The sequence below is a fragment of the Synergistetes bacterium HGW-Synergistetes-1 genome (assembly GCA_002839185.1).
Taxonomy (GTDB): Bacteria; Synergistota; Synergistia; order Synergistales; family Synergistaceae; genus Caenicola.
This window is the reverse complement of record PGXO01000007.1, coordinates 1-101,182: the sequence shown is the minus strand read 5'-3', so window position 1 is coordinate 101,182 and position 101,182 is coordinate 1. Positions and strand designations below refer to the sequence as shown.

Genomic DNA, 101,182 nt, shown 5'->3' with positions numbered 1-101,182 from the left:
TCCCGGATCTGTTGTTGCCACTTATATTTACTTGTCATGATACCTATTGCTTTTTAATTATTTTCTAATTACCTATTGACTTTTGATAGCTGGTCTCGGCTCGAAGCATCACATATTGCGTCGCTATCATCCCCGATCTGCCCCAATTGCGATATTGGAGGGGACATCGCGAATACCTTAAAAGCTTAGCGCTAACTTAGCAAGGCTTGCGGACCCTCGCTTCGACGTATTGGTATACGCCTTCACGAGTGTCCGCTTCGCATTGCGTCGTTATCATCCGTTCTCTGCCCCAATTGCACCTCGCCGTCTTCCCGGTATGGGCTTGAGCCGGGATCCACAGATCCTCGTTTTATGTCCGCCAAGATATCGGAATCAAAGTCAAAACAATGGACCTCGGCTCAGGTGCATACCGGGGCGACGAGAAGGGGCTTAGATTCTTGTTTTTGATTTAATACAACCGTTTCACCATTGCTTCACAACGGCTTCACGCGACAGTATTTGTTGCAGCTTCACCATCGTTATGCTAAGCCAACGCTCCTAGATGCCCCAATTGCAAGCAAATAAAGAGGGGGACTCTCTTACGAGAGCCCCCTCTTGTTATCTTAAATCGCCCCGCTCCGGGTGCTGTAGCAGATCCGGACTTACGCCGCCTTGTAACTGAAACTGCGATACGGGAATCTGGAACTCGTTGCCGTGTACCTTGATTTCTGTTGATCGGAATAATCAATTTCTAAAAGCGGACGGGGCGATTTCTGGTTATCAGAATACACAGAAAATTAAAAACTGTCATCAGTAATGAGACTCTTGTTACTGAATGCATAAGGGGTCTCATGTTATATATGTGTTTACACTAACGTGCCATCTAGATGCCATAGTGCATTGACATGTAATGATTTATATAAATGATCCTTGACGTATTCTGATCAGAGGAATATATTCACTCAAGTGTGCATATGCACATTAAAGGAGAATGGACTTGCCGAGAGAGGTCAAATGCAGAAGAGTATGCAGCATACCTGAAACCCTGCGCTTTATTCCCGAAGGCAGCGCAGAGGATGTGACTGTCCTTACCATCGAGGAAGTCGAGTCGCTGCGTCTTTGTGACCTTGAATCTATGGACCAGGACAAAGCTGCAAGCTTGATGAATATATCAAGAGGAACGCTGCAGAGGATACTTTACTCTGCGCACAAAAAAGTAGCGGAGGCTCTCTGCAGAGGCAGGGAGATCCATATAGACGGAGGACATTTCGAATTGTCGGAGGCCCGCTGCAAAGGTAAAAAGGAATGCAGCCATTGTCGTTTCCGGCGTGGAGAGATGAACTCAAAACAAGGAGATGCAGAAGATGACCGAACATGAGAATTGTACAAATGAATGTGGGAGCTGCGGAGAGGAATGCACTTCCAGAACACAGCCCTTCGATTTCAAAGTCAAGCTTAATCCCCTCAGCAGCGTAAGGAAGGTCATAGGAGTGGTAAGCGGAAAGGGAGGGGTCGGAAAATCTTTAATAACATCCCTTCTGGCTGTGCAGATGCAGAAAATGGGCCATCAGTCGGCCATTCTGGATGCTGACATAACAGGTCCCTCGATACCAAAGATGTTCGGGCTCTCAGGTCTGGCAAAGGCAAACGAATCAGGCATTATCCCGGTAACGACTAGAACAGGCATAGACATAATTTCGATAAATCTTCTAGTGGAGGATCAGACGACCCCTGTCATCTGGCGGGGTCCGGCTGTTGCAGACGTGGTAAAACAGTTCTGGAGCGATGTTATCTGGTCCGGTGTCGATTACATGTTTGTTGACATGCCTCCGGGAACTGGAGATGTTCCCCTTACGGTCTTCCAGTCGCTTCCCGTCGACGGGATAGTCATAGTATCTTCTCCGCAGGAACTTGTCTCAATGATAGTGGAGAAGGCCGTCCGTATGGCAGAACAGATGAATGTGCCTATACTTGGGATAGTAGAGAACATGAGTTCGGTCATCTGTCCCGACTGCGGGAAGGAGATCAAGATCTTTGGGGAAAGCCGGGTAAGGGAGACAGCTGAGAAGCACGGCATAGAGTTCCTTGCAAGCATACCTGTTAGTTCGGAGATCGCCGCCCTCTGCGATGCCGGAGAGATAGAAGATGAAAATTCAGGGTGGCTGAAAGAAGCCGCATTAAAAATAGAAAAGCTATAATAAAAAAACAGGGGGCTGCATATTCAGCTCCCTGTTTTTTTGATGTTTTTAATTATTATTGGCACAGCTTACAGCTTCCGCAGCTTGCGGAAGGCTTATTTCCGCATCCCTTATCATGCTCATGATCGTGGGAATGCCCTTCCTTCATGAACTCATATACAGGAGCGTATATTGATAGGAGGACTCGGGCGTTTTCAGAACATCCCTCCCCTGAAGGGTTATTTGATGCGCATGTATCATCGGAGCAGAGGGGGATCGCTGCTTTTAGCATTTCAAGATCCTTCGCACCGTCAATTATCGCGTTCAGCACCATGTTTTTTGTTACCCGGGTCTCTGAGCAGACGGTAAATCCACCCGGAGCGTCTCTCCAGAATTTCTCAAGTTTGTCCATTATATGATCCCCTTTCAAGATTTCGTCCATTTTTAAGATCAGATATCGTCGGATCCGGATAAGACAGAAACTCTCATCAGTTCTGTAAATCCGTAGTTTTTGTACATCTTGGCGCCCATTTCAGTGGCCAGCAGGACCATATTCTCAGAAAAATGAGAAGCATGGTCAGCCAGGGAGTCCATGAGCCTTGCTGCCAGCCCCTGCCTTCTTGCCTCCGGCCTTGTTGCAAAGTAATATAGGCCGCAGGTCCTGTCAGCCGAATGCAGCAGTGCGGAACAGAGAGGTATCCCCTCTTTTTCAAGGTAGTATAGGCGGTTATCCGAACAGCTGCTCAGATAGGCCGCAAAATTATTGTAGCTGTCCGGGACCGGAAGTTCACCGCCAAATCCAGTCCAGGCTGCTTCCGCCCATTCTATTTCACCGGATCTGTCTGTAACTCTCTTAACATGCTGATCCTGCTCTCTTCCTGAAAAAGAGATCCTTATTGACATCGCAATATATTCTGCCCGGATGGAAAGGCCTCTGTTTTCAAGTGCTCCTGAAACCTCGTTTTTCAGTTCCGGAAGCTGCATGGAAATAAAAGGCAAATTTCTGTCCTCAAAAAAGCCAAGTACACGAGCAGCCTCTTCCTCCGATGAGCAGTTGTCAAACAGAGCATAATTCTCTCCGGCAAAAGGCATCCCGGTCGCAAAAGCACCTGCCCCATTCCGCAGTTCGAGGATTCCCCCACCCGGAGTCTTCCCGAGCATCTTGAGTGCTGAAGTAAAATTTACTGCAAAGTGCCGGGTCTCTGACATTCAACAGGCCCCCAAAGTATATAATCATTAAAGGCGAAGCAAAGTATCTTTTCCTATTTTAAGCCAAAAAAGAGGGACTGGAAAATGTCGACAGTGAAAAAGAAAAGAAAACTTACATCAGGGGAAGGCTTTACACTTGGGGCTGATGAAAGCCTGGGCCTGTCGATAGGAGTGATCTTTGGCGGAGACGGGAACAAAGACGGACCGCTTCCCCCGGTCTCAGAGGAAAAAACAGGCAAAGTCAAAAGTATTGGTTCAGAAAAAGAAAACGAGAACGGCATATCACGTCTATCCAGGGTCTCTCTCCAGAGACAGACAGCCGGCCGCAGAGGAAAGACTGTGACTGCCGTGATCGTTCCGAAGGACTCAAACATAGACAGGGACCAGCTTGCCAAAGATATGAGGAAAGGTCTCGGCTGCGGATCTTTTGTCGAGAACGGAAATGTTATCCTACAGGGAGATATATGCGACAGGGCCAGGGACTGGCTTCTGAAAAAAGGTGTAAAAGAGGTAATATCAGGGAACTGATCGAAAGTCATCTTTTTTCAAAGCAACAGTAAAAGTGTGAATAAAATTTATATGAGGGTAGGAGAATGTTATTCTTTTCCCTTTTTTATTACCAAAGACCAAGTTCTACATCAAAAAAAAGAGTATAAAGATGGTGACTTTATCTGACTTTAGCTATAAAAAACCCCGGTCCCGGTCCGCGGTCATTAAGTGCAGCTACCACTGCTTATTTATCAGGATCTAAGCTATAAACGGTGGATTACCTCTTATTGACCAGCCAGACCCCGCATAGTATCATCGCCCCTCCGGCAAACAGCCAGGGGGTGAATCTTTCCCCTACCAGGAAATAAGATATTACGACCCCGGCTATCGGCTGAAGGAACTGGAAGACTGCGACCCTGGCAACTGTGAAGACAGAAAGGGCTTTGAACCAGAAGATATAGGCCAGGGCAGATGAAAATGCTCCCAGAAAGATCAGGGCCGCCCAGGTTCCCGAGGAGAAAGATGGGATGACCGAAAAATCGCTGCCTATGAATATTACGAAAGGCGTTGCCACAATAAGGGCAAAGAGCATTTCCCAAAATATTACGAATGCCGGAGAGAGGTCCTTTTTGAGCACTCTCCTTGAAACGATCAGGAAGATCGCCCAGTTAAGAACGGAAAGGAGCATGATAAGATCTCCTATGCTTCCGAAACCTCCGGAATTTGCGGTAATGACCGTTCCGCGTCCGATAACGAGAGTGACCCCTGCTGCAGCGAGTATCATCCCGCAGATTCCTCTTCCGGAGATCTTCTCTTTTAAAAATATCCGGCCTAATATCGCGACAAGAGCCGGAGTTGCTATCATCATCCAGTTTGCGTTTGCAGCTCCTGCCGTCTTCATTGCATAACCTTGTATAGCCTGATGGAAAAAGATGCCCTGGAAGCCCATGAGAAAAAGCGCGACGGCTTCATTTTTAGAGGGCAGGCGGATCGATCTCTCACATAATATCCCAGCTAAGAGGACCGGCATTGCAATGGCAAGGCGGAGCCACAGGATCACCATAGGCTCAGCCTGTGCGAGGGCATATTTTGTTGAAGCAAAGCTGCCTCCCCAAATGGTCACTGTTGCGAGTATCATCGCGTAAGCATAATTAGAGGCATCACGGGTCCGGAGGTTCTTTTTTATTATTTCAGTTATTTCAGGCATTGCTATATTTCATCCTCCTGTTTTAAGCAGGGATATCCAGATCAACTTTTTTGGGCCGGTCCATGTGCTTCAGTCAGCCGGTCTATTTTCTGTTAACGAGGTAGACCCCATACATTATTGTTATGCCTCCGGCAAAGAGCCATACCGTGAAACGCTCACCAAGCAGCAGGTATGCAATTATCGCCCCGGCAAATGGCTGTAAGAACTGAAAGGCAATTATCCTTGATACGGGAAGCACAGAAAGGCCATGAAACCAGCAAAAATATGCTGCTGCAGAGGCGCCCGCGCCGAGAAATGCCACTGCGGTCCAGGTTTTCGGGCTGAACGATCCAATGACAGAGATATCGTATCCCATAAGCAGTACTGCTAATGTTGCATAAATAAAGGAGAAAAACATCTCCCAGAAAAGGACGAAGCTGTAAGGAAGGTCATCCTTCAGGACTTTTTTGGAAAAGACAAGGAATATGGACCAATTGAGCGACGAAAAAAGTATCAGCAGATCTCCGATCGTCCCGAATGATCCTGATGTCCGGACTGCACCGGCTGAACCCAGGCGAAGTACTAACATTACTCCGGCTGCTGAAATCAATAATCCGGCAAAGCCCATGTGGGATATTTTTTCTTTGAGGAAGAGCCATCCTAAAAGAGCCACAAAGGCCGGAGAGCAGATTATGATCCAGTTTGCGGTAGAGGCGCTGGCAGTTTTCATTGCGTAATTCTGGAGACCTAAAACCAGGAATATACCTTGGAAGCTCATGATGAGAAGGGGCCATAGTTCATGTCTTTCAGGGAGACGGAATGTTTTCTGAAGGTACGATCCCACAAAGAGGAAAGGGATAGAGAGGCCAAGCCTCATCCAGAGTACTACCATAGGATGGGCCTGTTCGAGGGCGACCTTCATTCCAGCAAAACTCGCACTCCATATCGTAATGGCAGTAAGGATGATCAGATAATCGTTGAACCTCGCAGCTTTGATACTGGATGTACTATTTTCGGACATAAAAGGATCTCTTCTTTCAGTTATCGTTTCGGCATGGCAGAAATGTTCATTGTCAGACGGTTGCTCCGAGGAATAAAGACAAAGAGTAGTATAGTCTAAATCATCTCTGATGTGTGCAAAAATTAAAGACCTATGGTGTAGTAAAATGTAAGCGGCAGTTGATCAGACCAAAAGCAGAAAGCGGGGCATATGGATGGATGACCGTACTGTAAAAAAAGATATTACGAGAATGTTCAGCGACGGGACCGTTAAAAAGATCGATGATGATATGATCGTCGAAAAACGAATCATCCTTGAAGTTGACGGTTCTCGGGAAGCTATTGTGATATTCACGCCGGGAGAGGAAGAGTTGTGGGCGCTAGGAAACCTCTACTGCAGGCGGATGATAGAAAGCATGAACGATATAAGATCTATTAAAATTGACGACAGCAGAATAATAGTTGAAAGAGCAAACAAAATAGAGGGCTGGAAACTGGAATCCAGATTCCTTCACACTGCGTCGGGGGCTTTTTTGCAGGAAGAAAGGGATAATAACGATCCTTCGTTCCTTCCTCTCGAATGGCAGATCTCCTTTGACGCGATCATGTCCGGCATTGACTGGATAGCGGAAGCACCTCTCTTCAGGCAGGCGGGAAGCGTGCACGTCGCTGCCCTTGTATCTCCTGAGGGCAAAAGACTTTTTAGGACTGAGGACGTGGGGAGGCACAATGCGGTCGACAAGGCCATCGGATGGCTATTGAAAAACAACGTAAAAACGAGTGACGCTGTGCTAATAACGTCAGGACGTCTGCCGGAGGACATGGTACTTAAAGGGGCAGGGGCCAGAATACCCGTCATGGCGAGCATATCAGCTGCGACAGCAAACGGCGCGGATGCTGCGAGGCGCTGTAATATGACACTGATTGGTTTTGCCAGGAACGGAAGATTCAACGTATACAGCGCTCCGGAACGGATAAAATTTAACTCAGAAGAGAAAATATCGGAGGGTGAAAAAATTGCTTGAAGATCTTTCCGCACATGTGCTGGATATAGCAGAAAACAGCGTTATGGCAAGCGGTACAGAGGTAAGGATCGAGATCCTGGAAGAGAGATCTGCGGATAGACTTATTTTCTCGGTAGAGGACAACGGAAAAGGCATGACCGAAGATTTTATTGCAAAGGTGACTGATCCCTTCACGACAACAAGGACGACGAGAAGGGTCGGTATGGGACTGCCCTTCCTCAAGCAGTCTGCAGAACTCTGCGGAGGCGGACTTGCCATAAGTTCAAAACCCGGAAAGGGCACAAAAACGACCGCGACCTTCAGAATGAGCAGCATAGACAGGCCTCCCCTCGGAGACATCCCTGCCACGTTGATGACGCTCATTATGGGTTCCCCGGAGATACACTGGACGTACAGACATAAAACAGATTCAGGGGAATTTGTACTGGACACGGATGAGATAATAGAAGCCCTCGATGGAGACAGGGAGATGCTCCGTTCTGTAGAAGTCGGCCTTTGGCTCAGGGAACATATCAAGGAAAATCTGGACGAGATAAAATGGGAGGGATAATCTATTCCAATCTCACAAATGACGAAAGAGAAAGATCGATAAAAATTTATTCTAAGATAAGAATAAACTGTATTACTTAGTATTTTGAATGTAAAAATATTAAAAAAGAGTGCAAACAGTCATATTTTGTAAAGCTTGTTATTTTTTGCGCAAGGCTGTAAAATTGTTATCAAATGCTATAACAATTAAAATATAGATTAATTCTATAGGAGGATGTTTAATATGAATTTAAAAGAATTGGCTGAGCTGATCAATGCTGAGGTCATAACCTCTGACAGGGATCTGAGCGAGATAACAGTACCATTTGCATATGCCTGCGACCTGATGAGCGATGTCCTTGCCTTCTGCTCTCCCGGCTCCCTTCTCCTTACTGGCCTTACCAATATTCAGATAGTCAGGACAGCGCAGATGCTTGATCTTCCTGCCGTGGTATTCGTCAGGGGTAAGATCCCGCTCGAAGAGACAGTGAATCTTGCGAAGGAAAGCGGAATACCCGTACTTCTGTCCAAATATAGCCTATATGAGGTTTGCGGAAGGCTGTATGCAGCGGGTGTAAAACCAAGTTACGTTCCACAGCCTCGGGAGGCATAACAGTATGGCTGCTCCTGTATGTATGGAATACAGGATAGAGGGCAACAACTTCATGGTGGCAGGTACTGCCTCTAATAATATAAAAAACACCCTCAAAATGCTTGGCATACAGTCAGATGTATGCAGAAGAGCTGCTGTAATTGCATACGAAGCAGAAATAAACCTTGTGATCCACGCAAACGGCGGGATCCTGAAAGCCGTCATATCAGAGGACAAGCTTGAAATATCAACTGAGGACGAAGGGCCCGGAATACCTGATATCGATCAGGCCATGACAGAGGGATATACCACTGCTTCGAACCAGGCTAGAGAAATGGGGTTTGGTGCCGGGATGGGGCTTCCGAATATAAAGAGGAATTCGGATCTTTTTGAAATAGAATCTACTCCCGGTGTTGGGACCAAATTGATATCAACTGTATTTTTCAACAAATAGCTACCGGACAAGAATCCTTCAATAAGCTCGTTCATACCAAACATGCTATTTTTTACTTTAGGTTCCGGCTGTTATACTGTTCAAATCAGACAGATTTCAGTTACGGACCACCGATATGCAGTTATTGAATCCAGCCGTTACCAGATCTCCAGCTATATGCCGGCTGTTACGGAGGAGCGAACCGCATGGAACATAGTATAAAAATCTCAAAAGAGGCATGCCAGGGATGTGTCAACTGTATCAGAGTCTGTCCTACAGAGGCTATTCGTGTAGTTGACGGAGAAATCAGCATCATAGAGGAGCTTTGCATAGACTGCGGAGAATGTCTGCGTTCTTGCTCCCGTTCTGCTCTTGGCATATATGAAGATGACTGGAACAGGATAAAAGAATCATCCAGAACGACATTAGTTCCCGATCCGGTCTTTTTTTCGCAGTTCAGCCATTATGGCAGACCTGACAACCTCGAAGACGTTCTCATGTCACTTGACTTCAAGATCCTCATTGATGAAGCTGAGGATGCTTTTGACCTGGCAGCCTACGCTGTAGCGCAGCTCATCAACAGGTCATCCAGGACCGTTCTGCCGCTCATATCAGTATACTGCCCCGCTGTTCTCAGACTCATCCAGACTAAATTTCCGGAATTGCTTTCAAGGGTAGTCCCGGTACTTTCTCCCCTTGAGATCGCTGCAACATTATGGAGGATGAGGACCAACAGTGATGCGCCCCTTACCCTTCTTGCCCCTTGTCCAGCCAAGATAACCATGGTCAGGGAACCGCACGGCAAAGGAGTTTCTCCGCTTACGAACGCAGTAACGGTCAGGAAGGTAGCAAGGAGCATAATGGCTGAAGGCGACATAAATGTCGAAAACGAATCTGCACCGAGGAAAAGGAACAACAGGTGGATACAGTGGGCGCGGCGCGGTGGAGAATCAAGGCACGTCCAGGCCTTTTCAGACAAAAAACTGACTATACTTGCAGTATCGGGCATGAGGAATACGCTTGACACACTTCAGGAACTTGAGCTGGGAAGGCTGCGAGGCGTTGATTTTATCGAATGTCGTGTCTGCGACACAGGATGCGTCGGCGGAGTAGGAACTGCGGATTCGCGTTTTCTTGCAAACCTCCGCCTTGGCAGCATCGAGACAGAATGGAACATCACTCCTAAAGAACTATCAAGGGCGGAGGAACTCTTCACAATGGACATATGGCCTGTTACTAACGAATATCAGCCACGTCCCCGCCTTCCTCTTTCTGATAACGTAGCAGATGCCATGGTCAAACTGCAGCAGATGAAGGAGATCTATAGTGGCCTTCCCCATATCGACTGCGGATCCTGCGGCAGGCCCTCATGCCAGGCAATGGCAGAGGAAATAGTCAGGGGGCACGGTTCTGTGACAGACTGTATCTTTAAGCTCAGAGAGGGTATCTCTGCACTTGCATGTCAAATCGTAAAACTCTCAGAATCCCAGCCCCACACGCTTAAGAGAAAGGGAGGAAAAAGTTGAAGATAAAGGACCTATGCGAAAAACTGAACGCTGATGTGCAGGCAGCAGGCGACCCTGAAAGAGATGTGACTAAGGCTGCGGCCGGAGACCTGCTCAGCTTCATAATGGGCACAGTATCAGAGGGTTCTGCCTGGATAACGATACAGGCCCACCTGAATGTTGCAGCTGTAGCGGTATTAAAGGATATTCCGATCATAATACTGGCCTCGGACAGAAAGGCCCCTGCAGATCTCATCGATCGGTGCATGGCAGAAAACATCTGCGTGGCATCTGTCAGCGAATCAATATTCGGAACATGCATGAGGCTCTCGGAGCTTGGTATAGAAGGATAATAAAATATGCTTAAGCCTTTCTGGGTCGACCTCCATATACATACGGCCCTTTCTCCCTGCGGAAGCCTGGATATGGGAGCGCCTGAGATAGTTTCAGCTGCCAGAGGGGCCGGTATCGATGTAATCGGCATAGCTGACCATAACACCTGTGACAATTTTCCCGCGGTGCACGAAGCTTCGGAGGGGGTTCCTCTTGTCCTGCCGTGCATAGAGACTCAGAGCGCAGAAGATATTCATATTCTTACTGTTTTTCCTGATTTCAAAACCGCAACTCTATACAAAGCCTGGCTCTGGGAAAAGATGCTGCCGATAAAAAACGACGTAGACTATTTCGGCTATCAAGTAGTTCTGGACCATTGCAACAATATACTGAGAGAAGAAGAGACCCTCCTCATACAGGGTTCGGGATATGAAGTAGATCAGATAGTATCAAAGGTGCAGAGTATAGGAGGTCTTGCGATACTTGCCCACGTCGACAGGCCCTCTTTTTCCTATCCTGTCGCCCTGGGGCCTATGCCGGCCGACTATCCTGCCGACGCTTTTGAGCTCTCCTGGAGGATAGATTCGATCCAGGCTGCCATGTGGAGGGAAAAATATCCGGGCAGGACATTCATAAGATCCTCTGACTCACATACTTTAGAGACGATATCCAGAGCTAACTGCACTAAAATGATGCTTGAAGCACCGACCTTTGAGGAGATCAGAAAGGCCATAAAAGAAGAAGACGGAAGAAGGATCTCCTGGCCCTGGGGCTGATAATTTTTTCGGATCAAATCAGGATACGTTTTTAATAAAAAAGCGCTCTGCCCGATCATAAGGCAGAGCGCTTATCCGTTCTTTAAGGTCTAGAGGTATCTTACCAGACTTCTATAAACGCAATGTCGGTGTAGATGCTTTCGAGGCGTACCTTGTGTCCCTTTTCCATCTTTGCGAGTTCAAGGAAGGTCTCCTTCTGCTTGGCTTCTTCGCTGGCATCAGCGAACTGCTGGTACATCTCCATTGCTTCCTGTTCCTTTTTCATTGCAAGCGCAATGGCATCCTTGAACGCCATATCGGTGGAAAGGGTCTGGGGGGCTTCGACAGTCTCAGTGACTTTGTAATCCTTCTCATCGATGAACTTCATATCCTTCATTTCGTTGCTGAGATAACCCTCAAGAAGCACCTTGTGTCCTGATTCTTCGTCAGCAAGCTCCTGAAAAGTCTTTTTCATTGCGGGGTCCTTCATCTTGGCTGCCGCGTCCCTGTAAAACTCGAATGCCTCGACTTCGTTTCCAACTGCCATTTTCAATATTTCCTTATAATTTTTCATTTTGATCTCCTCTCTTTTTCCCTGTTTCTATACATAGGACTGGGAAAATATGAAAATTAATATATATATGCTCTAAGGGTAAACTGAGGGGGCCGGGCTTTTGAGATCAAAGAGAGCGCCACTCTCCATCTTCATAAGTTTCCATAGAGATGGGGTCCAGGTGGAAGTAGAGTGCGCAAAGTTCAAGTCGGCCAGCCTCAAGTGCCTCTTTAACAGTCTGGTATTCCTTCAATTTTGCGAGCTGACGTACTGCCTGGGCCTTTTCGGCTCCTTCAAGATCTGGCCCCGCATATTCTTCCTGTTCCAGCCACTTTTTCAGTCCTTCTGTATCCAGGTGCTCCTTATTTTCTGTTGCCTTTACAGCTCCGCACTGGTTGTGCCCCAGCACGGCCAACCTTTTTACCTTCAGATGTTTGACCGCATAATCTATGCATGCCCTCACTGAAGATTCCTCTGTCCGGGCGAGGTTCCCGACATTCCGGAGTATGAAGATCTCTCCTGGTTTTGCGTCGAATATATGTTCCGGTATTATCCTGCTGTCGCTGCACGAGATCATCATGGTATGAGGACGCTGTCCGGCGACCAGATCGGCATAAAAATCCCTGTCAGCCTTTGCTGCAAAACGCTTGAAACCATCTGCAAGTTCCTTCATCGTTATCTCACTTCCTGGCTGAGTTTCATTTTTTCCACATCGTGGGGGGTGTTGAGGTTAAAAAAGGAGCTTCTTTCATCACCGAATTCTTTGAGCTTTTTTTCGTTGATCACGGTAAGCCTGATGTCATTGTAGAACTGTTTTATTTTTCTATCTCCGCGCAGCATGGCATCAGAAACAGCTCCAATACAGTTTTTACGATAGAATGCATGGAGAGGTTCCAAAAATCCTTGCCTTTCAGCTACAATGGCATCATTGTTTACGCTGCAGAAACTGCTCATCCCTTTTATTACATCCGGGTCAGGGGAGGGCATATCACAGCCCATAAGGAATCCCCATTCTTCTTTCATATGGTACAGACCATTGTAAAGACCTTCGAGCGGTCCTCTTGCCTGTACCCTGTCCTCTACTACTGCTATGTCCCATTTATTGACAAGCAGAGAGAGGGTCTCTTTTGCCTTTGTAGATTCTCCCGGAGCAACCAGCAGGATGACTTCTTTAAAAAGTGGTGCAACAATCTCGAGGGTGCCCTCAATAAGAAGGGAACCCTCGAGCTCAAGATAAAGTTTATTCCTGCCACCCATCCTTGAGCCCTGACCGCCGGCCAGCAAGAGCAGCGAAGCGTGGAGGCGCTCCTTGTATGCTGTACCGCCGACCGGAGTGAATACCAGGGTCTTGTTATGAAGGAGTGGTTTCATGATCAGCTGATTTATGCTTTTGGTTCGTCAAGAGCTCCTGAGAACACCATGTAGTAAAGAACAGCGACGAACAGGATGCCACCGACCATATTCCCGATTGTTACAGGAATTATGTTTCCCCAGTACCCGCCCATTGTGAGGGCAGCCAGTTTGTCAGGTGCCACTGCTGCAAGTTCGACTGTTGCCGCATCTCCGCCCTTGATGAACATTCCCAGTGCGATGAAGTACATGTTTGCGATGCTGTGTTCAAACCCCATCGTTACGAATCCTGAGATCGGGATGAGGCAGCAGATGTATTTGCTCATTACGTCCATTGCTGAGAATGACATCCATACTGCCATAACGACCAGCCAGTTACAAAGGACGCCGCGGAATACCATCTGGCTTACCGGGAGGTTGACCTTTGCAACTGCTATCTTGAGTGCATTGACTCCCGTTGCTCCAGTTGCTAGCCCTGTGTTATAGATCATCCAAGCGAGAAATACAGATCCGATAAGGTTTGCGATGTAAACTACAGTCCAGTTTTTTAGTACGCCCTGGAAAGATACGCATCCGTTAAGCATGCCTATGGGCATGAGGCAGTTTCCGGTGAAGAGCTCTGCTCCGCCAACGATGACGAGCATGAGTCCAAGGGCAAACACCATTCCTCCCAGCATCTTTGAGATGCCGACGCCGGCATACTGAGCCACGTCCTGAGTAACGGTTGTCATCAAAAAGCCGCCGAACGCGATGTAAGCGCCTGCAAGGAAACCCATTACGAGCAATGCCTTAATGGAAAGGCCTGCTTTGGCTTTTGCTACAGTACAGGCACTCTTTGCAATTTCTACAGGTGGTTTAAAGTTCATTTCTTAAAACGCCTCCGTTATTATTGTAATGGGGCGGAATATATTATCCGCCCCTCTGTTTTATTGCTAAGGCTGTTTAAGCCTTTGATACTTTTACTGCGCTGACCTTAAAGGCAGGGGTCTCAGAAGTGGGATCCCACACTGAAGCAGTCAGCAGGTTGGCAGAAGCCTCTCCAAAGTGGAACGGGAGGAATACCATTTTCTCCGGTACGCTGTCGGTTATCCTCGCACCGCCTGTTACTTCGCCGCGGCGGGATTTGACTGTTACTTTTTCGCCTTCGCTTACGCCCATGGCTGCTGCATCAACGGGGTTGACCTCGATGTAAAGTTCCTTGACATATTTGCCTGATGCACCTCTGCGGCTCATTGAGCCGGAATGGTAGTGGAAGAGGTTGCGTCCGGTAGTTGCAATGAACGGATACTCCTCATCAGGCCATTCATGCGGTGCAGCCCACTCGCAGGGTGAGAATGTTGCCATTCCGTTGGGCCTTGCGAATTTCGCGGTGTGGAGGTTTGGCGTTCCGGGGTGTTCCGGTGTCGGGCAGGGCCACTGGAGGTATCCTTTGTCAAGACGCTCATGGCTCATGCCTGCATATGCAGGAACGAACTTAGCGATGTCGTTAAAGACATCGGACGCTGTTTTGAAGTTCCAGTCGTGTCCGAAACGTTTTGCAAGTTCGACAAATACAGTCCAGTCTTCCCTTGCTTCTCCCGGTGCTTCAGCTGCCTTGCGAAGCAGTTGGACGGCGCGGGTCGTATTGGTGCAGGTTCCCGGCTTTTCAGGCCAGCATGCGGCAGGGAGTACTACGTCGGCTTTCTGCGCTGTCTCCGTCAGGAAAATATCCTGTACGACAAGGAGGTCGAGCGTGTCAAGGGCGTGGGAAACGTGGTTCGTATCCGCGTCAGTTACCATTGGGTTTTCACCCATGATGTAGAGTGCCTTGAGTTCGCCTTTTCCCGCTGCTTCCATCATGGTTGCAACAGAGAGTCCTACCTTGCCCTCTTGAGGCATTTTGCATCCCCAGAGAGCTTCGATCTTTTCCGCTGCTGCGGGCAGACCGACCTTCAGATAGCCGGGTAGGGTTGCCGGGAGGCATCCCATATCACATGCACCCTGGACGTTGTTCTGTCCGCGGAGCGGGTTGACGCCGGTTCCCGGGCGGCCCAGCATTCCGCAGAGAAGCGCCAGGTTGCAGCAGCTGCGGACGTTGTTGGTACCGGTCGTATGCTGTGTGATGCCCATTGTGTAGTAGAGTGCTGAGTTTGGTCCTGATGCATAGAGGCGTGCAGCCTCACGGATCGTATCCGCAGGAATGCCTGTAATGCCCTCAACGTACTCGGGTGTGTACTTCCCGACTAGGGCCTTAAGTTCCTCAAACTTCTCCACTCTCTCCTCGATAAACTTCGGGTCGTGGAGGTTTTCGGCAAGGATGACGTTCATCATGCCGTTAAGGAGTGCCACGTCAGATCCGCTTCTCTGCTGGATCTTAACGGTAGCCAGATCGTGAAGCTCGATCCTGCGCGGGTCACAGACGATAAGCTTGGCGCCTTTGCGGACCTGCTCTTTTATCATCATGCCAACGACAGGGTGTGCTTCAGTCGTGTTGGAACCGATCACCATGATAGTATCGGCATGTTTGATGGAATCAAAATCGTTTGTCATTGCTCCGCTTCCGAAGGTCTCACCGAGACCTGCAACTGTTGCGGAGTGTCAGAGATGGGCACAGTGGTCTACGTTATTAGTGCCCATCACCTCCCTTGCGAACCTCTGCATGAGGTAGTTGTCTTCGTTGGTGCAGCGTGCAGAGGAGAAGAATCCGGCTTTGCCCTTGTTTGCCTTGAGACCGTCGGCTATCTTGTCGAGAGCCTCATCCCAGGTAGCCTTGCGAAATTCTCCGTTTTCCTTGATGAGAGGTGTTGTTAGCCTGTCAGGATGGTTTACGAACTCCCATGAGAAGCGGCCTTTTACGCATGTGCGGCCCTTGTTCAGGGAATCCATATTCGTATGGTCTGACGTTACGTTAGCGATCTTGCCTGTCCTTTCGTTGACCTGGACAAGAAGTTCGCATCCGACTCCGCAGTATGTGCAGACTGTCCTGGTGGTCTTGAGTTCCCAGGGACGTCCCTTGCCTACAGCCGGTTTTTCATAAAGGGCTCCGACAGGACATACGGCGACACATTGGCCGCAGAAGGTGCAGTCAGATTCTTCCAGGCCTCTGCCTACAGGAGGCTGAACAGCTGTAACGATACCACGGTTCTGGAAGTCTATTGCGTGGTACTGTGAGTGCTTGTCACAGACCCTGATGCAGCGTCCGCATAGGATGCATTTGTTGAGGTCGCGGATGTAGAAGGGGTTGCTGTCATCGAGTTTGTGGTCTTTGCAGGTATCTCCCTCTTCCCAGAAAGGAGATTTCTCTATACCGAGATCATATGCGATCGCCTGGAGTTCACATTTTCCGTTGCTGCTGCAGCTGAAGCAATCCAGAGGATGGCGGATGAGAAGAAGTTCAATGACTGCCTTGCGGGCTGTACGAACTTTTTCCGTATTTGTATTGATCACCATTCCGTCCATTATAGGAGTGGAACATGCCGTCTGAAGTTTCGGGTTGTTTTCCACTTCCACGAGACATACCCTGCAGGCCCCTGCTATCTCCAGCGCGGGGTGCTCGCAGAGGACCGGTATGTAAATGTTAGCGGCTCTGGCGGCCTGGAGGATAGTCATTCCAGGCTGGAACTCTACGCTTTTTCCATTTATTATTGCGTTAGCCATATTTTCTCACCTCATTCCTATTTCTTGTCAATAGCCTTGAAGGGGCAGACTTCGACGCATGCTCCGCACTTGGTGCAAAGAGTCTGATCGATGACGTGCGGCTGTTTTACTGTTCCGGAAATTGCGCTTACCGGGCAGGCCTTTGTGCACTTTGTGCAGCCGACGCATTTGGCTGGATCGATCTTGACCGTAATAAGAGCCTTGCATGCTCCGGCAGGACATCTCTTTTCGAATATGTGTGCTTCGTACTCATCCCTGAAATAGCGAATAGTTGTAAGCACGGGATTCGGAGCTGTCTGGCCAAGACCGCATAGGGATGCCGTCTTTATCTGCGTTCCAAGGTAAATGAGGTTGTCGATGTCTTCTTCGCGTCCCTTGCCCTCGGTGATGCGGATAAGGATGTCGAGCATTTTTTTGGTGCCTTCGCGGCAGGGGATGCATTTTCCGCAGGATTCACGCTGTGTGAACTCAAGGAAGAACCTGGCCATGTCGACCATGCATGTATCTTCATCAACGACAACCAGACCGCCCGAACCCATTATGGCTCCTGCTGCTGTCAGTGATTCATAGCTGATCGGAAGGTCGAGATGTTCCTCTGTGAGGCATCCGCCTGAGGGTCCGCCTATCTGAACGGCCTTAAATTTCTTGCCGCCCATGATACCTCCGCCAATGTCGAATACGACTTCGCGGATGGTGGTCCCCATCGGGACTTCGACAAGGCCGGTGTTGTTTACCTTGCCTGTAAGGGCAAAGACTTTTGTGCCGCGGGATTTTTCATAACCGTAGCTTGCGTACCATTCGGGGCCGTGGAACATTATCTGTGCCACGTTTGCCCAGGTCTCAACGTTATTAATATTGGAAGGTTTTTCCCAGAGACCCTTTATTGCGGGGAACGGAGGGCGTGGGCGCGGCATGCCGCGTTTGCCCTCTATGGAGTTCATCAGGGCGGTCTCTTCTCCGCATACGAAGGCTCCTGCGCCTTCCTTTACATGGAGAGTGAAGTTAAAGCCGGTGCCGAGTATATTCTCACCAAGGAGCCCGGCCTCTTCCGCGTCTCCTATTGACTTAAGGAGTCTCTTTATTGCGAGGGGATATTCAGCGCGGCAGTAGATATAGCCTTCGTCTGCGCCCATTGCGTAGGCTCCTATGGCCATTCCTTCAATTATTGCGTGGGGGTCACCCTCAAGAAGGGAACGATCCATGAACGCGCCGGGGTCTCCTTCGTCGGCGTTGCATATTACATACTTTTTAGGACCGGGCGATTTTGCACAGAACATCCACTTCATACCTGTAGAGAATCCGCCGCCGCCGCGTCCGCGAAGGCCGGAAGTCTTCATGTCTTCGACTACCTGCTCAGGTGTTTTTTCGGTGAGCACCTTTGCAAGGGCCTGGTATCCGTCGCGTGCGATATATTCTTCAAGTGAATCGGGATCAATGTAACCGCAGTTGCGCAGCGTGAGCCTTACCTGTTTGCTGTAAAAGGGCAGTTCATTGTAGTGCGGGACCGCTTCAGAATGCATAGCTTCCTTATAGAGGAGGCGCTCAACGACCCTTCCCTTGAGAAGGTGTTCAGTTACTATTTCTTTTGCATCCTGCGGTTTTACGTGAGTGTAGAAAGTTCCTTCGGGGTATACGATTACGATGGGGCCGGCCTCGCACATCCCATGACAGCCCGTCTGTACGACAGTGATCTCCTTATCGAGTCCGTTTGCCTTGATACCTTCGCGAAGAGTCTCAAGGACCTTGTCGGATCCTCCTGAGGTGCAGCCTGTTCCTCCGCAGACGAGTACGTGGCTTCTGAAAGTTGCCATATCCTAACGCCTCCTATTCAGGTCTTCCGATGACTTTTTCCTCGACGACGTTGCCGTTTACGAGGTGGTCAGCGATTATGCGGGGAACATCTTCGGGCTTCAGGTTGCCGTATGTTACTCTAGGTTCGCCCGGACGTACTATATCCATAAGCGGCTCATTCTGGCACATACCGATGCAGCCGGTCGTCTCAACTGAAACATCCTTGAGTCCGCGCTTGGAGATCTCTTCCATGGCAACTTCCATTATCTTTCTTCCGCCTGCAGCGATCCCGCACGTCCCAAGTCCGATTATGACTCTGAATTTGCCTTCCTTACGGGCGGCAGTTACAGCTATAGACTTTTCTCTAAGTTTTTTAAGTTCTTCCAAATTGCTGATTTTAGGCATATTCTGTCACCTCCGCCCTATTCGTATTTTGAAAGCATGTCGGGGACCTTGTCCTTGGTGAGGCGACCGTGAGTCTCGTCGTCTACCATGACACACGGCGCAAGACCGCATGCTCCGATACATGCAACAGGTTCTATTGTGAACCTGAGATCGGGAGTTGTTACCTCGCCGGACTGAAGTTTGAGCTCGGAAATTACCCTTTCGAGGATACCAAGGCTTCCTCTAACGTGGCATGCTGTTCCGCGACAGACCCTGATAATGTGGCGTCCGCGTGGTTTGAGGTGGAACTGCGCGTAGAAAGTAGCTACTCCGTATAGCTCTGCCAAGGCGACTTTGGTTTCTGAGGATATGGTGACCATGGCCTCATCAGGCAGGTAGCCGAATTCATGCTGCACTTTCTGAAGGATGGGAATGATACCGCCCCTTTTCCCTTTCCATGGAGCGACGATATCTTTCGTCACCTGTGCAACATCTTTTGTTGCTGTGGACATCTCGTTTCCCCCTTTAAACGTTTATACTGTAAGCGCATGGAGAAAAAATCTCTTATACTAAAGAAAAAAATTCTATGCGCGCACAAACATCCCTGCGGATAGCTCCACAGGGAGAAAACCCAAAAAAAATGAATTTAAGTTTCGGAATCAGCTCGCTTGCCCATGTTCCCCAAAAACAATTATCGGGCAAGTTTGCGAAATGAAACACAATCTATGCGGAGAAGTCTATCAGTAATTAATGCAAATTACAAGCCAAAATGCTTTGGTAGAAGTGTCAAAAAAACAAGAAATAATCAAGATATGGCCTCATATCTTAACAAACTAAAGATTTAAAAATAAATAAAGAATAGAAGAAGGCGAAAGTAAGCATTTATGATTAAAATCAATGGTTTCTAAAGTGAACTATAATAACGGACAAATATCAGAAAATATTTCCTAAAAGTTTACCTATGCGATATTGTTCAGTTTAGTTTTGTTTACCCTGTAATTTTATGCAAGTAAAAATACTTAAATTTAATCAAAATATACTTTACGTATCGATTGAACTTGCCTTAATTTCTTCTTGGAGTATATAATTACCAAAGTTTGTGTATTTTTTCTCAAGCTCGTCTTGCCAAATTACTCTTCGCATTGTGTTCAGAATCACGATCCAGTGCGGGGTAGAATAATAAAATAGATACAGACTTCCCGGACTGGAGGGTTCGGGAAGAACATAAGGAGGGTGCGTTTTATGTTAGAGAACATGTCAGAGAAGTCCTGGGAACAGCTGGACCAGCTTTTGGACAGATATCGGGGCACGAAAGGCAGTGTGATACCTGTTCTGCAGCAGGCTCAGGAAATATTCGGATATCTTCCGAAGGATGTTCTGATCAAAATCAGCAAGGAGATCGACGTCCCCATCAGCCAGGTGTTCGGTGTCGTCACTTTTTACTCCCAGTTTCACTTGGAACCTCGCGGCAAGAACATTATCAGGTCATGCCAAGGAACAGCATGTCATGTCCGCGGAGCAAAGGCCGTTCTCAATGCTATCCGTGAAAAGCTGGGACTTAAGGACGGTCAGGTAACGACTCCCGACCTTGAGTACACGCTTGAGACAGTGGCCTGCATCGGAGCCTGTGGCCTGGCTCCATGCCTCATGATCAACGATGATACTCATGGAAGGCTCACAGCTGAAGCGGTCGGACCTATGCTCGACAAGTACTGTAATAAGTAGGAAAGGCAGGAGATATCAATGACTATAAAAAGCCTTGAAGATCTCAGGAAGATAAAAGCGGACTCACAGCTTCAGACAAAAGCCCGCAAGAATAATGATACACAGGTGATCATTGGGATGGGAACCTGTGGCATAGCTGCGGGAGCGCGAGAAGTAATGACTGCTGTCCTTGAAGAACTCGCTAAGCGCAACCTGAACAATGTTTCAGTCCTTCAGACCGGGTGCATAGGAATGTGCCAGAAGGAACCCCTTATGGATATAGTCCGTCCAGGTGAGGACAGAGTCACCTATGGACCGGTATATCCGGCGGATGTTCCCCGCATAATTGCTGACCACCTTGTAAACGGGAATATAGTCGAGGATCTTGTTGTGGCTAAGATCCCCAATAAAGAATAGGATCTGGGGGAGGAATTTACGATGGCTCTTGTGAGAGCTCACATACTGATCTGTACCGGTACAGGCTGTACCGCATCCGGTGCTAAGGATGTTCTTGCTAAATTTGAAGTAGAACTTAAGGCAAAAAAACTGCGTGACGAAGTAAGCCTTGTTGAAACAGGATGTCACGGATTCTGCGAAGGTGGCCCACTTGTGATAATTTATCCGGAGGGGACTTTCTATACTCGCGTAAAGCCGGAAGATGTCGCTGAAATAGTCGAAGAGCATATACTCAAGGGAAGAATAGTATCACGTCTGCTCTTCAAGGAACCTCTTACAGCCGAACAGGTTCCGAACTACGACGAGATCGCATTTTATAAAAAGCAGCACCGTCTGGTTCTCAGGAACTGCGGACATATAAATCCCGATTCTATAGAAGAATACATCGGAGCCGACGGATATGAAGGTCTTGCGAAGGCACTTTTGGAAATGACGCCGGGGCAGGTTGTCGAAGAGATGAAGAAAACCGGACTCCGCGGACGCGGCGGCGGCGGATTCCCCACAGGAATGAAGTGGATGTTCTGCGCAAAATCCCCCGGTCCGAAAAAATATGTAATATGCAATGCTGACGAAGGTGACCCGGGCGCATTCATGGACCGCTCGCTTCTTGAGGGCGACCCGCACGCGATACTTGAAGGAATGGCAATCTGTGCATACGCAATAGGTGCTGACGAAGGCTACATTTATTGCCGCGCTGAATATCCCCTTGCGATCAAACGCCTGAAGCAGGCCATCGCACAGGCTGAAGAAGCAGGGCTTCTTGGTGAAAAGATCCTTGGTACTGACTTCAATTTCACAATCCACATCAAAGAAGGAGCAGGCGCATTTGTATGCGGAGAAGAGACGGCACTCATGGCATCAATAGAGGGCAAACGCGGCATGCCGCGCCCACGTCCCCCATTCCCCGCAGTAAAGGGCCTCTGGGAGAAGCCATCCAATATCAATAACGTTGAGACCTTTGCCAATGTTCCATACATATTCAGAGTCGGAGCTGAGGAATATGCGAAGCTCGGCACAGAGAAATCAAAGGGGACTAAGGTCTTTGCACTTACAGGAAAGATCAACAATACAGGACTTGCGGAAGTACCCATGGGTATTACCATGCGCGAGATCATCTTTGATATCGGCGGAGGTATCATGGGCGGCAAAAAATTCAAGGCAGTCCAGATAGGCGGACCTTCTGGCGGATGTATTCCGGAAGAACTGCTGGACACTCCCGTGGACTATGATTCGCTGATAGCTGCAGGAGCAATGATGGGATCCGGCGGACTCGTCGTAATGGACGAAGATACCTGCATGGTGGATGTTGCCAAGTTCTTCCTCAACTTCACCCAGTCCGAATCATGCGGTAAATGCACTCCATGCCGCGAGGGAACGAAACGAATGCTAGAAATGCTCACGGCTATCACAGATGGAAAAGGAAAAGAGGGCGACATAGAGAAGCTGGAGAGACTTGCCAAGTCTATCAAGGCAGGAGCTCTATGCGCACTGGGACAGACTGCTCCCAACCCTATCCTTTCCACGCTGCGTTATTTCAGGGATGAATATGAGGCCCATATATACGAGAAGAGATGCCCCGCAGGAGTTTGTACAGCGCTTATCGGCTACAAGATCACTGATAAGTGTGTTGGCTGTGGCCTCTGCAAAAAGGTATGCCCTGTAGACGCAATATCCGGAGAGCCCAAAGGAAAGCACACAATAGATCCCGAGAAGTGCATTAAGTGCGGAGCCTGTATGGAAAAATGCCCGTTCAAGGCGATCATCCGCGGTTGATTCTGGTTGAGAGGAGAGACATTAGATGGAACTGGTAAAGGTAACTATAGATAACAAAACAGTATCCGTACCGAGCAGCTATACAGTGATAGAAGCAGCTCAAGTTGCAGGTATACATATCCCCCAACTCTGCTACCACTCGGAGCTTAGCAAAGAGGGAGCATGCAGGGTCTGTGTGGTCGAAATAGAAGGAGCCCGCGGACTTGGTGCTGCCTGCGTGTACCCTGTTTCTGACGGGATGGTTGTCCATACGAACACTCCAATTGTCAGGGAGACGAGAAAGACGGTCGTGGAGCTTCTGCTCGCGAATCATCCCCAGGAATGCCTCACGTGCCAAAAGAACAATAACTGCGAACTCCAGACCATCGCGGCAGATCTTGGTATTCGCGAAATACCCTATACAGGAGAAAAGCGCCACGCTGAGAAAGACGAATCCAACCCAAGCATCGTACGCGACCCAGAGAAATGCATACTGTGCGGCAGATGTATCAGGGCCTGCCACGAACATCAGGGCCTGGATGTCTATGCATTCGTGAACCGCGGATTCAAGACCCTTGTTGAACCGGCCTTCAGCTACGGTCTCGACAAGGTCACCTGCACATACTGCGGTCAGTGTGTCGCTGTATGCCCGACAGCGGCGATCTGTGAAAAAGATGACACAGAAAAGGTCTTTGACGCACTTGGAGATCCCAACAAGTATGTAATAGTCCAGACAGCACCTGCGACACGAGTGGCGCTTGGAGAAGCCCTTGGACTCCCTGCAGGAGAAATAGTCACCGGCAAAATGGTAGCTGCGCTTCGCAAACTTGGGTTTGACAAGGTGTTTGACACGGATTTCAGCGCAGATCTTACCATAATGGAAGAGGGACACGAGTTCCTTGACAGGGTCGTAAACGGGGGAACGCTGCCGATGATCACATCCTGCTCACCGGGGTGGATCAATTTCATCGAAATGAAGTACCCCGATCTTCTCCCGCACCTTTCAACGGCGAAATCACCTCAGGGCATGTTCGGCGCCCTTACTAAGACATACTGGCCGGAGACTCAGGGTATCCCGCTTGAAAAGATATACAGTGTTTCAATAATGCCCTGCACTGCCAAAAAAGCTGAACGCGTAAGGCCGCAGCTCCAGAGCAATCCCGGCATTCCTGATGTTGACGCGGTCATTACTACAAGAGAGCTTGGAAGGATGATAAAGAACGCGGGCATCGATTTCAAAAACCTGCCGGAAGAAGAATATGACAGTCCTCTTGGCCTTTCGAGCGGTGCCGCAGTTATCTTTGGCGTAACGGGCGGAGTCATGGAAGCAGCGCTGCGTACGGTCTACGCAGTACTCAATGAGGGCAAGGATATTCCCGGGATCAATTTCATGCCGGTCCGTGGAATGGAAGGCATCAAGGAAGCCACTGTTGATGTTCCTATAAACGGAGAGAACGTCACTGTAAAGCTTGCGGTAGCCCATACACTCAAAAATGCAAGGATCCTAATGGACAAGGTCCGTGCAGGAGAGGCCGATTATCACTTTATCGAAGTCATGGCATGTCCCGGAGGCTGCATAGGCGGCGGCGGACAGCCCCAGCCTGTTAATGCTGAAGTCAGGGCAGCCAGAACTGCGGCCACCTACAGGGTCGATGCGTCAAAGATGATCCGCCAGTCTCACAAAAACCCCGACATCGTTGCCCTTTACGATAATTGGCTTGGCAAGCCCCTCGGCGAAAAGTCACACCATTTGCTCCATACCCACTATAAAGCTCAGCCAAGAGAAGTCTAAGACAATTTTAAATATGTAAACCAGAGAGGGGGCCGAATGGCCCCCTCTCTGGTTTCTCCCTCAGTAATTAAATAGATGTTCAATCCCTTGTGACAAAAATTTTTTATTTACGGGTGAATTTATGATAAATTAATGGTGCTTGTATGAAGAAATCTTTAGAATGTTAGTCAGTATCAAAAAAACATCAGGGGGAATCATTATGAAAAAGAGATATGTTTTTTTTAAGACCCTTGTCTTTATCATAGGGGCTGCCGCGATCTGCATGCTGAGCTCGGCAGTAAGTGATGCAGCCTTCAAGCCAGGAGAAAGAGCCTTGAAAATATGGGAGCGGGACCTTAATCCTTCAAAACAGGCAATATTCCTTAAATTCAAGGCCTCGATGGAGACAGGCGACGGAAGGGAAGATAGTATGACCACGATGGCGGTGAAAGGCAAATTCACTTATGTGGATGTTATAAGTGACTCAACACACATAAGCACCATTACCGATACCGCGGCCAGATCTACAGTGGTCCTGCTGCATGAAGACAAAATTTACATGAAGATGCCAAGCGAGTCCTATCAAGCTCCTAACATAAACGAAGGCAACGATTTGTCAGAAGCTGAAAAAGTAAAGATGGTCAGATCTTCAGGAAAAGAGAAGATAGCGGGCAATACATATGACTATGATAAGATCACAGTCAACGGAGACATTTCTCAGACCTATTACTTCGAGGAAGGCACAGACAAATGGAGATACTGGAAAACTGACGAAGCTCTGATGGAGATAATCGAATATGGAAACAAGGTAGATGAAAACCTCTTCAAGATCCCCAAAGGCTACAGCAAAATGGAAATGTAATTAATAATACCGGAGCCAGGGAAATAGATTATCGCATAAGGCAGGAATTCCTTTTGTTGGGATCCTGTTTTTTTAATCACGAGGCACGGAGGAGACGAAAAAGAGTCAGATAAAATTCCTAAACTCTCTGTATAATGGTACTTACAAAAATGGGGGGCTGAAAATGGAACAGGGTATTGTGGTAAAAAATACAGCTGAGCTTGAACATTCTACTGTAGGAGATCTTTGTTCCCTTGCTGAAGTACTCCACCCCAAAAATGAAAAACTTCCTTTTTGCGGCTTCTCGCTGTCCCATGCCGAGATCCTCCCTCATGGCTGCACCATACCTCACAGAATGATGAAGTCTTCGGAAGTTTATTGGGTAATAGAGGGAAGCGGTACTCTTTTTATAAATGGGACACCGGTAGCTCTTAAAAAAGGAATTGCTGTTATGGTCCCTCCTTCAGCGGAACAGTATGCGGTAAACGACAGTGATAAAATACTGGAATTTCTCTGTATCGTATCACCGCCATGGGATAAGTCAGACGAAGAGATTATCTGAATCTTTGGATTTGTGCCAAAATGCCCTCAAAATTATTGGGTTAGAATATAGTTGTATATATAAGGAAGTCTATTATGAGGATCGTCCTATGGCGGCCTCAGTATGTCAGGAGCTGCAGCTTATTGAATAATACGGAAAAACAGAAAATATATCTTATACGCCACGCTAAGCCGGATCTTCCCCACAACGGGAAGCTATATTACGGATCGACTGACTACCCACTTTCTGAAGAGGGAATGATTATGGCGAGTAATTTGTCCAATGCCCTGAAAAACCTTGAAATAGGGGCTGTTTTTTCAAGTGATCTCAGGAGAGCAATGGATACCGCTGAGATAGCCCTGGCAGGACGTAGCTGCGAGGTAAGGCAGGTAAGAGGACTTCGCGAGATACACCTAGGAGAGTGGGAAGGCAGAAGTTTCGACGAGGTTAGGTCCACGTGGAACGAACTCTACGAAAAGAGGGGAACATCCTTTGATTCTGTCGGCCCGCCGGGAGGAGAGAGTTTCAAAGACCTTCAGAAACGAACGGTCCCGGCTTTTAAGGATATACTTGACGACAACCCTTCAGGCAGCATTCTGGTCTTTGCACACGGTGGAGTTATCTGGACACTGATGTGCAATTATTTCGGTTTTAAGCTGAATGACATTTTTTTCTACCCGATGGATTTCTGCGGAATACATTTGATAGAACGTACCGGTGAACTGATGAAACTGATAAAATACAACTGGAGTTCGAGCCTGTCCTGAGAACGATCTAAAAATGCTGCGCAATGGTCCATTAATGGGTCTATAGCAGCCGATCTTTGAATCGATTGGAGGAACAAAGTATGAATAGGCAAAGAGGAGGTTTTTTTTCCGGTATTGTCGTAATGCTGGTGATAATACTTCTTTCCGCGACGGCTCTTCTTGCTGTTGCGACTCTACGGGAGAGGAATATATTAAAAGCAGAGTCTCTTCTCCGTTCAGGAGATTTTTATGGCTCGGCAGAGCTCTTCAGGAAAGCTGAAAAGTTTAGTCTCAGACCGGAATCCAGGGTCTTAAAGGGGCTTGCTGAGGCCAATCTTGGGATGGAAGACTACGAGACTGCGGCGCAGTATTATGAAAAACTTGTGATACTCGAGCCCGATAACGTAGATGCAAGATATAAGCTCGGCCTTCTCTACATAAGGGCAAAGGATTACGGTGCCGCAGAAAAAGAAGTGGAAGAACTGAGAGCAATAGGCACCGAGAGCGCCATACAGAGCGCTGATGCCCTTACAGAAAATCTTTCCTCAGGCAAGGTAAAGGGATTTTTCAGGGATCTGCTGAAAAAAATAGCACCGGGCCTGCCTCAGATACCGGGCATCACACAGGACGAACCGATCCGGCCTGACACTGAAGATACCCCAGATGATCCTCTTTCAGACGAGGAGCATGAAGCGGCAGAGACCTTTAAGCGAGCACCTGGTTCAGGGGATGCTGAAACTGAGTGATGAAGTTATTTCTTAAAAGAGCAAGGATCCTGCCCATTCTTCTGTTCTTTTTTTTGATCGCGGGAAATGCTGCCGCTGAAGGACCGAAAGAAATAAACACAGAAAAGAACCCCCTGCACAGGTCAGTTTTCGCCATGCCGGTATATGTGGTTTTGCCTGAGGGCTGCAGCTTTGTAAAATCGCAGGCAGGATGCGTGGATAAAACAAAAAAAGTATCATTGGAGTCCTCAGTCATACGCCTGCCATACTCTGCCCTTCTGGAAGAATTCACTGAGGAAAACCTGAAAAAGGCAAGTATGGAACTGAAGATGAAAAATGAATTTATCTGGAACGGTTCATCGGCGATGATGATGAAGATATTCCAGAAAAAAGGCTCCAGTCAGCTCGGCAAATGGACCCTCATCGTTGACAGGGGAGAAGAATGTTGGATGATAAACGGCCTTTACCCTGCCAGAGACCAGAGTCGCGGAGAGGCTGTACTGAAAACGATAAAAAGCGCATACTGGGAAAATGAAAAAAGTTCCTTTCCGATAGAAATTCCGCAGGGAAACGTGGAAGTAAACGGGACTCCCCTCAAGCTGGCCAGTCTGCTTGAGGGTGCGGTGGTATATACAAAGGATGGTTTTCTCCCAACAAAAAAAGATGACGGTTCTCTCTTTGTCGTATCACGCCTATCGAATATCTTTGTAACGCCTGATAAACAGCTTGGTTTTGCAAAGGAAAAACTTCAAACGATAGAAAAAGGAGAAAAGGTCGACATAATTTCTGAAAAAGCGGTAATGATCGGCGGGCTCACCGGCATTGAGATAGTTGGTTATACTGTCGGGGAACAAACGAAGCTGATATACCAAACGATGCTTTTTGACGGCAAGAACAGCCACGTTATGGTTGGCATAGCAAAATCCGCCATCCCGGAAAACCTCGATTTGTTCCAGAGTACAGCTGAAACATTCAAAACAGCGAGATAAGACGAAAGAGATCAGGAGGAAAAGATCCAGATGAAAAAATACATAAGGGTCACAGCACTTTTTCTGATTTTATTGATCGCCCCTATTCAGACAGCATATGCTTATACCGAACATCACAGTTATAGTTCGAGCCATACTGAGGTCTGGGTAGACGCCACGGGCCTGGCAGTTCTTCTTGGGACTCTAGCTGCCGGAAACAGCAACAATGATGCAGAGGCAGCAAAACAACAGGCAGCATATGAACAGAAAGTCAGGGAGATAAGGGAACACGCGAAGGAAAGTTCAAGAAAAGAGATGGAACACGCTGTTGACCTTATTTTTGAGAGGGGCGTTTCCGGCGCAGTAGAATTGCTGGTGAAATCCTGGGAAGGCGAAGGAAAAAAGACTTTCCTTGATGACAGAAATGGAGTAGCTGTACTCAAGGTCAGTGGATTTGAAGAGAACATCAGACTAGAATACACGATCCGTCAGGAGAGCAAAAAAATTTCAGTGAGGGTAACTGCTCCCGATTATTCGGTCTCAGAGGAGTCGAGCGCATACTATAAAGAACCCGAGCCCCTTCCTCCTTCGAAAAGTTATCTTGGTTTTGGGCTTGAGGAATTCTCCAGGGATCCTCAGGGGAGACTTCTTATCAAAGATGTCTTAAAAGGAACAGCCGTTTTCTACGCAGGAGTTTTGCCGGGAGACACGCTTGTCATGATCGACACCTATGACACTAAAAATTTCGATATCGCGCGTGTTGATTCATATCTTAAGAGCCGAGCGGACATAAAAGCAAAAGTAAAGATCACTGTATCCCGAAAAGGGGAGCAGAAAACCATAGAGATCCAGCTCTAAAGAGATAGCACTGCAAAGGCAATTCCCTGACCCGAATAAGACTTGCTTACCCAGAGGCGGTGTTGATGATTGCCTTTGACAGCAAAAGGAGGAAACAGTTTTGCCGATCAAAGATTTTAAAGTTGAAAAATGGCTGAACCCCCGCGATGCACACTGCAAATACAACCTGGGCGCTAGCTGCGTGAAGGCTATTTCACTGGACGAACTGGCAGCGTTGGGCGGAGAAAACAAAGATGAGCTGACTAAATATTTCTTTGAGACCCACCTTCACTACGGTGCATTCTTTGGACTGCCCCGACTTCTGGATGCGATCGCATCAACATACAAATGTGTAAAACCCGAAATGGTCCTCACTTTCCACGGAGGTACAGGGGCAAACTCAGCGGTGCTTACGGGAATGCTTGAAAAGGGAGACAATGTCGTGGCAGTAATGCCCAACTATCAGCAGCACTATTCGATCCCTGAAGCCCTGGGTATCGAAGTGCGTCCCCTTTACCTGGAAAAGGAGGATGGCTACAAGATCGATCCGGAGATACTCGACTCTCTGACAGACAGCAAAACAAAACTGATAACACTGACCAACCCCAATAACCCGACAGGATCCTATATGAACGCTGATGAGCTGTGCAAAATTATAGCCATAGCTGAAAAGAACGGCTCATATATCCTATGTGACGAGATATACAGGGGGCTTGCCGAAGAATACATGCCATCTATAGTAGATCTCTATGAAAAGGGCATAGCCACAAGCAGCATGTCCAAGATCTACTCAATGGCAGGTACAAGGGTTGGCTGGGCCGTCACGCGTGACAAAAAAGCATACGACATACTTGAAAACAGGCGTTCCTACGACTCGATATGCAACGGGGTCTTCGATGAACTGCTTTCTGCCATAGCTCTTGAGAACAGCGACAAAATGCTAGCGAGAGCACGCGCGATAGTAAGGCCAAACAAAAAAATCGTTGATGAATGGATCAGGAAACAGCCACATCTTTCTGTTTACGGAGAGAGTTTTACAACTACAATGCTGGTCCATTATGACTACGATATCGACGAAGTGGAACTATGCACGGATATATACGAAAAGACAGGAGTCCTTCTCTGTCACGGGGACTGTTTTGAAGAGAAAAAGTGTTTCAGGCTCGGTTTTGGTTTTGGCGACAGTGCGCTGCTTCAAAATGGACTTGACAAGCTTGGAGGATATCTCGCATCCTTAAGGTGATGAGATTGGGATGTCATGACCGTTATTAGGTGCAGACAGAGTCCATAAATAGCCGCAGCAGACAGTTATCACTGAAAGATATGTGCTAAAAGGTGTAAATATCCAATATTTGGGTCATAAAAATAGTTGCATTAACCTGATGTTACATGATAGACTACCTTTTGCGGTGCGGACTCGTAGCTCAGTAGGATAGAGCGACGGCCTCCTAAGCCGTAGGTCGCCGGTTCGACTCCGGCCGAGCCCGCCATAAAATTGGTGATACCACGGTTTACAGGCCCCCGAGATTACTCGGGGGCCTGTCTCGTTATTTGCCAGCCCTTCAGGAAGGGCAATTTATTGGTAACGTTCTTCTTTTGTGGGCCGAAATCCTTTACACAGGTGTGGATGAGTTGCATTTCAGATATTTGGATCTTTGGCAGTTAAAATAAGCGGCATCTTGATAAAAAAGATTGTTAAAAATATTAAGGAAGTCTTTTTATAGTTTTATTGCAGTATTTATATGCTATTATTGTAAAGTAAAATGCTTATCTGAATAATTAAGGTATTTAAAACTCCTTAATTACGACAAAATCAAAGGAGAAATATATCCCGGCTTTTAGTCAAAGCGGTCCTGCAGAAAGAAAGGGTGATAAGTCAGAAAGACAAGACCTTCGGATAAAACTATCCAGATCAAAAAATCAGAAAACTATAAAGTGGACTAAACAATATTTGATCCATATGCGGTTTGTACGGATGCGCCCCCTCTGATGATTTGATATTTTTTAATGTGAAGGGTGTCGGTATACCCTGTATGATGGATTTTTATAACTTCCGGAAAGGTGTGAGAGCGGTTGAAGAAATTGATAAAAAACAACGTTTCATGGGTAGGGAAGGTCGATTGGGAATTACTTAAGTTCCATGGGGACGATTACTCGACGCACAAGGGATCGACTTACAACTCATATCTTATAGAGGAGGAGAAGACGGTCCTGATTGATACCGTTTGGATGCCCTTTGCAGATGAGTTTGTAGAAAACCTGAAAAAGGAGATCGACCTCAACAAGATCGACTATATCATTATCAACCACGGTGAGGTCGACCACAGCGGATCGCTTCCCGCACTTATGAAGCTGATCCCGGACAAACCGATCTACTGCACGGCAAATGCCGTCAAGTCACTTAAGGGACAGTATCATCAGGACTGGGACTTTCACGTGGTAAAGACCGGAGATAAACTGGATGTTGGAAACGGCAAGGAACTCATCTTTGTAGAGATGTCAATGCTGCATTGGCCTGACAGCATGGCGGCATACCTTACGCAGGACAATATACTTTTCAGCAACGATGCATTTGGCCAGCACTATGCGACAGAGAAGCTCTTCAATGATTTGGTCGATCAGTGCGAACTTTTCAACGAATGCATCAAATACTATGCCAACATAATTACCCCGTTCAGCGCGATACTCAGAAAGAAACTCGCAGAGGTCCTTTCTCTGAACCTTCAGATCGATATTATTGCGACTAGCCATGGAGTTATCTGGCGGGATAATCCAGTGCAGATAGTTGAAAAATATTTAAAATGGGCCGAAGACTATAAGGAGAACCAGATCTCGGTCATCTATGACACTATGTGGAACGGGACCAGAGAGCTTGCGGAGAGGATCGCAGAGGGGATCGGCCTGGCAGACAAAGACGTTACCGTCAAGCTGTTCAACCTTGCAAAGAACGATGATAATGACGTCATCACAGAAGTCTTCAAGTCCAAAACAGTAGTGGTTGGCTCACCCACTGTCGGAAACAGCGTACTTCATTCAGTGGCGGGGTTCATGCATCTGATGAAGGGACTTAAATTCAAAAATAAAAAGGCTGCGGCCTTTGGGTGTTACGGCTGGAGCGGAGAAGGACCTAAGGTAATATCAGACTCCATGAAGAGCGCAGGGTTTGAACTTATAGACGAAGAGGGGCTTCGGAACGCCTGGAATCCGACCGAAAAAGCTAAGGAAGATGCAGTCAATTACGGGATGAAAATAGCAAAAGCATAGAAAATACAACAAAAATCAGCAATATAAAGGAGGAGTGTCATATGAGCATGTTCTGTTTTCAGTGTCAGGAAACTGCAATGAACAAGGGCTGTACAGTAAAAGGCGTATGCGGAAAAGAAGAGCAAGTGGCAAAGCTCCAGGATCTTCTTATTTACACAGTTAAAGGCATCTCGGATGTTGTAGTAAAGGGTAAAATTGAAGCCTCCGGGATCCCCGAGGTGAACCATGAAGTACTGAGAAGCCTCTTCATGACGATCACAAATGCAAACTTTGATGCCGACGCTATCCAGAAGCAGATCACAAAGATGATCTCAGTCAGGGAAGGCCTAAAAGCCAAAGCTCACGCGGCGGGACTTCATGATGCCGCCCTCTTTAAGGCCGAAGGCAGGGATTTGATGCTTGAGAAGGCAGCGTCAGTCGGAGTTCTTGCAACAGAGAACGAAGATGTCCGCTCCCTGAGGGAAATGATAACTTATGGCCTGAAGGGCATGGCTGCCTATGCAGAACATGCGCTCAACCTTGGCAAGGAAGATGTTGACCTTTACAAGTTCATGTATGAGGCTATGGCGTCTTTGCTGGACAACAGCCTTGGAGCGGATGACCTCGTCGCCCTCACACTCAGAACAGGTGAGTACGGAGTAAAGGCGATGGCTCTTCTTGACGGGGCCAATACTTCAAAGTACGGTAACCCTGAGATCACGAAGGTCAACATTGGTGTGAGGAAAAACCCGGCCATCCTTATTTCAGGACATGACCTTACCGATCTTGAGCAGCTCCTTGACCAGACTAAGGGAACGGGAGTGGATGTCTACACCCACGGCGAGATGCTCCCTGCCCACTATTACCCCGCATTCAAAAAGTATGACAACTTTGCAGGCAACTATGGCGGTTCATGGTGGAAGCAGGTCGGAGAGTTTGAGACTTTCAAAGGCCCTATCCTCTTTACTACGAACTGTATAGTCCCGCCTAAGAGCGAAGAGGTTCGGCAGCGCATATTCACGACCGGTTCAGCCGGATTCCCCGGATGTGCCCACATAGTACCTGATCCAGCGGGAAAGAAGGATTTCTCTGCAGTCATTGAAATGGCGAAGAAATTCCCGGCACCGGAAGAGATAGAAACAGGAACGATAGTGGGAGGCTTTGCCCATAATCAGGTCCTTGCTCTTGCCGATAAGGTTGTCGATGCGGTCAAGTCGGGAGCTGTCAAAAAATTCTTTGTAATGGCAGGCTGCGACGGACGCATGAAGTCCAGGGAATACTACACGGAATTTGCGAAGAAACTTCCCAAGGATACGATCATACTTACAGCGGGATGTGCGAAGTATCGCTACAACAAGCTGGATCTAGGAGACATCGGAGGCATACCCAGAGTCCTTGACGCAGGACAGTGCAATGACTCCTACTCGCTCGCGGTGATAGCCCTTAAGCTCAAGGAAGTTTTCGGCCTTGACGATGTCAACAAGCTCCCGATAGCCTACAACATCGCATGGTATGAGCAAAAGGCCGTTATCGTACTTCTGGCCCTTCTCTATCTCGGTGTCAAGAATATCCACCTTGGTCCGACTCTACCCGGTTTCCTCTCGCCCAATGTGGAGAAGGTCATTGTGGAGAAGTTTGGAATTGCGGGAGTAGGCAGTGTCGATGATGACATAGCCATGTTCATGGCATAAGCAAAAGAAAATATATATGTAATAACGTGTGGTACGTTGCTCGTACCACACGTTTTTTATTCCTGCCAATGTTCAGATATCAAGAATTATCTTAAAAACCTTATATATTCGCAAAATTCTGTAACTAGCCTGCAGTTGTACGTCGCTTGGATATGCATGTATAATAATTCACGTGCTTTTGTAAAATGCAGGCGGTAAGCCTGTGACAATACATCCCTGGGAGGTCATTTCTGAAATGGAACAGATTCGTACACTAGGTGCACTACTTGAGTATGCAAAGGAAGTAGGCCCCAAGAAGATAAGCGTTGCATGCGCCGAAGATTCAGAGGTAATGGAAGCGGTAGAAAACGCACGCAAGGCCGGTGTTGCCGAAGCATTTCTCGTAGGCAACTCGGACAAGATCAAAGAAGTTGCAGACAAACTCGGCATCGATCTCTCCAACTACGAAGTAGTCGATGAAAAGGGCGGGGAAGCAGCCTCAGCACTTAAGGCTGTTGAACTGGTATCGAGCGGACAGGCACAGATAGTCATGAAGGGCATGGTTGCGACCGCCAACTTCCTTAGAGGGATACTCAATAAGGAAAAAGGGCTTCGTACAGGCAAGACCCTATCTCACGTATACATCCATGAGATAAAAGGATACGACAGGATCTTCTTCATTTCCGACCCCGCGTTCAACATGTATCCCGACCTCAAGATAAAGATCGACATAATCAAGAACGTAGTTGAACTTGCCCACGCTTTCGGTGTAAGCTGCCCGAAGGTCGCAGCACTTGCAGCGGTGGAAGTTGTCAACCCCGATATGCCTCCGACGATTGATGCAGCGCTCCTTACGCAGATGAGCCGCCGGGGTCAGATCAAGGGATGCATCATCGACGGACCCCTCGCCCTCGATAATGCGGTATCCCCGGAATCAGCGCATCACAAGGGAATCAAGTCTGATGTTGCCGGATATGCAGACATACTGCACGTTCCCAATATAGATTCAGGAAATATGCTTGCAAAAGCGATCGTCTATTTCTCAGAGAATAAAACAGCAGGCATCGTCCTCGGAGCAGCAGCACCGGTAGTTTTGACCAGCCGAGCGGACTCAGCAGAAACAAAACTCCTTTCGATCGCTTCAGCTGTCGCCCTTGCAGCCCACCAGGGAAAGTAAAAGATCGAAACTTTCTCATATAACAAAAAATGCAAAGAGGGCGGTATTCCGCCCTCTTTTAGTTTAGGTCAGGAAGAATAGAATGGAAAAGAGACTGGAATATTCAAATATACAAGAATATGTGACTTCCGGGACCTTCGGTGACAAGGAGGTCAGGATCGCTTCATGCACTCCGAAAATACCGAACGGGATCCAGATAGTTCTGCTCCACGGAGTGCATAGCAGTGCCAATATGGGAGAACACAATAAATTCCGGTTCCTTTCCGAGCTGCTTTCAGAGAAGGGATACACTCCATGGCTGGTGGAGACGAGCCGAAGGATCAGAAACCGCCAGGACTTTTTAAATGACGTATCCCAGTGGATCAAAAAAGCCTTTTCAGAAAAGACTTTTGCGCAGGAGCAGCGGGATGTCTTTAACGCAATATGTGACATCAGAACAGCAACGCCGGGAAAACCGCTCTGGATATGGGGTTTTTCACTTGGCGGGATCATCGCCCTTTCTGCTGCGGCCGATAATATCAACTGCCGTATAAAGGACGGTTCTCAGGTTCCGGAAAGGGTGATACTCAGCGGAACGGGACTTGTTGCCTACGAAGATGTAGAGGCGCGGATGATGTCCCTTCCTGTCCTTTCAACTCTCCGCTCAGAGATAACGGCGGACATGCTCTCGAATGTTAGTGCCAGAGGGCTGATATCCTTCAGAGGCAGCTGCGATGAGATCTTTTCCGAGGAAAGCTGTCTTGGAGTGCTAAGGGAAGTAAGCCTGCCGGATAGAGAGAAACATTTTTTCATTATTGAGGGGGCGGACCATTCTTTCCGCAGCAGATACGGCAAGGCCGACCCGAAGATAATGAAAGAGATGGTCGACCAAATAGCCAAGACCTGGGCTTAGCTCTGTGATAAAATGATCTGACCGTTCCTGTAATGACGGGGAGGTCTTTGATGGATCGCATTACTGAGGCGAACGATCGCCTTTCAAATAGCACAAAACAGAAATACTGCGCTTTTATAAACTTGTTCGGTCTTAGGATCGGAGGAGTGTATGTTTTATGTTTCATACTTCTTTCTATACTTCTTACTCCCGCTAACTTGTACGCAGAAGAGATAGATTATCAGGCCCTTCAGGAAGATCCCCTCGAAACAGCATACAGAAAACTGGGCTCGCCCGGCGACATTGAATGGGACGAGGAAGAGATGATCAGCGGAGGCGCACCTCTTCTCATCAGCGACATGAAGTGGCCCCTGAAATCAGGGGAACTTTCCAGCCTCTTCAGCAGGACAAGGTCAAAAGGCAGGCGGAAACACCTTGGCATAGACATCGTTGCTCCAAAAGGCACTCCGGTCCATGCCGTCCTTGACGGAATCGTTGAGGTAGTCTCAAAGGGGGGAAAGGGTTTCAGAGGCTATGGAAGAGTCATAATAATAAATCACTCGGATCAGCTTTGGACGCTTTACTCACACTGCTCGACAATGAACGTAAAGGTGGGGCAGAGGGTGAAACAGGGAGACGTGATAGCTGCTGTCGGCAGGACAGGGAGAGCAACGACAAACCATCTCCATTTCGAAGTCCGCAATGCAAAAGGCACAGCCCTTGATCCAATGAAATACCTTCCCGAATACGGGGCTCTGCCAAATAAACCTTACAGAAGATAGCTCCTATTCTCTAAGCTCTCCTCATACACCAAGAATTTTGTGTTCATTTTCTTGTCAAACTGTTAAAATTACATCAATATTTACCTATGTGATGATCCTTGGAGGAGTGACAAGTCATGTTTAAACAGATGTCAGCTTTGATGGTTTGTATATGTCTAATATTTATTACGACTGGTTCTGTGCTGGCCTCCCAGAATGTATACGTTGAGGAGGTAAAGTTCAGGGAAGGCGGTATTGTTGAAATCGACCTTGAAGACAAGACAGATAAAGACGCACAGATAGTTTGGACAAAACAGGAGACAGTATCCGTAAGGGATGCTTCAGGCCGAGAAGTCAAGGCAGAACTGAGGAAACATGACGATGACACCTTCTTTCTGACGGTCCCTGAGTTCCTGCTGGATGGAAGGTATTCTTTTTCGGTAGATAATGTAAACTACGGCAGGCACAGTAAGATAAGGGTCACAAGCTATTTCGTCGCGTCCCCCCAATGGAAAGCGGAATATGATGGACCGGTTGTACCGGGGAGCAGCGATCCGATAGGGAAAACGACGCTTTATGTCGGAGAGATGGAGTTCAAAAATGGGAACGAGCTCGAAATAGACATAGATGATGCAGTGGGGCACGATAATGAGATAACATGGGACGGCAAGGAAAAAATTATGGTAGCCGACAAGGACGGAAAGACCTATCCGGTCCGTGTCAAAAAGTATGACAACGATGAAATAGAACTGCTGATCGACGGGCTTGCAAGCGGAGCGAAGTACGGAGTCGAGATCAGGGGTATCCTCTACAGGGGAGAAAAAGTCACATTGGTTGCAGAGTTCGAAGCTACCGGCGGGTGGGAATACAAGGATCCCAGGAAAAAATAACTCTCCAAAGCTAAAAAACGAAGATCTTCTTAGAGTATAAAAAGTGAGGCCGGGGCGGAAGCATCCCTCCGGCCTCATCTTGCTATAATAAACAGGCATGCATATAACACTACCAATCAGAAAAAGTCAGGAGGCGGCAGACAGAAAGCGATGAACATTAAAGTTAATCCCTCAAGATCCATAGTTTATCTTGCAGTTGCCGCAGTAACAGTTATGTTCTTCATTTCCCTGTATGTGGGCATTACAGGCTGGCGAACTCCAATAAAGGCCCAGAGGGAATCATACCGCCTGGGTACTATCGTGAGGATCACTCTATATGGGGATGACAGTGAAAAGCTGAACGATGCTCTCGACTTGTCGATGAAAGAAATAGAAAGGCTTGAAAATCTTCTGTCGGTCAACATCCCCTCATCGGACATATCACTTGTGAACAGAGCATCAGGAAAATATCCGGTCAAAGTATCAGAAGAGACAGGCTTTCTTCTGGAAAGGGCGCTTGGATGGTCAGAACGGACAGAGGGAGCCTTTGACCCCACTGTCGGAAAAATCGTCAAGCTCTGGGGCATTGGAACTGAGAGTGCAGCCATACCTAGTCCTGAACAGCTGAAGCAAGCTGTGGAACTCACAAATTTCAGAAAAGTCTTTGTTGTGCATAAAGCGGAAGGGACTTTCGTACAAACGGCAAAAGGACAGAGGATAGATCTCGGGGGAATAGCAAAGGGATATGTGACAGATAAAGTAAGGGACCTGCTTATAAACGAGGGTGTCTCGTCAGCCCTTATTGACCTCGGAGGGAACATAGCAGTTTTGGGGAGCTCTCCGAAACCTGGAAAGTGGAAGCTTGGGCTCCAGCATCCATTCATGCCCAGAGGAGAATATTTCGGCATTGCGGAAGTGTCGGATGTTTCTGTTGTGACATCAGGACCATATGAGAGATATTTTGAATCCGGCGGAGTTAGATATCACCATATTTTCAACCCGGCAACCGGGTATCCAGCTCAGTCAGACCTGGCCTCTGTGACTATAATAAGCGAAGAATCGACGGATGCAGATGCACTTAGTACTGCACTCTTTGTTATGGGTTTTGAAAGGGGTATCGCTCTATTGAGGGAATTGAAAAATATTGAAGCGGTCCTCGTAACAAAAAAACCTGAAGGAACTAAAGTATGTGTGACTAAAGGTCTCAGTGAAGCCTTTATACTGAAAGATCCTGATATGAAAATAGAGCCGGCGGCCCGGTGATGGGAATGAAGCGCGGAGACAGGGGCATGCTGAAGATCCTTATGGTGATACTTGTGGCTTCAAGTATTGTGTGGGGCATCAGATTTATGACTGCAGCACCTGATGTAATGAATGTGGAAATAATACAGGATGGTAAGCTTTTACAGAGAGTATTGCTCAAAAAGGGGGACCAAGCCAAGGATTTTATTATAGAGTACAAGGGCGGTTACAACAGGTTGAGGACTGAGGATGGCAGGATAATCGTTATTGAGGCAAACTGTCCGGACAGGGACTGTGTTAAGCGGGGATGGCTGAAAAAGCCGGGAGATTCTGCTGTATGTCTGCCCCATAGGTTGGTGATCAGACTTACAGGAGAATCCGAAGTCGACGGAGTGACCTACTGATGAAGCTAAAAAACATTATCATAACGGGTTCGCTTGCTGCATTTGCCTTGGTCTTCAACATGTTCGAGGGAAGTCTTCCTATGCCGCTTCCGGGAATAAAGCTTGGCGCTGCGAATGTCTTCTCCCTTTTGGCGCTGGTCCTTTTAGGCGTAAAAGAGGCTTTTGCCGTTACCCTTATCAGGGTATTCCTTGCCTGGGTAATGACAGGAAATTGGTTCGCACTCCTTTGCAGCCTGGCTGGAGGTCTGATGTCGGCATCGGTCATGTCCTTTATATACTTAAAATTCAGGGATGACTTCAGCCTGCCATGGATAAGTATCGCGGGTGCCTGGGCCTTCAATGTGGCACAGGTTTCAGTTGTTGCCCTTGTAGTGAATGATATCAGGGTGCTTCTCTACATAGTGCCGCTTTTGGCTGCGGGTACAGCGGCAGGATGGGCGGTTGGCTGGCTTGCTCTTCTTCTGTGCAAAAGAGTCGGATCACTGACAGATATAAATTCCTGACAACAAAAGGAGGATCACCGTACTGTGAAATTAGAGATCGAAAAGAGGATATTTGAAGTTTTCCCGGATGCCAAGATTGGCTGGTTGCTGGCTGAAGTCAAAGTCGAGCCTTCAAATGAATATGTCGAAAACATGAAGAAGGGCCTCATAGAAAGGCTAAAGGACATCGGGATATCTCAGGATACTATGATGCTCCACCCTGACGTAGCAGGCTGGCGCGAAGTATACTCGAAGATGGGTGTAAAACCGAGTAAGTACAGGTCATCGCTCGAAGCCCTGCTTCGCAGGACGTTCAAGGGCGATATATGGAGCGTGTCGAACGTGGTAGACTGCTACGACTGTGTTTCGGCGGTCAACCTCCTTCCGATGGGAGCTCATGATACCGCTAAACTCAAGGGTGATCTGGTGCTTCGTTACGGCCGCGAAGGTGAAAAGTTCTATCCGCTTGGTGCGGGAGACAGCGTTATCGATGTATCCCCTAAAAACATTCTTTATGCTGACGATGAAAAAGTCTGCTGCTGGCTCTGGAACCATCGCGACACAAGGGATGCTTCCCTCTCCGAAAGTACAAAAAAAGCACTCTTTCTTGTAGATCAGGCGTTCGATACCGAGTGGAAAACGGTACAAGAGGGACTGAAACTGCTTTCTTCCGAACTGGAAAATATTGGCTGTAAAACTATAAACAGCGGGATCGTAAACGCAGGATCCCCCTCTTCTGAAATATTCTGATGGAGATGACAGGCTGCTGCGGCATGGACTGCGGCTCGTGCGAAGCGCTAAGGGCAACTGAGAGGAACGATATTGAGACGCTTTCTAAGCTGGCTGACGCTGAAGAAGGCCGGAGCGGAAACTCATTCATACTGCCATCAAAGATGAAGTGTACAGGATGCACCGGACCCGGAGCAAAGAGCATGGCATGCAGCGATTGCAGGGTCAGAATGTGTGCTCTTGACAGAGGGATCCCTCACTGCGGCTTCTGCGAAGAGTTCCCATGCGATCTTGGTGACATAATATGGGAGGCTGTTCCTGAATATAAAAACAACCTGGAAAGGATAAGAAGCAGGTAAGACTATAAAGTTTCTGGCGTTATCTTGTCTTATAAAAAAACAATAAGGAAGGAGGGCTCTCCTCAATAATGAGAGCCCTCCTTATCATGTCGATATCCAGTTATTCCGATACCTGTGGTTTTAGTGCCAGGAATCGCAGCCTGACGTAGTCAGCGACCCACCCGTTTTCTTCTGTGTATAGCAGAGGTTGGCAGTAATCTTCGACCTCCTTGTAAAAGAGTTCCTTTTCTTCTTGTGAAAAACCCTCAGTGTGGCGGTTGGCGAATACCTCGAGCCAGCATCGGAGACCGTTTTTGAGAGGCGTGGGCCTGTCTATCCTGGCAATGTAGGCGACCTTGAAGCCCTGGTTGTCCAAGATTTTTGAAAACTCTCCCAGTTCAGGAAACTTCCAGGGATTCCGGGCCCTGTAGTCGATCCCGCGCTTAATCAAAGCTATTTTCATTCCTTCCCGGAGCACCCTGATACAGCCTTCGCCCCCGCACTCTGCAGCAAAGCGTCCGCCGGGTTTGAGAGCTCTCCATACGCCCCTCACTACAGCATACTGGTCATTCATCCAATGAAGGGCTGCGTTGCTCATCACAGCATCGAACTCTTCCTTGAAATGCAGATGCTCTCCGTCAATAACTTCAGCCTTCAATCCGAGAGATCTTGCGGCTTCTACCATTTCGTGGCTTGAGTCGACACCGAGAACATCACATCCCATGTCAGCCAGTTCTTTGGTCAGAGCGCCGTCTCCGCATCCGAGGTCAAGGATCTTTTCTTCCTTTTTTGGGTCAAGCAGCTCGATAACCGGTCTTCCAAAGAGAGGAACAAAATCTGCCCCTTTTTTGTAATCTTCGGGGCCCCAGCATTGATTTGACATCGGAAAGCCTCCTTTTGTTCTTGTGATCTTATTATATTGGAGAGAGGATAAAAATGCACTCTTTGAGATGCTTAAAAAGGCTGTTTTTAATAAACCCTTCAATTTACCCCTGTTTCTTGACGGAATGAGTCCTCTTGATGTAGTCTAGTGCTGTCGATGTTTTTGTATGACCCCGAGTCAAATTGCCTAAAGGATCTTTTCCAATGGCAAGAGACCAATGGGTGTTTCCGGAAACGGAAGCGCCTCCCGCACTTGGAAAGGGGGAGCTGCAAACTTCAGGGGATCTGTCTTAAGATTCCCTTATGTCTTGTCCTCTTCCTAGTGCCCGATAAACGTATGATCTACGGTTTTAGGTGCTGTCTCTGAATTCCTTAACAAGAGGAGGAACATGATTTGCGAATTTTAAAAGTTCTGATAGCCGAAGCAGACCCGTTGCTTCAGAAGTTGTATTCAGATCTTATAGCTTCCGAGCAAGCTTTCACCGTACTCAAATGTGTCTCCAGCGGTACGCAGATGTTTGATTCGATGAGATGTGTTGAAGCTGATCTGGTCCTTTTGGATCTTTACCTTAAGGATTTTAATGCCCTCGACGGGCTTGAAGAACTTCGTAAGGAATTTCCGAAGACTGACTACATAGTAGCCTCTTCAGGCGAGGATCCGAACCTTGTAAGAAAGGCTCTATGCCAGGGGGTCTTTGAATACCTTATAAAGCCTTTCTCTTTTGAGAGACTGAGGCTTGCCCTCCGAAACTACCACATATATCATCAGAGCCTTACCGGCAGAACGAGGCCTTGGCAGCAGGAAGACCTTGACACACTGATCTCTCTGCGGACGAGGGATCCCTCGTGGGCGAATAACCGGGCCATCCCCAAAGGGCTGCAGCTCAAATGCCTCAATGAGGTAGAAAATTTTCTGAAAGACAACAACGACACTTTCTCCGCGCAGGAAGTTGGAGATGTACTGGGCATTTCAAGGTCAACAGCAAGAAGATATCTTGAATTCCTGACGATGAATGAAAGAGTAGTAGTAGAGTATGCATACAGAAAGGTCGGAAGACCTGAGAAGCGATACAGGATGGCATTGATATAACGGTCCGGATAGAATAACGACAAAGCGGATCATGATGCCGAAAAATTAAATGCGGTCGGAACTGATAAACAGTTACGACCGCTATGTTTTTCTATCGACTACATTCCGAAAAAATATCCGGAGATGTAGGTAGCGAGTATCCCTCCGACCAGTACGACAAGGATGCCTCTGCCGTACCAGCCAAGAATTATCGCAGTGATGGCTCCCGCCGCCGAGCTGTATAGGCTGCCTGTTGCCGTTAGGACGTCAGGGAATATAAGAGCCCCTAGCACTGCATAGGGGATGTAATGCAGCAGTGACTCAACAAAGGGAGGAAGCTTCCTCTCTCCAAGGAAAAAAACCGGAAGTATCCTTGAGGGAGCAGTAACGCACATCATGAGGACAGAAAGGATCATTATTTTTGTCATCAGCGCACCTCCTCCTTCTTCTTCTCCAGCGGGAAGACGACAGCTCCAAGGAGAGCAGCAAGCCCGGTGGCAGTCATAATTGCTATCCCTCTGTTCATATCCGCAAAACAGGGTGTCCATTTTATCAATGCGCTAAGCCCCATACCAGCAGCTGCGACGATCAGGGCGGATCTGCTCTTCCTCACCGAAGGCAGCAACAGCCCTATAAATAGCGCGTAAAGCGCTATTCCCATACTGTCCTGTACGTTCTGAGGCAGCACAGAAGTTCCGTAGAAACCAAGGACCGTCCCGATGACCCATGTACAATGGCCCACAATATTCAGGCCGAACATGAATTCAGGCGCAAGAAGCGGTTCCTTCTGCATTGAAGCTATGCTGAAGCTTTCGTCCGTAAGCTCAAAGCATATCCAGGATTTTTTGAGTGCTCCGATACCCGGAACAAGCCGTCTCGCAATTGAGGAGGACATCATAACATGTCTCATGTTGAGAACTGCTGTAGCCAGAACTATTTCGGGAATGGCGGAACCTATCATTATGAGATTAAGAGCTACGAACTGACTTGCTCCCGCAAAGACTATAAGAGACATAAACAGGCTTTCCAACGCCGTTAGCCCGGCAGTCTTGCAAAGGATGCCGCATGCAAGAGCGCTGGGGATATATCCTAGAGCAATAGGAGTCCCCGTCCTGAGCCCGTACGCGAACCCCTTGGCTACCGGTGTTTCATTTACGTTTGTTATTTCTTTTGCTGCATCCATAGGGCTGTCTCCATTCCTAAAATCCCAGAAACGAATTGTATGACAGATATCAAGTTAATGTCAAATTTGTGCTTTGAGAAAACTTTAGCAACAAAATAAAGAGCATAACAGACCAGAACTTTCCTTATTTGCCCTTAAAGTTGTCGCGCAATTCAGATGAGTGTATCCTCACAATAGAATACATACCATATGTATGCAACTAAGTTGCATCTATTCCCCGAGTTTGTCTCCCTAAAGATATTTATCCATGGGTGCAAACCAGCGGACCGACTTCAGCATAAACGGTCCTGAGGGTCTCATGGGAAACTATGAGGCCTCCCGCAGACGGTATCCGTCTTTTTTGGAAAGGGGTCACCAAGGTGGATCGAAGTATGCCTTCCGGTATGCTTAATGACTTCCCATCTCCTCCCTTTTCAAAATTATCTGCAGTTGTTTTCATGCGGCGTCATGGAAAGATCCCGCTTTGATATGTAGATCTGGTTTTGAATTCAGTTCCGGCAACGGAGAGAGGAGATGTAACAAGTGACAGAAGTAAACTATCATGTGAAGAACCTTACCATCAACGGGGTGCCAAGGAGGATCATAGGCAAACCGGAGACATCACTGCTCACAGTTATCCGCGACCAGCTAAAGATGACAGGTACCAAGCGAGGCTGCGATCACGGACAGTGCGGAGTCTGCAACGTGATCCTCAATGGAAAGGTCGTTCGCTCATGCATCACGAAATGGAAGAACGTTCCTGAATATTCTGAGGTCACGACAATTGAAGGTATCGGGACCCCCGAAAACCTCCATGCTCTTCAGTGGGCCTTTATAGTTTGCGGGGCTATCCAGTGCGGATTCTGCACGCCCGGATTTATTACCGCAGGCAAGGCTCTTCTTGACAGCAACCCAAGCCCGACAAGGGAAGAAGTCCGCGAGTGGTACAGCAAGCATTGGATGGCCTGCCGCTGCACCGGATATGTTCAGGTTGTGGACGCTGTTATGAAAGCGGCTGCGATACTTAGAGGGGAAGAGAAGATAGAGGACCTGGCAAAGATGTACAAACCCGGTGACTCGCTGTGGAACTCAAAATACCCACGTCCCAGCGCGGTCTACAAGGCGACAGGACTTTGGGATTTTGGCGATGACGACAGGCTGAAACTTCCGGAAGAGTTCCTCTTTGCATATCCATTTGCGCTTGAAGGCGTACGCCACGCCAAGGTCAATAAGATCGACACTTCAGAAGCAGAGAAGATGCCCGGAGTTTACAAGGTCGTGACCTACAAAGATATCAAAGCCAACAAGGGTACCAACAGGATCAGAGGGCAGGTAGGATGCCCATCTGTCACGACGGATGGATGGGAACGCCGAATCATGGTCGAAGAAGGCGATAAGATACGCCAGTGGGGCGAATGTATCGCTATAGTCTGTGCGGACACTGAAGCTAATGCCCGTGCCGCCTCCGATAAGATCAAGGTAGACTACGAACCGCTGCCTGAGCTTATTGACATATATCAGGCCAAGGCTGCAGATGCAGTAAAAGTTTACGATGAGATCGAAGGTATAGACGGAATGCCCAATGCCTTCAACAAACGCATCTTCACAAAAGGTGCAGACCCGAAGGAAGATCTTGATAAAGCTCCCTACATAGTGGAGGACGAATTCTACAGTTCACGCCAGCCGCACATGGTACTTGAGACTGACTGCGGATATGCCTATTACGATGAAGAAGACCGCGTCACACTGGCAACAAAATCCATCTGTGTCTACAGGCACCAGATGATGATAGCGCGCGGAGTGGGCGTTGCTCCTTCAAAGATAAGGGTCATCCAGAACAACATGGGTGCTTCTTTTGGTTACAAAGTTGCGCCGACAAATGAGCCCTACCTTGCGATAGCCCTAGTTGCATGTCAGCGTCCTGTCTATATGCGGATCAATATGAAGGAACATAACATCCGTACTCCAAAGAGATCCCCGTTCCTTATGCATATCCGGGTCGGTGCGGACAAGAGCGGCAGGCTTATAGGAGCCGAACAGACATGGTGGGTCGACCACGGCCCATACAGCGAATCATCCAATGACCTCACAAACAAGGGCGGACAGTTCTTCTTCTCCCCTTACGCATACGCCAACATGAGGGCAACAGGATACACATGCTTCAGCAACCATCGCTGGAGCGCCGCCTTCCGGGCATATGGAGCCCCTCAGACATACTGGGGATGCGAAACTGCTATGGATATGCTGGCGGAAAAATGCGGGATAGATCCCTTTGATTTCAGGGAGATGAACCTTCTTCAGTGGGAACCGTTCACAACGAACCCGCTTGGTGTCATGCCGTCAGGTTATGCTCCTGAAGTATTTCCGCTTCCTGAGATGATGAAAAAGGCACGTCCTTATTATGAAGAGATGAAAAAGGAAGCTGCCGCAAAGACCACCGACAAAGTCAAATTTGGCGTCGGAGTCTCGATAGGTATCTATAACTCCAACGACGATGGAGCGGATGACGCTGCGAGCAACATTGAACTTACCAAGGACGGAGTCATTGTCTACAACACATGGGAAGACCACGGGCAGGGAGCCGACATCGGCTGCCTGGGTACGGCACATGAAGCTCTTAAACCATTGAACCTGCACCCAACACAGATAAAAATGGTCCTGAGCGATACAGCCAAGGCCCCCAACAGCGGAGCAGCGGCCGCAAGCCGTTCACAGGTAATGGTAGGCAACGCGATAGTCGATAGCTGTAAAAAGCTGCTTGAAGCAATGCGCAAGCCGGACGGGACATACCGTACCTATGACGAAATGATCGCCGAAAATATCCCTGTCTTATACGAAGGCTATACGCAGGCATGTGTGCAGAATGCAGACGGAAGCATTGAAGTCTGTTCCGGCAACGACAAAGATACCGGCCTTGGAAAACCGTTTGGCTTCCATATGTTTGCCGTCAATCTTGCCATGGTTTCTGTAAATATGGAAACAGGCAAAGCGCATTGTGAAAAATTTGTTCTGGTTGGTGATGTTGGCGTTATCAACAACTACCTTGTCGTCGATGGACAGCAATACGGCGGCATAGCCCAGGGCATAGGGCTGGCGCTTACAGAGGACTTCCTCGATGAGAGCAAGTACAACAACTTTGTGACGATGGGTCTGCCTTACATCAAGGATGTCCCCGATGACATCAAGCTTATACATGTTGAGACTCCGCGCCCGCTCGGACCCTTCGGTGCGTCAGGAACAGGCGAAATGCCCCTTGCTGCACCGCACATCTCTGTCTGTAATGCGATAAAGAACGCCTGCGGAGTCAGGATCAAGACAATACCGGCAACACCCGACAAGATACTGGCAGGTCTTAAAGAAAAAGCGTAAATCCTTTCCTAATAAGTTAAAATATTGTGAGGGGCTCTCCATTTGCCCCTCACTCCATTATGAAAGGAGGAATAATTCGATGTCCGAACAGGAAAAGAATTTTGGAAACATTTACGATCTCCCTTTACAGAACGCCTCAGCCCTTGCTCCTGATATCGAGAAAAGGACTGTATACGGTCCCGGAGACAGGTTCTGGGAAGGCTGGGTCATGCGGCACTTCAAACTGCCTGCCCATGAATTGATCCCGGAGCATTCACACGAATGGGACCACCTTATGTACACGATCAGCGGAGACGGTTATGTCGAAGTAGAAGGCGAACGCTATGACATGAAGACGGGATACTGGACCCGTATACCCGGCGGAATGAAGCATGTCTACCATAACGATGCCGACATGCCGCTGGAATTTTTCTGCATAGTGCCGACCCACGGCGATCCTCATGCCAAAAAAACCAGCATGAGAGCTGACCGTGCTGCAAAAAAGGCCGAAGGTTAAGGGCCTTGAAAAGATTCCTTTCAGCTGAGTGCAGGAATATAAGTCCCTCTTTGATGATGAAAATGGCGGCAATGGCTGAAAGAATGCCAGACAGCATAGACCTGACGCTTGGAGAACCGGACATCCCTACGCCCGAAATTATTTGCAGCGCACTTTACGAGGCTGCAAAAAGGGGCGAGACACACTATGCGCCCGGAATGGGGATTCCAGGACTCCGCGCCGCCATATCGAATTACTGGAACAGAAGATACGGTCTCAATTATTCTAAGGATGAGATATTTGTAACTACCGGAGGCAGCCAGGCATCATATCTTGCTATGCAGGCATGCCTTGACCCGGGAGATGAAGTTATCATTCTTGAGCCCTTTTTCACCTTTTATGAACAGCATGTCCTACAGGCGGGAGGCGTGCCTGTCTACTGCATGAGCGGAGCGGAAAACGGATTTCTTCCGGATCCCGAAAAAATAGAGAGCAAGATAAGCAAAAGGACCAAAGCTGTGATCATCAACTCGCCCTGCAACCCCACGGGAGCTGTTTTCCCTTTTGAATTGCTGGTAGAAATTGCCAATATTGCATCTAAGCACGATCTTCTTGTGATCTCTGATGAGCTGTATGAAGCATTCGCATATGACGTGGCTCATGTCCCTTTTGCATCCCTTCCGGGAATGAAAGAGAGGGTAATAACGATCGGCGGAATGTCAAAGAGCTATGCTATGACTGGCTGGCGTATAGGGTATGCTATGGGATCTCATGTTTTTCTGAAGGCCATGCAGGTAACGGGAGTGCCCCATACGATAAGCGTGAACACTATGGTTCAGAGAGCTTCTGAATTTGCTCTTGATAACTGCGATGACATAGTAAGGGAGATCTCATCACTGTTCAGAGATCGTGTGAGTTTTTCATACGAAAAATTCAAACACTTGCCTGGAATAAAAACAGCAGAGCCAAAAGGAAGCTTTTACCTTTTCTTGGATGTTTCGGGGACCGGCATGGATGGAGAAGAGTTTGCCGATAAGGCGCTGAGAGAAGCAGGGGTGGTAACCATACCCGGTTCTTCCTTTGGTCCGCACTGCAAAAATTACATCAGAACAGCATGTACGGTGCCTGAAGAGATGCTTGAAGAAGCATCGCAAAGGATAAGGAATATTCTGGTTTAGTTTTTTGTCAGGGAATAAAGAGAAAGGTTGGATCCTTGGTGGGTAGTGCCCCACGGCACCGGTTCAGAGGTAAATATCTGTTATAGATCGATTTGCCTTTCTGAACCTGTGCTGAAACTATTTCTTCAAATGTGTCCTTTAAAACTCATATGACGTGGTGTTCTGTTCTAAACTATCTCTTCATGATGATCCGCTCTACAGGCAGTCCGTTTTTCATCTCAACTGCTTCAAAGCGTCCTTCCGGCGTAATCCAGAATGGCATGCCGGAAATGTATACCAATTTATTGCTCATTTTTCCACCTCCTTATACAAAAAGTAAACAACCTATATATTATACAGGTTGTTTTTTATCTGTCAATTAAGTCAGGGCACGGCAGCAGGAATATAGGCTACATATCTACGATGGGCGGAATGAATGCTGCGGACGTTTCTGTGTCCCATGGGAAGAGTACCCATGTATCCTGGCTGACTTCCGTAATGAAGGTGTCGACCAGGGGCCGTCCTTCCGGTTTTGCGTAAACTGTGGCGAAATGTCCCCCAAGAAACATATCTCTTACGATCTTTGCGGTTTTGCCTGTGTCTACAAGGTCGTCGATGATAAGCCAGGTCTCATCGACTCCGACAAGGTCAGGACGTTTCAGGATATTGGCTGCTCCCTGATCTTTAATGGTGTAGCTTGAAATGCAAATGGTATCTACAAGGTGTATGTTAAGTTCCCTTGCAATTATTGCCGCAGGGACCAGACCGCCCCTTGCAACTGTTATTATCCTGCTCCAGTCTTTCCTCTTATCGAGCAGTTTCCATGAGAGAGCCCTGCAGTCTCTGTGAAGCTGTTCCCACGATACCGGGTAATTTTTATTGTAGCGGTCGGAAGCTTTCATATTAAGACTCTCCCTGTAATAGAATTATTTGTCGGAAATTGTACATTCATAATATCGGGTTGTCTATGACACGTCAGGAACTGCGGGTTCAATAGAACTCAGGTCTCCTCATTTCAAAGACCCTTAGGAAATCCCTGGCTTTTTTGACCTTTGAAGTGTCAATCTCAATGAAGGCGAAGTCTTCTGTCATGCCTCCCTGATAAAGGACTTCACCCCATGGATCCACCACCATTGAGTGTCCTCCGAAGAGAGTGCCGCTTGTCGTCCCCACCCTATTGCAGGCTGCCACGAACATCATGTTCTCTATCGCCCTTGCCTGCAGCAAGGTACACCAGTGGTCTATCCGGGAGACGGGCCATTCCGCAGCGAAAAACTGGAGCTCAGCCCCCTCTGTTGCATAGCGCCTGGTAAGTTCGCAGAAACGAAGATCATAGCAGATAGCAAGAGCCGCCGGGATGTCACCGATATTGAAGAGAGTCCCTTTTTCACCTGGAAGCAGGAATTTCTCTTCATCCATCAACGGTATCAGGTGGATCTTGTCATAGCTTGCGACATAACTGCCTGAAGGGTCTATCACCATTGCTCTGTTGACGGCGCCTTTATCGGTAAGCGCGAGTACAGAGCCGCCTGTAAACCAGCAGCTGTATTTAAGTGCGAGTTTCCCAAGGAATTCTGCGGCCTGGGAGGCATCCCTGTCTCCATATTTATGGGATTCTTCTATGACATATCCAACGTCCCAGATCTCAGGGAGGATCACTGCGGTTGGGATGTCAGATTCCACCCACTTTGAACTGAGCATCCTTTCAACCTTTTCATAATTGGATCTTCTGTCGCCAACTGCCAAATCGATCTGTGCGATAGCTATACGAAGCAATGACATTATAGAGATCCTCCTTTGGGTATCTTTTTTGTCGCCGGAAATGTATTTGATTTAACTTTAAACAAAACATTGAAAAATATCAATACCTGCTGGTCTTGTTAAGATTTTCAGCCATTGCTTTCAATTTTTTCCAAGAGTCTCTCCATGGACCTGCGGTAAGATCTTTTGAGCCTCTCCGACTTTTGCAGCGTCATAATGAGCCAGTCCCCTTCTGATGTGCCCCTTGGGAGCATCCGTGCAGGCAGGTTTACAGAAAGTGCTTTTTCGCCTACGAGCAGGGTGCATATTTCTTCATTGATCGAATCTACAAAGATTTTTTCTCTTTTAACCGCCATTTTTCACTACCTCCCTGCTTTGGGGGTATGATATCTTTTCTCCGTCAGAGACTATCCTGATAGTGCCATCCTTTGTGTCCAGCCTTTTTATCCCTGAGGCTGAAACAGCACGTACCACCTCTTTGTGAGGATAGCCGTAAGAATTGTTCTTGCCGTAACTCAGTATGATGACATAGGGCCGGACCTCTTTGAGAAGGCTCATGTTTGTTCCGTTGCTGCTGCCGTGGTGAGACGCTTTCAACACCGCCGCCCGGGGGAGCGGTCTTACAGTTGAAAGCTGTTCCCTCTCCATGTCGGCCAGCATCAGGAAGTTTGTGCTGCCGTATTTTATATTCAGCACGAGGCAGTTGTTGTTTGCATCCCGCTTCGTTCCTCTGATGAGTCGGGCTGGTGCAAGTACCTCAACCAGGGCACCCCCTATTTTTTCTGAATAGCCCCTTTTGGGCCTGCCGAAGGGTATGTTCTTTTTCTGTATCATGTTATAAAAATTTTTCTGAATCGGCGAACTGCTGATAAAGCCCGAATCCCAGATTTTACCAATCTGAAAATTTGACAGTACTCTTTTCATTCCGCCTATGTGGTCAGAATGCGGATGGGTTGCTACTAAGAGGTCGATTTTTTTTATTCCAATTCTTTTCAGCTCTTTGAGCAGACTTTTCCCTGCATCTTCAGGACCTGCGTCAATAAGTATTGTCTTTCCGTCGGGAAGGACAAAAAGGGAAGAGTCCCCCTGCCCGACATCAAAAGCATAAAAACGGAGTCCTCTGTCAGCTTCAGCGACTTCCGTCCTGCTTATCCATGCTGCGCCTACAGGAAGACTAATGATCAAGGTAAAAAGAAAGATAAATATTTTTTTGTATTTTCTCAGCAAAAGACCGAAATTCAAAATGTCTCTCCTTACTCATCCTTTTTGACTTGCCATAGATTTTACCAAAGATGGCGATAAGGTTATAATCGTCGGAACGCTCTTTATGCGAAAGGATGCAGGCAATGTTTGGTTTCGTTCTGGTTTTGCCCCTGATGCTCATAATTATAACCGGTAATCTTCTGAGATCTCGGGGATTTTACAGTGAAAGGGATATTAAGACCCTTACAAAGACGCTTTACTGGGTAATACTTCCTCCTCTTCTTATCCGGACCACATTTATTTCAGGCAGGGAAGTTTTTGTGCAGATCGATCTTCTTATCGGCCTTACCCTTGCATACATCCTGACGATTGGTATTGCAGCTGCAGGAGCAGTATTTTTATACCACAGAGAGAACCGTGAGCGCATAGCTGTCTCGGTTTTTTCATCGATAAGGGCAAACAACATTTATCTGGGTTTCCCTGTAATAGTGCTTGCGATGGGTGAGGCAGGACTCAAGGATGCGTCCATATACATAGCCGTAAGCACGATATCCTTTCAGATAATATCGATAATGGCAGGTGAAGTTGCCCTTTCGGGTAAATTCAGCCTCTCTGGCCTTGGCGGAATACTTAAGAGGCTGACCGTCAACCCGCTGATAATTTCCTGCGCACTTGGGATTGGGCTTGCCCTCACCGGACTTCGTGCTCTTCCCATCGTCATTGATGAAACTATGAAGCTTATGGGCGGAGCCGCAACGGCGATAGCGCTTTTAGCGTTGGGCGGTACTCTCGATCTTTCTAGGATCAGCAGCATTTACAACATGATAAAGGCCACCTGGCAGGACTGTCTGATCAAACTTGTCATACATCCCCTTATTTTATGGGCCCTGCTTCTGGCCCTCTCCGTTCCGGAGCCTCTGCTGAAGGTGACAGTAATGCTTTCTTCAATGCCCTCGGCTGTAAACTGCTTCATAATGGCTAAAGAGATGAAGATGGACTCGGATTATGCGGCAGACCTTGTCGCCTCAACTACAGTCCTCGGAATTATATCCATACCTGTGTGGGCTAACCTTCTGGGCATAATATAAAAAAGGGCCGCAGCGCGGCCCTTTTTTAGTCTGAACATTATTTTTATTTTTTTGTCAGCATTCCAAGGATACCGCGGATAAACTGGCGTCCTACCTCGCGGCCTACGGTATTCATGGCGGTGTCGGCTAAATGTTCGATCGGGGTCTTGTATTTGCTCTTGGTTGTACCGAAGATAGTCTTTCTTACAGACTGTTCCTCTTTTATCCTTTGCTTTTCCGTCCGTTCGAATTCACGCTGCTGCCTTATCCGTTCCTTTTCCTCAATAGCCTGCTGCTCTCTTTCTTCTTTTGCCCGTTCCTTTTCTTCCTTTATATGCCTTATCCGCTCTTCTTCCTCTTCCCTTTCTGCCTGGTCACGTTTTATCTTCATCGAAAGGTACTCATATGCGGATTCTCTGTCTATCAGGACATCATACTTTGGTCCAATGTCGCTTAATGCGAGCACTTCTTTGCGTACGCTGTCATCGACTATGCCCATCTGGCTCTGAGGCGGAAGGATGAAAGCCCTTTCCACTATACCGGGGCTTCCGTCTTCGCCAAGGAAGGAAACCAGAGCCTCTCCGGTGCCGAGCTGTGTTATAGCCTCTTCTGTTTCGAAGGCCGGGTTGGGCCGGAAAGTTTCTGCGGCTGCTCTGACCACCTTCTGCTCTGCGGGCGAGTAGGCGCGCAGCGCGTGCTGTACTCTGTTGCCAAGCTGTGAAAGGATGGCGTCGGGGATGTCCCTGGGGCTCTGGGTTATGAAATAGACGCCCACGCCCTTTGACCTGATAAGCCTTACGACCTGTTCTATCTTCTGCAGGAGTACTTTCGGCGCTTCGTCGAAAAGGAGGTGCGCTTCATCGAAGAAGAATACCATTCTTGGTTTTTTAAGGTCGCCCATCTCAGGAAGAGTTTCAAAAAGCTCTGAGAGCATCCAGAGAAGGAAGGTCGAATAAAGTGCCGGAGAGTGGAACAGCTCTACGCAGTGAAGGATATTTATGTAGCCTCTTCCGTCATTGCCTGTCCTCATCCAGTCGGTTATTTCGAGCTCAGGTTCTCCGAAGAACTGCTCTCCGCCCTGATCCTCAAGCGAGAGTATCGACCGCTGTATTGCTCCCACGCTTGCGGCGGCAATGTTGCCGTATTCAAGCGTGAAGCTCTTTGCGTTATTGGCAACATAACTGAGCATTGCCTTAAGGTCTTTCAGGTCAAGGAGGAGAAGTCCCCTGTCGTCTGCGACGCGGAAGACGATATTCAGGACTCCCGACTGGGTATCGTTAAGGCCAAGCAGGCGGCCGAGAAGAAGTGGCCCCATCTCGGAGACAGTTGTCCTTACCGGATGTCCGTTCTTTCCGAACACATCCCAGAAACGAGTAGGGTAGTCTTTATAGGTAAAATTTGCTTCCGCAAGCCCGAATCTCTGTATGCGCTTCTGCATTCCTTCGCTGTCAATGCCAGGCCGGCACATTCCTGCCAGGTCGCCTTTTATGTCAGCAAGGAAGACCGGCACCCCAAGATCGCTGAAGGACTCAGCCATTACTTTAAGAGTGATCGTTTTTCCTGTGCCGGTAGCTCCAGAAATGAGGCCGTGGCGGTTTGCCATTTTCGGAAGAAGATAAATGGGCTGTTCTGCCTTTGCTATCCATAGTTTTTCGTTGGCGTACATATCATTTCCTCCCCGGGTGATTTTCTTTTAAAAAATTTATCCCATGCCATTATTAAATCACAATAATTGATTATTTGTTAAAAATATATTTACCGGATAAGGATATCAAAAACTTAAAAATTGAGAAAACTTGTGCTGAGAGGAAAGAGCACCTGTTCTTGAAAATTTCTCTTATCGTTTCAAAGAAAAAGAGAGGTATCGCAGTATGTGGCTCGACTGCGTTCCTTGTCAAACAAAATAACGGCAGGTCCAAAGCTAGACTGCTCGGGATCTGCCGTTATTTTGTGCTGACAGGATAATTAGCGCGGCTTTTAACTTACGCCATCGTTATGACGGTTCCCTCTTTGCCGTCAAGCGCATCCACAGCTTTGTAGAGGGAGGTGATAATGGCTTTCTTTCCGGGGAACCTTCTTGCAAACTTGATCGCAGCCATCACTTTAGGGAGCATGCTTCCGGGGGCAAAATGTCCCTCTTCAATGTATTTGATTGCCTCTGCGACAGTTACATGCGACAAGTCCTGCTGGTTCGGTTTTTTGAAGTTGAGGCTTATCTTGTCAACTTCTGTAAGGATGAGAAGGATATCGGTTTCCATATCCTCAGCAAGCCTCTCAGCAGCAAGGTCCTTGTCGATTACTGCGGGAACTCCGGTGAGGGATCCGTCCATGTTCTCTATAACGGGTATCCCGCCGCCTCCTGCTGTTATGACTATTGTGGAGTCCCAAAGGCGCTTGACAGAATCTATTTCAGCTATCCTCTTCGGGGTCGGGGATGCTACTACTCTGCGCCAGCCTCTGCCCGCATCTTCTTTCACAGTGTATCCTTTTTCTTCAGCGATTTTTTTAGCTTCTTCTTCTGTATAAAATGGACCTATTGGTTTAGTTGGATTTTGGAACGCCTTGTCATGTTCATCTACGATGACCTGTGTAACGAGCGTAACTACCGGAACGTTGCGGTTTCTGTTTCTGAGTGCATCCCTGAGGCACTGCTGGATCTGGTAACCTATGTAGCCCTGACTCATAGCGCCGCATACATCGAAAGGCATTGCCGGGAGTTTCGGGTTTATCTTTTCCGCGGTTTCCTGAGAAAGTGTGATATTGCCTACCTGTGGACCGTTTCCATGGACAACTGCCATCTCATATCCCTTGCAGCTTATATCGGCCAGGTAATCGCAGGTCTTACGGACAACTGCGAGCTGAGCCTCTGCTGTCGGAGGGCTTCCTGCTTCCTGCAAAGCGTTTCCTCCTAGAGCCACAACTACTTTTGTGAAATGTGAGGACATTTACTGAACACACCCCTTGGATTTCAGATTTGTAATAATATTATAAACCAATGATCCGTTGGAGTTCAATATTTTTTTATGGAGTCCTGTAATATTTACAGCAAATCAGCGATCCCGGATACTGAAAAAGCACACCATGCCAGAAGCGCGCCCATTATCAGCGATATAACGCGGCCCTGTTTTGAGAACAAACGTCCCTGAACATCTCCGAACAGGGACCACAGAGTGAAGGCCACGGCACAGTTCAATGTAAGGAAAAGTCCGCAGAGAAGGAATATAAGCTTGGAATCCGTCCACGGTGCTATGAATGAAGACATAGCGGTAAAACCGAAGAGAATGACCTTGGGGTTTACAAACTGCAGGGTGAATCCGTCCCTTATCCCCGGAACCTTTTCCTGCTCAGCGTTTCCTTTTGATCGGGAAGATCCTTTTGGAAAAGCTATTTTCCAAGCAAGCCATAAGAGATAAATTGCACCGATGCCCCTGAGCCACGGGAGTATCTGCGGGATCAGGGCGCCGATAAAGATATTGCCTACCGCGTTTAGCAGCATGACGACAAAAAGACCGACCGTCATTCCCGTCATTAAGGGAATGGTCTTCCTGAAACCGAAAAGACGCGCGGTGTTCATTGCGAAAATAATATTCGGTCCTGGCGTGTAGCAGGCTGCCAAAACAAAAGATAGAAAAGGGACCCACTGCATGTCCTTTATTCCGGGAGCTGCTAAAGCAGCTTCTCCATTTCATCGAGAGTCTCGGTAAATATCCTTACTACCTCTTTTATCGGTTTCGGAGAGCTCATATCGACCCCTGCTTTTTTGAGAAGTTCGATCGGGTAGTCGGAGCCTCCCATCGACAGGAACTCAAGGTATTTGTCTCTTGCCGCCGCGCCCTTTTCTGAGATAAGGAGTGCAAGCGCCGTCGCGGCAGAGAAACCTGTAGCATACTGGTAAACATAGAATGGGTTGTAAAAATGGGGTATCCTTGCCCACTCCATTTTTAGGGGTTCATCAATGACGATATCCGGTCCGTAATATTTCCTGTTGAGCTCATACCAGAGTGCCTGAAGCGCATCGGGAGTAGTTTCTCCGCCCTCTGCGGCGCGCTTGTGTACCTCGCGTTCAAACGAGGCGAACATCGTCTGCCTGTAGACCGTGGTCCTTATGTTCTCAAGACGGCGGTTGAGCAGATAAAGTCTTTTCTTCTTATCCTTCGTCTCAGCTATGAGGTCGTTGAGGAATAAGACTTCGTTGGTAGTCGAAGCTACCTCTGCCGTGAAGATGCAGTAATCAGAAGTTGGGTACGGCTGCCGCTTCCTTGAATAGTAGCTGTGCATGGAGTGCCCCATCTCATGGACAAGGGTCGAGACATCGTTGAGGTTGTTTGTATAGTTCATCATTATGTATGGATGCGTGGCGTAGCTGCCCCAAGAGTAAGCGCCGCTCCGTTTGCCTTTGTTGGGGAAAACATCAGTCCATCCGCTTTCCAGGCCTTCTTTGACAATGGAAAGGTACTCATCGCCAAGAGGCCTCAGAGCCCTGAACATCATCTCCTTTGCTTCGCCCCAGGGTATCTCTTTAAAAGGGTCTTTCACGAGGGGAGTATAGAGGTCGTACATATGCAGCTCTTTGACCCTAAGCACCCGTTTTCTCACTTCAAGATATCTGTGCAGCGGCGTCAGGCTGGATTCGAGGGTCTCCACAAGCCGGCTGTATACGGAGAGAGGGATGTTGTCGCTGTCAAGCTCAGCCTCAAGCGGTGAGGAATATTTTCGTACCTCTGCGTAAAACTTTGATGTTTTCAGCATGCCGTCAAAGGTCGCGCCCAGAGCGTTTTTAGTATTGCAGTATGGCCTGTAAAGCGATTCAAAGGCAGCCTTTCTCACGCTGCGCCTCCGTGAGCGAAGGTAAGAGACAGCCCTCTCCTCTGACATTTCCACTTTTTCTCCTTTTTCATTTCTTATAGACTCAAACTTCATGTCTGCATTTGTAAGCATAGAGAATACATTGTCTGAAGTCCCGGCCATGTCTCCTGTTTTGGCAAGCAGTGCCTCCTCGGACTGTGAAAGCACATGTTCTTTCTGACGAAGGAGTTCTTTCAGACTGAAGCAATAGTCTTTGAGGGAGGGATCGGCTATAAATGTCCTTAACCTATCTTCAGGCATTGAAAGTATCTCAGGAGTAATAAAGCTTGAGACAGCCGACATTTCCACGGCCAGTGACGATACTCTGTTTACCGGTCCCTGGTACTTTGAATCCGCCGTATCCTCGTGACTCTTCATATTGGCGTAGACTATGAGCTTACCAAGGGTTATCGAAATTTCATCCCTGAGCTTTAAGCATTCAAGCATGATCATTTCAGATCCGCCCAATCTCCCCATATAGGAGGCGATCTCAGGAAGACGTTTTTTAACAGATTTAAAGTCTTTTTCCCATTTCGAGTCATCTGGGTATATATCTTCAAGCTTCCATTTAAAACGGACCGGGACCTCGTCTCTTTTCGGCAGCAGCGAGCCCCCGCCAAGCTCTATTTCAATGTTTTTATCGTTGATGTCACTCATAAAGATCCACTCCTTTATTTTCTTGCAGAACTATTGTCTTGTCTAAAAGGATAATATGCAAGCTTTTTTTGCCGTCAGAGAGTACTAAAAGCTATAGAATTATGGTACTCTTGTCAGCATAACAGCTTTTCTAAAGATCCCGCCATAAAGACGATTTTTGAGTTGTCCGGGCAGGTCTTTTGCTGATCATTCAGTTCCTTCGGGAGGGTATGTTGTTGAAATATAATTTTGACATAAACATGGAAAGACGCGGGACGAACTGCGAAAAGTGGGACTTTCTCGAAGAGGAATTCGGCAAAAAAGATCTTCTTGCACTCTGGGTGGCTGATATGGATTTTCCTGCTCCCCCCGAGGTTCTGGAGGCTCTCCATAATAAGATCGACGAAGGAGCGCTCGGGTACCCGATAGCGCCCGATTCGCTGCTCAAGGCAATAACTGATTGGCAAAAAAACAGGCATGGATGGGAGATCGGCAAAGAGGCTGTGACCTGGGCACCCGGAGTTGTAGCAGGACTGGCTTTTTCTATAATGGCATACACTAAACCGGGCGATGGGGTGATCATACAGACCCCTGTCTATCCTCCCTTCTATGCCACCATCAGCGAATCCGGGAGAAGGATCGTTAAAAATCCGCTGAAGAGGGAAAAGGACCGCTACGTGATGGACCTGGAAAGTCTTGAAAAACTTGTTACCCCTACATGCAGGACACTTATACTCTGCAGCCCCCACAATCCGGTAGCGCGTGTATGGACAAGGGAAGAACTGGAAGCTCTGTCTGAACTGGCAGAACGCAAAGACATGATCATAATATCTGACGAGATCCATCAGGACCTGGTCTACAGCGATGCGAAACATATGAGCATAGCCTCGCTTTCAGAGGAAATGAGTTCGCGTACGGTCACCTTCGTTGCGCCAAGCAAGACCTTCAATATCGCAGGAATGAATTCTTCAGTTGCCCTCATTCCCGATGAAAAACTCAGGGCACGTTATGTTTCAATTTTAAACAGGCTGCACCTGAGCTCGCTAAGCATTCTCGGACTCACTGCTATGGAGACTGCTTATGCAAAATGTGCCGGGTGGCTTGATGAACTTATGGCATACCTTGAAGAAAACAGGAACTTTACAGAAAAATTTGTGAGAGAACGGATGCCGAAAGCGAAGATGGATCACCCGGAAGGGACCTACATATTCTGGATAGATTTCAGGGGATATGGGTTTAATTCGGAGACGCTCATGGATCTCCTTGTCAATGAAGCCGGGGTCGCGCTTAACAATGGACGGAACTTCGGGACCGAAGGCGACGGATTTGCCAGGATAAACATCGGTACCAACCGCGAAATGTTGAAAAAAGCTCTGGAAAAGATTGCTAAGGCGCTCGAAGCAAAGTTTTGATCTTATATCAGATCATTTGATTTACATAAATCAACAGGGAGGAATATTTTTATGGCTAAAAAAGAGCCGCTCGTACGTTACTGCCGTTTCTGGGTAGATGGCAGGACCTATTCGGGCAAGATCCGTGACAATTCCGTCGATATCGTTGAGGGAGATCCCTTTACAGGATTTTCTCCCATAAGGCTGAGCTACCCTATAGACAGGGTCAAGTTCCTGCCGCCTTTCATGCCTAAGAAGATCTGGTGCGTAGGCCGAAACTATTTGGGTCATGTGAAGGAACTTAACAACGAAGTGCCGAAGGAACCGCTCATCTTCATGAAATCTATTTCAGCGATAATAGGAGCCAACGATTTTATTCGGATACCCGAATGGGCGGGACGGATCGACTATGAAGGCGAACTTGCCGTGATCATCGGCAAGGCCGGGCACAACATAAAGGAAGAGGATGCACTCAGCCATGTCCTTGGCTACTCGATCATGAACGATGTTACTGCCAGGGAACTTCAGAATTCCGACGGGCAGTGGACGAGGGCAAAAAGCTTCGATACATTTGCTCCGTTCGGGCCGGCTGTACTGATAACAGATAAGATGCCGGAGGATGCAGTGATAAGTACGACACTCAACGGAAAGACAGTACAGGAAGCCTCCTTCTCACAGATGATCTTCCCCATACCAAGGCTTATATCCCATATAAGCAGGTTTGCAACGCTTGAACCCGGTGATGTAATTGCGAGCGGCACACCGCAGGGAGTAGGGCCGATGAAGGTGGGAGACCTCGTCGAGGTGAATATCGAAGGAATAGGAAGCATCAGGAACATCTGCGCCAACTGACCAAAAGGGTTCAAAGACCCAAATAATTAAAAGGGGCGGACCGTTAAGGACCGCCCCAGGTTTCAGGATTTCATCCCAAGCGAGATTATAGTGGTAAATGCCTTTTCAGGTGAAAGGTCAAGATATTCGACACTCTCTTCAGGAAAGAAGAAGACAAGCCCCGTAGTCGGGTTTGGAGATGTAGGCACAAAGATAGTTACCCTTGGACTTCCGTCCTTGGCTTTCTCCCTCTTTGTGACAAAGCCAATTATGTATCCATCTCCGCACGGCACTTTGGCTGTTCCAAGGTATCCTCTTTCGCCGCCTCCTGCTGTAAAGGTCTGGACCATCTCCTGAAAAGTGGAGTACCATCCGCCGACCACAGGTATCTTTGAGATCACCTGGTCAACTATGTTGAGGATCCACTTTTCTTTTCTTCTGAGCTTTCTGCCTGTATATATGAGCAGAAAAACTATGAAAACTGTCACTGCCACAGTCGTTTTCATAGACTTTGTCAGCCCGAAGATCATTGAGCCGAGCGCCTCGAAAAGCATGATGAGGTAATAGAATATGAAGACAAAGACTGCAAGAGGTATAAGCGCTATACATCCAAGGAAAAAGTCCTTGGCGATCCTTCCTATCCTTGAACCGGCAGGAACCTCTTTTTCATTTGTCTGCTTTTTGCTATCCATTCAGATCACTCCAAGACTTGTCAATTTGCTCATTTCTGGGATATCCTTAGTGCAGATGCAGCCAACGGGAGGAATCCTTTAATGTTATACCAGATCACAAGATTTATAATCTCAGTATATTTTACCCTCTATCACCGACTTTCGGTGAGCGGAAAAGAGAAAATACCGCAGAACAGACCGGTGATAGTTGCCTCAAACCATGCGAGCTACCTAGATCCTCCTCTGGTTGGATATACATTCTGCCCCAGAGTTCTGAAATTTGTGGCGTGGGAAAAGCTTTTTAGAGTTCCGATTTTAGGCGCCTACATGAGAAAAGTGGGAGCCGTGCCTGTCTCCCCGGAGGACAAAAACAGCTCGGCCGCGCTTCTGAGGATGGTAATGGGTTTTATACACGACGGTTACAGTGTCTACATTTGTCCTGAGGGACACCGTACCGAGGATGGGACCCTCCAGCCTCTTGAGGGAGGTGTCTCTATCCTATCGATCAAGACCGGTGCCCCCGTAGTCCCTGTATGGGCAGGAGGCACATACAGGGCTATGTCTCCCCACATGAAATTTCCCCGCCCGCGAAAACTTTACGTTGTTTACGGAGATCCGATATTCCCCGCAGAGATCCCGCAGGAACTGACGGAAAAAGAAAAACGTAAATACATCCTTGAAAAGATCGAAGAATTTTACAGGAAAATGGATGCCAAAGACAGAGAAAAGTATCCCAGATAGCAAAGAGTGCGGCAGGATAAAGAAGACGCTTCTGATCGTTGCCGGCGTCGTCTCTCTAACGCTTGGCGGCATCGGAGTCTTCCTTCCGCTCCTTCCAACGACCCCTTTTGTACTTCTTGCGGCCGGATGCTTTGCAGGAAGCAGTCCTGCGATGCACAGATGGCTTTGCAGGTCGCGCTTTTTTGGAGAGTACATAGAGAATTATCGGACAAACGCCGGAGTCAGCAAGTCGATAAAAATAAGGGCGATAGTTTTCCTGTGGTCCGGCCTCGCATTATCTGCGGCAGCCGTGCATAAACCGCTTGTCCGGGTAATTCTGGCTGTAGTCGGAATATGTGTGAGTACCCACCTGCTTATGATGAAAACAAAAGATGAAAACAAGGAAACCTGTTGACCAAATAATTGAGAAGATACTGACGAACATCAGCATCTCCTTCGTGCCATGTCTTTCAGTTCCTGAAGCTCTTCCGGGGAGATATTTCCTGAGATCCACGAAGAGTATACTGAATTGTTGTGTAGCAGTGGTTCTGTTTTAAGCTCAGGCATCTCTTCCGCCGCCATGTTAAATGAGGTGGTCCCCGGTATCGGCGAAAATTCGGCCAGTTTGGGTTTTCCTCCCGAAGAATGGACGAACCTTACGGTTTCTTTTACTGAGTCAATGCTTTGGCCTGGCAGGCCCAGCAAAATGTATGTCTCGCAGTCAGTTCCGGAATAGCCTGCATTCAAAAGAGATCTGACAGCCCTTGCATATTCTTCTCTGGCAACTTTACCTGAACTTGCGTTTGATATTTTCGGATCAATGCTTTCAAGAGAAAGCCTTATCGTTTTAAATCCGCTCCCTTTCAGCATTTCCGCACATTCATCATCTATTTCGCGTACATGGAGTCCGTTAGGCGTGTGGAAGCGTATCCTTTCCCCGTATGCTTTTATTGATCCACGACAGAGCTGGTATAAATACTCTTTTTTGTCAATAAGAAGGGCGTCATCGTAAAACGCAATGTCCTCCGCTCCGAGGCCGACCTGATGATCGATCTCCCTTAGGACTTCGGGAACGGTCCTCCTTGTGTATTTGGGCCATAATATGCGGGAGGCGCAGTAACTGCACGAAAGGGGGCATCCAAAGGATGTCATCGTGATTCCGTAGGGAATTTTTTCATAGAGATCCATCGCGGGATAGTGGCTGTCGGGAATCCAGTGGCCGGTGACAAGGCGGTCTGCACCAAGTCCCTTTGCATGTTCGGGGCAGAGCTTCGCGTAGGTGCCTCCGAGAATTACCGGCACGTCCGGTAATTCTCTTTTAAGGATCGAAATGATCCATTTTACCCCGCCGTACCAGTACGTCATTGCTGAAGTGAGAAATACTGCATCCGGCCTTGGGATTTCAGCTAGTCTTTCCATTATCCTCTCTTCGGAGAGTCCGAACCGATGATACTTCCTTTTTATTCCCCTGTATGCGGGGGGTTTTTCGATTTCCATGCAGCCAATCTTTTCGCGCCCGAATGATTTTTTGCCTACAGAGGCCTCATGAATGCAGTCCAACAGATAGACCTCATTGCCGTTCATCTTCATCCTTTTCAGCAGATAGAGAAGTCCGGCAGGCTTAGACCACAGATCAAAGAAGGCAAAATCTTCAACAGGAGGATTGATGCCGAGTATCCTCTGTCTTTTCATTGAAAAAAGTTCTTCGAATTTTATTTCAGTTGTAATAGTTCTCAAAACCTTTCTTACAGAAAAAATATCAGGTGTTATCTTAAATTAATAGAAAACAGAAAAGGCCTTAACCTTAACAAGGAAGCGGATCATTTATTTATCACGGAGAGCAGCATATTATGCTGATCTGCATTGAATTTCTGGAGGTTGTCCATATCAGGCAGATAGGGCATCCCTGTAAAAGTGTCTCCATAAAGGCCTGTCTTTTCAGCCTGTTTTTCAATCGACTTCTTTACCCCGTTACTTAACTCCTGGAGGTCTGCGACTGAGAATGCGAGGCTGTGATCGCCTGATGCTCTCATAGCCCCCACCCAGTAGCCGTCGCCCATAGTAGTAAGATCACTGTAGTTTTCAGGTCCAGGCGATGCTGGAGGAATAGCTTTGTAAGTGCTGGATCCTTTATCGTAATACCAAATCGGCCAGCTTCCGTTGTCCGACCAGTAGAGCAGCGCTGCGGCTTTCATGTTCCTGAGGTCCGATATGATTCTTGCAGCCTTTGCCGAATCAGTCGCAGATCCCGCTGACAGGAGCATCATGCCGGCAAGTATCCCTACAATGATGATAACTATAAGAAGTTCCACGAGAGTAAATGCTTTCTTTTTTGCTGATCGTTTCGATATTGATTCTGACATTCCTGACATTCCCCCAGTACCAAATCACATCCTAAAGATATTATATGTCGCTTGTTATCAAGTCAACCCGGACTTCACCCTTCGGTTCGAGAGGTTTTTCAGAAAATATTTAAACAAGTGGTCCGACCGCCAAGGCTGTTAAATTTTAGTTTTTTAAATAAACAATAATTGTAGGAATTATTGCCTCTGTGACTGACCTGACAATGTTATATAGTATTTCCCGTTTGGTATGTACCAGCGCTGATCCTGGCCTGAACCGGCAAAACTGAAAATGCCTCAAAACAACCGGCTTATAACTAAATAATCAGACTATTTAGACTATGTTTTTGCCCTTGTTTTTTTCTTTTGCGCATGATATAAGGTATACTGGGTGGTCCAGGAAAGGAGTTTTTTCACATGATCGAAACTCAAGTCTCGCGGGGAACCCGTATATACGAGAAGGTAGTAGAAAAATTAAAAGAATCCATTTCGAGAGGAGACATCCTGCCGGGCGATCCTCTTCCATCTGAAAGGCAGCTAATGGATGACTTCGGTGTGAGCCGGAGTTCCTTGCGGGAGGCCTTCAGGGTTATGGAGCTTCTCGGACTGATAGAATCAGTTCCGGGAAAAGGCCGTTTTGTGCGCCATCCTAAATCGCCCGCAGAGGATGAAAAGAATATCCGTCTCGAAGATTCAGCTGTTCTCGAGCTGATGGAGGCGCGCCGCATTCTCGATCCTGCAATAGCGGCTGAGAGCGCTATGAGGGCAACATCTTCAGATCTTACAAGAATGCTCAGGGTCCTGACAGCTACAGAAAAGAGGCTCGGTGACCCGAACCTGCGTGCCCAGGCAGATTTTGACTTTCATCTGGCGCTTGCTGAAGCCACACACAATTTTGTTTTCGTAAATATAACCAGGATGAATTTTGATCTGATCATGGCGACTCACGACAAGATCTACAACCTCCTGGAAGATAAAGATGCTTTTCTGCTGGAGCATCGCTCAATGTATGAAGCGATTCTGGATCATAACGTTGATTTGGCACGTGAGACGGCGGCAAATCACATCGACAGGATATACAAAACACTTCACAGGGGTATAGCGGCCCAATAAATCCGGACCGACCAATATATAAAAAAGAACCGTCAGGAATAATGACAATTACAATAAAAACAGGAGGAATCAACATGGAGAAAAGAATCAGAGAGCTGTTCCCCGAGATCGAGTGGATCAAGGACAAGGGCATGCAGGACAAGGTCGTAGCTTCTTATGTCGACGCACTCAAGACAGGTGGCTGGGAACCGGATGACATGGATAAGATCCCGTTCACCCTTCTTATCCCCAACTGTCCCTTTACATACCTGGATCACGTCAAGGGTGTGACCCGCATAGCAAAAAAAGCAATGGACGAGTTCAACGCCATCTATCCCGAAAAAGATCCCAAGTTCACGATGGACAACGACCTCCTTGTAGCCGGAGCTCTTCTTCATGATGTAGGCAAGCTTGTCGAATACGAAAAGAACGCTGCGGGCGAAACAGTCAAGTCAACAATGGGCAAGAATCTTCGCCACCCCTTCTCAGGTACTGTTATTGCGCTTCGCAACGGATGCCCCAATGAGATAGGACACATAATCGCAAACCACGCACATGAGGGAGACGGAACACTCCGCAGTCCCGAAGGCGTAATGGTAAACAAGGCCGACTTTATGAATTTTGAGAGCGTGAAGTCGTTCCTTGGAATGAAATAAGCAGATTAAATAAACGGAGGGATAACCGACATGGGCAAGACAGCAATAGTCAAGATCATGGAGCGGGCAGCAGGCAAACCCGTAAAAGTTGGAGACCGCGTATGGTGCAAGATAGACTGGTCGACCGCGCGCGACTTCGGCGGAGCAAACTGCGTACTGCAGTTCGAGAAGGAAATGGGAGCTGACGCAAAAGTATGGGATCCGGATAAGATCGCATTTACTTTTGACCTCCAGGCACCTTCGCATTCCGAGAAGGTTTCCACAAACCAGAAGATAATCCGCGAATTTGCAAAAAAACAGGGCATCAAACGTGTATTTGACATCAACAACGGCATCGGACAGCACGTAATGCTTGAAGCCGGAATGATCAAACCCGGCGATGTGGTTCTCGGAACAGACAGCCACATGAACCTCCTCGGCGGCGTTGGCGCATTTGCCACAGGTGTCGGGAACTCAGACATCGCTGCTTCCTGGATCAACGGTACTAACTGGTTCCGCGTTCCGGAGACGATGAAGATCGAAGTTACAGGAAAATTCCAGAAGGGCGTCTGCATGAGGGACCTCCTTACCCATATCGTCGGAGACCTTGGCGCAGGCGGAATGGACTTCCTTGCAGTCGAATTCACAGGCGAGACGATCGATAACTCGACCCTTGCAGACCGCATCACTCTCTGTTCTATGGTTACTGAGATGAGCGGAAAAGTTCCTATTATAATGCCGAACGGTGAAGTCCTGAAGTGGCTCGTGGAGCGCGCGGGACCGGAAGTCAAGAATAGAGTGAAAGAACTCTCGGCAGATCCTGATGCAGAGTACTGCAAGGTTTTCAAGTACGACGTGACCAACCTCGAACCCCTCGCGTCATGCCCGGATGCCCCCGACAATGTCAAGCCGGTCAGGGAAGTTGCAGGAACAGCAGTAGATCAGGTCCACATAGGATCATGCTCGAACGGGCGTTTTGAGGATATCAAGGCAGCCTATGACGTTCTTATTGCAGGCGGTGGCAAGGTAAGCCCGAAAGTCCGCACTATAATTACGCCAAGCACGACTGAAGTACAGCTTGCCTGCGCGAAAGCCGGAATGATCGAGAAGTTCCTTGAGGCAGGCATCGTTTTCACCAATCCGACCTGCGCACTCTGCACAGCTGAGCACTACGGAGCTCTTCCCAGCGGAGATGTCGGATGCTCGACCACGAACCGCAATTTTATAGGCAAGGTAGGCAAGGGAAGCCACACTTATCTTATGAGCCCCATGTCTGCAATGGCAACAGCAGTCAAAGGCGTCATCACAGACCCCAGGGATATTCTGGGCTAGAGGAGGAAGATTGACATGAGCGAAATTCTCAAGGGCAGAGCGTGGGTATTCGGTGACGACGTCGATACTGACCTCATCTACCACAACAAATATCTTGCTGAGACAGATCCCAAAAACATGCCGCAGTATGCGTTCGAATACTACCCAGGCAAAGAGCATTTTGCGAAGGAAGTAAAACCCGGAGATTTTGTAGTGGCCGGAAAGAACTTCGGATGCGGCTCAAGCCGTGAACACGCTGTTTATTGCTTAGAATACGCCGGCATTCCTGTAGTACTTGCCGAGACATGCTCACGCATCTACTACCGCAACGCCATCAACAACGGCTACCCCGTTCTCTTTGTAAAAGGCATCTCAGATGCCATCAAAGAAGGGAAGATCAACGACGGAGATCAGCTCGAAGTCGAACTTTCAACAGGAACCATCAAAGATGTGACGAGCGGTCATGAATTCCACGGCGATGCTGTCAGCGATCTTGAAAACGATATAATGCAGGCCGGCGGTCTTATGGAATACCTGAAGGCCCAGGCAGCTGCGAAGAAGTAAGCAGACAAAGAGTAAAGCGGCCGTTCAGCATCAAAAAATAATAATGACGGCCGCTTCACTCTTAAGATAAGTACCGCGCATACAGATCATAAACTTTTAATATATTCAGACAGGGAGCGTGAAAGTAAGATGGGCAAGACATTTGCCGAAAAGGCACTTGGCAGAGCTGCGGGCTATGATGTCGTAGCCAATCAGGTCGTAACAGTCGAACCTGACTGGTGCATGAGCCACGACAACGGGGCTCCTATCGCAAGAACATTCAAGAAAATTGGCGTTAAAAACGTTTGGAAGCCCGAGCGTATCGTATTTATCCTCGACCACGCGATCCCGGCGCCTTCCAGCGACCACGCGGTAAACCACAAGGAAGTCCGCGAGTTCTCGGCAGAGCAGGGCATCAAACATTTCTACGACGTGACCAGTGACGGCGGAGTCTGCCACCAGAAAATGTGCGAGGAAGGTTTTGCACTTCCCGGACTTATCATGGTAGGAAGCGACAGCCACACCTGTACATACGGAGCATATGGAGCGTTCTCGACAGGCATAGGACGTTCAGAGATGGCAGCTGCATGGGCAACAGGCAAGATCTGGTTCAAAGTCCCTGAAAGCATGAAAGTTGTAGTGACCGGCAAATTCAAGCCGGGCGTATCCGCAAAGGACTTTATCCTTAAGTTCATCGGAGACGTAAAAGCTGACGGAGCTGACTACATGAGCGTGGAGTTCCACGGCGACGGAATCGAGAACATGAGTATCGCCGAGAGGATGACCCTCTGCAACATGGGTATTGAGTTCGGAGCAAAGAACGCAGTATGCAGACCCGACCAGAAAGTCCTTGACGCAATAAAGGACAACGCTAAGTGTGATCGCTGGGAGCCCCTCTGGGCAGACGAAGACGCGGTATACGCGGCTGAGTACCACTATGACCTCGGCGACATCGAACCCGGCGTGGCAAAACCCCACAAAGTGGACAACTATGGCCCGATCAGCGAAGTTAAGGGCACAAAGATCCATGAGGCATTCCTTGGAAGCTGCACCAACGGGCGTATCGAAGATCTCCGCGCGGCGGCGGCCATTCTCAAGGGCAAAAGAGTAGCTGTTCGTACAATAGTCATCCCTGCTTCCTGGATAGTCTACCGTCAGGCAATGAAAGAGGGACTTTTGGATGTGTTCCTTGATGCAGGCTGCGTTATCTGCAACCCGGGCTGCGGACCCTGCATGGGCAACCACGAAGGTATCCTTGCACCGGAAGAAGCAGCTATCAGCACAGCAAACCGTAACTTTAAGGGCCGCATGGGCGACAAGGACAGCTTCATCTACCTTGCAAGCCCGATGATGGTCGCAGCATCCGCCCTCAAGGGCGAGATCTCCGATCCGAGGGAGGCGCTTTAACATGTCTGTCAAAGGTAAAGTTTGGAAATACGGCGACGACGTAAACACAGACGTCATTTTCCCCGGTAAGTACACGTACACCATAAAGGAACGCTCTGACATGGCAAAGGTAGCTCTTGAGGACCTTGACATGGAGTTCAACAAGAACGCCAAACCGGGCGATATAATCGTTGGTGGCAAAAACTGGGGATGCGGCTCCAGCCGTGAACAGGCTGTATCATGCATTAAAGAGCGCGGCATCGCAGTTATCATTGCGAAGAGCTTCGCACGTATCTACTATCGCAACTGTTTCAACGAGGGCCTTCCGATCATCGTATGCCCCGAGGCAGTTGACGCCATCAGTATGGGCGACGAAGTAGAGGTCGATTTCGAAAGCGGCGTGATTATTGCAGGCGGAAAAGAGTTCAAGTTTCCGGCATACCCCGAGTTTGTACAGGGGCTGATCAAAGACGGCGGACTTATCCCTCACGTCAAGAAGTCGCTGGGACTCGCCTAAGGTCTGACAGAAGTCAGGTATCACAGGTTTTAGACCACCCGGTCCGGATCTTAAACAGGATCTTGCTTTAATGCAAAGATGGATCGGATGGCTATCAAATATAAAGTAAAATTAAGAGGAGGAAATAATATGTCAGGAAATGTTCTCAAAGTTAAGGAACAGAAGGATCGCTACAAGGTATGTTACATGGCCGGAGATGACTCTGGTTTTGACATGATGGAGGGCGCGCTTCTGGTCCTCGAATCCCTCAATCTGCCCATCGACTGGGTCCGCGCTGACCTTGGCTGGTGCATGTGGGAAAAATCAAACAAGAAATTCGGTGAAGGCGACCCCCGCTGCAACACGGTCCCGCCTGAAACCATCAAATCGATTCGTGAAACAGACGCAACACTCATGGCAGCGATCACATCAAAGGCAGGAGTAAAAGGATTCAAATCAGCTATCCTCCAGATGCGTCAGCTTTTCGACCTCTACATAAACATCCGTCCCGCGAAGAAACTCCCCGGGATCGGAACTCCTCTTGCAAAGGATCCCAAAATTGACATAGTAATGTTCCGTGAAAACACAGAAGACCTTTATGCGGCGGTTGAGTTCTACCCGCTTCCCGAAGCGATGTTCGACCTCCACAAGGGAATGGAAAGATTCAAAGGCCGCGAAGTAGCAGTATCATGGCGTGTATTCTCGAAGGACGGCTGCGAGCGTATCATCCGCGCTGCATTCGAATATGCGAAGGCGACTGGACGCAAGACGGTACATTGCTGCAACAAGGCAAACGTCATCCGTGAAACGGACGGAATGATGAAGAGGATATTCCTGGAGATCGCAAAAGAATACGAGCAGTTCGGCATCAAGGGTACCGAAGAGAACGCCGATGCTACAGCAATGTGGTTCATCAAAAGTCCACAGGACTACAGCGTTGTGGTCGCAAGCAACGTCTTTGGCGATATCCTTTCTGATGAAGCTTCGCAGCTTACCGGCGGACTGGGTTTTGCACCGAGTGGAAACATCGGTAAAGAAGCTGCTATTTTTGAGCCCAGCAGCGGTTCAGTACCGAAGTACGCACATCAGTACAGGGTCAACCCTAGCGCAATGATCCTCACTGCAAAGATGATGCTGGAATACCTTGGCCTTGATGAATCTGCAGCCAAGATTGAAAAGGCTCTTGGCGAAGTTCTTACCGAAGACAAGTCCGGAACCCTTACATACGACGTTCTTCGCGACTTCCGCGGAGATCCTGACTGGGAAAAGAACGCAGCCAGCACTATCGACATGGCGGCAGCCATCGCAGGAAAGATCGATCCTGAATTCAAGGGCGCGAAACTTGAAGCGGCAAAAGCCAAAGTCAACAAGATGTGCGCATGGGATGAGGCCAGCCTCATAGGATTCAACGATTAAGTACTAAAGTTAAATTAGCTTTGCAGTTTAAGCGAAGCGGCAAAACTGAAAGATCAAAAAACTAAACAAATAAACGGTCTGCCTTCCCAGCTCTCAGTTGAGACGGGCAGGCGGACCGTTTCTCCATGAGATGAACAGGGAGGTAAAATACCATGAACACAGCTCAGGCTGGAACACTGGAATCAATGGACTGCCTTGTTACGGTATCAAAAGCAGCTCAGGGTGCCGGTGTGAAAATTCAAATAGCCGGAAGCAGCGCTGCAAGGTTCAAGTCAGCTATGGAAAAGAAGACGGCTGAAGTGATCGTTTCGATGGGTGTAAAAGATATTGATATTTCGATCCAGGACAACGGAGCCCTGGATATCGTTCTTGGAGCAAGAGTTGAAGCCGCTGTAAAAAGGCTTATCGGAGGTGAGAGATAATGCGCCGTACAATGCTCTATCTCCCCGGAAATAATCCAAACATGCTAACGCGCGGATATCTCTTTGGTTCTGACGGTCTTGTCCTTGACCTTGAAGATGCTGTTGCAATGGCCGAAAAGGACACAGCAAGGATACTTGTCCAGCATTTCCTGAAACAGGGCGAGTTCGGGAGCTGTGAGGTAACGGTCCGCATAAACGGAGTCGATACGGAATACTGGAAAGATGACCTTGCAGCAGTAGTTCCTTTCCCGGCACTGCAGGGGATAAGGGCTCCAAAGGTCGATGATGCAGCAACAGTTAAGATCATCGATGAAGAGCTCTCGATAATAGAAGATAAAAACGGGATCCCCGTTGGAAGGACCAAGATATTCTGTCTTCTTGAGACAGCGAAGGGGATCTGGAATGCATTTGACATAGCCTCGGCATCTCCCCGCGTTGCAGCGATAATACCAGGCGGAGAAGACCTGACGGCAGACCTTAAGACGAGCCGTTCAAGCGAAGGGACCGAACTTGACTGGGCACGCCGGATGCTAGTATTTGCTGCCAGAGCGGCAGGGGTAGACCCGATCGACACCGTATTCCCGAGAGTGACGGATGACGCTGGACTGCGCAAGGAAACGGAATTCATAAAGCAGCTTGGTTTTGAAGGAAAGAGTGTCATTCATCCAAACCAGATACCGATCATACATAATGTTTTCAACCCGACAGAGCTGGAAATAGAAAAGGCCCTTAAGATAGTTGCGGCGGCAAAAGAAGCCGCGGAACGAGGTCAGGGCGCGGTCTCTGTTGACGGAAGAATGGTCGATATCCCGGTCGTCAAGAGAGCGGAATACACTCTTGTCAAGGCCGGACTTTTGGAGGTGAAGTAAGATGGCAAAGAACGCACTAGGCCGTGAGATACCTGACTTTATTGAAGGATACGGCAAAACAAAGCTCTTCCAGGGCGCTTTTGCCTTAAAGCCTGAAGGATACAGGGCAGGCGGAAAGATCCGTTGCGTTAACAGCACCTGTACCGACAAGCGAGTAAGCGACATAAAGGCAGCGATAGCGGCATCAGGCCTTAAAAGCGGAATGACTGTATCATTCCACCACCACCTCCGCAACGGTGACTTTGTCGTCAACATGGTAATAGATGCCTGTGCAGAGATGGGCATTAAAAACCTGACACTTTTCCCCACAGCTCTCTTCGGTGTACACAAAAAACTGATCGAGCACATCAAAAGCGGAGTCATAACAAGAATAATGGGCTCAGTCAACGGACCTATCGGACAGCTCGTATCAGAGGGCGGAATGGATGTTCCCGTAGTACTGAGGAGCCATGGCGGCCGTCCGCGCGCAGTTGCGTCAGGTGATGTCCACATAGACGTTGCCTTCATAGCAGCTCCCACAGCGGACAAGTACGGAAACATCTGCGGAACTCAGGGAAAGTCCGCGTGCGGATCCCTTGGATACGCTTTTACCGACGCCCAGTATGCGGACTGTGTTGTTGCGGTCACAGACAATCTTCAGCCTTACCCCGCAGCTCCTGTCTCGATTTCCCAGCTCAATGTTGACATAGTAGTAGAGGTCCCGAGCATCGGAGATCCCGCAGGCATAGTTTCCGGGACTACGAAGGTCACCAGGGATCCGCTCCGCCTTCTTATCGCGAAGTATGCATCCGAGCTGATCGAAGCAAGCCCCTACTTTAAAGAGGGTATCTCCTTCCAGACTGGTGCAGGCGGAATACCCCTTGCAGTCACGGCTTTTATGAAAGAAGCCATGATCAAGAAGGGTATCAAGGGAAGCTTCGGTCTTGGCGGAATAACAGGCTATTTCGTTGAACTGCTGAAAGAGGGTCTGGTCGAAAGGCTCATGGACGTTCAGTCTTTTGACCTCGAAGCTGTCCGCTCTATCGGTGAAAACCCGAAACATATCGAAATATCAGCTGACTGGTACGCCAACCCATGGAATTCGGGAGCTGCTGTCAATATGCTTGACGTAGTCATTCTCGGAGCCACGGAAGTTGACGTAAACTTCAATGCCAACGTCAACACTGAGGCTGATGGAGCACTGCTCCACGGCACAGGGGGACACCAGGACACTGCCGCAGGAGCTAAACTTACGATAATTGCCCAGCCGCTGCTTCGCGGACGTATTCCCTGTGTGACGGACAACGTTTACAGCGTAACCACGCCCGGTGAGGTCGTTGATGCTATTGTCACAGAATATGGAATTACCATCAACCCGAAGCGTAAGGACCTTCTTGATGCCTGCTCAGCAGTCAAAGGGCTCCCGATCGTTTCAATGGACGAATTGGTCTCAAGGGCGCACAAGATGTCCGGTCCTACCGACCCTGTCGAAACAGAAGACCGCATCATAGGTATTGTCGAATGGCGCGATGGAACGGTCATTGACGTCGTTCACCAGCTGAAAACAAAATAACAGCGGATAGAAGCCGTAAGGCTTGATGAACGTTCAAGAGCCGGCCTGGACATTGTCTGGATGTCCTGGTCGGCTCTTATGTTTGCTTAATTAAAGTTTCCTACTGCCTTGTGCCCTCGCTCAGGAAAGATTGACGTCAGCGTACTGATTTTTTTTCAACAGGACCTTTTCAATAAAAATATCCACTATTTGCGGGTCAAACTGTTCCCCCCGGCACTTTTTAAGCTCATCTACCGCCTCTTTTTGGGTCATTGCTTTTTTATAAGGCCTGTCTGAGGTCATCGCCTCATAGGCGTCCGCCACGTTTATTATCCTTGAATGGAGAAGTATGTCGCCTTCCCTGAGGCCATCAGGGTAGCCCTTGCCGTCCCATCTTTCGTGGTGCTGGAGTACAGATTCCGCCAAAGCCGAGTATTCGTCTATGGATTTAAGGATCTGATAGCCTTTTTCGGAGTGTATTTTGATCTGCTCATATTCTTCATCAGACAGCTTCTCTGGTTTGTTCAGCAGAGACGCCGGTATAACTACCTCTCCGACGTCATGGAGCAATGCGGTTGTTTTAAGGTCCGCTGTCTCTTTTTCAGTAAACCCCATAGCGATGGCGATCTTTTCACAGTAGTACATGACCCTTTTAGAATGGTGCTTTGAAACATCATATTTGTCCTCTAATAACTTGATCAGATTTTTTATCATAGAATTTCTCATTATCTTGCTGCTCTTCAATTTTCCCTTATACATTGAAGCTTCGGCTCTCTTTAGTGTTTCTAAAATATTCTGATCATCTTCAGTTTTAACTGCGCAGCCGAATGCGACAGACGGGACAAGAGAACCGATTTTTGTATCTGAAACGGTGCTCTCTATCCTTTCCGCTACCCTTTCTGTACTTTCGATGTCTGTTTTTGGAAGCAGCACAAGGAACTCGTCACCGCCGATCCTCCCAACGATGTCGTCACTTCTGAGCATGCCTTTAAGCGCATTTGCCACAGATATGATAAGCCTGTCGCCCATCTCGTGTCCTAAAGAATCGTTGACCAGCTTAAGACCGTTGACGTCCATGTAAATAACAGAGAACGGAAGGTTGCGTTTTGTGTCGAGCCTCTTTATGGAATCCTGCATATATTTTCTGTTATAAAGGCTGGTCATGTGATCGTGAAGGCTGAGGTATTCTACTTGTTTTAGCCTCTCGATCTTTTCTGTGCTGTCGCGGAAAACAAGGATCATTCCAGAGATATTTCCCCTGCTGTCCTTTATCGGAGCTGAAGAGTCCTCTATATAGAGTTCAACTCCGTTCTTTGAGATAAGCAGCTTGTGGTTGGAGTTGTTTATCTGGTCTCCCTTTTGGAGTACCCTGCCAAAATGAGAACCTATTTTTTCCTTCGTTGTCTCATCTCTTATATCGTAAATATCCTCTATTTTCATCCCCAAAGCGTTTTTCAGCTTCCATCCGGTAAGGTTTTCAGCAGCCTTATTCATAAGTTGTATTCGTCCGTTTTTGTCCGTCGAAATAACGCCATCGCCTACAGAGAGAAGAGTCTTTTCTATCTGTTCTTTCTCAAGATGAAGGGCCTCTTCAAGTTTTTTTCTTTCAGTAATGTCGTCCATTATTACGACAAACTGTCCAAATTTTGGCGAATATGAAGAGACCCCGTACCACTTGTCAAAATGGGCAGAGTAACTGTCAAACTGGACAGGTTCTCCGGTCAGAGCCACCCTTCCGTACCTTTCTATCCATATACTCTCAGTTTTTGGGAGCACCTCAAGCACAGTCTTGCCGACAACATCCTTTTCTCTGAGGCCTGTCTGTTCTTCAAATTTTTTATTTACACTTATAAACCTGTAATCGACCGGCACGTTGTTTTCATCGCATATTATTTCGTGGACGGCAAGCCCGTGAAGCATCTGGTCAACGAGAAGCTTGAAATGCTGCTGGCTTTCGTAGAGTCTTGTCTGGGTCTTTTTGAACTCAGTAGTTTCCCTTATTATGTCTCCTGTTCCTATCACCCTGCCGGCAGAGTCGAATATCGGAAATTTTTTAGAAAGGATGTTTCTGTCTTTATATTTGGGCTGGTCGAGGATGTTTTCAACAAGCAAATATTCGCCCGGTTTAAGTTTCTGAGCTTTTCGATCCTGATCAAGGTAGAATTTTCCGGGACCGCTGTCCTGAGAGATCCCGAAGATCTCTGTACAGTTCTTTCCTATGACATCTTTTACTGAATCATAGCCCGCAAGTTTTGCGTACGAAACATTCGCAGCCACTACCTGAAGATCCATGTTTTTGAAGGCTATCATGTCATCGCTCTGTTCAACGAGTGTGGCCAGGGAAGCAATCTGTTCTTCTGCTTTTTTACGGAAAGTGATGTCACTAAAAGAGCACATAACGAATTTTTCCTCGCCACATCTTTCGATCATGCAGCTGCTGTTCATTTCTGCGAAGATAACTTTCTCATCTTTGCAGACAAAAGCTGTTTCGATAGATTTTGTACAGCAGTCTGTAAGGTCTCCCTCACAGGCCTTTCTGAAATGATCCATGCACTTGGACATATGATCCGGATGTATTATGTCCCATATGGTCATGGCATATGCTTCTCCTTCACTGTAGCCTATTTTTTCTTTCCACGACCTGTTGACATAGACAAAACAGCCCTTTGCGTCCATGCAAAGGATCAGTTCGGAAGTGTTTTCAATAAATTCCCTGTAATGTTTTTCTGTGAAACTGAACGGTTGGTTCATCTCATCACCTGTTAAAGAGGACCAAGGATAGCAAAAATTGTTATTCTCAGTCTGATCTTAAAATGGACGTGATCTCAATGGATTATACAGTCATTTTACAATTTACAGAATAGTCAACTTTGATGGTCAAAGTAAGCCGTTTTGCCGTTATAGTCCTTAAGATCATAAATAAAGGTTTCTTTGTTATAATCAAGAATGCTATTACTTATAACAAAGTTAAAATGTACTAAACATATGATGTAGCTATCTGGAAAAGAGGGGGGTGCTGCTTTGGAAGTCCTTAGGGAGAAGTTCCGAGAAGTTCTGCTTGCGGTCCTGCCTATCACTCTTATAGTTACCGTTCTGAACTTTACCCTAACTCCCCTTGGAACGCATCTTTTCATAAGATTCCTCGCCGGAGCTCTTTTTATAGTTGTAGGGCTTTCCATATTCCTGCTCGGAGTCGACATAGGAATTACACCGATAGGCAACCAGATGGGAGCCTCAATTGCGAAAACAAACAAGCTGTGGATAGTCATCTCAGCAGGTCTTGTACTGGGTTTTGCAATATCAGTAGCTGAGCCGGACCTTCATATTCTTGCACAGCAGGTGGAAAACATCACTTCGGCGAGCATAGAAAAATTTAGCATTGTAATTGTAGTATCCGCCGGCATTGCGCTGATGCTTTCCCTTGGCTTTGTGAGGATAGTCTACAATGTGCCGCTCAACAAGATCTTGACAGGTCTTTATCTAATTGTATTTCTGTTGGCCTGGTTCACTCCCGAAGAATTTCTGGCGATATCCTTTGATTCTTCCGGGGCTACCACCGGAGCGGTAACTGTGCCTTTCATACTTGCCCTTGCAATAGGCGTCTCAGCCCTGAAAAAAGACAGTAAGGCATCTGAGATCGACAGCTTCGGAATGGTAGCGATAGCATCTGCAGGGGCGATAATTGCAGTGATGCTGATGGGCATATTCTCAAAGACGGAGAGACTCACGGGAAGTCTTCCGGCAGCAGATGCCTCTTCCCTCTCAATAATGGGCCCATTTGCAGAGAAAATACCGGTGATTGCACAAGAGGTCATTCTGGCGCTTTTACCTGTAATAGTTATCTTTGCAATATTCCAGAAAATATCTTTTAAACTTTCAAAAAAAGCGGTAAGAAGAATATTTACAGGTCTTATTTTTGCTTTTGTGGGACTGGTCCTTTTCCTTACAGGTGTAAACGGCGGCTTTATGGAAGTAGGAAGCCTGATTGGACGCAAACTTGTTTTATTTGATAACAATGCTTATCTTGTCTTAGTCGGATTTATACTTGGACTGGTGACTATACTTGCTGAACCTGCAGTTTACGTATTGACTCATCAAGTCGAAGAGGTAACAAGCGGTTACGTCAGAAGGAGTCTGGTAGTGGGAACGCTGAGCATTGGAGTCGGCGTTGCTGTTGCTCTTGCGATGGTGAATATCCTCAGTCCCCAGATAAAGCTCTGGCACTTTCTACTTCCGGGATACATAATATCTATCACGATGTCATATTATGTGCCGAGACTCTTTGTCGGTATCGCCTTTGATTCGGGAGGAGTAGCATCCGGACCTATGACTGCCACATTTATACTGGCTTTTGCCCATGGGGCGGCTGATGCTGCAGAGAACGCAAGTGTTCTTGCCGACGGATTCGGCATGATCGCCATGGTAGCAATGACTCCAATAATTGCTCTGCAGATATTGGGTGCGGTCTTTCAGATGAAAACAAAGAAGGGAGGTCCCGATGGTGATCAGTGATACTAAAAAAGAATGCTTCGAACTTGTGTGGATAATCGTTAATTTCGGCAAGGGAAGCAAGGTCATGCAGACGGCAAAAAAGTGCGGGATGACCGGAGGGACGATAATACTTGCAAAAGGCACGGCTAATGACAAATTTGCCGATTTTCTGGGTTTGTCGGACATCCGTAAGGAAATAGTACTGATGGTATCAACTAAAACAATGGCCAAGTACACACTTGAGTCCCTTGATAATAAATTTAAATTTGAAAAACCAAACCACGGGATAGCTTTTACGACCGGTGTAAGTGAAGTTGTTGGTTCTGCCCCATGTAAGGCTACAGAGGCAGACAGGGAGGAAGGTGGTGAAGTGGTAATGCACTGTGCGATAACAGTCGTAGTAAACAAAGGCAAGGCAGAAGATGTCATCGACGCGGCCACTGCCGCAGGGTCAAGGGGAGGCACGATAATCAACGCCAGGGGTTCGGGAATTCACGAAACAAGCAAACTGTTTTTCATGGATATCGAACCGGAAAAAGAAATAGTAATGATACTCTCAGAAAAAAAAGATGCTGAAGCGATAGTCTCCTCTATCAGGCAAAAGTTGGATATTGAGGAAGCCGGAAAGGGTATCATTTTTGTCCAGGAAGTAAGCAAAGTCTACGGGCTCGCAAAGTAAGGAGGCAGTTTGCTCCGTTCCTGTTATCGTATTTTATGCCCGCAACGGGGACAGTATTCAGTCCCTTCTTCCTTTTTGGGATCTTCGATCTCATTAAGGTGTTCTATGAATCCTGCTGAGAGTATGCCTGTAGGAATGGCTACCATGCCCATCCCCAGAAAGGTAAGGATTATGCCTATCACTTCGCCAAGTGTGGTAATGAGATAAATATCACCATAACCTACGGTTAGAAGCGTAGAAGTTGCCCACCAGAAACCCGAAAATGCGTTTTTGAATACATACGGCTGTGCTTCGTGCTCAATTCCATACATAAGTATCGAAGCCGATATCATAAGTATCAGAACGAGAAACACCGAAGAAAGAAGTTGGTTCTTTCTTTTTATTACAACATCGGTGATCACATTAAGAGAGTCCTGATACCTCGTGACTCGTATACATAGGATCACTCCTAATGATAATTTTTCAAACTATTTGCTAAAAAAGATTTTACTTCATTTTTCCTCCGTAAGCTCTTGTCCAAGATCAATACCAAACGCAGAGGTTAGAAGTTGAGGGAATGTGCCCGAGTAGGTGTTTTTACCTATCGTAAAACCAACGTGTGTGTGACTTGGTCACACACAGTGATACCAGCATCGTATATAATATTTATATAAATGAATATTATATAAATTTACACCATTACAAAGGAGGCGGAAATGGAGATGAATGGAAATTCTCACGGTTGGGTGTTCAAAGCGATCTTTTTGGGACTTGTTTTTGCGGTTTCAGTCCTCGTTATCAAACCGGTTGGAGTCTCGACCCAGTTTTCGATGATAGGAGGAATGATCCACAGCGTGATAGATCCCTCGGTAATTACGGAGGACAGTTCACGTAAGAGCGGATATCGCAGCACTAATGCTTATTATGACAAAAGCGAAGGGTCTCTTGCGAAAGATATAAAGAACCCGCTCAACTTCGCGATGGTGTTTTTGCTTGCCATACCTCTCGGCGGATTCATAGCGTGGAGCATGGATCCCAACAAGAGGAACAAGATGGCACAGGATGCGCTAAGGGTATCAGGACCAAAGTCTGCATTTGAGAAATATTACATACGTGAGATCTTGGGCGGATTTATATTCGTCTTCGGCGCCAGGCTTGCCGACGGCTGTACTAGCGGTCACATGATGAGCGGTATCATGCAGGGAAGCATAAGCGGTTTTGTCTTCGCGGCATGTGCCTTTGTTGTAGCGATACCAGTTGCCAAAGCGCTGAAGAAACTGGGATAGGAGGTATCAGAATGGATCTTTTTATCGGTCTCGCAACAGGAGTGCTATTTGGAGCCGCTCTGTATCTGGCTGATGCCGCAAGCCCTGTCAAAATGCGCCAGATGCTCAGACTGGAGGACCTTACAGTCTTCAAGATAATACTCTTCGCAATAGGGCTTTCGAATGTGCTTCTTTTCGCTTTCAACATGTTGGGGATACTCAACCTATCACACCTAAGCGTCAAGACGATGCATCTCGGAGTGATCATCGGTGGCCTTATCTTTGGAGTAGGTTTCGGAATGGTGGGCTCATGCCCGGGAACGTCATTTGCTGCCATAGGTACAAATGTCTATAAACAGGCGCTTATGATAGCTCTTGGAGGCATAATCGGAGCCCTGATATTCTCCCTTATGTACGGAAATTTTGAAGCGATGGGAATATTTAAGTCCTTTAACTTTGGCAAGATGACCCTGTTCAGGATATCGGACAAATACCCTTCAGTAACAGAGATAGGGTACGTTGGTTTGCTTGTAATGGGTGTAGTATTTATGGCGATAGCCTGGTTTATGCCTGACAAGCGCAGAGCATAAGAATCAGGCACATCAGATAATTAATTATATTCAAGGGGGCGGATCCTCAGGGATCCGCCCCTTTTATATACTTACATTCTGCATTTAACATAAACGTTGCCTCTGCGGCATTGTCTGTGCTATTGTTTCCGAGTTGATCCGGCAAATGATTTTTTCTGAAAATGAGAGGAGAATGGTTTGATTGGATGACAAAAAGAGAGTGTGTATTAGCTTTATCGGGGCAGGAAAAGCCGGTGTATCCCTGGGGGCATATTTTCGCAGCAAAGGATTGGAAATTTCGGGATACTTGAGCCGCAGCAGGAAGTCAGCTATTTCAGCTGCTGAGCTGACATCCTCCAAAGCCTTTACTGCTCTGTCTGACCTTGCCGCCGCCTCCGATATTATAATTGTTTCGACTCCTGACGGTGCCATAGCCGAAGTCTGGGAAGAGCTCCGAAAATGCGATATCAGAGACAGGATCGTATGTCATCTGAGCGGGTCGCTTTCCTCAGATATCTTCGACGGTATAGCGGCAAAAAGTTCTTTCGGCTATTCTGTCCATCCAATGTTTGCCTTCAGCGGAAAAGATGGATATTTCGAAGGAGTCGAGAAAGCCTGCTTTACGCTCGAAGGAGCGAAAGAGAAACTTGGTGAAGTGAGAGAGATCTTTATGCGTACTGGAAACAGGATCTTCGTTATAGACAAAAGCAAAAAAGCCCTCTATCATGCTTCGAACGTAATGGTCTCGAATCTCGTCACAGCGCTTCTGAGCATTGGGACAGAGTCTTTTGAAAAATGCGGTGTGAAAAAGGAAGAAGCAATTGAGGCACTGCTGCCCCTTATCAGAGGAAATATTGAAAATATAGCCAAGAAAGGTTTTCCGGGCTCCCTTACAGGACCTGTCGAGCGTAATGACACCGATACGATCATGAAACATCTGGACGTAATGGAAGAAGATGAGAGGCTGATTTACAGTTTGCTTACAAAAAAACTGGCAAAACTTTCGAAGGTAAAGCATCCGGGAAGGGATCAATCCAAGTTGCTGGAACTCCTTGAAAAAAACTTATGAGCTTGCCTGAATGAAAAAGATGAAAGGACTAAGATCATGAAAAAAACAACAGCCACATTTCTCGAAGCAAAGTCAAAGGGAAGAAAGCTGGTCGTGATGACTGCCTACGACTATTCTATGGCCAGGCTTGCAGATCCATGCGACATAGACGCAATACTGGTCGGAGATTCGCTTGGGATGGTATGTCTGGGCTACAAGGACACACTGAGGGTGACTATGGAGGATATGATCCACCATACGAAAGCTGTTTCAAGGGGAAGGGCCGAGGCGCTCCTGATCTCCGACATGCCATTCATGTCATACCAAGTCTCTGTCGAAGAAGCGGTCAGGAATGCAGGCAGACTTGTCCAGGAAGGATATGCCGAAGCAGTAAAACTTGAGGGAGGAACTGATGTCCTTAGCCACGTAAAGGCCATAGTAAAGGCGCAGATCCCAGTCATGGGACACATAGGTCTTACCCCCCAGTCAGTAAATATTTTGGGCGGCTTTAAAGTCCAGGGGCGTCAGCTGGAGACAGCGAAAAAACTGATCGATGATGCGAAACGCCTGGAAGATGCGGGCGCATTTTCTATCACGCTCGAATGCGTTCCTGCAGCCCTCTCTCAAAAAATAACCGAGGCAGTATCTATACCTACGATAGGCATAGGAGCAGGGGCTTCATGCGATGGTCAGGTGCTCGTTTTTCACGACATGCTCGGCATGTTCCCGGATATGAGGCCTAAATTCGTAAAAGTATTCTCCGATGCAGGTGCGTCTATGCAAGAGGGGATAAGAAAATACGCTGAAGAGGTCAGGAACGGAGCCTTCCCGACAGCGGAGCACTCCTTCACGATAGATCCAGAAATAATTGAAAAACTATAGATCAGCTTTTCTCATCTTGAAAAACTGAACAATGAAAGGTGTGAAACAGGATAAAATGATAATATCAGGCAGTGTTCAGGAAACCAGAGAGGTAATAGGGAACTGGAAAAAACGAGGTTTCTCCGTCGGTCTGGTACCGACCATGGGATATCTGCACCCCGGGCATATAAGCCTTATAGAGAGGGCCAGAAAAGAAAATGACATGGTCGTGGTCAGTATCTTTGTAAACCCGATCCAATTCGGTCCCAACGAAGACCTGGATAAATACCCGCGTGACATGGCGCACGACAGGGAAGTCTGTGAAAAAGCCGGTGCAGAACTCATCTTCGCACCCGAACCGTCAGAGATGTACCCATCTGAAAACCTTGTCTTCGTAGACATAAAAGAACTCGGCAATGGACTGTGCGGAGCGAAAAGGCCCGGACATTTTCGCGGAGTATGCACGGTAGTCTCGAAACTTTTCAACATCGTCCTGCCTGACAGGGCATATTTCGGGGAGAAGGACGCCCAGCAGCTCGCGATAATCAGGAGGATGGTCAAAGATCTCAACTTCGGGACAGAGATCGTTTCCTGTCCCATAGTCCGTGAGCCTGACGGGCTGGCGATGAGTTCGAGGAACCTCTACCTTTCACCTGAGGAAAGAAAAGCCGCGCTCTCACTCTCCCGAAGCCTCAGCGCAGCAAAGGAACTTATGCGTAAGGGCGAAAAAGATTCTGTGAAAATAAGAGAGGCTATAGTTGCAGGTATCTCCTCCGAACCGCTTGTAAAGATAGATTATGCTGAAATAGTGGACTCAGCGGATCTCAGCCCTGTTGAAAAGATAGAGAAGCCGGTTCTTGCGGCAGCCGCTGTCTACTTCGGGAAGACAAGGCTGATAGATAATTTTACCTTCGAAGGAGACACAAAATGATACTTACTATGCTAAAGGCAAAAATACACAGGGCAGCAGTAACAGAATCGAATCTAAATTACGTTGGCAGCATAACCATAGACAAAGACCTGATGGAAGCGTCGGGCATACTTGAATATGAAAAAGTCAGCGTAGTGGACATAGACAATGGCAGCAGACTTGAAACTTATGTCATAGAGGGAGAGTGCGGCAGCGGTGTGATATGCCTGAACGGAGCGGCGGCCCGTCTGGTACACCCCGGTGATAAAGTGATAATACTTGCTTACTGTCAGGTCGATTCCGAAGAGGCGGAGAGCCATTCCCCTAAAATAGTATTTGTGGGGAGCGGCAATGCGATCCTGGAGATCAAAGGTTCCGAGGAACATGGAGAGGTAAGATAAAAGAGCCGGGCAGAAGCCCGGCTCTTATTTATCCCGTGTTAGCAGAAGCGAAGTATCATAACGTAGTGGGCCGCGCTGCCAAGTATAACGAAAATGTGGAAGATCTCATGGAAGCCGAGCCATCCGGGTAAAATGTCCGGTTTTTTTATGGCGTAGATGATCCCTCCGGCTGTGTAGAAAAGTCCTCCGGCGAGCAGCCATATGAGAGGAAGAGGTCCGCCTGCCCTGTAAAGGGGTACTATGACGAAGACCGCGATCCAGCCCATTATCAGGTATACCCCGGTGTAAAGCAGTCTTGGTATATCAAAGAAGAACATCTTCATCACTATTCCGGCGGCGGCACAGGACCATATAAGGGCGAGAAGCCAGTAGCCCAGCCGTCCCCTCAGCAGGGTCAGGCATATCGGAGTGTATGTCCCTGCTATGAGCACGAATATCATACTGTGGTCGATCTTCTGAAGTATACGTATTGCTTTTTCGGAGGCATTGACAAGGTGATATGTTGCGCTTGCAGAATAAAGGAGAATCATGCTTGCTCCGAATATCGAAAAGGAGACTATCTGCCACACGTCCCTGTTCGTTATGGCCACATAGAGCAGTAAGATCAGCCCGGCTACGGATAGCAGTGCTCCGACAAGATGGCTGAACCCGCTTGCCGGCTCACGAAAAAATTTTCCCATTAGAAGTTCCTCCCAAAATCATCTGATGTGCAGACCTGCATCCCGCGCCCGGTCATCTCGCGGACGAAATCTTCACCTAATTTTTCAAATCCTTTTACAGAGCTTGTAGTATCTGTCAGCAGCACTAATTTTTTGATATCTTCTTCGTCCCAGTTGTCTGCCAGGTCCCTGACGCTGTTTGCGACGCAGTGCGAAAGCGCCTGTCCCGATATGGCTATGATGTCTGCCTCACGGAGCCTATTTATAAGTTTTTCGTTTAGTCTGGTGGCCGGATCTTCCGGGTCCTCAACATCGGCTTTGAGTGCGGAATAATGTTCGGTCCACATGTTGAGTCCCTTTAAGGTGTAGTCGACTAAAGAAAAATTCTTTTCCCACTCGAGCAGAGCATCGTAGACAGGAGTTGTTACAGACTGTCCCCAGGATCCTATCAGGCAGTGCGGAGGCCAGATGCAGAGCACGTATCGATCGTTTTTTGCCAGCTCATCTACGTAGCGAACAGCCCTATCCATGTGATCCGGGAGAGAGGTTCTCCACAGTCCCTTTTTGAGGTCATCCTTCGTGATGAGTGTGAAAGGGGCTGGGTGTCTGCCTTCATGATCGACCCAGAAGATTGGATGGGCAATGTCTATAAGACGGTGGGTATCAAGAGTAACGCTTATATGGCTGATCTTATCCCTGAGTCTCTTTATCGTATCCGAAAGCCTGAGAGAATCCTCTCGGGCTCCGGGAATGTAGAGGGTTCCTTTGGGGTCGCAGAAATCGTTCTGCGGATCAACGATAAGAAACTCAAGCCTTGTGCCGCTCATCAACCTAATGCCTCCTTAGGCCATGTGGTCATAGTCTCCTAATATTATCACTTTTGTGTCCATATTGGAGGAGTGAGAAAAACGAAGACCATTAAAAACTTTTACTGCAATAGTTTTCAGGATCGAACACTTTAATTGTCAATTTACCTTGTATGTTGACATGCAGATTGCTGTATGTTATATATACTGTCAGATTATATATCAAGCAGGTGATGACAAAATGAAAGCTTCGGATCTTATGCATGAAAGATCTATGGCCCTTGCCGACTGCAACAACTTCTTTGTTTCATGCGAACGCAGGGTCGACAACGACCTTGATCATTGTCCTGTGATAGTCCTTTCTTCGAATGACGGCTGTGTTATATCCCGTTCCAACGAAGTCAAAAAAATGGGGGTAAAAATGGGAGATCCCTATTTCAAGATAAGGAGCATGCTTGCGTCCAACGGTGTCGCCGTCAGGTCCACAAACATGTCTTTATACCAGGAGATATCCGCCGAAGTGATGTCCCGGATCAAACTCTACACGGACGCAGTCGAAATATATTCTATAGATGAATCTTTTTTCAACATAGGGATATCGAACGTAAAAGACCCTGTATCCTACTGCCGTACTATAAAGAAAGACATATGGGACAAATGCCGTATTCCCGTATCGATAGGCATAGCTCCCACAAAGACCCTCTGCAAGCTGGCAACTGAATATGGTAAAAAAAACGAGGAGACAGGAGGAGTCTTCTGGATGGACAGGGCGAGATATATGGATATGGGTTTCATGTCACAATTTGAATGTGCCGACATATGGGGCATAGGGCGTAAGATAAGCACAAAATTGGATAAGTCGGGAATAAAAACAGCTGCGGATTTTATCAAAAAAGATGAGATGTGGGTTAAAAAGACTTTTGGCATAATGAGTCTCTACACGTCATGGGAACTCAAGGGCCATCAGGCATATGCACTGGATACCGGCGGCAGGCCTCCAAAGTCTATAATGGTCTCCCGTTCGTTCGGAAATCCCATAACTACATACGAAGAGATGCTGGATCCACTTCTCTGTTTTACGGTCTCAGCGGCGAAACAGCTGCGCAAGGCCAGGCAGACGACGGGGAAAATGTCTGTTTTCATATCGACAAGCAGGTTTGATGCGGAAAAATTTTATGCCAACGGCCGCGAGACAACTTTTATAAGGCCCGTATCCCTCGACGCAGACCTCATGAGCAGCGCCGAAAAGATGTTGAAGGAGATCTTCATCCCGGGATACAAATATAAAAAGTGCGGTGTCATACTTTCTAATTTTTCAGATATTTCCGCAGGAAGGCAGGCAGCTCTCTTCGAAGAAGAAAACGGGGGAGATGAAAAGAAACTCAGGGTAGCCTCGGCCGTGGACTCCATCAACAGGGAATTCAAACAGGGCATAATAAAACCTGCTGCCCTCTTCGAAGCGCCGGAACATGAAAAAAAGTGGGCCCCCAGATCAGAGTTCAAGTCGGGGGGAGAAAGCAAAAAAGATTCTCCGCTGCCAGATGGCCTCCGTTTCCAGAACCATTCCGAAGACTTTGCTTCCTGATGAAGGGCTTGCGGCATTGATCCCCAAAACAGACTCAAACTCAGTCCCGGTAACTAAACAGCAGGATTTGTATTATCGATTTATCTCGTCATCGTGTAAAATATTACTTAAAACACAATGCCCCGATCATCAGGGTGGAGGAGAAATTATCCCCCTGCCTTGTGTAAATCGTCTCGTCATATATAGAGATCAGAATGAGATTGACTCGTTTTGCCGCTCAGACAGGAAACAGGCAGGAAAGAGGAAGGGGAGTTGCCATATGACCGAGATCACACAGAAAACGCTTGCTATAGTATGCGGGGGCGGACCAGCTCCGGGGATAAACAGCGTTATAAGTTCCGCAGTCATCGAAGCAAAAAAATCAGGCTGGGATGTTTATGGAGTCTATGACGGTTTCTCGGGTCTTGCAAAGGGAGAGAAAAATGTCGTACCGCTCACGATAGAAATGGTCAGCCGTATACACTCGGACGGCGGCAGCGTGATACGCACCTCAAGGTACAACCCGACAAAAAAAGAGGAAGACCTCCGCAGGGTGGTCGATGCGCTGATAGAGCTCAGTGTCACTCATCTTATAACTATAGGCGGTGACGATACGGCCTACACGGCTTCATGTGTTGCGGATTACGCAATGAACAAGCGGGGGCTTACCATAAGCTTTGTCCACATACCGAAAACAATAGACAATGACCTGCCGCTGCCTGAAGGTATCCCGACATTTGGCTTTGAGACAGCAAGGTCACTGGGCACACAGCTAGTATCCAACCTCATGGAAGATGCCAAGACGACCGGACGCTGGTTCATAGCAGTAGCAATGGGCAGAACGGCCGGACATCTTGCGCTTGGCATCGGCAAGAGCGCCGGCGCAACAGTCACTGTCATACCGGAAGAGTTCTTGGGCAAGGAGCATATCCCCATGTCGCTGATAGTTGATATCCTTACAGGAGCGATCATAAAAAGGCTTGCCTCAGAAAGGAAATACGGAGTTGCAGTAGTTGCGGAGGGATTGCTTGAGAGGATAAGGGAAGAAGATCTTGAGGCTCTCAGCTGCATCGAACATGATGATCACGGACATGTCCGCTATGCAGAGATCAGTTTTTCAAGTGTCCTCAAGAGAGAGGTCCAGGCAAACCTGGCATCGCTTGGAATCAAGATGGACATAACCAATAAGGAAATAGGATATGAGGTCCGCTGTGCCCCTCCTAACGCCTTCGATATAGAATATACAAGAAACCTGGGATTTGCAGCGATAGAGTTCCTCAAAGAGGGAGGTACGAATTCGCTTATTTCCATACAAAACGACATGATAGTGCCGATACCTTTTAAGGATATAAAAGATCCGGAAACCGGCAAGACACGTGTTCGCAGGGTCAACACAAAATCAATCCAGTATAGGATCGCGAGGCAGTACATGATAAGGCTTGAAAAAAAAGATTTTGAGCCCGGGCTGGAATTTGTGCAGCTTGCTGTAGCCGCCCGCATGTCTCCGGATGAATTCCGGGAGAGGTTCGAGTATGTAACGAGCTACTGATCTTTACAGTTGAACCGTTTTTTTATCCAGTCAGCTCTCTGCTTAAAACCGCACCCTTCATACATGGCTGCTGATTCCAGTGCAAGCGCCTCCGGTGATCCCCCAAATTTTTTATTCTTTTTCTGCAGGGTTTTTTTGTTTTTTGATGATTTTGATAAAAGCCATGCTTTCGCTAAATATTGAGTTGCTATCCATTGCTTTCTTGAAACATGTTTTAGAAAAATTTCTGCGGACTCAATTGATTTTTCAGATGATACGAAATCCACCCTCTCAGCGTCTGCTATTGCCTTTATGCTGTAGAGCATCGATCCGCAGCGACCGCCTCTGCAGCTCTCAAAAAGAGAGGCAGCTTTGTCTATGTGTCGGTAAAGAAGGGTAATATTGTTCATGTCCAAAGCTAGGCTGGCTGCATGCGTGTGAAAATAACTTCTCCCCCAGTAAAGGCCGATGTTTTCACAGGTGTCGGTTGCATATGTAAAATAAGCTAGGGCGTTCTTATGATCACCTTTGATCTGGAGTATCTCACCTATATAACATTTTGCGATCAATATGCTTAGTGTGTAGCATTTGCCGGTCAGCTTAAGGTTTTCGAAAAGTTTTATGGAGTGTCTGAATGTTTTTTCAGCTTTCTCGTATTCCCCTGATAAAAACATTGAAACTCCGGCAAACCTTACCGCTGTGGCCATATAGTGGCGGTAATTTTCCGGATGGGAGAGCCGGATCATTTCCCCGGCCGCTGAAAGAAGACGCGCAGGATTTTCGGTCTGAAGATGCATATAGCATATGTGTTTAAGACAGTGTATGTGAGTATCTGTCAGTCTAAACTCTTTTGAAATATTAATTGCCTCGTTTATGAATATAGTACCCTTGTCATATTCACCCCAGCTTATATGATATCCCCCTGCCAGCTCAAAGCATGAAGCCTCAAGCCTTTTAAGCTCTTCGCGATCGACATTCTTATCGGTACGGATCTCATCCAGCAACCCCATTGCCTGAGTTATTTTCTGCTCAGTCCCCTCTCTGCTGCTGAAGGGAGTCGAGCAGGAGAGAAGCACTTTATCTGAAACGACGGGGAAAAGGTCATGGTTAAGTGTTATGTCAAAAATAAGCTCCCGTAAATACTGTTTAAGCTCCATGGCACGCTGGCCTGATCTCATGTAATGATGACAAAGCATCGTGCTGAGCTCAGGATTCCATTTTTGCGGTGAGTATATGTTGTTCAGGACTTCTGCGACCTTCTTGTGAAGTTCCTGTCTTTTAGAAAGGGAAATAGATTCATATATGCATTCCCTGACTTTGGCGTGTGTAAAATCCCAGATCACCCTTCCCTCTTCTTCCCTTTCATTCAGCAATCCCTTAAAAAGAAGCGTTTCGCCTGCCAACAGCACTTCATGGTGTTCCCTGCAGGTGGCTTCCGCTATCTGTTCAGGAGCTGCCCCCACCGCAAAGACCGAAAGCACTGAAAGCACATTTTGCTGCAGCTCTGAAAGATCTCCTATCCTTGCCATTATGAGTCCCCCCAATCCGTTTGTAAGATCGGAATCAGGATTCTCCTCTGCTGCACGAAGCATCTCAAAAAGAAGGAGGGGGATTCCTTCGCTCTCACGAATAAAATATTCGTCTCCTTTTTGATTTAGAAGCCATTCAGAAAGGGAGTGTCGGCATATGTTTATGATCTCATCGTTACGCAGAGGGTCCAGTTTGAGGGGAACGATCTTCCATTTTGAAGGAGGATTGAGGCTCTGAAGCATTGCCAGAGTGATCCTTGAGGATTCGGGGCGGCCTGACAGAATTATGTTCAGATCAAGGTCAACAGAACTCATAAAGGCGGTCAGAAGCTGGATCGACTGCGTGTCGAACCAGTGAATGTCTTCAAAAATCATGATGATCTTCTTTTTGCATGCAATGCGCCTAAGAATATCGTTTATCATCCCGCTGATGATAATAGGGTTTCTTTCAGTCATAAGAGCTACGTCTGCATTGTAGTTAAGCCCCTTGCCGCCTAGGAATCCGGGGAAAATGCCCGAAAGGACGGATTGGGTATTTATGTCAGGAAAATCATTTTCAGTCTCGAGAGTCCTGCCTATCTGTGCCATTATGCTGTTCCATGAAGAGTAGGGATACCCTTCTCCTACAGGGCAGGCTCTTGATGAGAGGAGCAGACAGCCACCTGTGTCGAGTATCGATATAGCCTTGTTGATCAATGCTGTTTTGCCTATGCCGGCCTCACCGTGGACGTAAACAGCCATGTTCATGCCGCCAGAATCTGTCAGGGCCCCTATCATGAGCGCTAGTTCATTTTTCCTGCACCAGAACTTTTCCCCTTTTGCAGACTGATCGTCATGTTCAGACCAGTTGTTGATAATTTTTCTGAAGTATTTTCTGCTTCTCTCTGAGGGCGCTATGCCCATGTTATTTTCAATTTTAAATGAGTATTCCTTAAAAAAAATCAGGGCTTTGGTGGGCTGTCCCATGTTGCAGTATATTTCCATCAGCTCAAGCACGGAATCTTCATCAAAGGGATCAATTGTCAGAAGGACCTCAAGCGAATTGCTCATTTCTTCGTACAGCTTTTTTTCATAGCAGTTTGAGATCCTCTTTCTCAGTATTGCTACGATATTCTTTCTTATAGACTGCTTTGTCACTGCCGCCCACTCATCAAATTCTTCGGAACCTTCAAGTCTGCAGTTCCTAAGCGGTTCCTCAGTTATGTGGCAAGGGATCGGAAAATCTGGGTCAATTATTTTTTCAAGAGCGGAGATGTCATTGGAGGATTCTTTAAGGGAGACAGTGTTCCTTTCAATATCTACATATCTTGGGATCGTGTTTCGTATTATGTAAAGCGCGTTTCTGAGGTTTGCGGATGCCTGAGGATTTTCCATGTCTGACCAGAAAAGCGCCTTAAGCTGATTTCTGGTCGCAGGACCGCTCAATGCCAGATACACAACTATTGACTCTGCTTTTTTCAGCGAAAAAGAGAGTTTTTTGCCGTTAATTTCGATATAGGGGTTTCCTAAAAAATGGAGGAAAAGGGTCATTTGCGATCCCTGCCTTTGTGTTCCATCAATATTAAATTATATCAATATATTTATACAGTCTAGATTGATCTACACCAATAGCGTCAATAAAACGTCAAATAGGCTGTAAAAGAGTAGACAGAGATCCGGTGATACCTATTGACGCTTCTCTTATGCGGCAAGTATAGACTTTATTGTGGAAATGAAGGGTCAAACAGAAATAATGAACCAATAATGATCGTCGGGGTGGTTTGCCTGAAAATAGAACTTAAGGTCAACGGCAAGTTGAGGAGAGCTGAAGTGGGGGTATCTGAGAGGCTGATAGATGTGCTTAGGCAGAAGTTCGGTCTTGTCAGCGTCAAAGAGGGATGCGGCGCAGGAGAGTGCGGTGCATGCACGGTCCTCCTGGATGGAGAAGCCGTCTGTTCTTGTGTGGTTCCGGCTTTTCAGACAGAAGGGCACGATATCCTTACAGTAGAGGGTCTCGAAGAAAACGGAGAATTGGATGTGATACAGCAGTCTTTTATAGACTGTGATGCGATCCAGTGCGGGTTCTGTACACCAGGGATGATAATGTCTGCCAAGGCACTGCTCTTAAAAAATCCGTTGCCCTCAAGAGATGAGATAAGGACCGCGCTTGCCGGGAATATATGCAGGTGCACAGGTTATACCCAAATACTAGACGCAGTTGAAACAGCAGCTGAACGGATAAGGGAGGACCTCCAGTGACAAGCCTTTTTGCCCCGCGAAGCATAAAAGAATATTCAAATTTCCTTGCTGTGAGCGGAGAACTCGAAAAGCACTTCATAGCAGGAGGGACAGACTGGCTTATAAAAAACCGGAGAAGTATCCCGGAAATGGCGGTGTTGTTTGATCTGTCAAAAATGACGGAGCTCAGGGGCATAGAGATCAAAGAGTCGTATCTGAGGGTAGGGGCAATGGAGACGATGACATCGATCCATTCCAGTGCACTGATCAAACTGTATGCTGCAGCGCTCACAGATGCGGCTTTATCGATGGGGTCGGTGCAGATCCGAAACAGAGCTACGGTCGGAGGCAATCTGGCAAATGCTTCGCCAGCTGCGGATACCCCTTGTGCATTGGCTGCTCTGGATGCTTCGGCAACTGTTTTTTCTCTTTCGGGCAGCAGAAATCTATCAATTGAAGAAGTGCTTGCTTCCTGCCCCAATGCCAATACATTATCCGATGGCGAGATCATAACGGAATTTTGTACTCCGGTCAGAAAAGGGTATGTATCAGCGTTTAAAAAGGTAGGAAGCAGGAGCGAAGTAAGCATAGCGCGCGTCAATATGGCAGTTTCAGCAAAATATGAGGGCGGTATTTTCAGTGACGCCAGAGTATTTGTAGGAACGCTGGGAAGAGCCGCAATAAGGTGTCTTGGAGCAGAAAAGGCACTTGCGCTACATCCCTCTTTGCGTGATCAAAGTTTTAAAAGTGCCCTTTGCGAATTTGCCGGACAGATGATCCCCGGAAGGAGCACCCTCCCTTATAAGAAGTCAGCCCTAAGGGCGCTCGCAGAAGATCTTCTGGAAATGCTTGGGGAGAGAGGAAAGGCGTCAGAAAAAAGTGGGGAAAAGGGCCATGAATAAGAAATCATACAATTATATCGGTAAAAATATCATCAGGTGCGATGCTGCTGACAAGGTGCAGGGCAGGTTTCATTATCTGGCGGATGAGCCCTTTCCAGGCGTATTGTTCGGAGTTATTCTTATGAGCCCCCACTCCAATGCCATAGTAAGGTCGATCGATGTTTCTGAAGCGATCAGTATCGAAGGTGTTGAAATACTTACATATCTTGATGTTCCTTCAGTAAAGTACAACAGCGGAGAGTGGTTCCCAGGTCAGGAAGATTTTCCGGATGAGACTATCCTCACCGGTCATGCAAGACACGTAGGTGACCGCATAGCCCTGGTCATGGCAGAGACAGAAGAAAAAGCGAGAAGGAGCAGAGATCTTGTCAGGGTCGGATATGAAATAATGCCTGCTGTTACCTCGCTTAATACGGCTGCTGAAATGGCAGGGACGCTACACGAAGACGGGCAGAGAAGCTTTGACGGAAGCATTTCCTATGGAGATGTTGATGAAGCTTTTTCCGGGGCAGCTTACATAGAGTCGGACACGGTAATAACCCCAAAGATCCATCATGCGGCTATGGAAACTCACTCCGTACTGGCAATACCTCGTCCCGGAGGTGTGATCGAAGTAAGGACGCCCTGCCAGATAACATTCGGAGTGCAGCATTCCGTTGCGCAGGTGCTGGAGCTGCCTTTATCAAAAATCAGAGTGATTAAGGTAAACATGGGGGGGACATTCGGGGGGAAACAGGAAGTAGTTTTTGAGGTTTTGTGTGCATGGGCGGCAAATAAACTCAAAAGACCTGTTTTTATCAACACGTCGAGAGAAGAGACCATCCTTTCGACCCGTACCAGAGCTGCGGTAAAAGGCAAAGTCGAAACGGCTGTGGATGCGGAGGGTCTGATACTTGGAAGGCGCTTTGAACTGACAGTGGACGCAGGAGCATACCTTACAGGCACAAAGAAAGTAATGATGGCCATGGGAAAAAAGGCTTCAAGGTTATATAGGATACCTGCTCTCAGCTACACAGGTTCTGTAGTCAGGACGTCAACGACTCCGGCAGGTGCGTGCCGCGGGTATGGTTCTCCTCAGATACACACAATTACCGAGATACATACAGATCTTCTCTGCAGGAGGCTTGGTTTTGACCCCGTCGAGTTCAGGATGAAAAATCTTCTTAAAGAATTTGAAGAAGATCCCTCAGGCGGAGCCAATATAGGCAAGGCAAGAGTGATCGAGTGTTTGAAAAAAGGGGCTGAAGTTTTTGAATGGGAGAAGAGCAAAACACCGAAGGTAAGCAGAGGAAGGTTTTTCACCGGAACAGGTTTTGCGTGCTGCACACATGGCAATGGTTACTATAAAACAAAGTATCATGATTTTTCGAACATGTCCCTAAGGATACTTGAAGACGGCTCAGCGATACTTCGGGCCTCAATCCATGAGCTTGGCAGCGGCGCAACAACAGCGCTTGCACAGATAGTGGGCGAGGTCACTGGAATAGACGTCTCAAAAATAACGGTTACCGAGACCGACACACAATTCACTTCATATGACTCGGGATGTCAGGCCAGCAGGGTCATATACGTGTGCGGCGAATGTGCCAGACTGGTTTCTGAAGAAGCAGTAAAAATGCTCCGCGAAGAAACATCAAAGCTATTGGACAAACCTGTGCGTTTTTCTGATGGACAGCTCATTTGCGAAGGACATAAGCTTGGTATTGGAGAGGCAATAAGAGAAATAATGGGAAAAAACAGGGTTTCCATTGAAGCTCATTTTGAACACAGGCCTGAAATGAACCCGGCATCGTTTGGGGCACACTTTGCGGAAGTGACTGTAGATAAACTGACCGGCCTGGTCAGGATCAACAGATACCTCGCTGTTCACGATATTGGCCAGGCAATAAACGAGAGTTTTGTAAGAGGGCAGATATATGGAGGTGTTCAGATGGGAATAGGAATGGCCCTCACCGAAGAACTTCCATTTGATAGCAACGGTATTCCTAAAGTGCGTAATTTTGACAAATACCATCTGATAAATGCCCCCGACATGCCGGACTCAGAAATAATTCTTATTGAAGACGGTGAACCGGGAGGTCCTTTCGGCGCGAAGAGCATAGGGGAAATTTCAACTGTTCCGGTGTCTGCGGCAATTGTAAACGCAGTAAACAGGGCGTTATGTTCATCATTGACTGACCTTCCTCTTACTCCTGCAAAGATAGTGGAAGCTGTTGACGATCAGGGAAAATGATGATCTAAAAATTTTAAAAAATATTATAGATGCTAAAAATTCGCTTTATTAAGGAGGATAACAGAAATGCAAAATGAACAGAAACAAACTGTATCTGAGATCAAGAAAGGAATTCGTTGGGAAGTTTTCCTTCCGGCCTTTATCGTTGTTGCTGTTGCAGCGATAGTCGGTATAGTAGACAAGACGGCCCTTACAAAGGCCAGCAACATTTTCTTCTTCTGGTCCCTTGACAGTTTCGGGTGGCTTTACCAGATATCTATAATGGCAAGCGTTGTTCTCGTAACTGTAGTAACTTTTTCAAAACTGGGAAGTATGCGAATAGGCGGCAAAGAGGCAAAACCAAAGTATAGTTTCTGGACATGGTTTGCCATGACGCTTACCGGAGGGATAGCTACCGGTATAGTTACGTGGGGAGTCAACGAACCGCTCATCTATTACGGCAACGTCTGGGGAGAACTTGATCAACTTGGAATAAAGGCGGAAACACACCAGGCTGCTATTTTTGCGATGGCTAGAAGTTTTTATAACTGGACATTTGTTCCTTATGCTATTTACGCTCTCTGTGGACTATTGGTCTCCTACATTTACTATCACAAAAAAGGCAGTCTTACTGTTACCGCAACGCTGAAGCCTCTCTTTGGTGACAGCGTAACAAAACCGCTGTCATCAGCCGTTATTGACACTCTTTCCATGCTTGCCCTGACGATAGGTTTGGCGACAGGTTTGACAATGTGCATAACACTTGTGATAACCGGGCTTAAAGGTGCATATGGCATTCAGGAAAGCCTTCCTCTGTTTATCGGTATAGGAGCCGTAATAATTTTTGCATTTACGTTCTCCAGTTATGTCGGACTGGATAAAGGACTGAAAATAGTAGGAAGCCTGAATGCCTGGTTCTACTATGGACTTCTGGCTCTCCTTCTTATAACCGGACCCACCCTTTTCATATTGAGGATGGGAACAGCCGGCCTTGCTTCCTGGATGCATAATTTCTGGCTGTGGGGGCTGGATCCGATCGACATAGGAGGAGCGGCACTTACTCGCTCATGGACGCTCTTTGACTGGGCTTTCTGGGTCGGCTATGCTCCGGTTACAGGAATATTCCTTGCAATGCTCTCATACGGAAGGACGGTAAGGGAATATATGATCGTAAACTGGATCCTGCCATCAGTGTTTGGCATTATCTGGTTCTCAGTCTGGGGAGGCAGCGCGATCCACATGCAGATGACGGGCGGTGCCGATCTTGTAGGAGCGCTGAATACTGGCGGAGCGATAATGGCGCTTTGGGAATTCCTTAAAAACCTTCCGTTTGGTCTTGGTGTTATAGTCGTACCAATAAATATACTTGTTATTCTTGCCTCTTTTGTTACCTGCGCTGATGCGACGCTGACAAATATTGGTTCTATGTGCGTAAGGGATGTTCCGATCGGAACAGAACCCCCGGCAAAGATCAAGGCTCTCTGGGGAATTTCTATAGGTGTAGTTGCCATTATAATGGCTGCATATGGCGGAGGAGCCCAGGGGGTCGACGGAGTTAAGTCCCTGGCAGCGGCAGCAGGCTTTGTGGTGCTGTTTATATTTGTCGTACAGGTAATTGCTTTCATTAAGGTATTCTTTATAGATAAAGTTACGGAATAGCTTAGCTGCGGATCTTCTCTTAGTTAATATAAAATGCGATATATGCTGCGTATGCAACGATTTTCACGCTGCATACGCAGCTCTGATCATGGAGGTTAAAAATGAAGATATTGCTTACAGGCAATGACCTGACCATAGAAAAAGTTTGGTCTATCGCAGCCGAAGGCGCCGAAGTAGAAATAAGCCCTGAGGCGGATGCGAAACTTGAAGCTTCAAGACAGCTTGTCTATGACCTTGTTGATGAGGATGTCCCTGTGTACGGTTTTAATACTGGGGTAGGCTGGAACAAAGACCATACCATCGCAAAGGAATTCTTTGAAGATTTTAACCGCAAGCTGATCTATTCACATTCGCTTGGAATTGCTCCTGATGCCTCTGAGGAGGAGGTAAGGGCGATGATGGCTATAAGGCTGAACTGTCTGCTTCAGGGTTATACCGGCATTCAGCCTGCAGTGGCAAGACGTTATGCTGAGTTTTTAAATAAAGGCATACACCCTGCTGTTCCTGAAAGAGGCTCAGTTGGAGAGGGCGACATTGCTGTAATGTCCCATATCGGATTGGCGATGATAGGAGAAGGCGATGTTTTTTATAAAGGAGAAAGAATGCCCTCGATGGAGGCTCACAGAATGACTGGTCTTGTGCCGGTTGTTCTGGGGCCCAAAGACGGACTGGCAATAGTGAGCAACAGTGCTTTTTCAGCAGGGCAGGGAGCCCTTGTTCTAAGAAGACTCCGTGATCTCGCGGACATTGGCGATATGGTCTATTCAGTGTCACTGGAAGGGCTCAACGGAAACACCTCTCCCCTTGAGCCTTCAGGACTAGCTCCGAGGAGGCTTAAAGGGCAGCAGGTCAGTGCGGAAAAAGTCAGAAAAATTATTGAAGGAAGCAGCATTTATGACAGGGATCCGGAGAAACCAGTCCAGGATCCGCTGTGCTTCCGCGGAGCAGTTCATGTGAACGGTACGCTTCGCGATGCGCTTGACTATGTCACTGAGTTTATGGATATCCAGATGAATAGCACTGACGATAACCCCTGTGTTCTTGTTGAAGAAAGGCGTATGATATCCGTATCAAACTTTGAAACCACTTCGCTTGCGACAGGATTGGAAATGCTCGGTATCATTTTGAGCCACGTCTCACGTATGTCGTGCTACAGGATGCTGAAGCTGTGCAACCCAGTGCTGACAGGACTTGCAAGATTCCTGAGCCATGACGGTGGAGATTCTCACTGTTTTGGTGCCTTCCAGAAATCTTATTCACTTATGGATACCGAGATCAGGCACCTTTCAAATCCATGTTCGGCAGATTTTATGTCTCTTGCCGGAGGAATAGAGGACCACGCCAACAACACTCCGTTTGTGGTTCAGAAATTACGAAAAGCGGCAGACAATCTTGCATACATTTATGGTATGGAAATGATACATGGATGTCAGGCGATTGATCTGCGGATGAGAAAAAGCAGAATAAGGCTTGGCAAGGGTACAGAAATCGCATGGAAAGCTTTTCGCAAAAAAGTTGCCCTGTACGAGAACGACAGGCCTATATCTCCGGACATACAGAAATCTTATGAGTTTATCAAAAGCAACATCATGCTGTCTAAGCAGTAGTCAGATGACTGGATTATATTAATAAGTTCACCGAACAGACAATATTTTTTAGTAAGTGATCAGAGAGCCGTTCAGCGTATGAAGTTTGAAGCGCTGTGGCTCTTTTTTCAGGTCCTTAAGTGTTTTTGGAAAGAATATTTATTTAATATTCAGCACTTAAACCACAACAGGATCGATTTCGATACAGGGAAAAGGTGAAGCCAGTTCTTTAGAGCAGGAAAGCAGAAAGTGATTTATTATATTTTTGTTGTGTAATTCCAAAATTTCTGTACAATATCTCTCATTACTCTGAAAAAGAGACAAAGGGAGAGAACTTGATGCCTCAGACAGAAAAAACATTTCCACGATGGATCCCGCTGCTGGGAGGACTTCTCGGCAGTACCACCTGCGGATTGCTTCTTTATGCCTTCAGCGTATTCATCCGTCCCCTCCAGGCCCAGTTCGGATGGAGCGTCCCCGATGTTGCAATGGCCTATGCGCTGATATGCCTGATATTTGGCCTTATGACCTTTCCTGCCGGACGCCTGAGCGACAAATACGGTTCGAGGAACGTAGTACTTGTCGGCGGGGTCATCATGGCCTTCGGTTTCTTCATGGTCTCTACCATAACTCCACCCGATCCTGCCGTCATAGCTGCGGGCGGTGAAGCTGCAAGGGCCGCAGGCAAGACACCCCTGTACCTTCTGTATCTTTATTACGGAGTAATAGCCGGATTTGGAGGAGGGTGCGTCTATCTGCCTCCGATAGCGACCGCACCAAAATGGTGGCCTGACAAGAGGGCGCTTGCGACGGGTTTTACAGTCGTAGGGCTTGGCCTGGGTTCATTCGTTATGGCTCCTATGGCTACAAGCATGATAAACCATTTTGGCAGTGCACTGCCTGTATTTAAATATGTTGGCATCGCGATGGGCTTAATGGTAGTCCTCGCGGCACTTTGCCTTAAAGAACCTCCCAAAGGCTACAGGCCGGCAGGATGGAATCCGCCTGTACTGTCGTCAGTGGACGGTGTAGTTAAATGCTGCAGGGACTATACCTATGAAGAGACAAAAAAGACCCCCCAGTTCTGGCTTCTCTGGGTCGCCTATTTCTGCGGCTCATTCGCCGGACTCATGGTAATCGGTCTGATCGCCAAGCATGGCATTGACGCCATGACCCTTGTTTACAGGGCAAAAGGGAGCCTTGATGCTGCCGCGGTCATCCCCGAGGATGTGGCAAAGAGCATAGCTATGTCTGCCTCGCTTGCACCAAGTACTCTTGCTGTGTTCAACGCGGCAGTCCGCATTATGATAGGTCCGCTTGCGGACAGGATAGGAACAAAAAAAATATTTGTCGCTCTCTTTGCTCTACAGACAGTTGCGATGCTAATACTTTTCCCCGCAGGAAAAACGGCGGCTCTCCTTGCTGCATGTGCCGGCCTGATCGGTTGGAACTATGGAGCGATGTTCACTCTCTTCCCGGCTACGCTCTTACAGTACTACGGTCCTGCGAACCAGGGATCGAACTACGGGTTGCTCTTTACGGCATGGGGAGTGGCAGGTTTCTGCGGGCCGTTCTTTGGAGGCAAACTCCAGGCCATGACCGGTTCGTTCTTTGTACCCTTCATTGTCTCCGCAGCGGTCCTGGCGGTTTCAGTGGCAATACTGGGCACACTCAAGGCCCCCGCTAAGCTGGTGTAATTGGGGCATCTCGGAGCGCTAGCTTAGTAACATTTGCGGTCCTGCGCTTCAACGTATTGGCATACGCCTTAGCTTGAACCACTGCGTGTTGCGTCGCTATCACCTCCGATCTGCCCCAATTGCAACAATTGGGATTTATAGCAGCGCTAACTTAGCAACATGCGATGCTCCTTCACCTCAACGTATTAATATACGCCTCGTATATTGATGTAAGTATTTCAGTTGTTCTGTAAAGACGGGTGAAATACAATGCAAGCAGCGGATAGAGGTCTATGTTATACGCCTTG

At 47.6% G+C, this 101,182-nt stretch carries 98 protein-coding genes, 1 tRNA gene and 2 riboswitches; of the genes, 68 read left to right on the top strand and 31 right to left on the bottom strand.

Going from position 1 to position 101,182, the window contains the following annotated elements; all coding sequences use genetic code 11:
- Positions 1-970 precede the first annotated feature (970 nt).
- Positions 971-1,357 carry a hypothetical protein gene (locus CVV54_07620; GenBank protein ID PKL04171.1) on the top strand — a complete coding sequence of 129 codons (387 nt, stop codon included), beginning with the start codon at positions 971-973 and terminating at the stop codon, positions 1,355-1,357.
- Entirely contained in the window at positions 1,344-2,177 is an 834-nt protein-coding gene (locus tag CVV54_07615; GenBank protein ID PKL04170.1) for an ATP-binding protein, read from the top strand. Before CVV54_07620 ends, CVV54_07615 begins: the two co-directional genes overlap by 14 nt.
- A gap of 55 nt (positions 2,178-2,232) precedes the next feature.
- Here the strand turns inward: CVV54_07615 and CVV54_07610 are convergent, their stop codons facing one another.
- Together CVV54_07610 and CVV54_07605 are read right to left on the bottom strand one after the other, a co-directional pair.
- A complete protein-coding gene (locus CVV54_07610; GenBank protein ID PKL04169.1) occupies positions 2,233-2,568 on the bottom strand; it encodes a hypothetical protein in 336 nt (111 codons plus the stop codon).
- A 38-nt stretch (positions 2,569-2,606) separates the two neighbouring features.
- A complete protein-coding gene (locus tag CVV54_07605; protein ID PKL04168.1) occupies positions 2,607-3,365 on the bottom strand; it encodes a hypothetical protein in 759 nt (252 codons plus the stop codon).
- 84 nt (positions 3,366-3,449) lie between these two features.
- Here CVV54_07605 and CVV54_07600 point away from each other — a divergent pair, with 84 nt between their 5' ends.
- Positions 3,450-3,893 (top strand): hypothetical protein, encoded by a 444-nt coding sequence (locus CVV54_07600; protein ID PKL04167.1) that lies wholly within the window; start codon positions 3,450-3,452, stop codon positions 3,891-3,893.
- A 238-nt stretch (positions 3,894-4,131) separates the two neighbouring features.
- Here CVV54_07600 and CVV54_07595 read toward each other — a convergent pair whose 3' ends face one another.
- Both CVV54_07595 and CVV54_07590 read right to left on the bottom strand, forming a co-directional pair.
- Positions 4,132-5,061: a hypothetical protein gene (locus CVV54_07595; protein PKL04166.1), complete on the bottom strand. Its 930-nt coding sequence runs from the start codon at positions 5,059-5,061 to the stop codon at positions 4,132-4,134.
- 82 nt (positions 5,062-5,143) lie between these two features.
- Positions 5,144-6,061, bottom strand: coding sequence for a hypothetical protein (locus CVV54_07590; protein PKL04165.1), 918 nt, complete (start codon positions 6,059-6,061; stop codon positions 5,144-5,146).
- A 193-nt stretch (positions 6,062-6,254) separates the two neighbouring features.
- On the opposite strand from CVV54_07590, the gene CVV54_07585 reads away from it, so the two are divergent.
- The 7 genes from CVV54_07585 to CVV54_07555 all read left to right on the top strand — a co-directional run bounded on the left by CVV54_07585 (position 6,255) and on the right by CVV54_07555 (position 11,231).
- Entirely contained in the window at positions 6,255-7,064 is an 810-nt protein-coding gene (locus CVV54_07585) for a formate dehydrogenase family accessory protein FdhD (protein ID PKL04164.1), read from the top strand.
- Positions 7,057-7,614, top strand: coding sequence for a histidine kinase (locus CVV54_07580; GenBank protein ID PKL04163.1), 558 nt, complete (start codon positions 7,057-7,059; stop codon positions 7,612-7,614). The genes CVV54_07585 and CVV54_07580 overlap by 8 nt, the downstream gene beginning before the upstream one ends.
- A gap of 222 nt (positions 7,615-7,836) precedes the next feature.
- On the top strand, positions 7,837-8,205 hold the full coding sequence (locus CVV54_07575; protein PKL04162.1) for a transcriptional regulator: 369 nt from the start codon (positions 7,837-7,839) through the stop codon (positions 8,203-8,205).
- A gap of 4 nt (positions 8,206-8,209) precedes the next feature.
- Complete coding sequence (locus tag CVV54_07570) at positions 8,210-8,638, top strand: anti-sigma regulatory factor (protein PKL04161.1); 429 nt, start codon at positions 8,210-8,212, stop codon at positions 8,636-8,638.
- Between the two features lie 185 nt (positions 8,639-8,823).
- The gene (locus tag CVV54_07565; protein ID PKL04160.1) at positions 8,824-10,143 is read left to right on the top strand and encodes a Fe-S cluster protein; all 1,320 of its coding nucleotides are present in this window, start codon (positions 8,824-8,826) and stop codon (positions 10,141-10,143) included.
- Positions 10,140-10,475, top strand: coding sequence for a serine kinase (locus CVV54_07560; GenBank protein ID PKL04159.1), 336 nt, complete (start codon positions 10,140-10,142; stop codon positions 10,473-10,475). Before CVV54_07565 ends, CVV54_07560 begins: the two co-directional genes overlap by 4 nt.
- A gap of 6 nt (positions 10,476-10,481) precedes the next feature.
- Positions 10,482-11,231 (top strand): histidinol-phosphatase, encoded by a 750-nt coding sequence (locus CVV54_07555; GenBank protein ID PKL04158.1) that lies wholly within the window; start codon positions 10,482-10,484, stop codon positions 11,229-11,231.
- Positions 11,232-11,331: 100 nt separating this feature from the next.
- Here CVV54_07555 and CVV54_07550 read toward each other — a convergent pair whose 3' ends face one another.
- The 8 genes from CVV54_07550 to CVV54_07515 all read right to left on the bottom strand — a co-directional run bounded on the left by CVV54_07550 (position 11,332) and on the right by CVV54_07515 (position 19,436).
- Complete coding sequence (locus tag CVV54_07550) at positions 11,332-11,790, bottom strand: ferritin (protein PKL04157.1); 459 nt, start codon at positions 11,788-11,790, stop codon at positions 11,332-11,334.
- Between the two features lie 100 nt (positions 11,791-11,890).
- A complete protein-coding gene (locus tag CVV54_07545) occupies positions 11,891-12,436 on the bottom strand; it encodes a hypothetical protein (GenBank protein ID PKL04156.1) in 546 nt (181 codons plus the stop codon).
- A 2-nt stretch (positions 12,437-12,438) separates the two neighbouring features.
- Complete coding sequence (locus CVV54_07540) at positions 12,439-13,134, bottom strand: hypothetical protein (GenBank protein ID PKL04155.1); 696 nt, start codon at positions 13,132-13,134, stop codon at positions 12,439-12,441.
- Positions 13,135-13,145: 11 nt separating this feature from the next.
- Positions 13,146-13,979 carry an FdhC protein gene (locus tag CVV54_07535; GenBank protein PKL04154.1) on the bottom strand — a complete coding sequence of 278 codons (834 nt, stop codon included), beginning with the start codon at positions 13,977-13,979 and terminating at the stop codon, positions 13,146-13,148.
- Between the two features lie 76 nt (positions 13,980-14,055).
- Complete coding sequence (locus CVV54_07530) at positions 14,056-16,749, bottom strand: formate dehydrogenase subunit alpha (protein ID PKL04153.1); 2,694 nt, start codon at positions 16,747-16,749, stop codon at positions 14,056-14,058.
- Positions 16,750-16,766: 17 nt separating this feature from the next.
- Complete coding sequence (locus CVV54_07525) at positions 16,767-18,560, bottom strand: NADH-quinone oxidoreductase subunit NuoF (GenBank protein ID PKL04152.1); 1,794 nt, start codon at positions 18,558-18,560, stop codon at positions 16,767-16,769.
- A 13-nt stretch (positions 18,561-18,573) separates the two neighbouring features.
- Positions 18,574-18,945 carry a 2Fe-2S ferredoxin gene (locus tag CVV54_07520; GenBank protein PKL04151.1) on the bottom strand — a complete coding sequence of 124 codons (372 nt, stop codon included), beginning with the start codon at positions 18,943-18,945 and terminating at the stop codon, positions 18,574-18,576.
- A gap of 17 nt (positions 18,946-18,962) precedes the next feature.
- Positions 18,963-19,436 carry an NADH-quinone oxidoreductase subunit NuoE gene (locus CVV54_07515; protein ID PKL04150.1) on the bottom strand — a complete coding sequence of 158 codons (474 nt, stop codon included), beginning with the start codon at positions 19,434-19,436 and terminating at the stop codon, positions 18,963-18,965.
- 730 nt (positions 19,437-20,166) lie between these two features.
- Between CVV54_07515 and CVV54_07510 the strand changes: the two genes are divergently transcribed.
- From CVV54_07510 to CVV54_07400, 23 genes are all read left to right on the top strand, one after another.
- Positions 20,167-20,649, top strand: coding sequence for an NADH-quinone oxidoreductase subunit NuoE (locus tag CVV54_07510; GenBank protein PKL04149.1), 483 nt, complete (start codon positions 20,167-20,169; stop codon positions 20,647-20,649).
- An 18-nt stretch (positions 20,650-20,667) separates the two neighbouring features.
- On the top strand, positions 20,668-21,045 hold the full coding sequence (locus tag CVV54_07505) for a 2Fe-2S ferredoxin (GenBank protein ID PKL04148.1): 378 nt from the start codon (positions 20,668-20,670) through the stop codon (positions 21,043-21,045).
- Positions 21,046-21,066: 21 nt separating this feature from the next.
- A complete protein-coding gene (locus tag CVV54_07500) occupies positions 21,067-22,857 on the top strand; it encodes an NADH-quinone oxidoreductase subunit NuoF (protein PKL04147.1) in 1,791 nt (596 codons plus the stop codon).
- A gap of 25 nt (positions 22,858-22,882) precedes the next feature.
- Complete coding sequence (locus CVV54_07495; GenBank protein ID PKL04146.1) at positions 22,883-24,628, top strand: ferredoxin; 1,746 nt, start codon at positions 22,883-22,885, stop codon at positions 24,626-24,628.
- A gap of 199 nt (positions 24,629-24,827) precedes the next feature.
- Positions 24,828-25,469, top strand: coding sequence for a hypothetical protein (locus CVV54_07490; GenBank protein PKL04145.1), 642 nt, complete (start codon positions 24,828-24,830; stop codon positions 25,467-25,469).
- Positions 25,470-25,632: 163 nt separating this feature from the next.
- Positions 25,633-26,010: a cupin domain-containing protein gene (locus CVV54_07485; protein ID PKL04144.1), complete on the top strand. Its 378-nt coding sequence runs from the start codon at positions 25,633-25,635 to the stop codon at positions 26,008-26,010.
- A 74-nt stretch (positions 26,011-26,084) separates the two neighbouring features.
- Positions 26,085-26,756 (top strand): histidine phosphatase family protein, encoded by a 672-nt coding sequence (locus CVV54_07480; protein ID PKL04143.1) that lies wholly within the window; start codon positions 26,085-26,087, stop codon positions 26,754-26,756.
- Between the two features lie 80 nt (positions 26,757-26,836).
- Positions 26,837-27,481, top strand: coding sequence for a hypothetical protein (locus tag CVV54_07475; GenBank protein ID PKL04142.1), 645 nt, complete (start codon positions 26,837-26,839; stop codon positions 27,479-27,481).
- On the top strand, positions 27,481-28,449 hold the full coding sequence (locus CVV54_07470) for a hypothetical protein (GenBank protein PKL04141.1): 969 nt from the start codon (positions 27,481-27,483) through the stop codon (positions 28,447-28,449). Before CVV54_07475 ends, CVV54_07470 begins: the two co-directional genes overlap by 1 nt.
- Positions 28,450-28,479: 30 nt before the next feature.
- A complete protein-coding gene (locus tag CVV54_07465) occupies positions 28,480-29,286 on the top strand; it encodes a hypothetical protein (GenBank protein PKL04140.1) in 807 nt (268 codons plus the stop codon).
- A 100-nt stretch (positions 29,287-29,386) separates the two neighbouring features.
- Positions 29,387-30,508 (top strand): aminotransferase, encoded by a 1,122-nt coding sequence (locus CVV54_07460; GenBank protein ID PKL04139.1) that lies wholly within the window; start codon positions 29,387-29,389, stop codon positions 30,506-30,508.
- Between the two features lie 170 nt (positions 30,509-30,678).
- Positions 30,679-30,755, top strand: a tRNA-Arg gene (locus tag CVV54_07455).
- Between the two features lie 583 nt (positions 30,756-31,338).
- The gene (locus CVV54_07450; protein ID PKL04138.1) at positions 31,339-32,529 is read left to right on the top strand and encodes an MBL fold hydrolase; all 1,191 of its coding nucleotides are present in this window, start codon (positions 31,339-31,341) and stop codon (positions 32,527-32,529) included.
- A 41-nt stretch (positions 32,530-32,570) separates the two neighbouring features.
- Positions 32,571-34,199 carry a hydroxylamine reductase gene (locus CVV54_07445; protein ID PKL04137.1) on the top strand — a complete coding sequence of 543 codons (1,629 nt, stop codon included), beginning with the start codon at positions 32,571-32,573 and terminating at the stop codon, positions 34,197-34,199.
- A gap of 235 nt (positions 34,200-34,434) precedes the next feature.
- Positions 34,435-35,355: a phosphate butyryltransferase gene (ptb, locus tag CVV54_07440; protein PKL04136.1), complete on the top strand. Its 921-nt coding sequence runs from the start codon at positions 34,435-34,437 to the stop codon at positions 35,353-35,355.
- Between the two features lie 82 nt (positions 35,356-35,437).
- Positions 35,438-36,247 (top strand): hypothetical protein, encoded by an 810-nt coding sequence (locus tag CVV54_07435; protein PKL04135.1) that lies wholly within the window; start codon positions 35,438-35,440, stop codon positions 36,245-36,247.
- A gap of 32 nt (positions 36,248-36,279) precedes the next feature.
- The gene (locus CVV54_07430; protein PKL04134.1) at positions 36,280-37,008 is read left to right on the top strand and encodes a hypothetical protein; all 729 of its coding nucleotides are present in this window, start codon (positions 36,280-36,282) and stop codon (positions 37,006-37,008) included.
- Between the two features lie 116 nt (positions 37,009-37,124).
- Positions 37,125-37,877, top strand: a complete 753-nt coding sequence (locus CVV54_07425; GenBank protein ID PKL04133.1) for a hypothetical protein — start codon at positions 37,125-37,127, stop codon at positions 37,875-37,877.
- Positions 37,878-38,027: 150 nt separating this feature from the next.
- On the top strand, positions 38,028-39,119 hold the full coding sequence (locus CVV54_07420; GenBank protein PKL04132.1) for a thiamine biosynthesis protein ApbE: 1,092 nt from the start codon (positions 38,028-38,030) through the stop codon (positions 39,117-39,119).
- A complete protein-coding gene (locus CVV54_07415; protein ID PKL04131.1) occupies positions 39,119-39,502 on the top strand; it encodes a NusG domain II-containing protein in 384 nt (127 codons plus the stop codon). The genes CVV54_07420 and CVV54_07415 overlap by 1 nt, the downstream gene beginning before the upstream one ends.
- Positions 39,502-40,005: a heptaprenyl diphosphate synthase gene (locus CVV54_07410; protein ID PKL04130.1), complete on the top strand. Its 504-nt coding sequence runs from the start codon at positions 39,502-39,504 to the stop codon at positions 40,003-40,005. Before CVV54_07415 ends, CVV54_07410 begins: the two co-directional genes overlap by 1 nt.
- 132 nt (positions 40,006-40,137) lie before the next feature.
- The gene (locus CVV54_07405; GenBank protein ID PKL04175.1) at positions 40,138-40,734 is read left to right on the top strand and encodes a hypothetical protein; all 597 of its coding nucleotides are present in this window, start codon (positions 40,138-40,140) and stop codon (positions 40,732-40,734) included.
- On the top strand, positions 40,734-41,072 hold the full coding sequence (locus CVV54_07400) for a hypothetical protein (protein PKL04129.1): 339 nt from the start codon (positions 40,734-40,736) through the stop codon (positions 41,070-41,072). The genes CVV54_07405 and CVV54_07400 overlap by 1 nt, the downstream gene beginning before the upstream one ends.
- Positions 41,073-41,172: 100 nt before the next feature.
- On the opposite strand, the gene CVV54_07395 is transcribed toward CVV54_07400, so the two are convergent.
- Complete coding sequence (locus tag CVV54_07395; GenBank protein PKL04128.1) at positions 41,173-41,934, bottom strand: SAM-dependent methyltransferase; 762 nt, start codon at positions 41,932-41,934, stop codon at positions 41,173-41,175.
- 158 nt (positions 41,935-42,092) lie between these two features.
- Positions 42,093-42,213, top strand: a riboswitch (molybdenum cofactor riboswitch).
- Between the two features lie 114 nt (positions 42,214-42,327).
- Between CVV54_07395 and CVV54_07390 the strand changes: the two genes are divergently transcribed.
- Positions 42,328-43,023, top strand: coding sequence for a hypothetical protein (locus tag CVV54_07390; GenBank protein PKL04127.1), 696 nt, complete (start codon positions 42,328-42,330; stop codon positions 43,021-43,023).
- 98 nt (positions 43,024-43,121) lie between these two features.
- Here the strand turns inward: CVV54_07390 and CVV54_07385 are convergent, their stop codons facing one another.
- A complete protein-coding gene (locus CVV54_07385; protein ID PKL04126.1) occupies positions 43,122-43,550 on the bottom strand; it encodes a hypothetical protein in 429 nt (142 codons plus the stop codon).
- Complete coding sequence (locus CVV54_07380) at positions 43,430-44,185, bottom strand: branched-chain amino acid ABC transporter permease (protein ID PKL04125.1); 756 nt, start codon at positions 44,183-44,185, stop codon at positions 43,430-43,432. The genes CVV54_07385 and CVV54_07380 overlap by 121 nt, the downstream gene beginning before the upstream one ends.
- A 204-nt stretch (positions 44,186-44,389) precedes the next feature.
- A riboswitch (molybdenum cofactor riboswitch) is annotated at positions 44,390-44,551 on the top strand.
- Positions 44,552-44,707: 156 nt separating this feature from the next.
- On the opposite strand from CVV54_07380, the gene CVV54_07375 reads away from it, so the two are divergent.
- The 3 genes from CVV54_07375 (at position 44,708) to CVV54_07365 (ending at position 49,186) form a co-directional block, all read left to right on the top strand.
- Positions 44,708-47,533: an aldehyde oxidoreductase gene (locus tag CVV54_07375; GenBank protein ID PKL04124.1), complete on the top strand. Its 2,826-nt coding sequence runs from the start codon at positions 44,708-44,710 to the stop codon at positions 47,531-47,533.
- 79 nt (positions 47,534-47,612) lie between these two features.
- Positions 47,613-48,029, top strand: coding sequence for a cupin domain-containing protein (locus CVV54_07370; GenBank protein ID PKL04123.1), 417 nt, complete (start codon positions 47,613-47,615; stop codon positions 48,027-48,029).
- Between the two features lie 5 nt (positions 48,030-48,034).
- Complete coding sequence (locus tag CVV54_07365; GenBank protein PKL04122.1) at positions 48,035-49,186, top strand: hypothetical protein; 1,152 nt, start codon at positions 48,035-48,037, stop codon at positions 49,184-49,186.
- Between the two features lie 389 nt (positions 49,187-49,575).
- Here the strand turns inward: CVV54_07365 and CVV54_07360 are convergent, their stop codons facing one another.
- From CVV54_07360 to CVV54_07345, 4 genes are all read right to left on the bottom strand, one after another.
- Positions 49,576-50,067 carry a xanthine phosphoribosyltransferase gene (locus tag CVV54_07360; protein PKL04121.1) on the bottom strand — a complete coding sequence of 164 codons (492 nt, stop codon included), beginning with the start codon at positions 50,065-50,067 and terminating at the stop codon, positions 49,576-49,578.
- 88 nt (positions 50,068-50,155) lie between these two features.
- Complete coding sequence (locus CVV54_07355; GenBank protein ID PKL04174.1) at positions 50,156-50,941, bottom strand: carbon-nitrogen hydrolase; 786 nt, start codon at positions 50,939-50,941, stop codon at positions 50,156-50,158.
- Between the two features lie 113 nt (positions 50,942-51,054).
- Positions 51,055-51,282, bottom strand: a complete 228-nt coding sequence (locus tag CVV54_07350; GenBank protein PKL04120.1) for a hypothetical protein — start codon at positions 51,280-51,282, stop codon at positions 51,055-51,057.
- A complete protein-coding gene (locus CVV54_07345) occupies positions 51,272-52,171 on the bottom strand; it encodes a competence protein ComE (protein PKL04119.1) in 900 nt (299 codons plus the stop codon). Before CVV54_07345 ends, CVV54_07350 begins: the two co-directional genes overlap by 11 nt.
- 92 nt (positions 52,172-52,263) lie before the next feature.
- On the opposite strand from CVV54_07345, the gene CVV54_07340 reads away from it, so the two are divergent.
- Positions 52,264-53,217, top strand: coding sequence for a hypothetical protein (locus CVV54_07340; GenBank protein ID PKL04118.1), 954 nt, complete (start codon positions 52,264-52,266; stop codon positions 53,215-53,217).
- A 43-nt stretch (positions 53,218-53,260) separates the two neighbouring features.
- Here CVV54_07340 and CVV54_07335 read toward each other — a convergent pair whose 3' ends face one another.
- From CVV54_07335 to pepF, 4 genes are all read right to left on the bottom strand, one after another.
- The gene (locus tag CVV54_07335; GenBank protein ID PKL04117.1) at positions 53,261-54,862 is read right to left on the bottom strand and encodes a DUF853 domain-containing protein; all 1,602 of its coding nucleotides are present in this window, start codon (positions 54,860-54,862) and stop codon (positions 53,261-53,263) included.
- 316 nt (positions 54,863-55,178) lie between these two features.
- The gene (gene arcC / locus CVV54_07330; GenBank protein PKL04116.1) at positions 55,179-56,141 is read right to left on the bottom strand and encodes a carbamate kinase; all 963 of its coding nucleotides are present in this window, start codon (positions 56,139-56,141) and stop codon (positions 55,179-55,181) included.
- A 95-nt stretch (positions 56,142-56,236) separates the two neighbouring features.
- Positions 56,237-56,842: a hypothetical protein gene (locus tag CVV54_07325; protein PKL04115.1), complete on the bottom strand. Its 606-nt coding sequence runs from the start codon at positions 56,840-56,842 to the stop codon at positions 56,237-56,239.
- 20 nt (positions 56,843-56,862) lie between these two features.
- The gene (gene pepF, locus CVV54_07320) at positions 56,863-58,698 is read right to left on the bottom strand and encodes an oligoendopeptidase F (GenBank protein PKL04114.1); all 1,836 of its coding nucleotides are present in this window, start codon (positions 58,696-58,698) and stop codon (positions 56,863-56,865) included.
- A gap of 215 nt (positions 58,699-58,913) precedes the next feature.
- Between pepF and CVV54_07315 the strand changes: the two genes are divergently transcribed.
- Positions 58,914-60,089, top strand: a complete 1,176-nt coding sequence (locus CVV54_07315) for a cystathionine beta-lyase (GenBank protein ID PKL04113.1) — start codon at positions 58,914-58,916, stop codon at positions 60,087-60,089.
- A 51-nt stretch (positions 60,090-60,140) separates the two neighbouring features.
- Positions 60,141-60,920: a 2-hydroxyhepta-2,4-diene-1,7-dioate isomerase gene (locus tag CVV54_07310; protein PKL04112.1), complete on the top strand. Its 780-nt coding sequence runs from the start codon at positions 60,141-60,143 to the stop codon at positions 60,918-60,920.
- 62 nt (positions 60,921-60,982) lie between these two features.
- Here the strand turns inward: CVV54_07310 and CVV54_07305 are convergent, their stop codons facing one another.
- Positions 60,983-61,591, bottom strand: a complete 609-nt coding sequence (locus tag CVV54_07305; GenBank protein ID PKL04111.1) for a hypothetical protein — start codon at positions 61,589-61,591, stop codon at positions 60,983-60,985.
- Between the two features lie 81 nt (positions 61,592-61,672).
- Here CVV54_07305 and CVV54_07300 point away from each other — a divergent pair, with 81 nt between their 5' ends.
- Both CVV54_07300 and CVV54_07295 read left to right on the top strand, forming a co-directional pair.
- The gene (locus CVV54_07300; GenBank protein PKL04110.1) at positions 61,673-62,311 is read left to right on the top strand and encodes a 1-acyl-sn-glycerol-3-phosphate acyltransferase; all 639 of its coding nucleotides are present in this window, start codon (positions 61,673-61,675) and stop codon (positions 62,309-62,311) included.
- Positions 62,280-62,705: a DUF454 domain-containing protein gene (locus CVV54_07295; protein ID PKL04109.1), complete on the top strand. Its 426-nt coding sequence runs from the start codon at positions 62,280-62,282 to the stop codon at positions 62,703-62,705. Before CVV54_07300 ends, CVV54_07295 begins: the two co-directional genes overlap by 32 nt.
- A gap of 29 nt (positions 62,706-62,734) precedes the next feature.
- On the opposite strand, the gene CVV54_07290 is transcribed toward CVV54_07295, so the two are convergent.
- Both CVV54_07290 and CVV54_07285 read right to left on the bottom strand, forming a co-directional pair.
- Positions 62,735-63,982: a B12-binding domain-containing radical SAM protein gene (locus tag CVV54_07290; protein PKL04173.1), complete on the bottom strand. Its 1,248-nt coding sequence runs from the start codon at positions 63,980-63,982 to the stop codon at positions 62,735-62,737.
- A 128-nt stretch (positions 63,983-64,110) separates the two neighbouring features.
- Complete coding sequence (locus CVV54_07285; protein PKL04108.1) at positions 64,111-64,653, bottom strand: prepilin-type cleavage/methylation domain-containing protein; 543 nt, start codon at positions 64,651-64,653, stop codon at positions 64,111-64,113.
- Positions 64,654-65,049: 396 nt separating this feature from the next.
- Here CVV54_07285 and CVV54_07280 point away from each other — a divergent pair, with 396 nt between their 5' ends.
- The 10 genes from CVV54_07280 to citF all read left to right on the top strand — a co-directional run bounded on the left by CVV54_07280 (position 65,050) and on the right by citF (position 74,354).
- Positions 65,050-65,745: a FadR family transcriptional regulator gene (locus CVV54_07280; GenBank protein ID PKL04107.1), complete on the top strand. Its 696-nt coding sequence runs from the start codon at positions 65,050-65,052 to the stop codon at positions 65,743-65,745.
- Between the two features lie 74 nt (positions 65,746-65,819).
- A complete protein-coding gene (locus tag CVV54_07275; GenBank protein PKL04106.1) occupies positions 65,820-66,380 on the top strand; it encodes a phosphohydrolase in 561 nt (186 codons plus the stop codon).
- 30 nt (positions 66,381-66,410) lie between these two features.
- Positions 66,411-67,691, top strand: coding sequence for a homoaconitate hydratase family protein (locus tag CVV54_07270; protein ID PKL04105.1), 1,281 nt, complete (start codon positions 66,411-66,413; stop codon positions 67,689-67,691).
- Between the two features lie 15 nt (positions 67,692-67,706).
- Entirely contained in the window at positions 67,707-68,234 is a 528-nt protein-coding gene (gene leuD, locus CVV54_07265; GenBank protein PKL04104.1) for a 3-isopropylmalate dehydratase small subunit, read from the top strand.
- Positions 68,235-68,363: 129 nt separating this feature from the next.
- Entirely contained in the window at positions 68,364-69,620 is a 1,257-nt protein-coding gene (locus tag CVV54_07260) for a 3-isopropylmalate dehydratase large subunit (protein PKL04103.1), read from the top strand.
- Position 69,621: 1 nt separating this feature from the next.
- Positions 69,622-70,116 carry a 3-isopropylmalate dehydratase gene (locus tag CVV54_07255; protein ID PKL04102.1) on the top strand — a complete coding sequence of 165 codons (495 nt, stop codon included), beginning with the start codon at positions 69,622-69,624 and terminating at the stop codon, positions 70,114-70,116.
- Between the two features lie 129 nt (positions 70,117-70,245).
- Positions 70,246-71,511 carry an isocitrate/isopropylmalate dehydrogenase family protein gene (locus CVV54_07250; protein PKL04101.1) on the top strand — a complete coding sequence of 422 codons (1,266 nt, stop codon included), beginning with the start codon at positions 70,246-70,248 and terminating at the stop codon, positions 71,509-71,511.
- Between the two features lie 152 nt (positions 71,512-71,663).
- Positions 71,664-71,933 carry a citrate lyase acyl carrier protein gene (gene citD, locus CVV54_07245; GenBank protein ID PKL04100.1) on the top strand — a complete coding sequence of 90 codons (270 nt, stop codon included), beginning with the start codon at positions 71,664-71,666 and terminating at the stop codon, positions 71,931-71,933.
- Positions 71,933-72,802, top strand: a complete 870-nt coding sequence (locus CVV54_07240) for a CoA ester lyase (GenBank protein ID PKL04099.1) — start codon at positions 71,933-71,935, stop codon at positions 72,800-72,802. The genes citD and CVV54_07240 overlap by 1 nt, the downstream gene beginning before the upstream one ends.
- Before the next feature lies 1 nt (position 72,803).
- Positions 72,804-74,354, top strand: a complete 1,551-nt coding sequence (gene citF, locus CVV54_07235) for a citrate lyase subunit alpha (protein ID PKL04098.1) — start codon at positions 72,804-72,806, stop codon at positions 74,352-74,354.
- 120 nt (positions 74,355-74,474) lie between these two features.
- Here citF and CVV54_07230 read toward each other — a convergent pair whose 3' ends face one another.
- On the bottom strand, positions 74,475-77,084 hold the full coding sequence (locus CVV54_07230; protein ID PKL04097.1) for a hypothetical protein: 2,610 nt from the start codon (positions 77,082-77,084) through the stop codon (positions 74,475-74,477).
- 270 nt (positions 77,085-77,354) lie between these two features.
- On the opposite strand from CVV54_07230, the gene CVV54_07225 reads away from it, so the two are divergent.
- Positions 77,355-78,845, top strand: coding sequence for a DUF1538 domain-containing protein (locus tag CVV54_07225; GenBank protein ID PKL04096.1), 1,491 nt, complete (start codon positions 77,355-77,357; stop codon positions 78,843-78,845).
- Entirely contained in the window at positions 78,832-79,503 is a 672-nt protein-coding gene (locus tag CVV54_07220) for a transcriptional regulator (GenBank protein ID PKL04095.1), read from the top strand. Before CVV54_07225 ends, CVV54_07220 begins: the two co-directional genes overlap by 14 nt.
- A 23-nt stretch (positions 79,504-79,526) precedes the next feature.
- Here CVV54_07220 and CVV54_07215 read toward each other — a convergent pair whose 3' ends face one another.
- Positions 79,527-79,949, bottom strand: coding sequence for a hypothetical protein (locus CVV54_07215; GenBank protein ID PKL04094.1), 423 nt, complete (start codon positions 79,947-79,949; stop codon positions 79,527-79,529).
- A gap of 255 nt (positions 79,950-80,204) precedes the next feature.
- Between CVV54_07215 and CVV54_07210 the strand changes: the two genes are divergently transcribed.
- The 6 genes from CVV54_07210 to CVV54_07185 all read left to right on the top strand — a co-directional run bounded on the left by CVV54_07210 (position 80,205) and on the right by CVV54_07185 (position 84,536).
- Entirely contained in the window at positions 80,205-80,768 is a 564-nt protein-coding gene (locus CVV54_07210; protein ID PKL04172.1) for a hypothetical protein, read from the top strand.
- An 11-nt stretch (positions 80,769-80,779) separates the two neighbouring features.
- Positions 80,780-81,337 carry a hypothetical protein gene (locus CVV54_07205; protein PKL04093.1) on the top strand — a complete coding sequence of 186 codons (558 nt, stop codon included), beginning with the start codon at positions 80,780-80,782 and terminating at the stop codon, positions 81,335-81,337.
- A gap of 181 nt (positions 81,338-81,518) precedes the next feature.
- Positions 81,519-82,385 (top strand): hypothetical protein, encoded by an 867-nt coding sequence (locus CVV54_07200; GenBank protein ID PKL04092.1) that lies wholly within the window; start codon positions 81,519-81,521, stop codon positions 82,383-82,385.
- Positions 82,386-82,421: 36 nt separating this feature from the next.
- A complete protein-coding gene (panB, locus tag CVV54_07195) occupies positions 82,422-83,246 on the top strand; it encodes a 3-methyl-2-oxobutanoate hydroxymethyltransferase (protein PKL04091.1) in 825 nt (274 codons plus the stop codon).
- A 55-nt stretch (positions 83,247-83,301) separates the two neighbouring features.
- Positions 83,302-84,156 (top strand): pantoate--beta-alanine ligase, encoded by an 855-nt coding sequence (locus CVV54_07190; GenBank protein ID PKL04090.1) that lies wholly within the window; start codon positions 83,302-83,304, stop codon positions 84,154-84,156.
- Complete coding sequence (locus CVV54_07185) at positions 84,153-84,536, top strand: aspartate 1-decarboxylase (GenBank protein PKL04089.1); 384 nt, start codon at positions 84,153-84,155, stop codon at positions 84,534-84,536. The genes CVV54_07190 and CVV54_07185 overlap by 4 nt, the downstream gene beginning before the upstream one ends.
- A gap of 38 nt (positions 84,537-84,574) precedes the next feature.
- Here CVV54_07185 and CVV54_07180 read toward each other — a convergent pair whose 3' ends face one another.
- Entirely contained in the window at positions 84,575-85,216 is a 642-nt protein-coding gene (locus CVV54_07180) for a hemolysin (protein ID PKL04088.1), read from the bottom strand.
- Positions 85,216-86,022 carry a hypothetical protein gene (locus CVV54_07175; GenBank protein PKL04087.1) on the bottom strand — a complete coding sequence of 269 codons (807 nt, stop codon included), beginning with the start codon at positions 86,020-86,022 and terminating at the stop codon, positions 85,216-85,218. Before CVV54_07175 ends, CVV54_07180 begins: the two co-directional genes overlap by 1 nt.
- Positions 86,023-86,170: 148 nt before the next feature.
- Between CVV54_07175 and CVV54_07170 the strand changes: the two genes are divergently transcribed.
- Both CVV54_07170 and CVV54_07165 read left to right on the top strand, forming a co-directional pair.
- Complete coding sequence (locus tag CVV54_07170) at positions 86,171-87,586, top strand: hypothetical protein (GenBank protein PKL04086.1); 1,416 nt, start codon at positions 86,171-86,173, stop codon at positions 87,584-87,586.
- A 259-nt stretch (positions 87,587-87,845) separates the two neighbouring features.
- Positions 87,846-89,114 (top strand): 6-phosphofructokinase, encoded by a 1,269-nt coding sequence (locus CVV54_07165; GenBank protein PKL04085.1) that lies wholly within the window; start codon positions 87,846-87,848, stop codon positions 89,112-89,114.
- Here CVV54_07165 and CVV54_07160 read toward each other — a convergent pair.
- Complete coding sequence (locus CVV54_07160; GenBank protein PKL04084.1) at positions 89,108-92,152, bottom strand: hypothetical protein; 3,045 nt, start codon at positions 92,150-92,152, stop codon at positions 89,108-89,110. The two genes, CVV54_07165 and CVV54_07160, sit on opposite strands and share 7 nt — an antisense overlap.
- Before the next feature lie 213 nt (positions 92,153-92,365).
- On the opposite strand from CVV54_07160, the gene CVV54_07155 reads away from it, so the two are divergent.
- The 6 genes from CVV54_07155 (at position 92,366) to CVV54_07130 (ending at position 100,895) form a co-directional block, all read left to right on the top strand.
- On the top strand, positions 92,366-92,860 hold the full coding sequence (locus CVV54_07155; protein ID PKL04083.1) for a (2Fe-2S)-binding protein: 495 nt from the start codon (positions 92,366-92,368) through the stop codon (positions 92,858-92,860).
- Positions 92,857-93,741: a carbon monoxide dehydrogenase gene (locus CVV54_07150; protein PKL04082.1), complete on the top strand. Its 885-nt coding sequence runs from the start codon at positions 92,857-92,859 to the stop codon at positions 93,739-93,741. The genes CVV54_07155 and CVV54_07150 overlap by 4 nt, the downstream gene beginning before the upstream one ends.
- Entirely contained in the window at positions 93,734-95,974 is a 2,241-nt protein-coding gene (locus tag CVV54_07145; GenBank protein PKL04081.1) for an aldehyde oxidase, read from the top strand. The genes CVV54_07150 and CVV54_07145 overlap by 8 nt, the downstream gene beginning before the upstream one ends.
- A 66-nt stretch (positions 95,975-96,040) precedes the next feature.
- Positions 96,041-97,612 (top strand): BCCT transporter, encoded by a 1,572-nt coding sequence (locus CVV54_07140; GenBank protein ID PKL04080.1) that lies wholly within the window; start codon positions 96,041-96,043, stop codon positions 97,610-97,612.
- Positions 97,613-97,713: 101 nt separating this feature from the next.
- Positions 97,714-99,219, top strand: a complete 1,506-nt coding sequence (locus CVV54_07135) for an aromatic amino acid lyase (protein PKL04079.1) — start codon at positions 97,714-97,716, stop codon at positions 99,217-99,219.
- A 317-nt stretch (positions 99,220-99,536) separates the two neighbouring features.
- A complete protein-coding gene (locus CVV54_07130) occupies positions 99,537-100,895 on the top strand; it encodes an MFS transporter (protein PKL04078.1) in 1,359 nt (452 codons plus the stop codon).
- Positions 100,896-101,182 lie beyond the last annotated feature (287 nt).

What these genes read in the sequence shown, in the direction of transcription:
- CVV54_07620 (PKL04171.1), top strand. Translation starts at nt 971, where the DNA reads ATGGACTTGCCGAGAGAGGTCAAATGCAGAAGAGTATGCAGCATACCT.
- CVV54_07615 (PKL04170.1), top strand. Translation starts at nt 1,344, where the DNA reads ATGACCGAACATGAGAATTGTACAAATGAATGTGGGAGCTGCGGAGAG.
- CVV54_07610 (PKL04169.1), bottom strand. Translation starts at nt 2,568, where the DNA reads ATGGACAAACTTGAGAAATTCTGGAGAGACGCTCCGGGTGGATTTACC.
- CVV54_07605 (PKL04168.1), bottom strand. Translation starts at nt 3,365, where the DNA reads ATGTCAGAGACCCGGCACTTTGCAGTAAATTTTACTTCAGCACTCAAG.
- CVV54_07600 (PKL04167.1), top strand. Translation starts at nt 3,450, where the DNA reads ATGTCGACAGTGAAAAAGAAAAGAAAACTTACATCAGGGGAAGGCTTT.
- CVV54_07595 (PKL04166.1), bottom strand. Translation starts at nt 5,061, where the DNA reads ATGCCTGAAATAACTGAAATAATAAAAAAGAACCTCCGGACCCGTGAT.
- CVV54_07590 (PKL04165.1), bottom strand. Translation starts at nt 6,061, where the DNA reads ATGTCCGAAAATAGTACATCCAGTATCAAAGCTGCGAGGTTCAACGAT.
- CVV54_07585 (PKL04164.1), top strand. Translation starts at nt 6,255, where the DNA reads ATGGATGACCGTACTGTAAAAAAAGATATTACGAGAATGTTCAGCGAC.
- CVV54_07575 (PKL04162.1), top strand. Translation starts at nt 7,837, where the DNA reads ATGAATTTAAAAGAATTGGCTGAGCTGATCAATGCTGAGGTCATAACC.
- CVV54_07570 (PKL04161.1), top strand. Translation starts at nt 8,210, where the DNA reads ATGGCTGCTCCTGTATGTATGGAATACAGGATAGAGGGCAACAACTTC.
- CVV54_07565 (PKL04160.1), top strand. Translation starts at nt 8,824, where the DNA reads ATGGAACATAGTATAAAAATCTCAAAAGAGGCATGCCAGGGATGTGTC.
- CVV54_07555 (PKL04158.1), top strand. Translation starts at nt 10,482, where the DNA reads ATGCTTAAGCCTTTCTGGGTCGACCTCCATATACATACGGCCCTTTCT.
- CVV54_07545 (PKL04156.1), bottom strand. Translation starts at nt 12,436, where the DNA reads ATGAAGGAACTTGCAGATGGTTTCAAGCGTTTTGCAGCAAAGGCTGAC.
- CVV54_07540 (PKL04155.1), bottom strand. Translation starts at nt 13,134, where the DNA reads ATGAAACCACTCCTTCATAACAAGACCCTGGTATTCACTCCGGTCGGC.
- CVV54_07535 (PKL04154.1), bottom strand. Translation starts at nt 13,979, where the DNA reads ATGAACTTTAAACCACCTGTAGAAATTGCAAAGAGTGCCTGTACTGTA.
- CVV54_07525 (PKL04152.1), bottom strand. Translation starts at nt 18,560, where the DNA reads ATGGCAACTTTCAGAAGCCACGTACTCGTCTGCGGAGGAACAGGCTGC.
- CVV54_07520 (PKL04151.1), bottom strand. Translation starts at nt 18,945, where the DNA reads ATGCCTAAAATCAGCAATTTGGAAGAACTTAAAAAACTTAGAGAAAAG.
- CVV54_07515 (PKL04150.1), bottom strand. Translation starts at nt 19,436, where the DNA reads ATGTCCACAGCAACAAAAGATGTTGCACAGGTGACGAAAGATATCGTC.
- CVV54_07510 (PKL04149.1), top strand. Translation starts at nt 20,167, where the DNA reads ATGTTAGAGAACATGTCAGAGAAGTCCTGGGAACAGCTGGACCAGCTT.
- CVV54_07505 (PKL04148.1), top strand. Translation starts at nt 20,668, where the DNA reads ATGACTATAAAAAGCCTTGAAGATCTCAGGAAGATAAAAGCGGACTCA.
- CVV54_07500 (PKL04147.1), top strand. Translation starts at nt 21,067, where the DNA reads ATGGCTCTTGTGAGAGCTCACATACTGATCTGTACCGGTACAGGCTGT.
- CVV54_07495 (PKL04146.1), top strand. Translation starts at nt 22,883, where the DNA reads ATGGAACTGGTAAAGGTAACTATAGATAACAAAACAGTATCCGTACCG.
- CVV54_07490 (PKL04145.1), top strand. Translation starts at nt 24,828, where the DNA reads ATGAAAAAGAGATATGTTTTTTTTAAGACCCTTGTCTTTATCATAGGG.
- CVV54_07485 (PKL04144.1), top strand. Translation starts at nt 25,633, where the DNA reads ATGGAACAGGGTATTGTGGTAAAAAATACAGCTGAGCTTGAACATTCT.
- CVV54_07480 (PKL04143.1), top strand. Translation starts at nt 26,085, where the DNA reads ATGAGGATCGTCCTATGGCGGCCTCAGTATGTCAGGAGCTGCAGCTTA.
- CVV54_07475 (PKL04142.1), top strand. Translation starts at nt 26,837, where the DNA reads ATGAATAGGCAAAGAGGAGGTTTTTTTTCCGGTATTGTCGTAATGCTG.
- CVV54_07470 (PKL04141.1), top strand. Translation starts at nt 27,481, where the DNA reads ATGAAGTTATTTCTTAAAAGAGCAAGGATCCTGCCCATTCTTCTGTTC.
- CVV54_07465 (PKL04140.1), top strand. Translation starts at nt 28,480, where the DNA reads ATGAAAAAATACATAAGGGTCACAGCACTTTTTCTGATTTTATTGATC.
- CVV54_07445 (PKL04137.1), top strand. Translation starts at nt 32,571, where the DNA reads ATGAGCATGTTCTGTTTTCAGTGTCAGGAAACTGCAATGAACAAGGGC.
- ptb (PKL04136.1), top strand. Translation starts at nt 34,435, where the DNA reads ATGGAACAGATTCGTACACTAGGTGCACTACTTGAGTATGCAAAGGAA.
- CVV54_07435 (PKL04135.1), top strand. Translation starts at nt 35,438, where the DNA reads ATGGAAAAGAGACTGGAATATTCAAATATACAAGAATATGTGACTTCC.
- CVV54_07430 (PKL04134.1), top strand. Translation starts at nt 36,280, where the DNA reads ATGACGGGGAGGTCTTTGATGGATCGCATTACTGAGGCGAACGATCGC.
- CVV54_07425 (PKL04133.1), top strand. Translation starts at nt 37,125, where the DNA reads ATGTTTAAACAGATGTCAGCTTTGATGGTTTGTATATGTCTAATATTT.
- CVV54_07420 (PKL04132.1), top strand. Translation starts at nt 38,028, where the DNA reads ATGAACATTAAAGTTAATCCCTCAAGATCCATAGTTTATCTTGCAGTT.
- CVV54_07415 (PKL04131.1), top strand. Translation starts at nt 39,119, where the DNA reads ATGGGAATGAAGCGCGGAGACAGGGGCATGCTGAAGATCCTTATGGTG.
- CVV54_07410 (PKL04130.1), top strand. Translation starts at nt 39,502, where the DNA reads ATGAAGCTAAAAAACATTATCATAACGGGTTCGCTTGCTGCATTTGCC.
- CVV54_07405 (PKL04175.1), top strand. Translation starts at nt 40,138, where the DNA reads ATGAAGAAGGGCCTCATAGAAAGGCTAAAGGACATCGGGATATCTCAG.
- CVV54_07400 (PKL04129.1), top strand. Translation starts at nt 40,734, where the DNA reads ATGGAGATGACAGGCTGCTGCGGCATGGACTGCGGCTCGTGCGAAGCG.
- CVV54_07395 (PKL04128.1), bottom strand. Translation starts at nt 41,934, where the DNA reads ATGTCAAATCAATGCTGGGGCCCCGAAGATTACAAAAAAGGGGCAGAT.
- CVV54_07385 (PKL04126.1), bottom strand. Translation starts at nt 43,550, where the DNA reads ATGGACACCCTGTTTTGCGGATATGAACAGAGGGATAGCAATTATGAC.
- CVV54_07380 (PKL04125.1), bottom strand. Translation starts at nt 44,185, where the DNA reads ATGGATGCAGCAAAAGAAATAACAAACGTAAATGAAACACCGGTAGCC.
- CVV54_07370 (PKL04123.1), top strand. Translation starts at nt 47,613, where the DNA reads ATGTCCGAACAGGAAAAGAATTTTGGAAACATTTACGATCTCCCTTTA.
- CVV54_07360 (PKL04121.1), bottom strand. Translation starts at nt 50,067, where the DNA reads ATGAAAGCTTCCGACCGCTACAATAAAAATTACCCGGTATCGTGGGAA.
- CVV54_07350 (PKL04120.1), bottom strand. Translation starts at nt 51,282, where the DNA reads ATGGCGGTTAAAAGAGAAAAAATCTTTGTAGATTCGATCAATGAAGAA.
- CVV54_07340 (PKL04118.1), top strand. Translation starts at nt 52,264, where the DNA reads ATGCAGGCAATGTTTGGTTTCGTTCTGGTTTTGCCCCTGATGCTCATA.
- CVV54_07335 (PKL04117.1), bottom strand. Translation starts at nt 54,862, where the DNA reads ATGTACGCCAACGAAAAACTATGGATAGCAAAGGCAGAACAGCCCATT.
- arcC (PKL04116.1), bottom strand. Translation starts at nt 56,141, where the DNA reads ATGTCCTCACATTTCACAAAAGTAGTTGTGGCTCTAGGAGGAAACGCT.
- CVV54_07325 (PKL04115.1), bottom strand. Translation starts at nt 56,842, where the DNA reads ATGCAGTGGGTCCCTTTTCTATCTTTTGTTTTGGCAGCCTGCTACACG.
- pepF (PKL04114.1), bottom strand. Translation starts at nt 58,698, where the DNA reads ATGAGTGACATCAACGATAAAAACATTGAAATAGAGCTTGGCGGGGGC.
- CVV54_07310 (PKL04112.1), top strand. Translation starts at nt 60,141, where the DNA reads ATGGCTAAAAAAGAGCCGCTCGTACGTTACTGCCGTTTCTGGGTAGAT.
- CVV54_07305 (PKL04111.1), bottom strand. Translation starts at nt 61,591, where the DNA reads ATGGATAGCAAAAAGCAGACAAATGAAAAAGAGGTTCCTGCCGGTTCA.
- CVV54_07300 (PKL04110.1), top strand. Translation starts at nt 61,673, where the DNA reads ATGTTATACCAGATCACAAGATTTATAATCTCAGTATATTTTACCCTC.
- CVV54_07295 (PKL04109.1), top strand. Translation starts at nt 62,280, where the DNA reads ATGCCAAAGACAGAGAAAAGTATCCCAGATAGCAAAGAGTGCGGCAGG.
- CVV54_07290 (PKL04173.1), bottom strand. Translation starts at nt 63,982, where the DNA reads ATGAAAAGACAGAGGATACTCGGCATCAATCCTCCTGTTGAAGATTTT.
- CVV54_07285 (PKL04108.1), bottom strand. Translation starts at nt 64,653, where the DNA reads ATGTCAGAATCAATATCGAAACGATCAGCAAAAAAGAAAGCATTTACT.
- CVV54_07280 (PKL04107.1), top strand. Translation starts at nt 65,050, where the DNA reads ATGATCGAAACTCAAGTCTCGCGGGGAACCCGTATATACGAGAAGGTA.
- CVV54_07275 (PKL04106.1), top strand. Translation starts at nt 65,820, where the DNA reads ATGGAGAAAAGAATCAGAGAGCTGTTCCCCGAGATCGAGTGGATCAAG.
- CVV54_07270 (PKL04105.1), top strand. Translation starts at nt 66,411, where the DNA reads ATGGGCAAGACAGCAATAGTCAAGATCATGGAGCGGGCAGCAGGCAAA.
- leuD (PKL04104.1), top strand. Translation starts at nt 67,707, where the DNA reads ATGAGCGAAATTCTCAAGGGCAGAGCGTGGGTATTCGGTGACGACGTC.
- CVV54_07260 (PKL04103.1), top strand. Translation starts at nt 68,364, where the DNA reads ATGGGCAAGACATTTGCCGAAAAGGCACTTGGCAGAGCTGCGGGCTAT.
- CVV54_07255 (PKL04102.1), top strand. Translation starts at nt 69,622, where the DNA reads ATGTCTGTCAAAGGTAAAGTTTGGAAATACGGCGACGACGTAAACACA.
- CVV54_07250 (PKL04101.1), top strand. Translation starts at nt 70,246, where the DNA reads ATGTCAGGAAATGTTCTCAAAGTTAAGGAACAGAAGGATCGCTACAAG.
- citD (PKL04100.1), top strand. Translation starts at nt 71,664, where the DNA reads ATGAACACAGCTCAGGCTGGAACACTGGAATCAATGGACTGCCTTGTT.
- CVV54_07240 (PKL04099.1), top strand. Translation starts at nt 71,933, where the DNA reads ATGCGCCGTACAATGCTCTATCTCCCCGGAAATAATCCAAACATGCTA.
- citF (PKL04098.1), top strand. Translation starts at nt 72,804, where the DNA reads ATGGCAAAGAACGCACTAGGCCGTGAGATACCTGACTTTATTGAAGGA.
- CVV54_07230 (PKL04097.1), bottom strand. Translation starts at nt 77,084, where the DNA reads ATGAACCAACCGTTCAGTTTCACAGAAAAACATTACAGGGAATTTATT.
- CVV54_07220 (PKL04095.1), top strand. Translation starts at nt 78,832, where the DNA reads ATGGTGATCAGTGATACTAAAAAAGAATGCTTCGAACTTGTGTGGATA.
- CVV54_07210 (PKL04172.1), top strand. Translation starts at nt 80,205, where the DNA reads ATGAATGGAAATTCTCACGGTTGGGTGTTCAAAGCGATCTTTTTGGGA.
- CVV54_07205 (PKL04093.1), top strand. Translation starts at nt 80,780, where the DNA reads ATGGATCTTTTTATCGGTCTCGCAACAGGAGTGCTATTTGGAGCCGCT.
- panB (PKL04091.1), top strand. Translation starts at nt 82,422, where the DNA reads ATGAAAAAAACAACAGCCACATTTCTCGAAGCAAAGTCAAAGGGAAGA.
- CVV54_07190 (PKL04090.1), top strand. Translation starts at nt 83,302, where the DNA reads ATGATAATATCAGGCAGTGTTCAGGAAACCAGAGAGGTAATAGGGAAC.
- CVV54_07185 (PKL04089.1), top strand. Translation starts at nt 84,153, where the DNA reads ATGATACTTACTATGCTAAAGGCAAAAATACACAGGGCAGCAGTAACA.
- CVV54_07180 (PKL04088.1), bottom strand. Translation starts at nt 85,216, where the DNA reads ATGGGAAAATTTTTTCGTGAGCCGGCAAGCGGGTTCAGCCATCTTGTC.
- CVV54_07175 (PKL04087.1), bottom strand. Translation starts at nt 86,022, where the DNA reads ATGAGCGGCACAAGGCTTGAGTTTCTTATCGTTGATCCGCAGAACGAT.
- CVV54_07165 (PKL04085.1), top strand. Translation starts at nt 87,846, where the DNA reads ATGACCGAGATCACACAGAAAACGCTTGCTATAGTATGCGGGGGCGGA.
- CVV54_07160 (PKL04084.1), bottom strand. Translation starts at nt 92,152, where the DNA reads ATGACCCTTTTCCTCCATTTTTTAGGAAACCCCTATATCGAAATTAAC.
- CVV54_07155 (PKL04083.1), top strand. Translation starts at nt 92,366, where the DNA reads ATGATCGTCGGGGTGGTTTGCCTGAAAATAGAACTTAAGGTCAACGGC.
- CVV54_07145 (PKL04081.1), top strand. Translation starts at nt 93,734, where the DNA reads ATGAATAAGAAATCATACAATTATATCGGTAAAAATATCATCAGGTGC.
- CVV54_07140 (PKL04080.1), top strand. Translation starts at nt 96,041, where the DNA reads ATGCAAAATGAACAGAAACAAACTGTATCTGAGATCAAGAAAGGAATT.
- CVV54_07135 (PKL04079.1), top strand. Translation starts at nt 97,714, where the DNA reads ATGAAGATATTGCTTACAGGCAATGACCTGACCATAGAAAAAGTTTGG.
- CVV54_07130 (PKL04078.1), top strand. Translation starts at nt 99,537, where the DNA reads ATGCCTCAGACAGAAAAAACATTTCCACGATGGATCCCGCTGCTGGGA.